We start from the raw sequence: 115,343 nt of genomic DNA, 5'->3' as shown, positions 1-115,343 counted from the left end.
CGGCCGAGAAAAGCAGGATGGTTTCGGGCCACATTGTGCCTCCCTTGCGATATGTCCTGTATGCAGGGAAGCCGGGGGTGGCGGTGTCCCGCAATGATCCTGGTCAATGCAGGAAGAGTCTGGACGACCCGGTACATCTCCTTGGTGGAACGCTCCGATAAAGCGGATAATCCTGAATGACTTCGTACAGAATCCGACAGGGGGGACGATGCCCGAAGAATCCCTCCAGGCTTTCATCGCCGCCCTCAGCGAACTACGCGGGCGCGCCGGCGGCCCGTCCTACCGCGAACTGCGGCGGCTGAATCCCGAGCGGCTGGCGCCCAGCACGGTGCAGAGCCTGCTGGAGGGCGACCGCAAGCGACCGCCCTCGTGGCCGCTCGTCGACGCGTTCGTCCGCGCCTGCCTGGCCTTCGGGCGGGAGAACGGGCTGCGCCTGGAGGACGATGAGGAGGCCTACGTCCGCGGGTGGCTGGACCGGCACCGGAGCGTCGCCGCGAGCATGAGTCAGGCGGCCGAGCCGGCACCGGACGATCGCGACGATTCCCTGCCGCGGATCCTGGGCGGCGGCACGCCACCGGTCAGGGGCCACTTCTCCGGCCGCCGGAAACTGCTCGCCGAACTCGACACCGCGATGCTCGCGCAGACGGACTGGCCGGTGTGCCTGGTCGGGCCCGGCGGGCACGGCAAGACCCAGCTCGCCTCCGAGTACATCAGCCAGCATGCGTCCAGGTACGTGACCGTCTGGTGGATCAGGGCCGAGCAGCCGAGCCTGATCCGGACCGATCTGGCCTCGCTCGGCAGGCGGCTGGACGGGGACATCGACGAGGCCGAGATCGTCTCGGAGACGCTGAAGCTGCTGCGGGAGGACTCCCGCTGGGCGCCGTGGATGATGGTGTTCGACAACGCGGGGCATCCGGAGACCGTGGGGGCGTTCCTGCCGCGCGGCGGGACGGGGCATGTGCTCATCACCTCCCGCGAACCCGCATGGGACGAGGTCGCGGTCCCCATCGAGGTCGGCGCGTTCGAGCGCGGGGACAGTGTCGAGCTGCTCACCCGGCGGGTGCCCGGGATGTCCGTCGACGAGGCCGGGCAGGTGGCCGAGGAGCTGGAGGACATGCCGCTCGGCGTCGTGCAGGCGGTCACCTACATCAAGGGCTCCGGCCTGGCCCCCGGGGCCTACGTCGCGCGGCTGCGCGAGCAGCCCGGCCGGATGCTGGACAAGCATCCGCCGGTCGACTACGGGCGCGGCCTGGCATCGGCGTGGGACCTGGGCTTCGAGACGCTCAGGCAGACCTGTCCGGAGGCCTTGTACCTGCTGCAACGCTGCGCGTTCCTGCGGCCGGAGTCGATCTCGCGCGGCCTGCTGCGCCAGGGCCGCCTGCCGCTGTCGGGCGAGTCGCTCGCCGTGTTCCAGGATCCCGTGCTGGCCGACAACGCAATCCGGGCGCTGACCCGCTACGGGTTCGTCCGCCTGGCCGGCCAGGGCACGGTCCAGGTGCACCGCCTGCTCCAGTCGACGGTCAAGGAACGCATGACCGGTGAGGAACGGGAGCGGGCCCGGCACGACGTCCACCGGCTGCTGGCCGGATCCGACTGCGGCGATCCGGAGGACCGGGCGAACTTCCCCCGCTACGCCGAGCTGGCCGGCCACGCCGAGGCGTCGTCCCTGGCCGACTCCACGGACGAGGACGTGCGGGGCTTCGTCGCCCGGCTGGTCACGTACTTCCGGGCGATCAACGACGGGGAGGGCGCCGAGCGCTACAGCGGCGTCGCGCCCGAAGCCGGGGCCCGCTCGGCCGTTTACGACAGTGCGGTCCCCCGGCCTTCGCCCGCGTCGGCCGTGCCGCGCAGGGCGCTCATGGCGCGGGAGATGGAAGGCGACGACTGGGCGCGGCTGATCTACCAGGTGACCACGGGTGACTGCACCCCGATCGTCGGCAGCGACATCTCCAGGGAGAAGGCCGCCAGGGTACGGGCGATGAGCTGGGAGTGGGCCGGCCGGCTCGGCTACCCGTTCGCGGACCCGTGGAACTTCGAGTCCGTCCTCGACTACGCGGTGACGCTGCCCGACCAGTCGGCCATGGCCGAGGAGATCCTTGAGGGACTGCGGCGGGAATGGGAGCAGCAGGACGAGGAGGACCCGCACGCCTTCCTCGCGAACGTGCCCGCCACCTCCTACCTGACCACCAGCTACCACGGCCAGCTCACGCAGTCGCTGCAGCGCGCGGGCAGAGAACCTGTCATGAAGGTGCTGCCGTGGCGGCCGGAGTTCGGGGCGGCGGAGCCGGTGGTCGCGCCCACTCCCGAACGGCCCCTGGTGTGCCATCTGGCCGGATCGTACGACCTGCCGGGCTCGCTGGTGCTGTCGGAGAGCGACCGCCTGAGGTGCCTGCGGGTCGAGCACGGCAAATGGTCGCCGGACATCGTCGGGGCGCTGGTGACGTACCCATTCCTGATGATCGGCTACAACCCGCGGTCCTCGTCGTTCGACCTGCTGATGTCCCTCCTGTCGGGTGTCTCCACCCCCAGGAGGAACATCATGGCGCTGTACGATCCGGGCCCCGGCGGGATGGAGGAGGCCGCCAGGAAATATCACCTGGCCCGGATCGCCCGGCTGAACATGCGCGCGGCCGTCTTCTGGGGAGACGCCCGCGACTTCATCCAGGAATTGTCACGCCGCCTGGAGACGACGGCGTGATCCCGTTGCGCTCCTCCCACATCGCGCGGTGGGCCGCGGCGTCCCGGTGCGCCTTCTCGATGGCCTCGCCGGAGACCTCCTCGTCCCGCCAGGCCCGCAGGGTCGCGGCCATCCGGGCGACGAAGCGCTCGCCGGGCGGGGTGAGGAACCCGCTGTCGGCGATCACCTGGGTCGCCCCCACCGCGGCCTCCCACCACCGGTGGAACTCGGCGCTCGCGGCGAGCGCGGCCTCGCCCTGCTCGTGCCGCCGCTGCCTGCGCCAGAACCCGCTGACCCCGACATAGGCGTACGCGCCCTGGAACAGGCCGCCCAGCGGGCGGGGGTCGTTGCGCCACGGCGCGTAGTAGCGCCTGTCGCCGGAGGGCCGCAGCAAGGGGATTACGTCGAGCAGCGCCGACAGCTTCCCGTGCTGGACCTCGTGCGCGAACGTCAGCGCCAGCGTCGTCGCGTCGGGCGGCGTGGACAGCGCGACGCAGCCGAACGCCTCGCGGGAGCTGCCGCTGATCTGGTCGCCGGGGACGTCGGTCAGCGGCGTCAGCACGCTCGTGGCCACGGACACCTCTTCGGCGACGGTCCCGTGGTGGGCGAGCAGCAGCTCCCACGCCCTCCGCAGCGCCTGCCGCCAGACGGCCAGCTCGTCCTCGGACAGCCGGTCCGCGGCCAGCCGGGCGCCGGGCATCCGGTACGGGTCGAGGTCGTCGACGCAGAGCGTGAGGGTCCTGCCCTGGGCCGTTACCTCCAGGCGGCGCAGCGCCTGCCAGCCGGGGGCGTCCTGGTGGAGGTCGTCGGGAAGGCGTACCGTCTCCTCGCCGATCACCTCCACCGGGCCGCCCGCGCGCCGGACCCTCGCCGACGGGCCGGCGAGCACGGCACGGCCGAGCGACGGCAGCGTGATGCCGCCTTCGTCGGCGGGCACCTCGATCTCGAAGTCCATGCCCGAACGGACGGCCGCCGCGGCGGCGACGGCGGCGAGCCGGGCGGGCGAGTGTCCGCCGGCCCCTGTCGCCAGTGCGTGGTAGGTACGCCAGGCCCAGGCGCCGACGGCGGGATGGCGGAGCACCGCGTCCACCGCCCGCGGCCGGTGCCCCTGGGCCGCGCTCAGCAACCGGTACGCCTCCGGGGCCGCGCGGCCCACCCCGTGCAGGAGCAGGACGTGCTTGCTGTGCTGGGCGCCGAGCAGGAGGCGGGCCGCCTCCGCGCCCCCGCCGCCCGAGCCCAGCGCCTGGAAGTGCTCGTCCGGAATGATGTGGTGCTTGAGGCTCATCGGCGCCCTTCCAGCAGGGTGGCGACGTCGCGTCGGACTTCGCCGCGGATGTGATCGATCAGGCGGAACAGGTCGTCGCAGTAGACCGAGCGATTGCCGAAACCGTTGTCCGGGTCGTAGCGGTGCGCGTAGAGGCCGCCGCCACAGACGGACAGGACTGGACAGTCCCGGCATTCCTTCGCGAGGGCCTCGGCGCCGAGCTGGCGGGTCATGACGGCCGGATGCCGCAGCACCGCGTCGAAGGTGTCGCGGGCGACGTGGAACCCGGTGACCGGAGCGCCGGGATAGGCGGATTTCAAGGTGTCGGACTGCTGGATGCCGCCGTCGGCCTCGATCACCACCATCCGGGCCGGCCCCAGCCCCAGGGTCTCGCTCGACGACGTGCCGCCCATGAGGAGGTGCAGGATATCGGCGAACAGCCGCACCTCGGTCTCCCTGCGCGCCGCGCCGTACCACCGGTCGAAGATCGGGATCAGCCAGTCGGCGTACGGCGTCGCGCCGTCCTCGGCGGGCAGGCCGGGCGGCGGCTCGGCCCAGTTGCCGTGCGGCAGCAGGAAGTCGATCCGGGGCGGCCCGGATCGGAGCAGCGCCTCGTAGGTGGTGAGGGGATCGTTGTCGAGGTCGACGGTGCAGAGCAGCCCGCCGTACAGGTGGAGGTAGCGCTCGGTGAGCAGGTCGAGCGCGGCGGAGACGGTGGCGTGGCTACCGCTCCCATCGGGCCGCCGCCGATGCCGGTCGTGATCGTCGGCGCTGCCGTCCATGCTGACGCCGACGCGGATTCCGAGATCATCGAACAGCTTCAGGTACGTCTCGTCGAGGCGCATCCCGTTGGTCTGCAGGCTGACGTCGAGACGGACGCTCGGCCCCAGGGCCTGCCGGACGGCGCGGACGGTATGGGCGATGTGGTCGGCACCGGCGAGGAGCGGCTCCCCGCCATGCAGGATCAGGTGGACGGAAGGCATCCGGTGCGCGTGAGCATGCTCAGCGATCCGGAAGGCGGTGTGTGCGATGACGTCTTTTGAAACCCGACGCGGCTGCTCTTTCCAGCTTTGATCGGCCATTTCATAGACATAACAATAATCGCACCTCAGGTCGCATCTACTGTGTATTTTTAGGATGAACTGGCACAAAGGCCACGGCTGCCATCCTTCGTTCGAGCGTGACACGTGGCGGAACCTTACGCTTATTCATTCGGCAGTGGCCACTTGACGCACACGGAAGCCCCCGGACCTGAAAGTTTCACTCTTGGCAAGGGGCTTTGTCATGCCCTGGCCAGCCACGACACCTTCCGACCGAAAGCCGGCTCCAAGGTCCACCTTGACGACCGGAAAGCGCTTTCCTAGATTGACGGTCATTCACTCACATGTCTTTCGTCCATATATGTGGACGATCATCCGCAGGGAGGCAATCGTGAGAAGCATGATCCTGGCCATGGCAGCAGCCGCACTGGCCCTGGCCTGCACCGTCGGAAGCGGGCCGGTGGCATCCGCCGCGACCTGGCCGACGCCGAGCGGCCAGCAGCCCGTCAGCGCGACGATCAGCGTGTCGGGCACGCGCGACGGCCAGATGGTCCGCTACTACGGCACCGGGCCCCTGGGCAGCGGCGGGCAGGAAGAGGGCCAGAGCCCGATCTTCAAGCTCGCCAACGGCGCGGTGCTGAAGAACGTCATCATCGGGGCACCGGCGGCCGACGGCATCCACTGCACGGGCACCTGCACCCTCCAGAACGTCTGGTGGGAGGACGTCGGCGAGGACGCCGCCACCTTCAAGGGGACCTCGTCGTCCCAGTCGATGACGATCGACGGCGGCGGAGCCAGGGCGGCCAGCGACAAGGTCTTCCAGCACAACGGCCCCGGCACCATGTACATCAGGAACTTCCAGGTGGAGAACTTCGGCAAGCTCTACCGTTCCTGCGGAAACTGCTCCACCCAGTACGCGCGGCACGTCGTGATCTCCAACGTCACCGCCACGTACCCGGGCAAGACGCTCGCCGGCATCAACACCAACTACGGCGACACCGCCAGGTACTCCGGCATCACGATCGTCGGCGACTCCGGCAAGAAGATCGTGATCTGCGAGAAGTACAAGGGCGTGACCAGCGGCGAACCCACCAAGATCGGCAGCGGCGCCGACGGCGTCAACTGCTTCTACGCCGGCTCGGACATCACCTACCGGTAACCCAGCAGAGGAGCACAAGATGCGCACACCGCAACGTACCCTCACACTGATCACCGGCCTGGCCACCGCGATCGGCGGGTTGGCCGTGATCACGCCGCCGGCTTCGGCCGACACCGCCCTGGTGGGCTGGGCCACCCAGGGCGGCGGCACCACGGGCGGCGGCAGCGCGACGGCGACGACGGTGAACACGTCCGCCGCGCTCACCAGCGCCCTGTCGTCCGGCTCGGCCGCGGTGATCAGGGTGTCCGGGACGATCTCCTGCTCCGGCATGCTCAAGGTGGCCTCGAACAAGACCGTCATCGGCAACTCCGGCGCGACGATCGCCGGCTGCGGGTTCAACGTCTCCCAGGCGTCGAACGTGATCATCCGCAACCTCACGTTCCGCGACTGGAACGACGACGGGATCAACGTCCAGTACTCGACCCGGGTGTGGATCGACCACAACTCCTTCAGCAACGGCTACGACGGCGCCGTGGACATCAAGCGGGCCAGTGACTACGTCACCGTCTCCTGGAACAGGTTCGCCAACCACGACAAGACCATGCTCCTGGGCCACAGCGACAGCAACGGGGCCGAGGACCGCGGCCACCTGAGGGTGAGTTACCACCACAACTGGTTCGACGGCACCAACCAGCGCCATCCGCGCGTGCGCTTCGGCAACCCGGTGCACGTGTTCAGCAACTTCTACGGCAACGTCGGCAGCTACGGCGTGGCCTCCACCCAGGAGGCCGGCGTGCTCGTCGAGGGCAACTTCTTCGAGAACACCGACGACCCGTACCACCGCGGTGAGGGCAGTTCCCCGGCCGGGAACCTGGTGGCCCGCAACAACTACTTCGTCAACTCGGGCAGCGGCGACGCCGGAGGAAGCGTCGGATCGATCCCCTACTCCTACACGCTCGACACTCCGTCCAACGTCAAGTCGATCGTGATCGGCGGCGCCGGCGCCGGTCGGATCTCCATCTGACGGCGGGACCCATGAGCGCGGTCCCCGCCGAGGCGGGAGACCGCGCTCAGCACCGGGAGGCGGCCCGGGGCGCGGTCAACGGTTGGCCGCGGCGTCGAGAATCAGCTTCGTGATCTCTGTGGGGTGCGACACGATCGACAGGTGGCTGGAGTCGAGTTCTATGGTCTTCGCTCTCATACGAGCAGCGAGGAACCGCTCCAGCTCAGGTGACGTGGTCCTGTCGTTCTTCGACACCGCGTACCAGGTGCGCTTGTGCCGCCATGCCGCGACAGTCGTCTTCGCGGCGAACAGCGAATCGGAGATGCGGCCCTGCACCGCGTAGAGAGCGAGCGCGCGTCTCGTCGGAACGCCGCCGGCGAAGTCCCGCAGGAATGCTTCCTTGCTCAATTGCTTGAAGCCATCCGCTTCGACGAGCCCGGCGTTCGCCGGCGGTGTGGGGTACTTCGCGGCGAGAACCGCGTAGTCCTCGCCGGCGTCGGGAGCGCGAGCGGCGACATAGACCAGGCCGGCGACATTGGGGGAAAGCCCCGCCTGGGAGATGACCGTGCCTCCCCAGGAGTGAGCGGCCAGGATGGCCGGTCCGTCCTGCAGGGCGAGGGCACGCTGAGTTGCCGCGACGTCGTCGGCGAGTGAGGTGAGAGGATTCTGCACCGACGTCACGTTCAGGCCGGCCCCCTGCAGACGCTCGATCACCTCCATCCACGATGAGCCGTCCGCGTACGCGCCGTGCACGAGTACGACGTTGCGCACGGGGCGGGTACGCGCCGCTGCCGGCGCCGACGGAAGATCGGCCAGCGAAGCCGCGGCCGCTCCCAGAGTGAGCGCAGAGAATGTTCGCCGGCTGATGCTCGGCACGTCTTCACTGGCCAGGCGGTCTATCCGCAGCCGTGTGCCCGCGTTGCTCTCCAGGTCATTGATCTTGTCCATACTCGACCTCCCCCTCTGGCCACCTCTCCCCGGTAGCGGGCGGGAATCACATTCCTCCGGCCGGCTCCTGCCTGGTGTTCGCGGGCGCGGCTTCCCGAAGCCGCGCCCGTCACCGCGTCAGGTGGCCATGGCATCACCGGGCCGCCCGGACGGGACGGTCGGAGCGGACGGCTTGCCGCTGCGGCCGCTCAGCGTGATCATGATCGAGCCGAAGACCGCGGTGATGGCGAACACGGTGAAGCCCCAGCTCTGAGCGTGGTTGGCCAGCAGGACACCGCCCAGCCAGGGCCCGAAGACCGCGCCGAAGCGGCCCATGCCGGCGGTCCAGCCCAGCGCGGTGGCCCGGCTCTCGGTGGGGAACCGTCCGGCGACCGCCGCGTACACCATCGTCTGGGCGCTGAACAGCCACACACCGGTGAGGAAGACGACGATGTAGGTGATCGGCAGAGGCATGCGGATGCCCAGCAGGAAGGTGCCGACGGCGGTGAGCGCGAACCACAGCGCGGAGACGCGGGTGGCACCGAAGCGGTCGGCGATCCGCCCCGCGACGAGCATGCCCACGATGCCGCCGAGGTTGATGACGAGCAGGAAGCCGAGCGCGGAGCCGAGTTCGTAGCCGTTGGCGCGCATCATGGTCGGCAGCCAGGTGTTCACGCCGTAGACCAGCAGCAGGCCGCCGAAGGAGGCGAGCCAGAACAGCACGGTAGGCAGCCACAGGGAGTTCTGGAACAGGCCGCGCAGGCCGGCCCAGCGGTCGGGGCGGGTGGCCGAGGTGTCCTGACTGGCGGGGAACTCCGCCAGATCGACGCCGTGCCGGCGGGCGAGCGCCTCGGCTTCGTCGCGGCGGCCACGGGCCACCAGGAAGCCCAGCGACTCGGGGAGGAAGCGGGCGACGAGCGGCACCGCGATGATCAGCGGCACGACCCCCACCCAGTACAGCGAGCGCCAGCCGAAGGGCGCCACCAGCCACAGGCTCAGCGCGGAGGCGAGGATGCCGCCCGCGTGGTGGGCGGTCATGAGCACGCCGATCATGAGGTTGCCGCGGCCGCGCGGGGCGTACTCGACGACCATGGCGATCGCGATCGGCAGCAGGCCGCCGAGACCGAGACCGGCCAGGAGACGGCCGAAGCCGAACACGCCGAGCGACGGCGCGGCGGCGCAGACGGCCGAGGCGATCGAGAACAGCGCGCAGCATCCGGCGATGACCTTCTTGCGGCCCGCCCAGTCGGTGACGGTGCCCGCGGCGAGCGCGCCGACGAGCATGCCGAAGGTGGCGTAGCTGCCGATCTCGCCGCCCTTCGCGGCGGTCAGGCCCAGGGTGGGGTCGTCGAGCATCTTGGGCAGTACGGCCCCGTACATGAACATGTCGAGCCCGTCGAAGAGCACGACCATCCAGCACAAGGCGATCACCAGGACGACGAGCCTGGTGGGCCGTCCCGAGGCGACGGCGGGTGGGGTGGAGGACATCCTGATTCCTCTCGGAAGGTTTCCTGGGGGGCTGGAATCGCGATCAGGTGTGGCGGCGGTGGAGGTGCAGGCCAGCCCGGTGCCGCCGACCGTAACTTGCCAGAATCCTGTTGGCAATATAGCGAACAAGATTGTTGACATTTTTGTTGCCCTAGATTTAGCCTCGACACGCACGTACAGAGGAAGGGCGGCCGATGCCGTACGTAGACGGCCCGATCAGCGGTGAACAGGCGAAACAGCACGCGCTCACGGGCCTGCGCGAGGCCATCGCGCGCGGCGAGATGGCTCCCGCCCAGCGCCTGGTCGAGGGCGAGCTCGCGGAGCGGTTCGGGGTGACCCGAGGCAGCATCCGGGCGGCGCTGATCGACCTGACCGCCGAGGGGCTGGTGGAGCGCATTCACAACCGAGGCGCCCGGGTACGGGTCGTCTCCGTCGAGGAGGCGGTCGCCATCACCGAGTGCCGGATGGTCCTCGAGGGGCTGTGCGCGGCCAAGGCGGCGGCGCAGGCCACCGACGAGCAGCTGTCCGAGCTCGCGGCCCTGGGCCAGGCGATGGTCAAGGCGGTCGCCGACGGCGAGCCGCTGACGTACTCGGCGCTCAACCACGAGCTGCACGCCTACATCCGCGACATCTCCGGGCAGCAGGTCGCGGTCGAGTTATTGCAACGGCTCAACGCCCAGCTCGTCCGGCACCGCTTCCAGCTCGCCCTGCGCCCCGGGCGTCCGCAGAAGTCCCTCAACGAGCACCTGGCGCTGATCGAGGCGATCCGCGCCCACGACCCGGAGGCGGCCCAGGTGGCCGTGCACGCCCACCTGGCCAGCGTCATCGACGCCCTGCGCGAATGACGCCGTCCGCCGGACCGACCCCCATACACCGAGGAGAACGACAATGACCGACGACGGGAAGCCGGCAGCTCCCGCGCAGTCCACCCTGGTCATCAGCGCGCACGCCGGCGACTTCGTCTGGCGCGCGGGCGGGGCGATCGCCCTGGCCGCCGCGCGGGGCGAGAAGGTGACCATCGTGTGCCTGTCCTTCGGCGAACGCGGCGAGTCCGCGAAGGCCTGGCGCGAAGGCAGATCCCTCGACGAGATCAAACAACTGCGGCGGGCCGAGGCCGAGCAGGCCGCCGCGACCCTGGGGGCCGGCATCCGCTTCCTGGACGCCGGTGACTACCCGCTGCGGGAGACGCCGGAGCTCACGGACGAGCTCGTACGCGTCTACCGCGAGGTCGTGCCGACCGTGGTGCTCACGCATCCGCTGGAGGATCCCTACAACGGCGACCACCCCGCGGCCGCCCGGATGGCGCTGCAGGCCCGCGTTCTGGCCCAGGCGATCGGCTACCCGGCGTCGGGTGAGCCGCTCGGCGCGCCGCCGGTGTTCTTCTTCGAGCCCCACCAGCCGGAGATGTGCGGCTTCACCCCGCAGGTGCTGCTCGACATCACCGAGGTCTTCGACACCAAGCGCAAGGCGATGGAGTGCCTGCCCGCGCAGCGGCACATGTGGGACTACTACACCGACCTGGCCACCCGCCGCGGTGTGCAGCTCAAGCGCAATGCCGGCCCGAATCTGGGGCTGCCCCACACGACGTACGGCGAGGCGTACATGCGGCCTTACCCCCAGGTGACGGCGGTGCTGGCATGACCGGGGTGATCGTCACCGGTCCGCCCAGGGCCGACGCCGCCGAGGTGGCCGCGCTGGCCGGGTTCGGAGTGGCCACCGTGCACGAGGCCCTGGGCCGCGCGGGAAGTCTCGGCCCCGGGCTGCGGCCCATCCAGCAGGGCGTGCGCGTCAGCGGCACCGCGGTCACCGTCCTGTGCTGGCCCGGCGACAACCTCATGATCCACGCGGCGGTCGAGCAGTGTCGCGAGGGGGACGTGCTGGTCGTCACCACCACCTCGCCGTCCACCGACGGCATGTTCGGGGAGCTGTTCGCCACGGCGCTGCAGCGGCGCGGCGTGCGCGGGCTGGTGATCGACGCCGGCGTACGTGACACCGCGGAGCTGCGGGCGATGGGATTCCCCGTCTGGTCGGCGGCCGTCTGCGCGCAGGGCACGGTCAAGGCGACCGCGGGCTCGGTCAACGTGCCCGTGGTGGTCGGCGGCCAGGTGATCAGGCCCGGCGACGCGGTGCTCGCCGACGACGACGGGGTGATGTGCGTCCCCCGCGACCTCGTCGGCACGGCCGTGAAGGCGGCCGAGGCCAGGACGGCCAAGGAGGAGGCCGCCCGAGCGGCGTTCGCCGCCGGCGAGCTCGGCCTCGACCGCTACGGCCTGCGCGAGACGCTGGCGCGACTGGGCGTGCGCTACGTGACGGCGGAGGAGTACGACCGCGAGGGGACGGCGACGTGACGCCCGAGAAGTGCGACCGCGAGGGGATGGCCCAGGAGCGCTACCGCGGGAGGACCGCGACGTGAGCGCCGGCGAGCGCGGTCTGCGCTGCATGCTGATGCGCGGAGGCACCTCCAAGGGAGCCTATTTCCTGGCCGAGGACCTGCCGGCCGACCGGGCGGCACGCGACGACCTGCTGCTGCGCGTCATGGGCAGCCCCGACCCGCGCCAGATCGACGGCCTGGGCGGCGCGCACCCCCTGACCAGCAAGGTGGCCGTCGTCTCCCGCTCCGGCGACGACGCCGCGGACGTCGACTACCTGTTCCTGCAGACGGGCGTCGAGACCGCCGAGGTCTCCGACCGCCAGAACTGCGGCAACCTCCTCGCCGGAGTCGGCCCGTTCGCCGTCGAACGCGGACTGGTCCTGGCCGCCGACGGCGAGACCACCGTGCGGATCCGGATGCTCAACACCGGCGAACTGGCCGCGGCGACCTTCCCGACCCCCGGCCGGGTGGTGAGCTACGACGGTTCGACGGAGATCTCCGGCGTGCCGGGAACCGCCGCCGCCATCGTGATCGAGTTCCCCGGCGGCGCGGACCGGCAGCCGCTGCTGCCGACCGGAAACGCCCGCGACGACGTGGCCGGCGTCAAGGTGACGTGCGTGGACAACGGCATGCCGGTGGTCCTCCTCCGGGCGGCCGACCTCGGCGTCACGGGCTACGAGAGCCCGGCCGAGCTGGAGGGCGACGCCGCGCTCGCCGCCCGGCTGGGCGAGATACGCCTCGCGGCGGGGAAGCTGATGGGTCTCGGCGACGTCCGCGACACGACCGTGCCCAAACTGACCCTGCTCGCGCCGGCCCGTGACGGCGGCGCCGTCTGCACCCGTACGTTCATCCCGGTCCGCTGCCACACCTCCATCGGCGTGCTGGGCGCGGCGAGCGTCGCCGCCGGCCTGCTCGTCCCCGGCAGCACCGGCCACGACCTCGCCGTGCTCCCCGGCGCCGGGAACCGGCTGCGCGTCGAGCATCCGACGGGGTTCCTCGACGTCGAGACCGCCGTCGCGGAGGGGCCGTCCGGCTCCTTTCACGCGGCCCATACGGCCGTCGTCCGCACCGCCCGCAAGATCTTCGACGGCACGGTCCACCCGCGCCCGTCCGACACCTAGGAAGGCTCCTCATGGCCCCGCCGCTGGGGGACATCGCCCATCTCGGGCATGTCCAACTCCTCACCCCCGACCCCGACCGCAGCCTGTGGTTCTTCACCCAGATGCTCGGCATGACCGAGAGCGGGCGCTCGGGCGACTCGGTCTATCTCCGTACCTGGGACGACTACGAGCACCACAGCCTCACGCTCATCGCGCACGACACCTCCGGCATCCGCCGTACGGCGCTGCGGACGTCGAGCGAGGAGGCGCTGAACGCGCGGGTCAAGGCTCTGGAGAACGCCGGCCTGACCGGTGCGTGGGTGGAGGACGAGCCCGGGATCGGGCCCCTGTACGTCACCCGCGACCCCGACGGGCACGAGATCGCCCTCTACTGGGAGAGCGAGTGGTACCAGGCGCCGCCCGACCTGCGCCCCGGGCTGAAGAACCAGCCGCAGGCCAAGCCCGGCCAGGGTGTCGGCGTACGGCGGCTCGACCACGTCAACTACCTCGCCGCCGACGTCGCCCCCAACGCCGACTTCACGCACCGGCTGCTCGGGGCCAGGCCCACCGAGCAGATCGTGCTCAACTCCGGCAGGGTCAGCGCGCAGTGGCTGACCTTCACCAACAAGTCGTACGACGTGGTCTACACCGAGGACCGGTCGGGCACGCGGGGGCGCCTGCACCACATCGCGTTCGCCACCGACAGCCGCGAGGACATCCTCCGCGCCGCCGACCTGTGCCTCGACAACGGCGTCCACATCGAGACCGGACCGCACAAGCACGCGATCCAGCAGACGTTCTTCCTGTACGTCTACGAGCCCGGCGGCAACCGCATCGAGCTGTGCAACCCGCTCACCCGCCTGGTGCTCGCCCCCGACTGGCCGCTGATCACCTGGACGGAGGCGGAACGCGCCAAGGGGCAAGCCTGGGGCCTGAAGACCATCGAGTCCTTCCACACGCACGGCACCCCTCCGCTCGGCTGAGGCGCCGCGGGATCAAGTCAACCCGTGAATCGGGCATTAACCGGCCCCGGTGATGCGCTGCGTATCGTGAGACGCGCGAGTAGACAGGTGGTGAGGTGTGATGTCCGAGATGACGATCGATGTCGCGGCGCTGAAGCGGCGCATGGGCCGAGTAGGGGTCTGGAACAGCACGCTGGGCGGCGAGCCGGCGTCGTTCGAGCGGGAAGCAGCCGCCGAAGTGGAGAGCCTGGGCTTCGGGACGCTGTGGATAGGGGAGAGCCCGAAGGGCAAGGAGGCGCTGTCTCATTCGGCGATCCTGCTCGGCGCGACGCGGCGGATGCTGATCGCCACCGGGATCGCCAACATCTGGGTCCGCGACGCCACCGCCGCATCGAACGGGGCCAACGCCCTCGGGGAGGCGTTCGACGGCCGCTTCGTGCTCGGCCTGGGCGTGAGCCACGCGCCCTTGGTGTCGTCGAGAGGCCACGATTACCGCAAACCCGTGTCAGCGATGCGCACCTACCTCGACGCCATGGACGCGACGGAGTACGACGGCCCGCGGCCGAACCCGGTCCCGCGGCTGCTGGCCGCCCTTCGCGGCAAGATGCTGGACCTGGCCGCGACGCGTACCCAGGGCGCCCACCCCTATTTCGTCACCCCCGAGCACACCGCCCGTGCCCGCGCGATCCTCGGCCCGGACCCTGTGCTGGCCCCGGAACAGACGGTCGTGCTCGACACCGACCCGGACCGGGCGCGGCGGACCGCCCGTCGTTTCATGTCCCTCTATCTCGCCCTGCCGAACTATGTGAACAACCTGCGCGACCTGGGCTGGGATGACAAGGACCTCGCCAACGGCGGCAGCGATGCGCTGGTCGACGCCATCGTGGCGTGGGGCGACCCGGAGACGATCATCGAGCGGGTACGGGCTCACCTCGACGCGGGCGCGGACCACGTCTGCGTCCAGCCGCTCGCCGAGACCGCCGGCGACCTGCTGGAACACCTGCGCGTCCTGGCCCGGAGCGATCTGACCTCGACCTGATGCGGCTAGTCGCCTGCATAGGTGAACGGGATGAAGCTGAGGGAGTCAAGCCGCCCCTTGTACTCGGTGGAGAGCCCAGCCAGGATCATGGTCGCGCCCGGGGTCGCGGCGACGTTCGCCTGTGAGGTGACGAGCGCGGTGATGCCGGTGGAGTCCCAGAACGTCATGCCGCTCAGGTCCAGGACGAGCCGGAGGGACGTCGTAGTCGAGATCAGGGCCTGGACGGCGGCGATGACGTCGGAAGCGGTCCGCTGGTCGAGGTTCCCCGCCAGAGTCAGTGTGGTGCGGTCGTCGTGGTCGTGGCGGGTCAGCTGGAAGGCCGTGGGGACGGAGCGGGGAAGGCTGAATCCGGCGGTGACGACGGTGCCGCCGGGGCCACGGCTCACGGCGTGGAGGTCGCTGAGGCAGCGGGCCATCCACAGCCCATGCCCGAACTCGTACGGCCATCCGGGAGTCTCCTGCTCCGGGGAGGTGGCGTCGCCGTCGACGACCTCGCAGCGCAGCATGTCGTCCACGACACGCAGGCGCACCCATCCTCTCCCGGAGCCGTGCAGGATGACGTTGCTGGCCAGCTCGTGGCCGATGAGCACCAGGTCCGCGCTGCGGCCCTCGGGCAGGCCGGCCCGGATCGCGTGCGCCTCCAGCGTCACCCGCAGCGCGTACATCGAGTCGCGGTCGAAGGGCTGCTCCAAGAGGGTGGCCGGCTCAGCGGGCCGCTTCATGTCTGGCTGACCGTTCAGCTCGCCGGAGGACGACGGCGGACGGCGGGGCGGCCGGCTACCCGTCATGAGCGGTCACCAAGCTGATCCCGGGCATCGCGGACGCACCGAGCAGAAGGAATCGCGTGTGGGTCGCAGGGCTGCAGTGCAGTACGGCTCTGCGAGGCGTGGGCAGGCTACGGGCGGCATCTATGATCATACGAGCGCAATACAGGTCGATGAACGACAATTCCGCCATGTTAACGGTGATGTCGCCGTCAACCCGGATGGTTTCGCTCAAGGCCAGCCTGAGCGCGCCTTCGGCCGACCGATCGATCTGCCCGGCCAGCCGGATTCCCGGCGGCGCGTACTGGCGGCAGATGCGCAGCAGCGCGTCGTGATGATAGGTGGCCGCGGCGACCGTGCGGGTGTGATATCCGGACACCGAGGCGAGCGTGACCGGGTCGAAGCGTTCGCGGTCGTACTGGCACAGGACCGCCGCGCTGCCACCCGACAGCGTGGCCGCGATCTCCTCCTCGAAGGCCGGCAACTGCTCGATGCCGCTCACGGGCTGTAAGGCCCAGCTCATGTCGAGCGCCACGCGTAGTCCCGGATAGCCTTCGCGCGCCGTGCGTGCTATCTGACCGTGCAGCCACCGCGTGGCGTGCTCCACCGTGAACGCCTGCCCGTCCAGCAGCCCGTCCTGGCAGGCCATGACCTTCATGCGCCCGGCCGCCGTGGCCTCCTGCGCGACCACGCCCCGCCGTCCCAGCTCCGCCAGGCCGCGCGTCGGCTCCTCCGCCAGCCAGACGACGCGCTGACCCTCGGCCAGCCCATCCCGTACGAAGGCCGTGGTGAGATCGAGCAGCTCCTCGTGCTCGCCGAACGTCAGGCAGGCGTGATCGTTGATCGTCAGATCCGTGATCTGCGTTTCAGCACCGACCGTCACCCATGCCACCTTCCCGATCGCGGCCACCTCCTGGAGCCCGCATCGCTGCGGAACTTAGAGTAGTGATCAACAGGCTGCCGAGCATCTCGGACCCCGTGACCCGCCCTACCGGTGTGCCATCTGCCCAAGGCGCACCGAGCCACACGCGATACAACCACGCACCCTGCGTGACGATCAACGACTCAGGGTAAGGGGCGGATCGACATTCCCCCCTGCCATGGAGTTCGCATGGAACGAACGGTCCTCGCCGCAGTCGCGGAACGCCCCGACGCCGACACGGCACTCGCCGAGCAGATCCGCCGCGTCAGCGCGGCAATGGACGACCTCGGCGTCCAGTTGCGCTGGACACACCGCACGCAGGACGCGCTGGCGGTGATCGGCTCGGACGCCTCGCTGGCCGGGATGCTGGCCGACTGGGACGCGCCGGGCGCCGATCAGGTGCTGGGCGCGGTCACCCAGCGCTTCCGCGGCCTGCCGGTCTTCCTCATGACCGCCGAGCAGGAGCTCCCCCTGTGGGTGTACGAGGTCATCCAGGGCTACGTGTTCCCCCTTGAGGACACCCCTGACTTCATCGCCGGCCGCATCGCGCACGCGACCGAGGCCTACACCGAGCGGATCCTCCCGCCGTTCTTCCGCGCGCTGCGCAAGCTGCAGGACCACCACCAGTATTCCTGGCACACCCCGGCGCACGCCGGCGGCGTCGCGTTCCTGAAGTCACCGGTGGGGCGGGCGTTCTTCGACTTCTACGGCGAGCGCCTGCTGCGCACCGACCTATCCATCTCGGTGCCCGAGCTGGGCTCGCCGCTGGACCACACCGGTCCGATCGGCGAGGCCGAACGCAACGCCGCCCGCGTCTTCGGCGCCGACCGCACCTTCTTCGTGATGAACGGCAACGCCACCGCCAACCGCATCGTCGGCCACCACGCCATCGCCCGCGACGAGACCGCCCTGGTGGATCGCAACTGCCACAAGTCACTGCAGCACGCGCTGACCATCAGCGGCGCGCGCCCCGTCTACCTGGTGCCCGAACGCAACGGCCTCGGCCTGGCCGGCCCCATCCCGCCCGCCGAGCTGCGGGCCGACACCCTGCGCGCCCGCCTGGCCGGCCATCCGCTCGCGGAGACCGACCCGGCCTACGCCGTGATCACCAACTCCACCTACGACGGGCTCTGCTACGACGCCGTACGGGTCGCCGAGCTGCTGAGCGAGAGCGTTCCCCGCGTGCACTTCGACGAGGCGTGGTTCGCCTACGCCCGCTTCAACCCGCTGTACGCCCGCCGCTACGGCATGGCCGTGGACGAGCGGACGCTGCCGGGGCCGGACCGTCCCACCGTGTTCGCCACCCAGTCGACGCACAAGCTCCTGGCGGCCCTGTCGCAGTCGGCGATGCTGCACGTCCGGTCGGCCGGACGCGCTCCGGTGGACTACGAGCGGCTCAATGAGACGTACCTGATGCACTGCTCCACCTCGCCGCTCTACCCGATGATCGCCTCGCTGGACGTGGCGGCGGGGATGATGGACGGCGCGTCCGGACCGTTCCTGACGGGCGAGGCCATCATCGAGGCGGTCCGGTTCCGCCAGGCCATGGTCCGGCTGGCCGCCCGCATCCGGGAGGACGGCCGGCGGCCGGACTGGTACTTCGGCGTCTGGCAGCCCGCTCAGGTCACGGACCCCGGCACCGGCCTGCCCGTCTCCTTCGCCGACGCCGACCCCGTGCTGCTGAGCACCCATCCGGAGTGCTGGACGCTGGAGCCCGGCGCCGCCTGGCACGGCTTCCAGGGCCTGACCGACGGCTACTGCCTGCTCGACCCCATCAAGGTGACGATCACCTGCCCGGGCGCCGACGCCGCCGAAGGCACGCTCGACTGGGGCATTCCCGCCCGGATCGTCGCCACCTACCTGCGGCAGCGCGGCATCGTCGTGGAGAAGACCGGGGACCACACGCTGCTGGTGCTGTTCTCCATGGGGATCACCAAGGGCAAGTGGGGCACGCTGATCGACGCGCTCACCGACTTCAAGCGTGCCTACGACGACGACCTGTCCCTGGCCGAGGTGCTGCCGGGCTTCGGGCCGCCGGCCACCACGCTGCGCCGCTTCTGCACCGACGTACACGACAAGCTCCGCACCCTCGGGCTCGGCGAGCTCCTCGACCAGATCTTCACCACCCTCCCCGAACCCGTCCGCACCCCGGCCGACAGCTACCAGGCCCTGATCCGCTCGCGCACGGAACGCGTCTCGCTCGCCGACCTGCCCGGCCGCGTCTCCGCCGCCACCGTCGTCGTCACCCCGCCGGGGATCCCCATGCTGATGCCCGGAGAGGCGACCGGGCCCGCCGACGGCCCGCTTATGGCGTACCTGCACGCTTTGGAGGACTTCGACCGCTCTTATCCAGACCTGGCCACCGACATCCACGGCGCGCACCGCGACGACGGCGGCCACTACCACGTCGAGGTCGAGGTCTGACCCGCTCCCCCAGGATCAAGCGACGAGCTGCTTGTCGGCCTCCTGCTGGATCAGGTCCTTGTCGGTGATGACCACCGCGTCGGGGATCGCGTCGGGCAGCTCGTCCTCCAGGTAGCGGACCGGCCGGTAGCGGAAGGCCGCCAGGCCTATCAGCACGGTCACCGCGCCCGCGACGAGCGTGAGCAGGGCGATCCCCCGGCCCTGCGCGGAGCCGGCGATGGGGTTGAAGACCTGTTCGACCAGCGGTCCGGCCAGCAGGAAGCCCACCGGGACCAGGGCCCAGCTCAGCATCAGGTTGGTGGCGATGACCCGGCCCTGCAGGTCGAGCCCGACCTTCTGCTGCACGATGGCGAACCAGTGCGCGTTCAGCAGCGCGGTGAGCAGCCCGATGCAGAACAGCCCGATGGCGGGCAGCGCCGGGTGGGGGGCGATCCCGATGACGGCGAAGGCGACGCCCAGTGCCATGAAGCAGCCGAGGATGCCGTTGGTGCGGCGCTCCAGGCCACCGGTCACCGTCATGATCACGCTGCCGGCCAGCAGTCCGATGCCGGTCATCGAGAGCGCTATGCCCAGGCCCCGGGTGTCGGTGAGGCTGAGCAGCAGCGGCGTGGCCAGGACCTCGACCATGGCGAAGGGGAGGTTCAGGAACGAGGTGAACAGGATGATCGCCAGCAGCCCGTGCCTGCGGGTGATGTAGCGCCAGCCGCCGGTCACCTCCTGCCAGAACGGCTCCTCCCGCTTCTTGAAGAGCGTGTCCGGGAAGCGGACCGCCAAGGTCACGGTGACCGCGAAGGCGAAGGTGGTCAGGTCGATCACGATGATGCCGGGCAATCCGATGGCGGCCACGAGCGCGCCGCCCAGCAACGGCGCCAGTACGGTCCCCGCCGCCGGCCCCAGCTGGGCCAGGCCGCCGGCTCTGCCGTAGTAGCGTTTGGGCACCAACTGGGCCATGGCCGCCATGTAGGCGGGCTGGTGGAAGGCCGTCGACACCGCGCCGATGGCGACGATGACATAGACGTGCCAGAGCTGGAGCCCGCCCGTCCAGAGCAGGGTGGCCAACGAGGCGGAGGCGCAGCCCGCCGCCGAGTCGGCGGTGATCATGACCAGCCGGCGGTTCCAGCGATCCGCCACCGCTCCGGCGATCGGCGCCAGGACGACGGCGGGCAGCAGCGCCATGACCGAGACGATGGCGAACATCGAGATCGAACGCGTCTGCTGGTAGACCCACAGCCCCAGGCCGAACGCGGTCAGCCCGGTGCCGATCAGCGACACGAGCTGGCCGAAGGCCACCAGGAGGAACGTCTTCAGGCTGGCCTGCTGGTAACGGGGCGGCAGCGGCGCCGCCGGCCGATCGCCACCACCGAGGATCTCGGCCAGCTCGGGCGCCTGGTGCTTCTGGAAGTAGTGCCCGGCCTTGGGGATGACCTCCAGCGACACCGCGTCGGAGAAGGCCTCCCACTCGCGGAAGCGCTCCTCGTGCAGCTCGGTGGCACGGTCGTTCTCGCCGACCACGCACACCAGCGGCGCCGACAGCTTCTTGATGGGCGCCTGGTAGAGGTCGGTGTAGTAGTCCTCGCCCTCCTGGGTGTCGTGGAGGAAGACGCCCATGAGGAAGTCGCGCTCGTGACGGTCCAGCGCTTCGGTGAAGAAGCCCATGGCCCGCAGGAACTCCAGCGCTTGCCGCTTTGAGGTCCACCGCTCCATCGGGAAGATCTCGCGGAGCCAGGCGAAGGCCTTGCCCGGCAGGCGGGGCGCCGGAAAGTGCCCGCCGATGACCACCTTCACCAGGTCGACGCCTTCCTCCTCCAGCCTGCGCGCCAGTTGGACGGTGAGCGCGCCGCCCATGCAGTGCCCGTAGAGCGCGAGGGGCCCGTCGACCTGCTCCTTGATCTCCTTGACGCAGCCCTCGACGAGCTCGTGGAAGGGCAGCACGGGCTCGCCGGGGTTGCCGGTCTCGTGGCCCGGCGGCTCCAGCGCGAGCATGGTGAGATGCTCGGGCAGGGCCGCGGCCAGCGGCTGGTACGTGATCGCGCCGCCGCCCGCGAACGGCACGCAGACCAGGGTCAGCGAGGCCGCGGAGCGTGGCGGCGTCAGTTCATGCAAGAGGCCGAAATTTCGGGACGAACCGTCGAGTGCGGCGAATGCTCGGATCGTGGGGTTCTTGAAGAGGTCCAGCACGGTCGCCTGGATCCCCGAGTCCCGTACGGCACGCACGGCCTTGAAGGAGTCGCCGCCCAGCGCGAAGAAGTCGTCGTCGATCCCGATCCCCCGCACGCCCAGGATCGCCGACCAGAGCTCGGCCAGCTTGACCTCGGCCGGCGTCCGCGGCGCCGTGCCCTCGGCGCGCACCTGGCCGACCGGCTCGGGCAGCGCCTTGCGGTCCACCTTGCCGTTGGGGGTGAGCGGCAGCGCGTCCAGCGGTACGAACGACGAGGGGATCATGTAGTCGGGCAGCTTGCGGCGTAGGTATTCGCGCCAGTCCGGTCCGGAGTCGGCGACCAGGTAGGCGGCGATGCTTTTGGCCTCGTCCGCGCCGCGCACCACCACGGCCGCTTCGCGGACCGCTGGGTGTGCCAGCAGGAGCGACTCGATCTCGCCCAGCTCGATCCGGTAGCCGCGGACCTTCACCTGCTTGTCGGCCCGGCCGAGGAACTCGATCGAGCCGTCGGCCCGGCGGCGGGCCAGGTCACCGGTCCGGTACAGCCTGCGCCCGTCCCGCCAGGTGATGAAGCGCTCCGCCGTCAGCTCGGGCCGGCCGAGGTAGTCGCGGGCCAGGCCCGCCCCGCCGATGTGGAGCTCGCCGACCACGCCGGTGGGAACCAGCCGCATCGTGGCATCGAGCAGGAGGATCCGGGTGTTGGCGATCGGGTGGCCGATCGTGATCGGCCCGTCGGTGACCCGGGTGAGGGTGGACCAGATCGTGGTCTCGGTCGGCCCGTACAGGTTCCACAGTTCGGCCACCCGGCCGCGCAGGTCGGTGGCCAGGTCGGCGGGGAGCGCCTCGCCGCCGCAGAGCGCCTTCAGCCCCGGCTTGCCCGGCCATCCCGACGACAGCAGCAGCCGCCAGGTCGCCGGAGTGGCCTGCATGACCGTCGCGTCGTCGAGCAGGGCGGCCAGCCGTACCGGATCGTAGGCCGCCTCGCGGCTCGCGATCAGCACGCGGCCGCCGACCGTGAGCGGCAGGAACAGCTCCAGCACCGAGATGTCGAAGGCGGACGTGGTGACGGCCAGGAGCGTGTCCTGGCCGGTCAGGCCGGGCTCGCGGCTCATCGAGGTGAGGAAGTTGACCACCGAGGAGTGCTGGACGCGCACGCCTTTGGGCCGCCCGGTGGAGCCGGAGGTGTACAGGACGTAGCAGGGGTTCTCCGGCGCGGGCGGCCGCTCGGGGCTGTGCCCGTCGCGCGTTTGTCGCATGACCTCGTCGTCGGCGAGGATGAGCTCCCCGTGGTAGCCGGTGTAGCGCCCGGCCAGCTCGCGCTCGGTGATCAGGACGCCGATGCCGGAGTCGTCCAGGATGTGGGCTTGGCGCTCCTGCGGGTACATCGGGTCGAGCGGCACGTACGCGCCGCCCGCCTTCAGCACGCCGAGCAGGGCGACCAGCATCGTGGCCGACCGCTCCATCGCGACGCCCACCAGCGTCTCGGGCCCCACTCCCGCCGCCCGCAGGCGCCTGGCGATCCGGCCGGCCCGCTCGTCCAGCTCCCGGTACGTCAGTGAGGCGCCGTCGAAGGTGACGGCCACGGCGTCGGGCGTCCGGTCGACCTGGGCTTCCACCAGCTCGTGGACACACAGGTCGGGCACCTCGACGTCCTGGCCGTCCAACTGCTCGGCCAGCTCTTCCCCGGTGAGGAAGACCAGGTCGGACAGTGCGGTCTCGGGCGCCGCGACGATGGCGGAGAGCAGGCTCTCGTAGTGCCGGAGGAGCCGCCGGGCGGTGCCGGCATCGTAGAGCGCGGTGTTGTACTCCAGTCTGCACAGCAGCTCATCGCCCTGCTCCTCGATGTAGAGCACCAGGTCCACCTGGGCGGTGCCGGTCTCCACGGCCAGTTCCGACACGGCCAGGCCGGCCAGGTTCAGGTCGCTCTTGGGCAGGTTGAGCAGGTTGAACAGCACCTGGAAGAGTGGGTTGCGCGACAGGTCCCTGGGCGGGTTGAGCTCCTCCACCAGGCGTTCGAAGGGCACGTCCTGATGGGCGTACGCGCCCAGCGCGTACGCGCGTACCTGCGCCAGGAGCTCCGTGTACGGCAGGCCGCCGTCCATCGTGGCCCGCATGACCAGGGTGTTGATGAAGCAGCCCGCGATGCCTTCGAGCTCGGGGCGGGTGCGCCCGGCCACCGGCGAGCCGACGCAGATGTCCTCCTGGCCGCTGTAGCGGTACAGCAGCGTGTGGAGCGCGGTCAGCAGGGTCATGTAGAGCGTGGCGCCGCGCTCCTGGCTCAGCTTCCGCACCCCGGCGGCCAGCTCCGCGGGGAGCAGGTGGGTGGCGACCGCGCCCTCGAAGGTCTGCGTCGGCGGGCGTGGCCGGTCCGTGGGCAGGTCCAGGCTGTGCGGGATGCCGCGCAGCCGTTCCTTCCAGAAACCGAGATCGGCGGCCTGCTGCCGCTGCCAGCGCGCGTAGTCGCGGTACCTGATCCGCGGCTCGGGGAGTGTCTCGCCGTTGTACAGCGCGGCCAGCTCGGTCCGCAGCAAGGTGATCGACCAGCCGTCCACGACGATGTGGTGGAAGCCGAGGGACAGGACGTGGTGGTCGGGGGCGAGCCGTAACAGCCGGGCTCGGAACAGCGGGCCGTGCGCCAGGTCGAAGGGCTGGGCCGCGGCCTCGCTCAGCGCCCGGTCGGCGTCGTCGCAGTCCTCGACCGGCAGCGGCGTCTCCCCTGCGGGCAGCACCACCTGCACCGGCTCGCCGTCCGGGGCGTGGAAGACGGTCCGCAGCGACTCGTGCCGCCGCACCAGCTCGCGCAGGGCGCCGTGCAGCCGCGCCACGTCCAGCTCGCCCCGCAGGTCCAGCGCCGTGGCCACGGCGTAGGCGGCCGAGCCGTGCACCTGGTCGATGAACCACATGCGCCGCTGGATGAACGAGACGGGAGCCGGACCGGGCTCCTCGACTGCCGGGATCACCTCACGGGCAACCGCCGACGCGCCGACCGGGGAACCTGCCGAGGCGACGGCCGGGGAACCTGCCGAGGCAATGGCCGGGAGACCCGCCGAAGCAACGGCCGGGAGACCCACCGAGGCGACGGCCGGGATCACCGCGCGAGGGCCTGCCGGGGCGAGGAGCGCCCGTTGACCGCCCAGCGTGGGGTGGTCGAAGACCGCCTCGATCGGCAGGCCCAGGCGGGAGGCGAGCTGGGTGGCCACGAGGGAGTCGCCGCCCAGGTCAAAGAAGTCGTCCCGGGGGCCGGTGGGCGTGATGCCGAGCACATCCCGCCAGGCGGCGGCGACCACGTCGAGCTCCTGAACCGCGTCGGTCGTGTGGGCCCCTTGAACCGCCTGAACCGTGCCGACCGTGTGGACCGTCTGAATCGCCCCCGGCACCGGCGCGATCTCGAAGCGGCGGGCGCGCGGCTCGATCCAGTAGCGGTGCCGCTCGAACGGATACGTGGGCAGGGGCACCCGCCTGCCCGGTGGGCCGAACGCCGCCCAGTCGACGTCGGCACCGCTCGCCCACAGCCGCCCGACGCCCTCCAGCAGGGCGGCCTGTCCGCTCTCCGGATCAGCGAGGGGCGCGACCGTGGCCTGGCCACCCTGACGGCGCACCAGCGTGCTCAGCGTCCGGCCCGGCCCCGCCTCCACCACCGCGGCGTCGGCCGTCACCAGGGCGCGGGCGCAGTCGGCGAACCGCACGGTTTCCCGCAGATGGCGTACCCAGTAGGCGGGGTCCTTGGTCTCGGCGCCGGACACCCAGCCGCCCGTGACGTTGGAGAGGTACGGCAGGTCGGGAGTGCCCAACCGCACGGAGGCGACCTCGGCGGCGAAGGCGTCGAGTACCGGATCCAGCATGGCGGAGTGGAAGGCGTGGGAGGTGCGCAGCGTGCGGCAGGAGACGCCCTGGCGTACCAGCCGCTGCTCCAGCTCGGCGATGGCCTGCTCCGGGCCGGCCAGGACGCACAGCTCGGGGGCGTTGACCGCGGCCAGGGAGACGTCCTCGCCGAGCAGCTCGCCCACCTCGGACTCGGGCAGCGGCACGGCCAGCATCGAACCGGGGGGCAGGCTCTGCACCAGGCGGCCGCGCGCGGCGACCAGGCGCAGGGCGTCCTCCAGGGTGAGGACTCCGGCCAGGCAGGCGGCGACGTACTCGCCGATGCTGTGCCCGGCCATCATCGCCGGGCGGACCCCGCGCTCGATCAGCGTGCGGGCGAGCGCGTACTCCGTGACGAAGAGCGCGGGCTGGGTGAGCCAGGTCTGATCGAGATCGCCGGCCTCGCCGTACAGGGCCTGGCGCAGGTCGAGGTCGAGGTACGGCTTGAGGAGGGTGGAGCAATCGTCGACGGCGGCGCGGAAGACGCTGTCCGACCGGTACAGCCCCGCGCCCATCCCACACCGTTGCGCGCCCTGGCCGGGGAAGACGAAGGCGACCTCGCGGGGGTGCGACTCGCTTGTGATGAGCTCGGCGTCCAGTGCCGACCGGCCATCCTCGGCGACCATGATGCCGCGGTGCCGTAGCTGGCGGCGGCCGAGCCGGAGGGTGGCGGCGACATCGCCCAGGTCCGTACCCGGACGCGCGCGCAGGTGGGCACGGAGCCGGGTGGCCATGTCCGCCAGCGCCGTGTCACTGGCGGCCGACAGGATGAGCAGGTGCGGGCCGGCCGCCGGTGGGACGGAGAGCTGTCCGGTCCCCACTGGGACGGCGGACTGGCCGGTCGCCCGTGGGGCGAGGGGCTGGCCGGGCGTCAGTGGGGTGGCGGGTGGTTCGGGTGCTTCCTCCAGGACGACGTGGGCGTTGGTGCCGCCCATTCCGAAGGCGCTGACGCCCGCTCTTCGCGGTGCCGGGCCCGGCGGCCAGGCCGCGACGGCGGTGGGCACGTAGAACGGGCTGAAGTCGATGCGCGGGTTGGGTATCGTGAAGTTGACCGTGGGCGGCAGGGTGCGGTGCTTGAGCGCCAGCACGGTCTTGATCAGCCCGGACATCCCGGCGGCGGCGTCGGCGTGGCCGATGTTGGACTTGACCGAGCCCAGTGCGATCCGCTGGTTCCCGGTGAAGACCTGGGAGAGCGCCGCGACCTCGATGGGGTCGCCGAGCGCGGTGCCCGTGCCGTGCGCCTCGATGTAGCCGATCGTGCCGGGGTCGACGCCGGCCGCGGCCAGGGCCGCGGTGATGACCTCGGCCTGGCCGTCCACGGCGGGCGCGGTGTAGCCGACCTTCCTGGTGCCGTCGTTGTTGACCGCGGAGCCGCGTACGACGGCGTGGATGGTGTCGCCCGCGGCGATGGCGTCCGTTAGTCGCTTGAGCACGACGACGCCGACGCCGCTGGCGCCGATCGTGCCGCGGGCCTCGGCGTCGAAAGGGCGGCAGTGGCCGTCCGGCGAGCCGATGCCGCCGCTCTGGTAGAGGTAGCCGCGGCGGGTCCAGGCGTTGACCCGCACCGCCCCGGCCAGCGCGAGGTCGCAGTCGCCGGCGATCAGGCTCTGCCTGGCCAGGTGGAGCGCGACCAGCGAGGTGGAGCAGGCGGTGTTGACGCTGACGCTCGGCCCGCGCAGGTCGAGCTTGTAGGAGGTCCGGGTGGGCAGGGAGTCCTTGTCGTTGCCGAGCATGACCTGGTACTCGCCCACCGCCTTGAGCACGTCGGGCGCGGCCAGCAGGTTCTCGATGAGGTAGCTGCTCATCGCCGAGCCGGCGAAGACGCCGATCTGCCCCGGATGGCGCGCGGGGTCGCAGCCCGCGTCCTCCAGCGCCTCCCAGGCGGTCTCCAGGAACAGGCGCTGCTGCGGGTCGAGGATCTCGGCCTCGCGCGGGGTGAACTCGAACAGTGTGGCGTCGAACAGGTCGATGCCGTCCAGCACGGTCCCCGACCTGACGTAGGCGGGGTCCGCCAGCCGGTCGGGGTCCTCGCCGTCGGCGAGCAGTTCCTCGTCGGTGAAGTCCTGGACGGCTTCCACGCCGTCGCGGATCGCCGCCCAGAACTCCTCGGGCCCCGTGGCGCCGGGGAAGCGGCAGGCCATGCCGACGATGGCGAGCGCGCCGTCGGCGGGCGCGGGGGCCGAGACCGGCTTCGGCGCCGGGCCGTCGGAGCTGAGGTAGGCCGTCAGCGAGGCGATCGTCGGGTACCTGAACAGGTCGGTGACCGTCAGGCTGAACCGCTTGCGCAGTCGCTCGTGCACCTGCAGGACCAGCAGCGAGTGGCCGCCCACCTCGAAGAAGTTGTCGCCGGGACCGAAGGCGCCGGTGCCCAGTGCCTCGCGCCAGGCCCGGGTGACGATCTGGGAGATCTCGTGGCGCGGCAGCTCCCCGGACGCCTCGTTCCCGCCGAGCGCCGCAACCAGCACCTGCTGGAGGTCGGCCACCAGGCCGCGGATCGTCCCCGCGTGGAACAGGTCCGTGTTGTACTCCACGAGCCCGTCCAGGCTCTCGCGGACGCCCACCGTCAGGTCGAACTTGGCCGTGCGCTCGGGGATCTCCACGGGGGTGACCGTCAGGCCGGCCAGCTCCAACGTCGCCGTGGCCGCGGGCAGCATGGCGAACATCGTCTGGAACACCGGGCCGCGGTCCAGGTGGCGCTCCGGGTTGAGCTCCTCCACCAGCCGCTCGAAGGGCATCCCCTGATGGTCGTGGGCGTCGAGCATCGCCTCCTTGACCCGCTCGACCACCTCGGACAACGACGGCTCGCCCGACAGGTCGGCGCGGATGGCCAGGGTGTTGGTGAAGAACCCGATCAGGCCCTCGAACTCGATCCGGTCCCGGTTGGCGATGGGCGTGCCCACCACCAGGTCCGACCGGCCGGAACGCCGGGAGAGCACCACCAGATAGGCCGCGAACAGCACCATGTACGGCGTGGCGCCCAGGCTCCGGCAGTACGCCTGGAACTCCGCGCGCGGAAGGCCCAGGGAGAAGGGCAGCTCGGCGCCCGCGTACGTCTGGACGGCCGGCCGGGGCAGGTCCGTCGGCAGCTCGGAGAGCGGCGGCGCGCCCGCCAGCTTCTCGCGCCAGTAGTCCAGATCCCGGCTGTAGTCGTTTTCCCGCTGCCAGATCGCGTAGTCGGGGTACTGCTGGGACAGCGCCGGCAGCTCCTGGCCGTTGTAGAGCGCGCTCAGCTCCCGGCGCAGCACCTCCAGCGACCAGGCGTCGGCGACGATGTGGTGGAGCGTGAGGTGCAGGACGTGCCGCTCCGCGCCTTCGCGCAGCAGGTGGGCGCGGATGAGCGGGCCGGTGGTCAGGTCCATCGGCGTGCCGTCCTCGGCGTCCGCCAGGTCGAGCGCCAGTGAGTCGGCCACGATCTGGTACGGGCCGTCCTCGTCCATGGCGAACGTGGTGCGCAGGCTCTCATGCCTGGCCACCAGGGCGTTCAGCGCGCGGTGCAGCGCTTCGCGGTCGAGCGGGCCCTCGATGCGGAAGGCGAGCGGTATCAGGTAGTGCGCGGCGCCTGGTGCGATCTTGTCCAGATACCAGGAGCGAAGCTGGGCGAAGGACATCGGCAGCCGGTCGGGCCTGGACCGCCCGGCCCGCTGTTTCTTCTTACGTAACGCGTCCAGGAGTTGGCGCTGCTGGGCTGACAGGCTCATTGGCCGCCTTCCATCGACCGCAGCAGGGCCTCGGCCTCTTCGTCGGAGTACGCGGCGACCATGAGATACAGCTCGGCGGCCGCCTCCACGTCCGGCGAGGTGAGTTTCGCGCCGAGCTCGGCGACGGTCGGGTGGGCGAAGAGCGTCCGCAGCGGCACCGGCACCTCCAGCGCCTCATGTAATCGGGAGGCGATCTGGGTCGCGTTGAGCGAGTTGCCACCCAGCTCGAAGAGGTTGTCGTGCCGCCCGACCGGCCCGCCCAGCACCTCCTGCCAGACGGCGGCGATGGCCTGTTCCACCGAGGTGGCCGGGGCCGTGACGGTCCGCGCGCTCTGGCCGGGGGCCGGCAGGGCGTGCCGGTCCACCTTGCCCGAAGGGTTCACCGGCAGGGACTCCAGCGCGACGAACGTGCTCGGCACCATGTATTCGGGCAGCCGCTCGGCCAAGTAGGCGCGCAGCTCCGGGGTACTGTCGGCGGCCACGTAGGCCACCAGCCCGCCTTCCCGGGCCATGACGAACGCCTCACGCACGGCAGGATGCCCGGACAGCACCGCGGCGATCTCGCCGGGCTCGACCCGGTATCCGCGGATCTTGACCTGGTCGTCCACGCGGCCCAGGAACTCGATCTCCCCAGCCTCGTCGCGGCGGACCAGATCCCCCGTCCGGTAGAGCCTGCGCCCGTCCCGCCAGATGATGAACCGCTCCCCCGTCAGCTCCGGCTGGCCAAGGTAGCCCCTGGCCAGGCAGGCGCCGCCGAGGTGCAGCTCGCCGGGGACGCCGTCGGGCACCTCGTGGCCCAGGCGGTTGAGGATCGGCGCCTGGATGCCGGTGACCGGCCTGCCGATGGGTGGCAGCCGCGGCCAGTCCGCCGGCCGGCCGGTGAGGGTATGGGCGATGTCGATGATCGCGCCCTCGGTCGGCCCGTACTGGTTGTGGAGCGTCATCCACGGTTTGATGAACCGCTCGAGCTGCGGGGTGACCTGGAGCTGCTCGCCCGCGGTGATCACCTCGCGCAGCGTGGCAGGCGGTTCGAGCCCGGCGCCGGCCAGCGACTGCAGCGCCACGAAGGGCAGGAAGATCCGCTCGACCCGGGTCCTGGCGATGTGGTCGAGCAGGGCGGCCGGGTCGCGCCGTACCTCGTCGCCGACCATGACCAGCGTCCCGCCGTACGCCCAGGTGCTGAAGATCTCCTGCACGGAGACGTCGAAGCCGAGCGCGGTGAACTGCAGGCTCCGGTAGGCGCCGCTGTGCCAGGCCATGAGGTTGGCGACCGGGCGGTGCGGCATCGCCACACCCTTGGGCAGGCCGGTCGAGCCCGAGGTGAACAGGATGTAGGCCAGGTTGTCGGCCGTGACGCCGCTGTCCGGCCGGTGTTCCGGCCGGCCGTCGAGGTCGGTGTCGACGTGGACGGGCCGCTCGTGCGGCAGGCTGCCGGCCAGCGCCCGGTGCGTCACCAGGACCGGGGTGGCGACCCGGCCGAGCACCTGGGTGAGGCGTCCTTGGGGGTAGGAGGGGTCGAGCGGCACGTAGGCGCCGCCCGACTTCAGGATCCCCAGCAGCGCCACGGGCAGGTCGAGCGAGCGCCGTACGTGCAGGGCGACCGGCACCTCCGGGCCCACCCCCAGCTCGCGCAGCAGGTGAGCCAGCCTGTTGGCCCGCCGGTCGAGCTCGGCGTAGGTGAGGGCGGCGCCGTCGAACTCGACGGCGACCGCGTCGGGGGTTCTGTCCGCCTGCTGTTCGAAGAGCCGGTGAAGGCACTGGTCGGGGCCGTGACCGGCGGGCTCGTGCCGCCGGGCGAGCAGCGTGGAGATCGGCGCGGCCGGGTCGGCCGCCACCTGCTCCAGGACGCGTACGTAGTGTCTCAACAGGCGCTCCGCGCTGGCGCGCTCGAACAGGTCGGTGGCGAACTCCAGGCTCATCTCCTGCCCTTCGGCGTAGAGCACCAGGTCGGCCTTGGCGCCGCCGTTCTCCACCTCCTCGAGCATCCGGAAGGTCAGCCCATCGGCTCGCTTGGCGTCCGGCGGCTCCTGCATCGCGAACATCACGTCGAAGGGCGGCCGGCCGTCGGGACAGAGCTCCCGCACGATCGCCTCGAGCGGCACGTCCGTAGGCGTGGCCAGGACTGTCGCCCGCACCTGTGACAGCAGGCGCTCGAAGGAGGGGTCGCCCGCCAGGCCGGTCCTGATCGGCAGCGTCTCCACGAAAAAGCCGATCATGGAGTCCGCGCCCGGCGCCTCCCTGCCGGAGAACGGCACGCCCGTCACGATGTCGTCCTGGCCGCTGTAGCGGTGCAGCAGTGCCTGGAAGGCGGCGAACAGCACCATGAACGGGCTCGCCTGAGCGCGCCTGCCCAGTGTCTCCACCTCGGCGAGCAGCCCGTCCGGCAGCGTGGCCCGGACCCGGGCGCCGCGCCGGAGCGGCCCCGTCGATCCGGGGCGGTCGGCGGGCAGCCCCAGCCGTTCGGGCGGCGACTCCAGGGCCTTCTTCCAGTACGGCAGGCGGCCGAGATCCGGCGTGCGCCGGTACGCCCCGGTCGGCGCGGGCAGGCTCTCCCCCGCGTAGAGCCGCGCCAGCTCGTCCAGGAAGACCCCGGCCGACCAGCCGTCGAAGGCGATGTGATGGACGGTCACCAGCAGCCGGTGCCGGTCGTCGGCGAGCCGGAGCAGCAGCGCCCGCAGCACGGGACCGTTCCGCAGGTCGAAGGGGTCGCGGGCGGCGTGCTTGGCCAGCGCGTCCGCGCCACGCAGGGTGGCGTCCACGACCTTCATCGGTACGGGCCGCGTCTGCTCGACCACGGGCACCGGCTCGCCGTCGTGCTCTTCGTAGCGGGTACGCAGGGGCGGATGCCTGCGGACGATCTCGTTGATCGCGTTCTCCAGGCGCCCGGTGTCGAGGGGGCCGTCCAGGGCGTACAGGATGGGCACGTTGTACTGCGCGCCGGGCGCCACCTGGTCGATGAACCAGAGCCGACGCTGCGCCGGCGTGAGGCCGCCCTCGGCCGGGGTCGCCGCTGCCACCTCCGGCAGGCCGTCGATCGCCCGGGCGAGCGCGGCGAGCGTGGGGTGTTCGAAGAGCATCCGGGGCTCGACCGGCTTGCCCAGCCCTTCGCAGGCGCGGGCGGCGATGCGCATCGCCAGCAGCGACTGGCCGCCCAGTGCCAGGAAGTCGTCGTCGGCGCCGATCAGCCCGGCGTCGAGGACGTCCTGCCAGATCTCGGCGAGCAGTATCTCGGTGGCGGTGCCGGGCGGCGTGATCGAGCGGGACTCGCGGACCGGGCCGGGCAGCGCGGCACGATCCACCTTGCCGTTGCCGGTCAGCGGGAGCTCGTCCAGGAAGACCCAGGCGGTGGGGATCATGTAGTCGGGCAGGAACCTGCGCAGGTGGGCGCGCGCCTCCTGCTCGGTCGCCGTGCCCACGATGTAGGCGACCAGTTCGTGGCCGCGGAGGGCGGTGGTGGCGGCCCGGACCCGCGGGTGACGGCCGAGCACGGTCTCGATCTCGCCGAGCTCTACCCGGTTGCCGCGGATCTTGACCTGGTCGTCGAGCCGCCCCAGGAACTCGATGAGCCCGTCGGGCCGCCGCCTGGCCAGGTCGCCTGTGCGGTAGAGGGGGCGCCCGTCCCGGTCGCGGACGAAACGCTCAGCCGTCAGGTCGGGCCGGTCGAGGTAGCCCAGGCCGACGCACACGCCGCCGAGGTACATCTCGCCCTCCTCGACCGGCCGCATCGCCTCGTCCAGGAGGTGGACGGTGACGCCGGGCAGCGGCGTGCCGAGCGCGGGCGGGCGGCTCTGGCCGTCGTAGACCGGCACCTGGCCGGCGATCGCGTTGACGGCGCATTCCGCCGGGCCGTAGAGGTTGATCAGCCGGAAGGGCAGCTCGGGTCTCGGGTAGGTGGTGAGCCGGTCGCCGCCGGTGCTCAGCGTCGCCAGCTTGGTCTCCGCCGGCCAGGACAGGCCGAGCAGGCCCTCGGCGATGGGAGTGGGCGCATAACAGGTGGTCAGCTCCCGCTCCACGATCCAGTCGCGCAAGGCGGGCAGGGAGAGCCTGGTCCGCTCGCTGGGGATGACCATCGTGGTGCCCGCGGTCAGATACGTCCAGATCTCCCACACCGATGGGTCGAAGTTGGGGCTGGTGAGCAGCGGGGCACGGCCGCCCAGCCCGAAGGTCTCGTGCGACCAGCCGATCAGGTTGGTCAGCGCGCGGTGCGGGACGAGGACGCCCTTGGGCGTCCCCGTCGAGCCGGAGGTGTGGATGACGTAGGCGGGCTCGCCGGGCTCGACGTGCGGCAGGGGTGACGCGTCCGCCTCGGCGGGCGTGTCGATCACCGGGATGCCGTCGGGGACCAGAGCTCTCCACTCGGGCGCCGTGACGACGGCCGCGGCTCCCGCCAGCATGGCGTGGATCCGCTCCGCGGGCGTGGCCGGGTCGATCGGGGCGAAGGCGACGCCCGCCTTCATGGCACCGAGCTGACCCGCGACCAGCCGGATCGAGCGGTCCGCGAGCACGGCCACCCAGCGCTGCTCATTCATCGGGAGATGACGCAGCTCAGCGGCGATGCCGTTCGCGAGGCGATCCAGCTCCCGGTAGGTGAGTTGATCTTGACCGGCCGCGACGGCGACCCTTTCCGGGGCCGCGCTCAGCTGATCTTGATAAAGGTGCAGAACAGATTCCAGGGGTGATCCACCCGACGCCATTGCCGCCCCTGCCGATTGAGTTTTTTCCCACTTTTTGCGCACGCCGCGGATCAGAATGACCTGGTCTCCAGATGTGTGTCAAATCTCGGCCAGCGTGGCGTTCGCGACCTTGTTGATCTATCCTTCAGACAGGTCCGGGTGGTGTCAGGCGGGCAGGCCCCAGCGGGGCTGACTCGGCGCCGTCACCGGCCGGATCATCGCGTCGCCCCGGGCCTGGATCAGCACCTCCTCCCCGCGGCGCAGATCGAGCTCGAGATCGCCGCCGGGCAGCGTCCGCCAGGGCACCTTTCTGCCGTGGGAACGTACGGTGAACGGGCCGTCGATGCCGGTGCGGACGCGGCAGGGCGCCCCCGCCAGCGAGACCAGCCGCACGAAATCGGTGCGACCGCCGCGACGGGCGGCCGAGAGCAGGAACGCGCCCTGCGTCAGGAAGTCGTGCACGGTCACGTCGGGCCACGCGGCCGGTACGGCGGGCAGGACCCTGATGACGCCGTCCCAGCTCTGGCAGATCATGTCGTGCATGGACTGGGCGGCCGACAGCGGCGTCTCGATGACCGGGCCGCTCTCCTTGTACATCGTGTTGGGCTGGACGAAGCGGCGCAGCAGCTCGTCGAGGTAGAAGCGGGCGTCGTCGCCGCGCGACATCTGCGCGGAGATCGAGGCCGCGCCGGTGAAGCTGTAGCCCTGCAGGGCGCCCTCGAAGCTGATCCAGTGCTTGAGCGACTTCTCGATCAGCTCGCGCTGGTTCTGCTGCTCCCAGGTGAGCAGATACAGGGGATAGATCATCAGGAGGTGGGAGTAGTGCCGGTGTGACTTGGCGAACGGCGCGCCCGCTCCGATCATGAAACCGTTCTCGTCCACCGGGTAGCCGGCCAGGTTCGCCAGCACGTCCTGCCACTTCGGCAGCAGCGGGTCCCGCACGCCCAGCAGGCGCGCGGACTCGACCAGCGTCCGGCAGCCCCAGCGGATCAGCGCCAGGTCGTAGTTCGTGTCCAGCGCGTTGACCCCGTACTCGGGCGAGAACGTGGCGGGCAGGTGCAGTTTGCCGTCGGCGCCCGGCGCCAGGAAGTGCAGGTAGTAGGTGATCGCCCGGCGCAGCAGCGGGAACAGCACGTCCCGTACGATTCGGGCGTCCATCGTGTGCCGGTAGGACAGCCAGACGTTGTGCAGCGCCCAGGTCAGGTTGCCGACCTCGGGGACGGGTGTGTCCTGGCCGGGGACGCCCACCGGGTAACCGCTGTTGCCGATTCCGGCACCGTTGTCGAGCGTCATGTCCGTGGTGCGCGGGATGCCCGCCGAGTCCTCGGGGAACGTCACCTGGTCGATGAGGCGCTGCCGGTACTGCGACAGGCTCCTGGTGACCGCGTCCAGCTCCAGGTGGTTCGACCCGTGGATCAGCCAGTATTCGAGCTGCACATTGAGGTTCCACCAGGTCGCCGGCCACGGCGTCGGCTCCAGCCACGGCCCGGAGGTCGCCATGGGCGGCGCGTCCCGGCGCGCGGCGGCGGCCACCTTGTAGAGCTGGATCCAGTAGAAGCTCTGCATCCGCTGGTCCGGCACCGACAGGAAGCTCTTGCGGTAGTAGCGGTGCCACCAGTGCCGGTGGTCGGCGGCCAGCGCCTCGATGGGCAGCCGCGCGGCCGAGCGCACCGATCCGACCGCCTTGTCGGCGGCCGTGTCGCCCGGGAACGACCAGGCGACGGCGGCGTAGAGGGTACGGTGCCGGCCGCGCCGTACCTCCTGCCAGGCCGTCGCGTGCCCACCGCCGGCCACCAGCGGCTGGGTGATCAGCTCCAGGTCGGCGTGTCGGGTCACGGCCGGCGCGGGGTTGGTGGTGTAGCCGGGCGGGGGCGGCTTGTTGAAGATCGGGTTGGCGCGGGGGCTGATGGCCTCCTCGGGGTGGAAGGTCCAGCGGAAGTCCCGCTCGCCGTCGCTGGGGACGACGTCGACGGCCAGCACGGAGCGGTCGTTGTGGATCAACGCGCTGATCTTCAGGCTGCCGGCGGCGGTGGTGATGGTGCCGGTCAGCTCGGCGTTCCACAGGTCGAGCCGCCAGTCGACGCCGGTGATCGCGCCGGCGGGCTCCAGCGTGAGGTGGCCGATGGGCAGGCGGGCCAGGCCGAACAGCGCGCCGTACTCGGGACGGTGGTCCTGAACCTCGCTGTGCTGCACGTTGAAGCGCACGGCATTGGCGTCCTGCTGGGCGTAGATGCCGGAGCCGAGGAAACCGTTGCCCAGGAACGGCCCTTCGTACCAGGTCTGCGGCATCCGCTGCCACACCAGGTCGGCATCGGCCAGGAAGCTCTGCCAGTCGATCTCGTCACGGAGCAGAGGGGGACCACCCAGGGCGCCGAGCGCGGGGGCGGCCAGCGCGGAGCCGAGCAGTGCGCGCCTGGACAGTTCGCTCATGCCACGGTGCCCCTCATCGTAGATAGATCGGATGTGTTAGGCACCCATGACGGTATTTGCGCCCTAGATCGCGGTCAAGGCCCTGTAAAGATCCGAGGGTCTCAAACCTGCAACCGTTTGCCGCTCGGCGTTGACGCCATGTTACGGCCCAATTAACGTCCTGAGTTAAGTATTTTGCCCGGTTCATGGACGGACACCCCCGCATGAGTACTCTCAGCAGACGAGGATTCCTCCAAGTCGGCGCGGCCGCCGCGACTCTCGCGCTGACCGGCTGCGCCGGAGGCGGAAGCTCGGGTGCCAGCCTCCAGTTCGCCTGGTGGGGCAGCACGGCACGCCATACCGCGACGCAGAAGGCCATCGACGCCTTCAAGAAGAAGAAACCCGGTGTCCAGATCAAGACCCAGTTCTCCGGCTGGGACGGGTACTGGGAGAAGCTGGCCACGCAGACCGCGGGCGGCAACGCCCCCGACGTGATCCAGATGGACTACTCCTACCTCGGCGAATACGCCAGGCGCGGCAGCCTGCTGGACCTGGGCCCGTACGTCGGCAAGGGCCTGGACCTGTCCGGCTTCGAGCCCGACGTGGTGAACGCGGGAAAGATCAACGGCAGGCAGTACGCCGTGAACTTCGGCATCAACTCCATGGCCCTCATCGTCAACAAGAGCCTGGCGGCCGAACGCGGAGTGGAGATCCCCGGCACCTTCACCTGGCCCGAGTACGGCGAGCTGGCCAAGAAGCTGGCGGGCAAGGGCGTCTTCGGCACCGAGGACGGCGCCCAGGACGGCGGCGCGCTGGAGAACTGGCTGCTGGAGCGGGGCAAGATGTTCTTCACCCCCGACGGCAAGCTGGCCTACGACGAGAACGATCTCAAGGAGTGGTTCACCTTCTGGGACGGTCTGCGCAAGGCCGGCGCGGCCACGCCGCCGGAGGTCCAGGCCACCGCGCTGGGCGACGTGCAGAACAGCCTGGTCGCCACCCGCAAGGCGGTCATGGACTTCGCCTGGTCGAACCAGCTCACCGCCTACATGTCGCTCACCAAGGACGAGATCGGCATCCACACCTTCCCGACGGGCGACAAGCCGGGCCAGTACTACAAGCCCTCCATGCTCTTGACCGTAAGCGCCGGGAGCAAGGCCAAGGACGACGCGGTGGCGCTGGTCAACGCGCTCGTCTCGGACGTGGACGTGGCCGCCCAGCTCGGCTCCGAGCGCGGCATCCCGCCCGCGGCCGCGATCCGCACCGCGCTGCGGCCCAAGGCGTCGCCGTCCGAGCAACTGGTCTACGGCTACATCGACTCGATCAAGGACAAGATCGGCCCGCTCCCTCCACCGCAGCCGCTCGGCGCCGGTGAGCTGCACAACAAGGTGCTCATGAACATCAACCAGCAGATCGGCTTCGGCAAGCTGACGATCGATCAGGGGGTGTCCCGATTCTTCGAAGAAGCCGGACGAGTGCTCAAGTAGAGGGACGTTCGGCCTACCTGTTTCTGCTGCCGTGGTTCGCCGGCCTGCTGCTGCTGACCGGCGGGCCGATCCTGGCCTCGCTGGCGCTGTCGTTCACCGACTTCGACCTGCTCACCCCTCCGTCCTTCGTGGGGCTGGACAACTACGCCAGGATGCTCACCGACGATCCGCACTTCGTCAACGCCGTGCGGGTCACGCTGATCTACGTCGTCTTCTCCGTGCCGCTGTCCGGCGCGTTCGCGCTCCTGGTCGCGGTGCTGCTGAACCGGCCCATGCGGGGCACCGGGGTGTACCGCGCCGCCTACTACCTGCCGTCGCTGCTGGGCGGCAGCGTCGCGGTCGCGATCCTCTGGCGGCAGATCTTCGGGGCGGACGGCCTGATCAACGATGGCCTGCGACATTTCGGGATCGTGGGGCCGAGCTGGATCTCCACTCCCCAGTACGCGATCTACACGCTGATCGTGCTGCACGTCTGGCAGTTCGGCTCGCCCATGCTGATCTTCCTGGCCGGGCTGAAGCAGATCCCCGCCGAGCTGTACGACGCCGCGGCGGTGGACGGCGCCGGACGGGTGCGCGCGTTCTTCCGCGTCACGCTGCCCATGCTCAGCCCGATCATCTTCTTCAACCTGGTCCTGCAGACGGTGAACGCCTTCAAGGCGTTCACCCCCGCCTTCATCATCAGCGGCGGCACCGGCGGACCGGCCGACTCCACGCTGTTCTACACCCTGTTCATCTACCAGGAGGGCTTCGGGAACTTCCGGATGGGCTACGCCTCCGCGCTGGCCTGGGTGCTCCTCCTGGTGACCGCGGCCTTCACCGGACTGGCCTTCCGTTCCGCGAGGTACTGGGTTCACTATGCCGACTAGCCGTCGCTGGGCCGTCCACCTGCTGGTCGTGGTGGGCGCGCTCGTCATGCTCTATCCGCTGTTCTGGCTGATCAGCGCCTCGTTCAAGCCCAACGACGAGATCTTCGCCGATCCCGGGCTGGTGCCGGAGACCGTGGTCGCGGACAACTACGCCACCGGGTGGACCGCGCTGGGCGTGCCTTTCAGCGGGTTCTTCGCGAACTCGTTCCTCATCGCCGGGGCGGCCGTGATCGGGAACGTGATGTCGTGCTCGATGGCGGCCTATGCCTTCGCCCGGCTGAGCTTCCGGTTCAGGAAGCTCTGGTTCGCGATCATGATGATGTCGATCATGCTGCCGATCCACGTGCTGATCGTGCCGCAGTACACGCTGTTCAAGTACCTCGGGTGGATTGACACGTTCCTGCCGCTGATCGTGCCGAAGTTCCTGGCCGTGGACGGGTTCTTCATCTTCCTGATGGTGCAGTTCATCCGATCGCTGCCGCGCGAGCTGGACGACGCGGCCCGCATCGACGGGTGCGGGCCCATCCTGGTGTACTGGCAGATCATCCTGCCGCTATCGCGGCCCGCACTGATCACGACCGCCATCTTCACCTTTATCTGGACGTGGGACGACTTCTTCAGCCAGCTCGTCTATCTGAGCGATGTGTCCACCTATACGGTGCCGCTCGCGCTCCGGGCGTTCCTCGATTCCAGCGGCGGCTCCTCCTGGGGCCCGATGCTCGCGATGGCGGTGCTGTCGCTGGTCCCGATCCTGGGCTTCTTCCTGATCTTCCAGCGTCGCATCACCGAGGGCATCTCGACCACGGGCCTCAAGGGCTGAGGTGGGGCGGACCGCGTCCAGCGGTCCGCCACACCGGCGTTCTCAGCGGGCGCAGGTCGTCAGGCCGGGCCGCCAGCGGCAGGCGATGGCGGCGAAACCGCCCTCGGCCGGGACCTCGACGGCCAGCGTGCCGCCGTGTACCACGTGCGCCTCGCGAACGAGACCGTCGGCGCCGTCCCTGGTCACCTCCACGAGCCAGCGCCCCCGCAGGAAGCCCGTCGGCACCTGGAGCGTGCGGGCCGCCCCGGAGACGCCGGCGCCGATGAACCAGCGGTCACCGCTGCGCCTGGCCATCACCGTGTGGTCGGCGGGCCTTCCGGACAGCAGCCGCGTCTCGTCCCACACGGTGGGCACCTGGTCGAGGAAGCGCTCGGCCTCGGGCCGCGCCCGGTAGGCCTCCAGTGACCCGGCCAGGTTCGTAAGCCCCGACTCGAACACCACTGACAAGGCCAGCTCGTGAGCGTCGGAGGTGGGCCGGCTCGGCCGCTGGAAGGCCATCGGCGTGTAGTCCATCGAGCCGATCTCGTTCCTGGTGTACGGCAAGGCCGCCAGGTGGCTGGTGGTCAGGTTCGAGGACTTCTCCGCACCGTGCACCCCTTCCATGCTCATCACGTGGGGCCAGGTCCGGTTGATCCCCTTGGGCACGGTGGAGCCGTGGAAGTTGACCATGAGCTGGTTGTCGGCCAGGTCGCGCAGCGTCCCGTCGTACCACTGCAGCCGCTCCTGCGCCTCGGAGTCGATGAAGTCCAGCTTGACGCCCTTGACACCCCATTGGCGCAGCAGTCCGAAGCGCTGGACGCGCTTGTCGTGGGTGTCGAAGTCGGAGAATCGCAGCCACACCATGATGCCGACTCCGTGGGTCCTGCCGTACTCGACGAGCTGGGGAATCCAGGTGAAGTCGGCTGTCCGATCCGTCCAGGCCCGCTCGCCGGTGACCGGATCGTCGTACCAGCCGGCGTCGACCAGCACGTACGGCCAGCGGTGCTGCGCGGCGTAGTCGACGAACTCCTTCTGACGCTCCAGGCTCTGCTGCACGCTCCGGCCACCGGCCAGCCAGCTCCAAAGCACCTTGCCCGGCTTGATCCACGAGGTGTCGGCGAGCCGGGAGCCGGGCGCGAGGTCGTCGACGAGGGTGGATTCGGTGACGGTCGTGAGGTCGCCCGTGACCATGACCCGCCAGGGCGTGGTCAGGCCGTGGTCGTAGGGCACCCGCGCGTCCCAGAGGGCGATCTTGTAGGTGCCCTGGTCGCTTACCAGGTGGGGGCCGGTGTAGGAGCCGTTCAGCGCCGATTCGGCCAGCAGGAGGTAGTTCTGGCCGACCCCGAACAGGGCGGGCAGCTGATATTCCGCCGGAGGGACGTCGGCGTACTGGATGAACGGGTTCTCGTAGTCGCGGCGATGCCCGGCCAGCCAGGCGGTGGACCCGGCCGGAACCGCGAACGCCGAGGCCTCGCCGAGGACGGCGCCCGCGCCGGGGAGCTCGTAGCGGTAGGCGACGCCGTCGCGGGCGGCTCGGACGACCAGGTCGAGCTTGACGTCGCCGCGGGTGAAACGGAAGCGGGTCTCGTTCATCACGGACAGGCGATCGAGGCGCTTGCCCGCCGTGGTGGAGTACTTCTCGACGGCCAGGCGGCTGGAGCGGCCGGTCAGGCTCAGGCCGGTGGTGAGGTCGGCCTGTTCCGTGGTGACGCCGAGCGGGCTGGGAGCCAGCACGGCCGCTCCGCCCCGCGACACGGCCACGGAGGGGCTGCCCTGCGGGTCGAGGTGGACGGTGGCGACGGGGCCGCCCGCGGGGGCCTTGACGGTCCAGGTGTCGGTGGGGGTGGCGGGAGCTGTCAGCAGTCCGGCCAGCAACGCGCCGGTGAGTATCACGTTCAACAGGTGCCTCCCGGGGGGCTGGGGTTGCAACCGATTGTAGCCGTAATTAACTTCTTCAAGAATTGAATTCGCCACGGTTCTTGACAGGGGCGGTCATGGGATTAGATCTTCTATCCTCGCGCGGCTGCTGCCGTACCACCGCAACGAGCAAGGGGTGATGATCGGCAACCCGGAGGAGGCGCTGTCCTACCTGCGTTTCTTCACCGACGGCAACATCGTGGACAACTGCGCCATCACCCCCAACACCATGTACCGGGAGGGGAGCAACCTGGCCATAGAGAGCCCGCTGGCCGCCGCCCAGTCGGTGCTCGACATGCTGGTCCTCGCGTAGTGAGGGGCGTACCGACTGGATCAGGATCCGCAGTGAGGCGGGCGAGCCACTGCGGCTCCAGGACGGCATCACGGGCCCGTTCGAGGTACGCGACGAGCGCGGCAACCGCCTCCCCTACCGGGGGGACGGACACGATCGAGCTCCGGCTGCGCAGAGGTGCGACGGCGCTCATCACCAGGCAAGGCCGAAGCCCCTCAAGGCCACGAGACGTCCCGGCCAACGGCAGCGCGCCCGCCTGGGGACTCCCCTAACCGGACGGGGACCGCCGCCCGCGAGATCAGCGCAGGAAGGGGAGGAGGTGATCGAGGAGGGCGTCGGGGCACTCCTCGGGAACGTAGTGCCCGCAGTCGGGGAGCACGACGCTGTCGAGCCGCTCGGTCACGGGGCCGAGGAGGGCGGCGAGGCGTTCGCCCTGGCCGCGGGCTCCGGCGACGCCGAGGACCGGCGTGGTGAGTGGATGCCGCTTGCGCCGGTTGTTCTGGGCGATGTTGTCGTCCGTGGCCCGGTAGTAGTCGAAGCTGGCGCGCAGCGCTTCGGGGTCGCGGGCGAGGGTCTCCACGTAGAAGCCGACCGCGGACTCCGCGAGCGGCCGAGCGGCCTTGTTGCGGAACTGGTCGCCGTAGTAGATGTGCTCGCGGCCACGGACGAGCAGTTCGTTGACGGACCGCTTGCGGTTGAAGGCGATGCGCGGTCCTGAGGGGTTCCGGCTCGGCAACGAGATCCTCGCGTTCCGTTTCGTCGCCACGCTCTCGGAGCGGCGCGGCGCGCCAGTGGAACGGCTCGCCACCCCGGCACACCTGCGAGCCTGGCTCACCGCCAACGGAATCGGCGACGGCACGGACCCGCCGGTCTCCGACGCCCTCCTGCGGGACGCCCGCGACCTGCGCGAGGCCATCCACCGGGCCGGCACCTCCATCGCCGCGGGCGGCGTACCGGATCCGGCGGACGAGGAGCTGCTCAACCGCTGGGCCGCGCGTCACCGGGCCCGTCTCATCCTCACCGGCGGGCAGGCGCGATGGCAGCTCCCCGGCACCGACCGCGTGCGCGCCGCGCTCGCCATCGTCGCGCTGGACGCCGTCGCGACCCTCGGCGGCCAGGGCGACGGTGTGGTCAAGCGCTGCGAGCAGCGCACCTGCGGAGGGCTCTTCGTGGACGCCAGCCGCGGCCGGCGGCGGCGGTGGTGCTCCATGGCGACCTGCGGAAACAAGGTGAAGAAGGCCAACCTCAAGGCGGCACGAGATGGCGCCGAGGAGGGACACCCCGGCGGAGCCGAGCTATAGTCAGGGCACTTGCCGGCGGCCGGGCAGAGGTGATGGGCATGTCCCTGGGCGATCTCTACGACCCGCTCCGTGCGCACCACTTCGATCCCTATCCCTTCTACGCGAGGGCACGGCGGGAAGAGCCGCTGTTCTTCTCTCCGGTGATCGGCGCCTGGGTCGTGACGAAGATGGCCGACGTACGCACGGTCCTGCGCGATGGGCGGACCTTCTCCTCGGCCAACACCCTGCGGCCGTACACGCCGTTCCCCCCGGCGGTCCTCGAGGAACTGGCCAAGGGCTTCCCGCAGCGGGAGGCTTTCATCACGATGGACGGCGAGGCGCACCGGCGATTACGCGCACCCGCGGCGGCGGCCCTCTCCCCCGAGCGCGTCACCGCGATCGAGCCGTACATCACCGAACGGGCCTCGCGCCTCATCGATGGTTTCGCCAAGGACGGCCACGTCGACTTCATGGCGGAGTACGCCAACCGACTCCCCGTCGACGTGACCGCCCGGCTGGTCGGCTTCGCGGAGGAGGACAGCGAGGCGTTCGGGGACGACAGCCGTGCCGCGGCGGCCATGGGGATGGGGCATCAGTTCAGGTCGGACGAGGAGCGGATCGAGTGCGCCCGGGCCTGGGTCCGGTTCCAGCGGCTCATCATGCGGTACGTGACCGATCGCCGGGCCGCGCCCCGGGACGACCTGATCAGCGACTACATCGCCGCGTACGCCCCGGGTGACGCCTCCCTCACCGCCGAGCAGGAGGCGGGACTCGTCGGCCTGATCCTGGGGGTCGCCCTGCCGGGCCACATCACCACCTCGGCGCTGCTCGGCAACGGCCTGCTCCGGCTGCTCTCCCAGCCCGACCAGTGGCGGCTGCTCCGCGAACGGCCCGACCTCGCGCCGAACGCGGCCGAAGAGATCGCCCGCTACGACACCCCGACGCACATCTTCCTGCGGGTGACGACCACCGACACCAGCCTCGGCGGACGGGACTTCCCCGCCGGCACCGAGATCGCCCTCTGCCTGGCCTCCGCAAACCGTGACGAGCAGGCCTTCGAACGGGCCGAGGAGTTCGACATCACCCGGCCTCCGCAGGCCAACGTGGTCTTCGGCCAGGGCGCCCACTACTGTCCCGGGGCCGGCCTGGCCCGCCGCCAGATCGAGATCTCCCTGCGCCTGCTCGCCGAACGCCTGCCCGATCTCCGTCTCGTACCGGACCAGCGGATCGACTACCGCGGCACGCTGGACCACCGAGGCCCGCTCGCGCTCCAGCTCCAGTGGTGAGCACCCGCCGCCCGGCCATCCGTCCGAGCGCGGGTATCGCCTGTTACGCCTGTGCCATGCGGCTCGGCCTCATCGTCGTGTCGGCCTGCTGCGCGTTTCACGCTCGCGGCGGACGGTCGGTCTCCTTCCCTTGATCGTGGCCTGCCGGAGGGCCGCGATCACCTCGTTGGCCGCGGCCTGCGGCACCTCCACCAGCGAGAACCGGTCGGCGATCTCGATCGCGCCGATGTCGCGTCCGCTCAGGCTCGACTCGCCGGCTATCGCGCCGACCAGGTCCTGTGGCCGGATGCCCGCGCTGCGCCCCACGCTGAAGAACAGCCGCACCATTCCACCCGCCGGGGCGCGACCGTACCGCGCGCCGTCCGGGCCGGCGTCCCGGGGCTCACGCCGCTTCTCCACGCTCCGCGGGGCCACCTCGGGAATCTCCTGCTCGTCCAGCGCGGCCCCACTGGCCTGGTGCGCCAGCTTGACGGCGGCGAGCGCCACTTCCATGAGGTCGAACTCATCGGTGAGCGACTCGACCACGACGTGGAAGGACTCCAGGTCGTCCTGCAGGAGGCATTCCTCCAGCGCGGACCGGGTCAGTTCCATCCGGCGCGCCTGCAGGTCGGCGACGGTCGGCAGCCGCTCCACCGAAATCCGCTGCTTGGTCACCCGCTCGATCGCCTTGAGCATGCGGTGCTCGCGTGGCTCCACCAGGGTCAGAGCCACCCCCTCGCGGCCGGCGCGGCCCACCCTGCCGATGCGGTGGACGTACGCCTCGGGCGCGGACGGGACGTTGTAGTTGACGACGTGCGTGAGCTGTTCGATGTCGAGGCCTCGCGCGGCCACGTCGGTCGCGATGAGCAGGTCGGCGGTCCCGGCCCGCAGCCGTGACATCACGCGGTCGCGTTGCTCCTGCTCCATCCCACCGTGCAGCGCCTCGGCACGGTGTCCACGCCCGTTCATGGTCTCCGTGAGCTGGTCGACCTCGTCACGGGTGCGGCAGAAAATGATCGCGGCCGCCGGTGCCTCGATGTCGAGCAGCCGGCCGAGCGCCGCGGGCTTGTGCGCCCTGGCGACCAGGTACGCGCTCTGCTCCACCAACGGCGTGGCCTCGCGCCCCTCCGCCGTCGCATGCCCCATTTCCAGCCGGACCGGGTCGTGCAGGTGGCGGCGGGCGATCCCATCGATGCGCGGCGGAAGCGTCGCCGAGAACAGCACGGTCTGGCGGTCCTCCGGAGTCTCGGCGAGAATCGCCTCGATGTCGTCGGCGAACCCCATGTCGAGCATCTCGTCCGCCTCGTCCAGCACGACCGTGCGCAGACCCCGCAGGTCGAGCGATCCCCGGCCGATGAGGTCGAGGGCCCGTCCCGGTGTCGCGACCACGACGTCCACGCCGCGCTTTAGCGCCTGCAACTGCCGGACGATGGGCGCTCCGCCGTAGACCGGCAAGACCCGGGTCCCGAGCGTGCGGCCATACCGATGGAACGCCTCCGAGACCTGAATGGCCAGCTCACGTGTGGGCACAAGCACCAGCGTCACCGGCCCGGCATTGTCACCGGGGTGGGACATGCGCTGAAGCACGGGCAACGCGAACGCCGCGGTCTTCCCCGTGCCCGTCGCCGCCTGCCCGAGCAGATCACGCCCCGCCACCAACGGGGGAATCGCCTCTCCTTGGATCGGAGTGGGCTCCTCGTAACCCAGAGCGGACAGCACATCCAGGAGCTCAGATCGGAGCCCCAGATCGGCGAAGGTTGCCTCGCCGCCGGTTGCGTTCATGGTCATCGCCGACTCCTCACGAACTTCCACATTTACTTTGATATCCCCGCCGCCGGTCCTCTCCTGGGAAGGGCCTCGATGCACCCAAACCCCTCCCCCGCCGACGACAGGCCAGAACGGGAGCATAAGGGGTGCGGACTCATCCCCGCCCAGCACGGCAGTCGTCGCCGTCCCACCGAGGGCGATATCGCAGCTCTATCCTTGCAAAGGGCCGGGAAACATCTTGAGGCGGCCTTCGAAAACGTGTCCGCGATGAGTACAAGGCTTAATCGCCTCAAGACTCACCACACGTCGACGTCCACGCCGATCGCGACGGTCCGCAGGGCGCTGAGCGCGACCCAGGTGCGGGCGTTGCCGTCCAGGCCGAATTTGCCGGGCTCGCCCGTCCACGGCAGCAGGTCGAGCACGGCGCTGATGTGGCCGCACTCCGCCGCGTTCCGGGCCACCTGGGCTGATTCGCGGCGCTTCGCCGCCTTGGAGAGTTTGACGAGCCTGGCGTGCTGGGCGGCGAGATCGGTCAACTGGCCGTAGGTCGGGCCGGTGGGCCTGCCCTCGGCCGCGATCCGTTCGGCCACGGGCAGGTCGTCCCGCACCGAGGCCCAGTTGATCTCGCCCCAGAGCCGGAGCAGATCCGGCTGCCCGTAGACGGTGAGCGCGCGGGCTGCCGTCCAGGCGTCGAACCAGCGCACCCCATTGGCGTGCGGCTTCTCGGGGTCCTTCGGCTCGCTGCGCTCCCCGATCAACTCGCGCACCAGCTCGGTCTCGCCCCGCCTGAGCAGGCAGACCAGCCAGGGCACGCCCTGGTTCCAGCCCCTCGGAGTGCCCACGCCCTCGTCCAGCACGACGCGGGCCTCCTGCTCCCGGCCGCACTCGGTGAGCGCCCAGACCAGCGGCAGGCGGACGTCCCAGTTCGAACGGTGGGCGTCGGCGGCCTCGCGCGCAGAGGCGAACCACTGCTCGGAGCGTTCATGCCGCCCCAGGACCGCGCAGGCCCCGGCGACCGCCGCCATGTCCGCCGCGTCGCACCCGTCCGCGAGATCGTTGTCGGCGTAGGGGAAGACCGCGGCGGCCTCGGCGCCGAAACCGGCCGCGCCGAGCGCGAGCGCGATCCGCGCGAGGTGTCCGAGACGTCGCGGGTGTTCTGGCATCGCGAGGGCCAGTTCGCGGGCTTCGGCGGCCTCGCCCCGCCGGGCGCAGATCATCGCGAGTTGCTGGAGTGTGTTGACGATCCACTCCCCGTGGACGACCGAGTCATGAACGGTCAGGTCGACGAGAGTCCCCCGGACCACGGTGATCAGATCGGTGACGGTGGCGGTGTCGGGTGGCGGCCACGTCCCCGTCGCCTCTGCCGTACTGCCACGTCCCCGGAACGGCGCCAGCAGCCGCTCGGTCTCCGGCGAGGCCGCCCCCACTCCCGCGTGGGCGGGGTCGGGGAAGATTCTCCGCTCACCCCAGCGGAACGGCCAGGCGAAGCGGCGGGCGATGGACCAGCAGAGCCGACCGTCGAGATCGCCGTCCCGGCCCGGCCGCGCGATGACCGTGCCGTCCTCGAACGCCACCGCCCAGGTGTCCTCGTCCAGCGCGAACGTCGGGTTGAGCCGGAGCTGGTCGCCGAGGTCACGGCCGGTGAGGAAGAGCGGGCGACGGGCGGCCGGGGCGTGGTGGAAGGGATGGTCGGCCACGATCTCGCCGGTCTCGGGGCTCAGGAAGCGCACCGCGTGCGGGCCGATCGCGATCAGCACGTCGTCGGCGGGCCATTCCAGGCCGAAGCCGTGATCCCCGCTGATGCCGTCCAGGACGCGCGGCCGTTCGGGGCGTTCACCGAGCGACCAGATCTCGATCCGCCCGTCGGCGGTGACACAGGCGGCCCGCTCACCGTCCGGCGACCAGGCCCACGACCGGGCGTCCCAGCCGCGCGGGTTGGAGGTGGCCGCCGATACGTTCAGGTCGTGCCGGTGCTCGCCGGCCGTCGCGTCGATGATCCCGACGATCCCGGCCGCCGGGTCCACCACCGCCAGCCGGCCGCCCGGCCCCCAGCACAGGACGTCGGCGCCCGGGTAGCCCGGAAGCTCCGCCGTCGTCTCACCTGTCAGCGCGTCGGCGATGATGAGCTTTCCGTCGCGCTGGCGGGCCAGGAGTCGTTCGTCCAGGCTCCACTCGGGCGGCGCCGAGTCCTGCTCCTCTTCCAGGCCCAGAATCCAGGTGATCTGCCGTTTCTCCACATCGAGCGAGATCGCCGCGTACTCGTCCGTCGCCTCTCCGTAGACACGGGAGCCGTCGCGCGACCAGAACGCCCGGCTGAGGATGAGCTCGGGCTCGTCGCTCCGGGTCTGGGCCGACGGTCCGCTGAACTCGATCGGCTCCGTCCCCTCCTGGTTAGCGTCCGGTGGCCCGGTGACCGAGCCCTGGTGCATCGCCACGATGACATTGCGCAGGAAGTCCGACTCGCCTCCGTAGACGAACGCGCGCCTGCCCTCGGGGGCGAAGGCCATGCCCAACGGTCTGCCGGAGGCGAGGAAGAACGCGCCCGCGATCGGCTCGTGGGCGGTGCCGAACGGGTCCCACACGCCGGTCGCGTTGGTGTTGTACTCCAGCGCGATGCGCCTGCCATCCGCCGACCATTGAAGGCTGCGTGTGTAGTCCGGGAAGCCGATGCCGCCCATGATGCCGTCGATCGCGTGGACGCAGCGGCCGGTGGCGACCTCGAAGAGCTGCAGGACACCGCCGCGGTCGTAGTCGTCGCCGGGCCGGCTGCCGACCGCGAGGTGGCGGCCGTCCGGGCTGAGCGCGTGGCCGTTCAACCGGCCGTGGTGCACGTCGGAGTGGCGCAGCAGCGCGCCCGCGTCGCGGAGCCGGGCGGTCGCGAGGCGATGCGCGCCGGTGACGCCGTGGACCTGCTCCAGAGCCTGGAGGGCGTCCCGCAGCGGCACGGCGTCGCGCTCCGGGGTGAACGCGGACCAGTCGGCGTTCTTGAGGGTGTCGAGGGCCTCGTCGGGGCCTATCCGCTCGTCCGGGATGCCGGTGAACGGCGGGGACGGCGGCGGAGTGCCGGGCTCCCGGCCTTCGAGCACGGCCGCCAGCGCGTCCTCGTCGTAGATCGGAACGCCGCGTACCGCCGCCGGACCCGCCTTGGCCCCCGAGTGCGTCCCGGCGAAGACCAGGTCGGTCTTCGCCGAGACCGAAGCGGTCACCTTCGCGCCCAACGCCTCCAGGCCGCGCTTGGCCTCATCCTTCGAGAGCCGGCCGAACCGCCCGGCCAGCACGATCTGGCTGCCACTGATGATCATGCCAAGCGACCGTAGTGGAGATGACCGACATTTCGCCTCTTGTTCGGCGGTTATGCCGCCCGCACGGCGGTTCTTGCCGCGGAGCTCGCCTTCTACCGGCCGATATTCTGCCCGCCATGATCGTGCATCCCGAGCGCCTGGAGCGCGGGCATCCGTTCCGGCAGTGGAAGACGTGGAAGCTGCCCGGGACCCAGCTGACCCTTACCGGCTATTCGCGCGCCAACGACAAGACGTTCTTCCACGTCCCCGAGCTGAAGCTCGCCCTCGACGCGGGGCTGGCCGAGGGCCGTCAGGTCGACACGGTGCTGCTGACGCATACGCATCTGGACCACTCCAAGGATCTCGACTTCCTGGCGACGCGATCGACCGGAGTCGACATCTACGTGCCCGATGAGGCGTTACCGTACGTGCGCGACTACCTGCGCGCCACGACCGAGCTGAACCAGGTGGCCGCCTTCGACCCGGCTCTCGCGGCGGGGGCCCGGGTGCACGGCGTACGGCCGGGTGCGGAGTTCCGCTTCGGCAAGCACGGCTCCCACACGGTCCGGGTCCTGGAGTCCGAGCACAAGGTGCCCAGCGTCGGTTACTGCGTCGCGGAGAACCGGCGAGCCCTCATGCCCGAGATCGAGGAGCTCAAGGCGACGCTCGGCGCCGCCGAGTTCGGCCGGCTGATCGCGGACAGGCGCAAGCGGGGCATCGCGGTGGACCGGCAGGTCCAGCGGCCGTTGTTCGCCTACCTCGGCGACACGCACGCGAGCGCGCTCGGGCGCAGCCCCGGGCTCTTCGACCATCCGGTGATCATCACCGAGTGCACGTATCTGGACGACGCCGAGCTCGATCGAGCGCGGCGCGTCGGCCACACGGTGTGGAGCGAGCTCAGGCCGTTCGTCGTGGCGCACCCGGACAACCTCTTCGTCCTCACCCATTTCAGCCTGCGCTACTCGGATCAGGAGGTTCTCGCCTTCTTCGAGCGGGAAGGCGTGACCAATGTGCTGGTGTGGGCCCATTCTGAGAGCTACCTGCCGGAGCAGCATCAGCACGGATGCGCCGCCGCATGCTGGTAGTCGTACCAGTCGAAGCTCGCGGTGCCGTCCGTGACGTACAGCGCCGTCCATCACGCTCCGGTGCCGATCACCGACGCGGCGCCGTCCGCCCTCACGTCGCTGGCTGCGGCCAGTCCCCCGCGACCGAGCCGGGCCACCTGGACGTGGCCCGCGTCGTCATGGAGCGCGGGCAGTTCGGCGAGCGCGAGGCCGAGGTCGCGGGCCGTGGTCGCCAGGGCGTCCGCATCGGGTACGCCGGGTTCGAGCACCAGGGTCGGGTCGTCAAGGCCGAGGTCGCGTGAGCCGATCACCCACCGGGGACGGGCGAGGAGGGCGGACAGGTTACGCGCGGCCGCCACGTCGCCGGCCACCTGGGCCAGGATCCAGGGCTGTGCCCTGCCGCCCTGGCAGCCGAGCGCCACGACGTTGTCGGCGCTGGTGCCGAGAACGGGGCAGAGCGTGTGCGGCGGCCTCGCTCCCGGGCGCGCGACGCCGGGGTGGCCCGGCACCAGGCTGAAGGCAGAGCCGCGGTTGTGCAGCACCACCCCGGTGGACGGCTCCAGCAGGCCCGAGCCGAAACTCTGGAACACGCTCTGGATCAACGTGACCGCGCTGCCGTCCGCGGCCACGGCAGTGATCGCCACCGTGTCCCCGGCAGGTTTCGGTCCTGAGGGTAGGCGGTCGACGGTGCGTTCCGTGTCGAGGAGCAGCAGCCCGTCCAGGTCCACCGGGCCCATCCTCGGGTCGCCGAGCAGCGCGTCCCTGCGCGATTCGGCAGTGCGAGCCGCCGCGAGCAGCCTCTGCCCACGCCACCGGGTCGCGTCCGGGTGCGCGGTCGTCGCAGTGACATCCGGACGTGCACCCATCGCGGTCGTCGCGGTGAGATCCGGGTGCGCGTCCATTGCGGTGAGGACGGCGAGCAGTGAGGCGCCTTGGCTCGGCGGCGGGGCCGCCCACCACGTCATGCCGCCGGCTTCGCGCCGCAGCGGCTCGCACTCCTCGGCCCGGTGGGCGGCGAAGTCGCTCGCCCGCAGCGGGGAGCCCAGCTTGCGCAAGCCGCTGACCAGGCGATTCGCGATCTCGCCGGTGTAGAAGGAGCGCCAGTCCGCGGCTACCGCCTCCAGGGTCGCGGCCAGGGCGGGTTGCCGGAGGGCGGCACCGGACGGCAGCGGGGCGCCGTCCGCGCCGAGCAGGAGTGCGGACAGGCCCGGGTCGGCCCTGACGACGTCGAGCCTGGCTCGTATGGCTCTGGCCAGGCCGTCGCTCACCGCCACGCCGTCGCGGGCGAGCGCGACCGCCGGTGCCAGTACCCGGTCGAGCGGCAGGTGTCCGCCCAGGTCCGCCAGCGCCGCCCAGCCGGCGACAACCCCGGGAACGGTCACGGTCAGCGGGCCGCCCGGCGGCATGCGCGGCGAGGTGGCGCGCAGCGCCGCCACGTCGATCGACTGGGCGGCGGCGCCCATCGACAGCACGGCCCGCACCGTGCCGTCCGGGGTCCGTATCAGCGCCACCAGGTCGCCGCCTATCGAGCATTGGTGGGGGTAGGCGACGGTCAGTGCCACCGCCGCGGCCAGCGCCGCGTCCACCACCCCGCCCCCGGCCGCGACAATCTCCCGCGCCGCCGCCACGCCCGCCCGGTGCGGCGCCGCGATGGCGATCCCCCCACCCGCCTGATGCGGCATGGTGACCGGCCTCTCCTGGCTAGCCCGCGTCGCCGTCGACTCCGGTCGATCCGGCCTCTCCATACGTGCCTGCGTCTCCGCCAGCCCCGGTCGATCCCGGCTTGCCCGCATTCCCGTCAGCTCCGGTCGATGAGGATCGCGCGGGCGAACGACCCGTCCGCGCCGACCAGCTTGGCCGGCAGGCACACCAGCTCGTACGCCCCCGCCCCCACCTGGTCGAGGTCCGCGTTCTCCAGGATCAGCACGCCGGCGCCGAGCAGGGCGTGGTGGGCGTCCCAGGTGTCGGTTCGGTGGTGGCTCTCGATCGTCAGGTAGTCGATGCCGACCAGCTCCACGCCTTGGTCGATCAGCCAACCGGCCGCCTCGGGAGACAGGCCCACCCAGTGCGGCGCCCGCTCGGTCTCCTTCAGGGGGCCCGCCGAGTTGGACGTCTTCAGCAGCACCCGCCGCTGCCCGGCCACGCCCGCCGCCTCCAGATGAGCGACCTCGACGTCGCCTGCCACGTGGGTCAGGTCCACCACCACGGCCGGGCCGACGAGCGTCTGCAGCGAGACCTCGTCGATGGGCGTGGCGCCGTCGATGAAATGTGCGGGCGCGTCCACATGCGTGCCGGTGTGGGCGCCGAGCCGCCACCGGGTGACGTTCGAGGCGTCGCCGTTGGCCACCGACTCCACCACCTCGACCTCGGGCTTGCGGCCCCAATGCAGCATCCGGGGGTGGATGGGCAGCGTGATGTCGTAGATCTTCATTTCGTTGATCGTCATTTCGTTGATCGTCACTTCGTGTCTCCCGGTCGGTGAGCGGGGTCGGGCCAGGGCTCGCGTACGGCGGCGGCGACGGCTCGCGCGGTCGTGAGCACGCACCGGTCGAACTCGGCGGCTCCGTGCAGCGCGTTCGCCTCGGCCACGTCGCGGCCCCACACTCCGGTCTCGCTGACCTGGTCCATCCGGTAGTCCCAGAAGGAGTCCACGTCGACGTGGGAGGTCACCCGGTCCATCCGGACCAGTTCCGGATGCAGGTGCAGCATGACGGAGGTCTCGAAGTAGTTGGCGTGCATCAGGCCCCGGCCGTACTGAACGTGACCGTCCACCTCGGGACCGGGATACATGGTGACGTACCCGAGCGCTCTGACCCGAGCGTCGCGGTGCCGTACGCGTAGCTTCTCCGCGGACACGTCGAGCGAGCCGTTGTTCCAAATATGGCCGTTGAGCAGCACGAACTGGCGGATGCCCGAGGCGTGCAGCGAGTCGATGACGTCCTCGACGACGGCGATCAGCGTCTCGGGCCGCAGCGCCACCGTGCCGGCGAAGTCGCCGTGCGAGGCCGAGACGCCGAAGGCCAGCGGCGGGACGACGGGCACGCCTGTCAGGGCGGAGACGCCGAGCGCGACCGACTGGCAGATCAGCGTGTCGACGGCGAGCGGCAGGTGCGGGCCGTGCTGCTCGGTCGCGCCGACCGGGATGATCACGGCGTCCAGTCCGGCCGCGGTGGACCCCGCCTCCGGCCAGGTCAGCTCCTCCCAGAGCACCGGGTCGCCGGTGCCGCCGAGCTCGGCGGTGAGTGCGGGTACGTCCAGGCCGATGGGCGGTGCGGTCACGTGTTTCCTCTCCTCTGCGGCGACTCTGGGGTCACCCTTGGGGTCGCCATCTGCGGTGACTCCGGGGTCACCATGCGCGGCGGCTCTTCTCCGGTAGCAGGTCCAGCGCGCCCATCGCGGTCACGGTCTCCCCCGCCGTGATCCAGACGGTGGCGTCGGGGCTGTAGTCGCTGATCAGCTCCCTGCACACGCCGCATGGGGCGATGATCCTGAACTGTCCCGCGGGCTTGATCTGCACGGACACGACGCTCTCCACCCGCAGCGGCGTGTCCGGGTCGAGCCCGGCGCGGGCCGTGCCCAGGGCCACGCCCTCCGCGCAGATCGAGCTGCGCCGGCAGGAGCCCTCGACGTGCACGCCGCTGTAGACGGCGCCGTCCACGGTACGCAGCGCCGTGGCCACCTCGTGCCTGCCGTGCTGCCACACCCGGCCGAGCAGCCGCTGCGCCAGTTCGAGCAGTTCCACGTCCGGCGGGGCCATGGTGGCGGGCGGGGTCACGGGCCGCACCGAGCCGGCGCTCACGTGCCGGCCCCGGGAGTCATGCGCCGCGTCCGGTCCGCGCTCACGTGCCCAGCCCCAGCAGCCTGGCCATGTTGCCGCCTTCCACCAGCGCCCGGTCCTTCTCGTCCGGGATAGCCTTGGCGATCTTCATGCGTTCAAGGTCGAAGTCGGAGCCCGGCCACTCGCTGCCCATCAGGATCTTCTCCGGGCCCAGCCGGGCGTAGGCCCGCTTCACGTCGCTCATCAGCGTGGCCGAGGTCTCCAGGTAGACGTGCGGCCGGCGCTCCGCGACGATGATCGCCTCCGGTACGTTCCACACCGCGCCCATGTGGGCGATGATCGTCGGTACGCCGGGATGCTCGCGGGCGATCTCCTCGATGGCCAGCGGCGCGCAGAAGGCGTCGTCCAGGGCGTTGATCAGCACGATCAGGCCGCGCCGCGCGCACGCCTCGAACACCGGGTCGAGCAGGCCATGGTCGGCGACGTGGTAGCCGTGCAGGCTCGGGTGCAGCTTGAGACCGGGCAGCCCGGCGTCGGCGATCCGGTCGATCTCGTCGAGTACGTCGTCGGCCTGGGGCAGCACCTGGCCGAAGCCGAACAGGCGGTCCGGGTGCGCCTTGGTCAGGCCGATGATGAAGTCGTTCTCGATGCGCTGGGCGAGCGAGCAGACCATCGCCATGTCGACGCCGGCCGCGTCCATCCGGTCGAGGATCCGCCGCGGGTCGAAGGGCACGTGCGGCGGCGGGGCCTGGCCGGGGCGGGCGCCGGTCAGGTAGTCGGACCTGCCGCGCACGTCCTGCGTGGTGTTGTACGCGTCAATGATCAACTGTCGGCCTCTTTCACTAGGTGGCAGCGGACGCTGCGTCCCGGTCCGATCTCGCGTAGCTCCGGCCGGCTGGTCCGGCATCGCTCCACGACGTCGCGGCAGCGGGTGCTGAACAGACATCCGCCAGGCGGGTTCGCCGGGTCCGGCAGGTCCCCCTCCAGCACGATCCGCTCCCGCCGGCCGCCGGCGCGCAGAGCCGGCACGGACGACAACAGGGCCTGGCTGTAGGGATGCAGGGGGGCGGCGAAGAAGTCGTCTCTGGCGGCGATCTCGATGATCTCCCCCAGGTACATGACCGCGACCCGGTCGGCGATGTGCCGTACCACGCCCAGGTCGTGGGAGATGAACAGCATCGTCAGCCCGCGGTCGCGTACGAGGTCCGACAGCAGGTTGACGACCTGCGCCTGGATGGACACGTCCAGCGCCGAGACCGGCTCGTCGGCCACCACGAACTGCGGGGAGGAGGCCAGGGCGCGGGCGATGCCGATCCGCTGCCGCTGGCCGCCGGAGAACTCACCGGGGCGGCGCAGCCCCGCCTCCCCGCCCAGGCCGACCAGGTCGAGCAGGTCACCGGCCACGGCGGCCGCCTCGGCGCGGGTCGCGCCGCGGGCCCGCAGCAGCGGCTCGGCGACGATGTCGGCGACCCGCCGGCGCGGGTTCAGCGAGCCGAAGGGGTCCTGGAACACCATCTGCAGGTCGGCTCTGATCCGCCGGAAGGCCCGGCCGCGCAGCCGGGTGATGTCCAGCCCGAGGAACTCGATGCGTCCCGCGGCCGGTTCGAGCACCCGCAGCAGCGCCCGCCCGAGCGTGGACTTGCCGCAGCCGGACTCGCCGACCAGTCCCAGCGTCTCCCCCTCGAAGATGTCCAGATCGACGTCCCTGAGCGCCCGGACCTTCCCACCGGACCGCCCCGGATACTCCACCCGCAGGCCCTCGGCCCTGATCAGCGGCACTGTCACGATCGGCTCCCCTCAGGGCGCGCAGCCGCCCGCGCGGGCTCGTCCAGCACGCAGGCGTCCAGGTGGCCGGGCCCGCCGAACCGCCGCGTCAGGGCAGGCCGCTCGGCGCACGCGTCGTGCGCGAACGCGCACCTCGGCGCGAAGGCGCAGCCGGCCGGCCGGTCGATCCCGGTCAGCGGGCTGCCGGGGATGGCGGGCAGCCGCGCGGCGATCGGCCCGTCGACGGGCGGCACCGAGGCCAGCAGACCCATCGTGTACGGGTGCTGCGGCGCGAACAGCACCTCCTCGCGGGTGCCCTGTTCGACGATCGCGCCCGCGTACATCACCGCGACCCGGTCGGCGACCTCGGCGACCACGCCCAGGTCGTGCGTGATGAGGATGATCGACGTCCCGTGGTCGGCGCGCAGCCGCTCGAGCACCCCCAGGACCTGCGCCTGGATCGTGACGTCCAGCGCGGTCGTGGGCTCGTCGGCAATGAGCACGGCCGGGTCGTTGGCCAGGCCCATCGCGATCATCACCCGTTGCCGCATGCCGCCGGAGAGCTGGTGCGGGTAGGCCTTGGCGTTCTCGCGCGGGCTCGCGATGCCGACCTCGCCGAGCAGTGCGACCGAGCGGTCCCAGGCCGCCGCGCGTGAGACGTCGCGGTGCGTCCGGATCATCTCGGCGACCTGCGCGCCTGCCCGGTGCAGCGGGTTCAGGGCGGCGAGCGCGTCCTGGAAGACCACCGTGATGTCCTTGCCGCGTACCAGGCGCAGCTCGGATTCCGGCGCCTCGACGAGGTTGCGGCCGCCGAAGGACACCTCGCCGCTGATGTGCGTGCGCGGGCCCCGGTTGAGGCCCACCAGGCTCATCGACAGCGCCGACTTGCCCGAGCCCGACTCGCCCACCAGCGCGAGGATCTCCCCCCGGCGCAGTGTCAGGTCCACCCCGGCGACGGCCGGCAGCCTGCCGCCCGGCAGGTCGAACTCGACCCGCAGACCGCGTACCTCCAGAACGGGGTCGGTCACGGCGACACTGCGGCGACCGCCGCCACGATCATGGTAGCCACGCGCTCCGCGTGGACGAGCGTCGTGTAGTGGCTGCCCGGCACCCGTTCCAGGGTCGCGCCCATCCGCTCGGCCATGTCGGCCTGGATCTCCGGGCGTAGCGTACGGTCCTGCTCGGCGAGCAGGTACCAGCTCGGCAGCGTCCGCCAGGCGGGTACGCCGGTCGCCTGTTTGAAGATCAGGTCCTCGGCGGCGCGGCCCTCCGCCTTGACGATCACGCGCTGCTCCGGTGACAGGTCCGGGCCGATCTCCGCCCAGAACTCCTCGCTCGGCTCGGACTTCCAGTCGCCGTTCGCGCCGCGCCGCATGTACTTGGAGATCTCCGCGGGTTCGTAGCGCTCCACGATCCCGGTCACCGACTCACCCTCGTCGGGGGCGAAGGCCGCGATGTAGACCAGGCCGCGTACTCTCGGGTGCCGTCCGACGTTGGTGATGACCGCGCCGCCGTAGGAGTGGCCGGCCAGCAGTACCGGCCCTGATGTGGCCTCGACCGCCGCGAGGGTGTTGGCGACGTCGTCCTCCAGTGACGTCATGGGATTGGTCACTGTGACCACGTGGTGGCCCAGTGCGGCCAGCAGCGGCGCCACCGCGGACCACGTGGTCGGGCGACCTCCCGCGCCGTGCACCAAAACGATCTCCAAGGGTCATCCTTTCCTCAGACGCGGGTCCAGGACCAGGTAGAACAGGTCCACCGCGACGTTGACCAGAGTGAAGAGCAGGGCGATGGCCAGTGCGGCGCCCTGCACGACGGGGTAGTCGCGCTGCAGCACGCCCTTCACGAGCAGGCTCCCGACCCCGGGATAGGAGAAGACCGTCTCGGTGATGACCGAGCCGCCGAGCAGCGAGCCGAACTGCAGGCCCAGCACGGTCACGATGGGCAGCCAGGAGTTACGCAGCACGTGCCGCCGCACCACCGCGCCCTCGGCCAGGCCCTTCATCCGCGCGGTCCTGACGAAGTCGTCACCGAGCACCTCCAGCACCGAGGCGCGCACGATGCGGGTGATGAACCCGGCCATCGAGAGGGCCAGCGTGGTGGCCGGCAGGATCAGGTACCGCAGCCACGGCAGCACCAACTCGGGACGGTCCTGCAGGATCGCGTCGAGCAGCACGAAGTTCGTGGTCGGGTGGTAGTCGAGCGCGTTCGGCAGCCGGCCGATGACCGGTAGCCAGCGCAGCCACACCCCGAACACCACGACACCGAGCACGCCCAGCGCGAACCAGGGCAGTGAGAAGCTCACCGTCGCCACCGTCCTGGCCGAGGCGTCGATCCAGGTGCCCTTGCGCAGCGCGGCGACCACGCCGCTGACCACGCCCAGCAGCACCGCGATGGCCATCGCCAGCAGGGTCAGCTCGATGGTGGCCGGCAGCGCCCCGGCCAGCAGGCCGAGCACGCTGTTCGAGCCGTAGAAGGACGAGCCGAGGTCGAGCCTTACCAGATCGCCGAGAAAGCGCAGGTACTGCGTGAGGATCGGCTGGTCGAGCCCGAGCGCCTGGCTGACGCGGGCCTGGTTCGCCGACAGCTCCGCGGCCGTCAGCGTCTGCCCGCCGCCCGCGGACAGCGCGGTCGCGGGAGAGCCAGGCAGCAGCCGCATCGCCAGGAACACCGCCGTGCTCAGCGCGAGCAGGACCACCGGCACGGCCAGGAGCCTGCGCGCCACCAGGACGGCCGGCCTCGACCGCCGCATCACACGAGCCCGTCGCGCAGGTCGTCGCCGGCGAAGTTGCAGGCGACGACGAGCACCAGGGTGAGCGCGGCGGGCAGCACGACCAGCCGCGGCGCGCTGAACAGGAACTCCTGCCCGGCCTGCACCATGTAGCCCCAGTCCGGGGTGGGCGGCTGGATGCCCAGGCCGAGGTAGGACAGGCCGGCGGCGTACCCGGCGGCGACCGACAGGGTCATGACGACCTGCGCGAGCATGGGCCCGGCGATGTTCGGCAGGATCTCCCGCACCATGACGCGGGGCGCGCGGGTGCCGCCGAGCCTGGCGGCGACCACGTAGTCGCGGGCCGCCTCGCGCGCGCTGAGCGCCCTGGCGAGCCGGGCCAGGCCCGGCGCGAGCGAGACGCCGATCGCGCTCACCAGGCTCACGGTGCCCGGCCCGGCCGCGGCGACCACCAGGATGACCAGCAGGATCGACGGGAAGGCCAGCGCGAAGTCGACGAACCGCATGACCGCGCCCTCGGTCCGGCCGCCCGCGAACCCGGCGACCAGCCCGATCCCGGTGCCGAACACGGCGGCCACCGCGGTGGCGAGGAAGGCCACCGACAGCAGCGGGCGCGCCCCGTACACCAGCCTGGCCAGCTCGTCGCGGCCCAGGTCGTCGGTGCCGAGCAGGTGGCCCGGCGTGCCGATCGGCAGCAGCGTCTGGTTCGTCTGGCGTACCGGATCCGCGCTGACCAGCAGCGGCCCGGCCAGGGCGACCAGCACCAGCGCGGCCAGCACCAGCCAGGGGATCGCGGCCGGCCAGGACCGGGCGAAGGCGCGCGCCCGCCACCGCCGGCCCAGGACGGCGGGCTCAGACACCCGCCCGCTCCATGAAGCAGCGGTGGTTGGACAGCGCCTTGACGTTCATGCCCTTGACCTTCGCGTTGCTGACCACGAGGTTCGTGGAGTAGGCGAGCATGGACAGCACCATGTAGTCCTCGGCCCAGCGGCGCTGGATCTTGGAGTAGGCGCCGGTCCGCTCGGGGCCGTCCGGCAGGTTCTTCGCCTCGAACAGCTCCTTGGCGAGCGTGTCCGCGCCGTCCAGGGTGTCCATCCCCGACAGGACGCTGCCGTACAGGCCGGCCGGGTTGGCCATCGAGCCGACCATGTTGTCCGGGTCGGGGATGTAGGAGTTGCGCTCCCAGATCATCAGCTCGTGGAACTCGTCGCTCTTGTCCACCAGACGGCTGAAGTACGTCGACGGGTCCACCGAGTCGGTCTTCACCTTCAGGCCGATGTCGGTGAGGTTCTGGGCGATGATCTGCGCGGCCTTGGGGTGCCAGGTGTCACTGGCGGCCATCAGCCGCACTTCGCGTCCCACCGCGCCCGCCTCCTGGAGAAGCCGCTTGGCCGTCGCCACGTCGTGCGTGCTGAGGTCGGCCAGGGCGGTGTCGTGGCCGTTCTGGGAGGGCGGGATGGCGTAGCCCACAGGTTCGGCGGCGACGCCGAAGAACGCCTGCGCCACGATCGCCGCCCGGTCGATGGCCAGGTTGATGGCCTTGCGTACCTTCACCTCGGGGATGCGCCGCGCGTCGATCATCATGATCGCGTCGAAGCCGAGCGGGGTGTTCTGGACGGTGACGGAGTCGTCCTGCTTCATCTGGCCGACCGCCGAGTACGGCGTGAACTGGGTCGCCGACAGGTCGCCGCTGAGCAGCGAGCTGACGATGGTCGAGGGATCCTGGACCTGGCGCAGCACCAGCCGGTCGATGGGCGGCTTGCCCAGCCGGAAGCCGGCGAAGGACTCCAGCGTGATGGACTGCCCGGCGGTCGCCGCCGAGTACTTGAAGGGGCCGGTGCCCACGAGGTTCTTGCCGATGTCGGCGCCGTACTTGGTGAGTGCGGCCTTGGAGATGATCCGCCCGCCGATGTCGGACAGGCGGGCGAGCACGGTGCGGTCCGGCTTCTTCAGCACCAGCTTGACCGTGCCCTCGTCCACGGCGGTCAGGGCCGCCACGTTCGCGCCGAGGCTGGCCAGCGGGCGGGTGGCGCCCTTGGGCAGCGTCTTGTCCTTCGGATCGAACTGGCGGCCGAGGCTGGCCAGCACGTCGGCGGAGGTGAGGGTGGTGCCGTCGTGGAAGGTCACGCCCTTGCGCAGCGCGAAGGTGTAGGTGAGCCCATCCTCGGAGACCTTCCAGCTCTCGGCCAGGTCGGGGGTGGGCTCGTTGGTTTCGAAGGAGATGAAGGTGAGGCCGCGGCAGATGCAGTCCACGGCCATCCAGTCGCCGAGCGAGGTGTAGAAGGCGGGGTCGATGACCGCGCTGGTGGCGTCGATGCCCAGCGTGAGCGTGCCGCCTGCGGCGCCGGTCGGCTGCCCCGCCGCGTCCTTGTTCTCGGCGGCGACGCCGCAGGCGCTGAGGAGTCCGGTCAGACCGAAACCGACGCCCACGCCGAGCAGGCCGGCGCCGCGCAGCAGCGTGCGGCGCGACACCTGCCGCTCGGCGAGGTCTGACCGGGACATGGTGTTCTGCGACTGATCCGACATGGGGAGGTCTCCTCGATTCCGCCGCTGTGCAGATGGATCTAATGTAGGGGAAATTGGATCCAAATACATCGTTTCGGGCTTCCGAATCAGCCACGTATCCGGAATGTTAAGGTCCGATGTCCTAAATCCCAGTCGAGCAGCAATCGTCGCTGGTCGCCGACGGATCGGGGATGTCCATTGCCGGGTTTCGGTCGAAGAAGCCATCCGGCTCGAATACCAGTTTGATCCGGTCCACCGGCATCACCGGCCACTGTTCGGGGCGCGGGAAGTGATGCGTGCCCACGATCGGCCACAGCACCAGTTCCACGCCGTCGAGCGAGCGGTCCTGCCGCTGCCAGACGTGCACGCCGTCCTCCCCCGGCTCGGCGTGGTTGGGGTACTGCCCGCCGACGAAGCGCTCGGCCGGGTCTGCGGGGGTGGCCCACAGGTGCTGGTGGATGAACGGCGCCCGGCTGGCCATCACCGAGCCGGGGCGGCCGTAGGAACGCGTCGTGTTGGGCAGCAGCAGCCGGTAGGCGGTCGGCTCGCCGTAGCGGTTCGTCCGCGTCGCGCTCTCCACCCGCCAGCGCCGCGCGGCGGCCGGGTCGGTGCGGCGCGCCGCCTGCGACTCGGTCAGCAGCGGGGTGCGGACATTGCGCACCGCGTTGCCGTACGGGTCCAGTTCGGGGTCGGGCTCGCCCTCGGCGTGCTCCTCGACCAGCCGGTTCAGCGGGCCGTCCACGGCCGTGTCCAGCCGGATGCCGAAGTAGTGCTGGTGCGCCGGGGTCTGCACGTTCTTGGCGACCACCCGGCCGTAGCGCGCCTCCTCGCCCTCCTCGATGCCCGAGGCCGACAGGATGCCGGTGAGCTTGATCTCCAGCTCCACTCGGCCGTCCTGGTAGAGCGACCAGTAGAAGCCGTAGTCGTAGTTGGCCACGGTCTGGAAGCTGGAGATGATCAGGCGGCGCGAGCGGCGTACCTGGCTGACCCCGCGCCGCAGGTCGTTGTGCTTCCAGAGGATGCCGTCGTCCTCCTCGTGCATGCAGACGGCCTGCGGGATGGTCCTGGCGGTGCCGTCGCCGCCGAGGTAGGCGGCGTCGAAGTAGGAGATGACGCCCAGGCAGTCGCAGCCCAGGGCCAGGGAGTTGGTCAGCGGGCCGGCGCCGTACTCGCCCCAGTCGAAGAAGTTCTTGCGGTATTGGGTGGGGTTGGAGTCGAGGTAAGGAACGTACATCTCGTTGCAGGCGGCCCGCTTGAGCACCGGCCGGTCCTTGAACTCCAGGTCGTACAGGACGAGCCCCTCCCGGTGCGTGAACCCGACCCGGAACCGCCAGCCCTGCCAGCTGACCTGCCAGCCGTCCACGTCGAAGCTCGGCCCCTCGGACTGCGCGACCTCCAGCGGCTTGAGCCCTTCGCGGTCCGGGCCGAACCCGCCGGCCTCCAGCGGGCCCGCCTCGTCGGATACCGGCACGACGCCGTGGTCCTCGACCTCCAGGACCTCCATCGTGTGCATGTCGATGATCGGGATGACGCCCTGCACGGGGCGGGCGTAGCCGTTGTCGCCCTCGTGCGTACGGTGCCAGACGGTGCCCCAGGTCAGCCTGCGGTCCTTGTACTTGTCCGGCTCGAAGCCGCCCATCGACTCCGGGTCGATCATGACCAGGGACACGTCGTGAATGCCGCGCCTGGCCATCACCTCCCTGAACAGCGGGCTCTGCCGGCACGCCTGGGCCGCGGCCCTGGCCTCCTCAGAGGTGATGCCCGGGCGCCGCGGGTCGATCGGGCGCCACTCCAGACAGCGCGGCTGCTCCCCCAGCAGGACGTCGATCTCCCAGGCGGCCCGCCCGCCGTGGTCCATCGCGACCAGGCCCACCTTGACCTGCCCCGCGGGCGCCCGGCCCGCGGCCACCTCCCGGGCGAAGCCTTCGTCGAGAGTCGCGCCCCAGAAGCGGACGCGCTCGCCGAGGCGGCCGTCGGCGCGCGCGGCGGCGACGGCGGCGTCGATCTCCGCCGGGCTCAGCGGGTCGAGCGGATGGCCGCGCCGGGACCGCCCGCCGTCACTCGTGTCGTCGCTCGCGTGGCAGCTCATCTATCCGTCACTCCTCATCATCGATGCAAAGGATCCTATATCAGGTAGAATGGATCCACATTATGCCGGTTAGCGTCCGAACCCGGCCGTCGATCTTGCTATCGTGGGATCGCCTTCCAGGCCGGGGCACGCACGCTTCCGCCACCTTCTCCACCAGACGGAGGCAGCATGGACACCTCTTCGGGCAGCGCCCTCGTCGACGAGACGGCAGCGGCCATCAGAGCCCGGATCATGTCCGGTGACATTCCGATCGGCGCCCAGCTCCGCCAGGCCGATCTGGCCAAGCTGCTCGGCGTCAGCCGCACCCCCGTCAGGGAGGCGCTGCGCCAGTTGCAGACGGGCGGGCTGATCGAGGTGGTGCCCAACCGCGGTGCCGTCGTCCGGGTGCCCTCGCCGTGGGAGGTGCGCGAGGCGTACGAGGTGCGCGCCGAGCTGGAGGGGCTGGCCTGCGCGCGGGCGGTACGCAGGATCAGCGCCGAGGTGCTGGCCGAGCTGCGCGAGACCAACGAGACCATTCGCCGGCTGGGCGCCGCCCCGCACACCGGCCCCGGTCCGTCGCCGACCACCGTCTCGAACGACCGTTTCCACACCCTGATCCACGAGGTCGCCGAGAACGACCGCCTGGCCAAGGTGATCAAGGAGATCAACGAGGCGTTCCCGCGCAACGTCTCGGCCCTGGTGCTGCGTGACGACCCGCGCCACCGCGAGGACAACCTGCGAGAGCATGAGCGCATCGTCAACGCCATCGCCGCGGAGGACGCCGAGCTGGCCAGGCGCGAGATGCAGGCGCACGTGATCAGCGCGGGCGAGCAGCTCGCCCGCTGGTACGAGCGCCGCTCGGCCACCGTCTTCCGCGGCTAGCCCACCCCCATGGCCGCGGGAGCGAGGAACGCGAGGTCCGGACGTTCGGTGCCCATGGCCAGGTCCGCCAGGGCCGCGCCGATCGCCGGCCCGAACTTGAAGCCGTGCCCGGAGCAGGCGGCCGCCACCAGCACCTGGGGCCGCCCCGGCAGGGCCCCGACCGCGAACCTGTTGCCCGGCGCCATCGTGTAGCGGCATGAGATCTCCTCCTCGACCTGCCCGTCCGCGGCGGGCAGGAACCGGCGGGCGAGCGCGAGCAGGGTCTCCCGCTCGTCGCTGGTGACCGCGCGCCGAGGGGCGCCGAGGTCGTCGGCGGGGCCGTGATCGAGGCCGATCTTGACGCCGCTGCCGCCGAACGCGGGGATGCCGTACATCAGGCCCACGTCCGGCACGTCCACCGCGAACGGGCCGAGCCGCGGCGGGGACAGCAGCTCCGGCCGGGACGCGCCGATGTGCACGTTGACGATCCTGACCACCCGTAGAAGTCCGGCGAACTCGGGCAGGAGCTCGGCGGTCCACGGCCCGGCGCACACCACCAGCCGGTCCGCGCGTACCGTGCCGCCGTCCGTCTCGACCGTGACGCCGTCTCCGTCCGCCTGCCAGCCCTGGGCGGAGCAGCCGAACCGCTGGTCCACGCCATACGCCCGGCCCAGCTCGGCCAGGCAGCGCAGCGCGCCGGCCGCATCGATGACTCCGGCGGCGGGGTCGTGGACCGCGGTGAACTCGGGGCCGAGCGCGAGGCCGGGGAACAGCCCGGCCGCCCGGTCGGGGTCCACCGCCTGGCAGCCTGGCCCGCGCAACCCGCCCGGAGCCGTCGCCGGGCGGGCGAACAGGCCGCCCACTGTGGTGACGAGGGTCCGGCCGGCGTCCCGTTCCAGGTCCGCCCACGCGTCGTACGCGCGGTCCACGAACTCGTCCCAGACCGGGGAGGGATAGGCGCGCCGGATCATGCGGGTACGGCCGTGCGAGGACCCCTCCACGTGCCCGGCCGGGAAACGGTCCAGATGGATGACGTGGGCGCCGCGGCGGGCGAGCTGCCAGGCCGCCGAGCTGCCGTGCACGCCGGCCCCCACCACGATCACGTCGGCCCGCGCACCACCCGTCCCGGCGAAACCGCCCGCCCGCGCCGTCCGCCGCCTCGGGTGCGCGGGGGCGAGGTGCGTGAGCAGGGCGTCCACGTCGTCCTCGTTGTTGTACACGTGTGCCGAGGCGCGCACCACGGCGGGCAGCCCGCGCCGCCCCAGGTCCCACTGCCCGTGCGCGGCGGGCACGCTCACCAGGTGAAACCGAGCGGCCCGCAGCTCCCGCGCGGTCTGCGCGGGCTCCTGCCCCTCACGGACGAAGGTGACGATGCCGCAGCCCGCTCCCGGCGGGTCGGCGAGCCGGACACCGGGCAGGCTCTCAAGCCCGCGGCGCAGCCGGTCGGCCAGCCGCCCGATGCGCTCCTGGATCCGGTCGACGCCCAGCTCCAGGGCCTCCGCCAGCGCCACCCCCAGCCCCAGGCGGAGCGCGTGCGCGGCCTCCCAGGTCTCGTAGCGCCGGGCATCGTGGGCGAGGTCGAAGCTCTGGTCGGCCACCCAGCGCGCCCCCCGTACGTCGGGAGCGGACGGCCGCATGACCTCACGCATGCGCGGGCTGACGTACAGGAGCCCCGTGCCGCGCGGCCCGCGCAGGAACTTGCGTCCGGTCGCCACCACGATGTCGCAACCCGGCGGCCCGACGGCGACGGGGAGCTGACCGGCCGATTGGGTGGCGTCGAGCAGGACGGGCACACCGGCCGCCGCCGCCAGCGCGCCGACCTCCGCCACCGGCTCGACCAGCCCCGACGAGGTGGGGACATGCGCCACCGTGACCAGCGCCGCGGGCGTGCGCAGGGCCCGTTCGAGCGCGTCGAGGTCCACCCGGCCCGAACCGTCCGCGGGCAGCACCTCGACGCGCACGCCGCGCGAGCCGCGTAGTTCGAGCAGGTGGAGGGCCGAGCTGACGTAGCTGGAGGCCGAGGCGAGTATCCGGTCGCCGGGGCCGAGCCGCAGCGCGGAGACCGCCCGCTGCCAGGCGACGGTGGCGCTCTCGACCAGGGCGATGTCGCCGGGTTCCGCGCCGAGCAGGGCGGCGGCCAGGTCGTACACGCGCTCGGTGCGTTCCCGGGCGGCCTCGGCGGCCTCGTACCCGCCGACGCGGGCCTCCAGGTTCAGGTGGTCGATCACCGCGGCCAGCGTGGCGGCGCTGGGCAGCGCGGCGCCGGCGGCGTTGAAATGATGGGCGTGGAGCGTGCCGGGCGTGTTGGCCCGCAGCGCCGCGAGGTCGATTGAGCTCATAGGGCGACGACGACCGCCTTGCGCTCGCAGTAGGAGTACAAGGCGTCATCGCCCAGATCCCGGCCCAGCCCCGAGTCACCGACGCCGCCGAAGGACAGCGCCGGGTCGAAGACGTTGTAGGTGTTGACCCAGACCGTCCCGGCCCGCAGCCGGGCGGCCATCCGGTGCGCGCGTGACAGGTCACGCGTCCAGACCCCCGCCGCCAGGCCGTAGGAGGTGTCGTTGGCGATCGACACCGCCTCGTCCTCGTCCTCGAACGCGATCACGCCCGCCACGGGCCCGAAGATCTCCTCGCGGGCGATGCGCATGTCGTTGGTGACGTCCGTGAACAGCGTCGGCTCGACGAAGTATCCGGGCCGGTCCGGCACGCCGCCACCGGCCGCGAGCGTGGCGCCCTCGGCGATCCCGCTCTCGATGTAGGACAGCACCTGGGCCCGCTGCTCCTCCGACACCAGCGGGCCGACGCTGACACCGCCGTCGAGCCCGTTGCCGAGCGGGACCTTCCGCGTCGCCTCGACCAGCCGCTCGCGCATCTCCGGCAGGATCGACCGCTGCACGAGCAGGCGGCTGCCCGCCGTGCACATCTGGCCGGAGTGGCCGAAGCAGGCGCGCATCGCGGTGAGCACCGCCGCCTCCAGATCGGCGTCCGCGAACACGATGTTGGGGCTCTTGCCGCCCAGCTCCAGCGTGAGGCGCTTGGTCGTGGGCGCGGCGGCGGCCATCACCAGGCGGCCCACCGCCGTCGAGCCGGTGAAGGACACCTTCGCCACGCCAGGGTGCCGCGACAGCGCAGCGCCCACCTCGCCGTCGCCGGTCAGCACGTTCAGCACGCCCGGCGGCAGGCCCGCCTCGGCGCAGAGCGCGGCCAGGCGCAGCAGGGTCAGCGGCGTCTGCTCGGCCGGCTTGACGACCACGGCGCAGCCGGCCGCCAGCGCGGGCGCCAGCTTGAAGCAGGCCGTCATGATCGGGAAATTCCACGGCAGGATGAGCGCGGCCACCCCCACGGGCTCCAGCACCGTGTAGACGTGGTGCCCGCCGCCGTCGATCGGCACCGTGGTGCCGGTCAGCCTGGTCGCGGCACCCGCGAAGTGGCGGAACGTCCTGGCTCCCAGCGCCGTGTCCGCGCGGGAGCGCTCGATCGGCTTGCCGTTGTCGCGGGTCTCCAGCACCGCCAGTTCCTCGGCGTGCTCCTCGATCAGGTCGGCGATCCGCTGCAGGACGCGGGTGCGGTCGAGCGGCGGCAGGCCGCTCCACCGGCGCTCGGCGTGCGCCCGCGCCGCCGCCGCCACCGCGGCGTCCACGTCCTCCTGCGTGGCCTGCGCGACGTGGGTGAGCACCTCGCCGGACGCCGGGTCGAGCACGGGGAACGTGCCGCGCCGCCCGGGGGCGATCCACTCACCGTCGATGAGGAACGGTTCCTCGGTGTTCATCGGGCCCCTTCTAGATCAGGTCGAAGTATTCGCGCTGCTCCCAGTCGGAGACGTGCGCGAGATAGCGGGCGAACTCGGCGCGTTTCAGCGCCGCGTACCAGGACACGACCTCCTCCCCCAGCGATCGGGCGAAGACGGGGTCGGCGTCGAGGGCGTCGAGCGCCTCGGCCAGCGACCGCGGCAGGCCGCTCGCCCGCACGTCGTACGGGTCCTCCACGGGCGGCCCCGGGTCCAGGCCCCGGGCCAGGCCGTCCATACCGCTGACGATCTGGGAGGCGATGTAGAGGTAGGGGTTGGCGGCGGGCTCGCCGGATCTGTTCTCCAGCCGGGTGCCGGTGGGGCCGCCCACCGCGCGTACCATCGCCCCCTTGTTGTCGGCGCCCCACACGACCCGGTCGGGGGCCAGCGAGAACGGGAGGTAGCGCTTGTAGCCGTTCACCGTGGGAGTGGTGAAGACGGTGGCCGCGCGGGCGTGCTCCAGCAGGCCGCCGAGATAATGCCGCCCGAGCGGAGACAGCGGACCCGCGCCGTTCTGGGCGAGCTCGGGATCGAACGCCGGGGTCCCGGTCGCGCGGTCGCGCAGGGACTGGTGCAGGTGCCAGCCGGTCGACGCCGTCTCCGCGCCCGCGGGCCGGGACATGAACGTCGCGTGGTATCCGTGCCGCCGGGAGATCTGCCGTACCGCCGCGCGGGCCAGCATCACGTCGTCGGCGGACCGCGCGGCGTCGCGGGCGTGCAGGGTCAGCTCGAGCTGGTTGGGGCCGAACTCCAGCTCCAGCGAGCGCAGCGGCAGGTCGAGCCCGGTGAGTCCGCGGTGCAGGAGCTGTACCAGGTCGTCGAGCCGGTCCAGGCCCTCCTCGTGCAGGAGCTGCGAACCGCTGCTCACCGGCGACACCTCGCGCGGCAGGCCCGGCGCGCCCGGCCGGCCCACGTGCCGCGCGCTCATCCCCTCCGCCGCGCGGTACACGTGGAACTCCAGCTCGACGCCGACCGTGAGGTCGTATCCGGCCGCCGCCAGCGCGTCCAGCTGGGTACGGAGCACACCGCGGGTGCAGAACGGCACCGCCGCCCCGCTGGGGAAGCGCACGTCGCACAGGATCCAGCCGGTCCGCTCCGCCCACGGCAGCACCCGGAACGTGGTCGGGTCGGGCACGAGCACCACGTCCCCAGCGCCCGCGAAGCCCCTCACCCCCACGCCGGTGTCGGCGGCGAAGACGGGGAAGACCGTCTTGCCCGAGGTGTCCTTGAGCAGCAGCGATGAGGGCGCGGTCACGCCTGAGCGGAGCGCGGCGGGCACGGCGTCCCTGGTGAGGGTCTTGCCGCGGAGTACCCCGTGCTGGTCGGCGAAGGAGAAGCGGATCAGCTCAAGGCCCAGCTCGTCGATGACCCTGCGCATCTGGCCGGCGGCGGCGTACTGGCGTTCGCTCCACAGCTCGTGTCTGGCGATGTAGCCGTCGCGGTCGGCGGCGAGCATCGGGCGGGCGCTCGGCCCGTCGCCTCCTTCGGCGACCGGTCGCGCGTCGGCGCTACGCACGCGCCGCCCCCTGCGCCTCCGCTGCCGCGTCCGCGTCCGCCGGGCCCGCGTCCCTCGGGGCCGCGTCCGTCAGGATCGCGTCCGTCAGGGTCGCATCGGTTGCCCATGGAGAGCGGGAGCGGCGCTCGGCCTCGCGTGCTCGCCAGGCGGGTTCCCAGCCCTCGGCGGGGGCGATGGTGTCGATGGCCAGAGGACCGGTGAGCCGGCGCGCCGCGGTCTCATCCAGCGGCAGTCCCGGCAGGGGTTTCCCGGTCATGGCGTCGTCGATGGCCCTGAGCAGCAGCCGCCGGTTCGCGGTGACGGCGCGGTCGGAGACGCCCAGCCGTTCCACGGTCCTGTCCTGGATCGGGCCCATGCTCTCCACCGCCCACTGGTCGTGGACGTTGATGTCCAGGCCCATGCCGGTATAGGTCAGGTCGCGCTGCTCGCGGGGGTCGAACCCCCAGTTGTTCGACCTGTTGCGCAGGGGCCGGTAATCGGGCAGCGACACCTCACCCAGGCGCTGCCGGAGCAGCGTCTCCTTGTCGGCCGGCTCGTCGAAGTCGTAAAGGATCATGTACCAGTAGTGGTTCTCGTCATCGATCGGCACGTGCCATTGGCAGAACGCCTTGCTGTTGCCGAACGGCACGACGAACGCGTTGGGAAAGACCAGGTTGGTGATCCGTACGTGCTTGATCGATTCGGTCAGCCCGCGCAGCGCGAACACCCGCAGTCCATGCGCGTCGGCCTCGACCTCGATGTCGGGGCGGTGGCTGTCGCCGACGAGCTTGGACAGCTTCTGCCCGGTGCCCTCGACCTCCTCACTGAACTGCTGCCCGTACGCCTCGCGCGGATCCTCACCGACGAACCGGTGCAGGAAGGACACGTGGCTCGGGTCGATGCCGCCCTCCACCCCCTGCAGCCAGTTGCACTCCCACCAGCCCTTGAAGGCGAACGTGTACTCCTCCGGCGCGCTGAAGCAGTCGTAGGCGGGAAACGGCGGCGGGTCACCGGCGCCGAGATAGGCGAAGACGATGCCGTTGCGCTCCTGGCACGGGTAGCTCGGAATGCGCACCTTCGCGGCGAAGTTGCTGTGCGGCGGCTCGGCGGGCTGCTCCAGGCAGCGGCCGTCGGGCCCGTACAGCCACCCGTGGTAGAGACAGCGCAGGCCGCCGTCTTCGTGCCGGGCGAAGGCGAGGTCCACTCCGCGGTGCGCGCAGTAGCGGCCGACCAGGCCCCAGCCGCGGTCGTCCCGCCTGAACAGGACGAGATCCTCGCCCATGATCCGGACCGGCTTGACCGGGCGGTCGGCGGGCATCTCCGAAACCAGGGCGACCGGCTGCCAGTAGGACCGCAGCAGCCCGCCGAGGGGCGTGCCCGGGCCTGACCGCGTGACGCGCTCGTTGTCCTCGCGCTTCAGCATGGCATCTCCTCATAGGCGCATCCGATCGGCTCTACTTTGGATACAATCGTGCCATAACTTAACCCCAAAGGACAGTTTTCGGACAACAGATAAGTCCGCAAGGAGTTCGTACCGCGCCGCGAAGACCCCGGTCTCCTGCGATCTCGTCGCCCCGGACGGAACCCGCCGGCCTTTCGGCGAGCGCGCATGGACCGCCGGTCCAACCGCGGCTACCCGCCAGAAATGCGGGCCGATCGCAGCGTGCGGCACAAGGAGCGCCATCTTCCAGCGGGAGCGGGCATGAACACCGCCCCCGCTTCTCTCGACGCCGCCAAGCTCGCCGAAGGCGGGCCGGTCGGCTTCATCCCCACGTCGGTGATCGGCGCTTTCGCCGAGAGCAACGTGCGCAGCTGACAGGTGCTGCTGTTCAGGTGCGGGCTGCTAATGGTCGGTGGCGGTCACCGCGGGCCATCGGGGACCTGCTGATCGTGTGCGGGTGATCACGAAAGGCCGTGCTCGCCGCCCTGGTAGTCGTACCAGTCGAAGCTCGCGCTGCCGTCCGTGACGTACATGCCGATGACCCGCCCCGTGAAGCCGGTCGCCACCTCGGTGGACAGATAGCGGCCGTCGAGCTCGGCCAGCAGAACCCCGTCGGCGAAGAAGGCGATGGCGTCCGGGCCGCGGGCCCCGACCCCGACCGGCTCGTCGATGGGCGCGGTCACCGACGGCGGCAGGAGGTCGCGCGTACGGACGTCGATGGCGAGGGTGAGCGGGCCCGAGGGGACCGGATGGTCGGCCACGCACTGGCGCAGCGGGCCGATCCGCGCGAACAGGCGGGCCCGCCCTTCGTGTACCTCCAGGTCATAGTGGTGCGCCTCGTCCATGCGCACGGACAGTCCGGCTCTGGCCGATCCCGGGTCCAGGCGAGCGGTGACGCGGCAGTCGTGGTGCTGCTGGCGGCGCCCGATGAACGTGCATCCCGGGCGGTCCAGCGTGGGGCCGGTGGCGTGCAGGGTGAGCCGGCCGGGGCGCTCGGCCAGCGACCAGGAGCCGTCCGGGCGGCTGCGCGGCGAGACCCAGTACGGCGCCAGAGTGTCGGCGTCGAAATCATCCCGTGTCGGGAGCTCGGGGAGGGGGTGCCAGGCAGCGGGTGCCGGATGGCGTTCGAGGACCGGGCCCACGACGGGCCAGCCGTCCACCCATTCCACCGGGGTGAGGAACGTCTCGCGCCCGAGGACCTGGAACTCCGGCGTGTAACCGCGCGGGCGGGTGCCGAGCAGGATCATCCACCAGGTGCCGTCGGCCGCCTCCACCATGTCGGCGTGACCGGTGCTCTGGATCGGCCGGTCGGTGCCGCTGTGCGACAGGATCGGGTTGGCCGGGCCCGCCTCGTACGGGCCGCGCGGCGAGCGGGCGCGGGCGATCGAGACGCTGTGGCCGCGCTCGGTGCCGCCCTCGGACATCAGCAGGTACCACCAGTCGCCCACGTGGAAGAGATGCGGCCCTTCCGGATATTTCATGCCCACACCGGACCAGGCGTGATACGGCCCCTCCAGCACCCGGCCGGCCACGGGGTCGATCCGCGCCACCTGCGTACCGGAGAAAGCGCACCAGCAGGAGCCGTCCTCGTCCCAGGACAGATGGGGGTCGATGCCCGGCAGGTCGATCCAGACGGGGTCCGACCACGGTCCTTCGGGACGGTCGGCGGTGACGATGAAGTTGCCCCGGCCGCCCACGTTCGTCGTGATCAGGTAGAACCGGCCGTCGTGGTGCCGGATCGTCGGCGCGTAGATCCCACCGGAGGCGGGCGTCTCAGGGGGCAGTTCCAGCTGCGACGGCCGGTCGAGGACGTTGCCCACCTGCCGCCAGTGCACCAGGTCCCGGCTGTGGAAGATCGGGACGCCGGGGAAGTACTCGAAGCTGGAGCAGACGAGATAGTAGTCCTCGCCGACCCGGCACACGCTCGGATCCGGGTGGAATCCGCTGATCACCGGATTGTCGTACATCGGCACGTTGAGCGGTTCCTTTCTGCGAGAGGCTCAGCCCTTGAAGGCGCCGTCCATGATCCCGGCCACCATGCGCCGGCCCACGAAGACGAACAGCACCAGCAGCGGGATGGTGGCCAGGAACGAGCCCGACATGGCGAGCCCGAGGTCGATGTTGTAGTTGTTCTGCAGCGCCTTGATGGCGATCTGCGCGGTGTACATCTCCGGCGACTTCAGCACGATGAACGGCCACAGGAAGTCGTTCCAGGCGGTGACGAAGCCGAGCAGGCCGAGCACGAACGCGGCCGGCCGCACCAGCGGGAACGCGATGCGCCAGAAGATCTGCCAGGTGGTGGCGCCGTCGATGCGCGCGGCCTGGAGGATCTCGTCGCTGATCGTGGTGGACAGGTGCTGGCGCATCCAGAAGATCCCGAACGCGCTGGCCAGGCCGGGCACGATGAGCGCCTGGAGCGTGTCCACCCAGCCCAGCGAGGAGATGATCATGTACTGCGGGATGACGGCGAGCTGCGTCGGCACCGTCATGGTGAGCACGACGATCAGGAACAGCACGTTGCGGCCGGGAAAGCGGAGCTTGGCGAAGGCGAACCCGGCCAGCGAGCACAGCAGGGCGTGCCCGACAGCGATCGTGCCGGCCACGATGAGGCTGTTGACGATCGAGCGGACGAACGGCACCGTCGTGAACACCAGGCCGGCCAGATGGAAGAAGTTGCCGCCGGGCGCGATCTCGGGCGGCAGCCGCGTGGCGGTCGCCGTGTCGGTCGTGGCCACCACGAACATCCAGTACAGCGGGAACAGGCAGGCGAACACGGCCAGCCCCAGCAGGACATAGGTCCACCAGCGGACGCGCTCACCCGAGCGCCGGATCGTCTTGGTCATCATCGCTCCGGACGGATGCGGGTGGACAGGACGTAGTTGACCGTCGCCAGCGCGACCACCAGCACGAACAGCGCCACGCCGATGGCCGCGCCGTAGCCGAACTGGAACTGGCCGAAGCCCTGCTCGTACAGGAACAGCGTCAGCGTCTGGCACTGCCGGACCGGTCCGCAGGTGAGCGGCGCGCTGCGGGAGACCAGCAGCGGCTCGGTGAAGATCTGCAGGCCGCCGATCGTCGAGGTCACGATCGTGAACACGATGACCGGCCGCAGCGACGGGATCGAGATGTGGCGGAACTGCTTCCACCCGCCCGCGCCGTCCACGGCCGCCGCCTCGTAGATCGCGCGCGGGATCGCCTGCAGGGCAGCCAGGTAGAGCAGCGTGGTGTAGCCGAACCAGCGCCAGGTCACCATGACGGCGATCAGCACATGGCTGCCCAGCACCGACTGCTTGAAGTCGATCGGCTCCACGCCGGCGAACCCGAGCAGCCAGTTGAGCACACCGTAGTCACGGTCGAACATCTGGGCGAAGACGATCGTGGTGGCCGCCACCGAGGTGATGTACGGCACCAGCATCGACATCCGGAAGAACACCGCCAGCCGGAGCCGGGCGTGGTTGAGCAGGTGCGCCAGGCCCAGCGCCAGCACCAGTTGCGGCACGGTGGACAGCAGCCAGATGCTGATCGTGTTCCAGGCCGCGTTCCAGAACCGCGCGTCGGCGAACAGGCGGGTGAAGTTGTCCACGCCGATGAAGACGTGCTCGCCGATGGGGTTCCAGTCGAACAGCGCCACGTAGAACGTGAAGAGCAGCGGAACCAGCCCGAACACCCCGAAGATCAGGAAGAACGGCGCGATGTAGGCGTACGGCGCGACGCGCTCGGTGATGCGCTGCCGCACCGAGGTCGTCCCGGCGGGCGCCGCTTGCGCCCGCCGGGTGCTGAGGGTCGTCGTCACGCTCGTCCTACTTGCCGATGGCGGTCTTGATGTTGGCCAGCGCCGCGTCCCACGCCTTGGCCGCATCGCCCTTGCCCTGCTCGACGTTGGTGATCGCGTTCAGGAACTCCTGGCCGATGGCGGAGCTGTCCGGCCCGATGTAGAACGGCTTGAGCCCGAGCAGCGAGTTGGTATAGATCGTCCCGGTCGGCGCGTCGGAGAAGAACGGGTCCTTCAGGGCGGTGAGCTTGGCGTCCTTGTAGACCGACGGGGTGGTGGGCAGCGAGCCGGAGTCGACGAAGTGCGCCAACTGACCCTGCGGGTTCAGGGTCTTGGTGATGTAGTCCCAGGCGGCCTTGGGGTTCTTGGCGCCCTTGGGGATGGCCAGATAGCTGCCACCCCAGTTGCCCGCGCCGCCGGGGATGGTGGCGATGTCCCACTTGCCCTTCGTGGCGGGGGCGTTGCTCCGGATGGCGTTCAGCATCCAGGACGGCGCGGAGATCACCGCGAACTGGTCCTTGCCCATGCCGGCGCTCCATCCCTCGGAGAAGGAGCTCTGCTTGGCGGTGATGCCGGCCTGCACGGCCTTGATGCCGTACTCGAACGCCGTCTTGACCTGTGGGCTGGTGCTGTAGACGACGTTGCCCGACGGGTCGTAGTACTTCTGCGGCCCCTGGTTGACCGCCTGGTAGAACACGCTGGTGCCGGCGTTGTCGACGAACGCCTTCTTGGTCGCCGCGGTGTACTTCTTGCCGGTCTCGATGAAGGCGTCCCAGGTGGGCCAGAGCTTGCCCACCTCCTCGCGGTCGGTCGGCAGCCCGGCGGCCTTGAACAGGTCCGTCCGATAGGCGACGGCCATGCCGCCCACGTCCGTCGGGATGCCGATGATCGAGCCGTCCTTCGCCACGCTCTGGCTGATCACCCAGTCCAGATAGTCGCCCTTGATCTTGTCGGCGCCGAGCTGCCGCAGGTCGTAGAAGTTCTGCGGCTGCTGGACGAATTTGGGCAGGTCGTCGCCCTGGATCAGCACCAGGTCGGGCACCTTGCCGCCGGCCAGCGCCGTCGTCAGCGCCTGCGCCGTCTCCACGGAGCTGCCGACTTCGGTCAGCTTCACCTGGATGCCGGGGTTCTTCTTCTGGTAGTCCTCGACCGAGGCTTTCTGGTTGATCCCGCTGAACGACCAGAAGTCGAACGACTTGCCGCCCTCGGGCGGCGCCGCGGCGGTGGTACCGCCGCCACCGCCGCAGGCGGCTGTGGTCAGGGCGAGGGCCGCGGCGAGGGCGACCGGAGTTACGATGCGGAGCTTCACGGCGATCTCTTCTACTGGGGGTCGGTGCTGAAGAGCTGGTACGGAACTAGTTGCCGAAAACTTTCGGATATTTGGCCGATCGTTAACCGGGGACTCTAGGCACCTACCTGGAAACTCGTCAACAACCTCCCGGTAAGACGCACGAAACACTCGCCCTTGTTTCCGAAAAATCTGCGTCTAGACTGCGCCCATGACCGCGACTCAGGAGCCGCCCGCACCCGGCACCACGCCCAAGCAGTCGCTGACCATCGCCCAGCTCGCCGAGCTGGCCGGGGTGTCCACGGCGACGGTCTCCAAAGTGGTGAACGGCCGTTCCGAAGTCGCGCCGGAGACCCGGGCCCTGGTCGAGCGGCTCATCCGCGAGCACGGCTACCGGCGGCAGAGGCGGCGCGAGAGCCCCGCCGCCCTGGTGGAGCTGGTCTTCCACGCGCTGGAGGGCGACTACCCGATAGAGATCATCAAGGGCGTCGAGCAGGTGGCGCGGGAGCACGGCCTGGCCGTGGTGCTGTCGGAGCTGCAGCACCGCCACGTTCCGGGCCGGAGCTGGATCGAGGGCGTGCTGAGCCGCCGTCCCACCGGGGTCATCGCGGTGTTCAGCGGCCTGACCGACGCCCAGCACGACCAGCTCGCCACCCGTGGCATCCCCCTCGTGCTGCTGGACCCGAGCGGCGAACCCGGCCACCAGGTGCCCTCGGTGGGCGCCGGCAACTGGAACGGCGGGCTCTCGGCCACCCGTTACCTGGTGCAGCTCGGGCACCGGCGGATCGCCATCATCGCCGGCCCCGAATACGCGCTGTCCAGCCGGGCCCGCCTCGACGGCTACCGCGCCGCGCTGGACATGGCCGGCGTGCCCGTCGACCCGGACCTGATCTGCCGGGGCGACTTCCTGGTCGAAGGCGGCCTGGCCCAGGCCCATCGGCTGCTGCGGCTGCCCGATCCGCCCACCGCGATCTTCGCCTGCAACGACGGGCAGGCCATGGGCGTCTACCTGGCGGCGTACGAGCTGGGACTGCGCATCCCGGACGACCTGAGCGTGATCGGCTTCGACGACCTCCCTCCGATGCGGTGGGCCGTCCCGCCCCTGACCACCATCCGGCAGCCGCTCACCGAGATGGCGGCCACCGCCACCACCATGCTGGTGAAGCTCGCGCAGGGCGAGCCGCTGCCGCAGAGCCGGATCGAGCTGGGCACCGAGCTCGTCGTACGCAGCAGTACCGCCGCTCTCGCGCGCTAGCCGAAACTTTCAGCTTCCACCCCGTACGTATCGCTACGGTCCGTCCGGCTGCCGGAGGAGCTGCCGGCTGATGCCGCGCGGCGGCGTTCACCGCCGCTGGGCAGACCCTCGTTCGTGCCATCGTCCCGAACGGCACGGCGGGCAAGATCTGGGCTGAAGAGCCGCACGAGGGCAAAACGGCCCTGCTTACTTGATCGCGCCCGCGCCGATGCCCTTCACGATGTGACGCTGCGCCAGCAGATAGAAGATCACAACCGGCACGATCGAGATGGTTGTGGCGGCCAGGAGGATCTGCTGCTGTGGCGTCTCGGCGGATGTGAAGGCGGTCAGACCGCGCTGGACGGGCATGAGGGAGTTGTCGTCGAACAGGACGAGCGCCATGAGGTACTCGTTCCACGCCCCCAGCCCCTGGATGACCGCCACGGCAGCGAGGCCGGGCCTTGCCAGCGGGAGGATCACGTTCCAGAAGATGCGCAGCGGACCGGCGCCGTCCAGCGCGGCCGCCTCTTCCAGAGCGCGGGGCTGGCTGGCGAAAAAGCTGCGCATGATGAGCGTCGACATCGGGATGCCCGAGGTGATCAGGATCAGCACGTAGCCCACGGGATTGTTCGTCAGGCTGAGTGAGATGAGCAGCTTGTACTGCGCGAGGAACATGGCGGGCGCCGGGATGATCATCACGGCGAGGATGACGAACGTGAACACGCCCTTGCCCGCGAAGTCGAGCCGCGCGAGCGCGTACCCGGCGAGGCTGGACACCAGCAGGATGCCGATGACGGCGGATCCCGTGTAGAGCACGCTGTTGCGCAGGTAGATGCCGAGTTCCCCCTGGACCCATGCGGTCACGTAGTTGTGCCACTGCGGGTCGGCGGGCAGGAAGCTCTCGTTCGAGAGCAGCTCCGTGAGGCTCTGCAGGGATCCGGACAGCATCCACAGCAGGGGGAACAGCGCGATCAGCGCAGCCACGCTCAGCAATCCGTACAGGCCGACCTTGTCGCGGCGTACCTTCCGTCGAGGTGGGCGAGTCCCGCCTTCGGCCGTGCCGGCCGGTACTGAAGCAATGGACATCTCGTCGGCCCTTCCTGTCATCCGGCCGCTCATACGCGGGACCTCCGCCTGGTGATCGCGAGCTGGAGCACGGACAGCAGCACAAGGGCGCCGCCGAAGATGACCGACATGGCCGCGGCACTGCCGTAACGCCAGTTGACGAACGCCTCGTTATAGATTGCGAGGGTCGGCACCATCGTGTGCTGGCCCGGTCCGCCGTTGGTCAGCACCTGCACGGTCCCGAAGATCTGGAGCGCGGCGAGCAGGGTGAGCAGACTCACGATCGAGGTGACCGGAGCCAGCTGCGGCCAGGTGACGTACCGGAACTTCGACCAGCGGTTCGCGCCGTCGAGTTCGGCGGCCTCGTACAGCTCTTTCGGCACGTCTTGCAGCCCCGCGAGGAAGAGCAGGAAGCCGAACCCCCAGTGAAACCAGACGAACACCGCCGCCACGACGGGCAACGCGACGGTCGGCTCGCCAAGCCAGTTCTGCTGCAGCGCGCTCAGCCCCACCAGGCCGAGCAGCCGATTGAGGATGCCGGAGCCAGGGGCCAGGATGAACGAGAACAGCAGACCGACGACGACCACCGACAACACGCCCGGCAAGTAGAAGACGGTGCGGAAGAACGTCTTGCCGCGAGCGATGCTGTTGACGGCCAACGCCATGACCAAGGCGATTCCGTTGCCGAAGACGAACCCGACGACACCGAAGAACAGGACGTTGCGCATGGACGCCCAGAAGATCGGGTCGGACGCGACGAAGTCGTAGTTGGCCAGCCCCACCCATGGGGTGTCGGAGCTGACGCCGTCCCAGGACTGGAAGCTCAACAGGATCGCCTGCGCGAACGGCGTGATCGTGAAGATCCCGATGAGCGCGATGGCCGGAACCAGGAACAACCAGCCGATCAGGTTGCGCCGGAGAACGCGCCTCCCGCGCGGCGCCCGAGATGGACGCCGCACGGGAACCGCGAGTTGCTGCGTCGTCATGACGTGCGATCCTGCGCCGCCTGGATGTTGGTGAGCACCTCGTCCACCGTCGCCTCGCCCAGCACCAGGCGCTGGGACTCCGCTCTGATCGCGGTGATCACGTCGGGCGTGAAGGTCGTCGACATGACTTGCATGCTCTTCACGCCGGCGGCGAAGCCCGCGAGCTGGTCGGGGATGTCCGCGCCGGCGAGGAGTTCCGGGTTGGTGGGGAGGATGCGAGCGGTCTTGGCGAACACCGCCTGCTGCTCGGGCTCCGTCAGCCACTTCACGAACGCGAGCGCCTTATCGGACTGCTTGCCCCTCGGGTTGATCACCGCACCCTTCCCGGGGATACCCGGCGAGCGCGGTTCGTGGACGCTTCCCGGAGCCTTGGGGACCCCGCTGGAGAAGTATTCCTCGAATTCCGGGTTCGTCCTGAGGCCGACCGCGATGCCGGGGGCGGCGTCGAAGATGGCACCCATCTTCTTGGTGAAGAAGGACGACTCCACGTTCGGGTGGTCGTCCTGGCCACCGGGGATGGAGTTGTCAGCGAGGACACCGGCCTTCTTCACATCGGCCAGGAACTGGAAGGCGTTGCGCCAGCCGTCCTGTTTCCAGCTCGCTTTCCCGTTGAGGGTCGCTTCGATCTCGGCGTCCGTCAGCCAGTTCGAGGCGAGGGCCTGGATGATGTTCGGCGTCTGCGAGGCCGCGATGGAGAATTTCGCCTTCTTCGCGGTGAGCGCGTCGATGAACTCGGCCGTCGTCGCGGGCGGCTTTTCCGCCGATATTCCGGTCAGCGCCGGGTTGATAAGGAAGCCGTACGTCTGCGTCTCCCAGTGCACCGAGTAGACGCCGGGCTTTACCCCGAGGTTATTACCTTGCTGGAACGTCGACATCTTGAGCACGGCGGGGCTGAAGTTCTTACTCCAACCGGCGTTCAACTGGGAGGAAAGATCCATCGCCCAGCCGGCCTTGTAGAACGGCGCCATCTGAGACGCGTCGAATGACGAATAGATGTCGGGCATGGATCTGGACTGCGCCTTCGCCTGAAGCTTGGGCAGATAGTCGACCGGCCCGGGCGTGTCAATGGTAATCTTGACGCCAGTCTTCTTGGTGTACTGCTGCGCGAGTTGGGTGAGCGCGGCCTCTTGCCCGCGCGACTGGTTCATAAAAGTCAGTCCGGCGTCCCCGGTGTTGGTGGATTCGCCGGATGACGAACAGCCTGCCAGAGCAAGCGTCCCGACGATCGCCAATGATCCTGCCGCGATGATGGTTCGGCGACGAGCGCCGCGTGCTGAGGGGTTTTTACCCACGGTCCTCACCTTTGGAAGCCTTGGATGGGAAGCGGCCACTCTTCTATGCCCCCGGCATTTTCAGGTGGACGCGGTACGATGCCATTGATGTGGTTCTTGATACTTGTCGCCGACCAGGTCGGTGTTGTCAGCCGGCCGACCATTCTCCTTTCGTGTCCATGAAAGGTGCTCAGGTGTGGACAGGACGTGGGGGGCGGGGATGCGCGCGCAGCCCTTCTGACGTGATCACCCAACCGTCGGGAAGCTCCGCCCCCTGGTTTACCGCTGTGACGATGTGCGCCATGGCGGCCAGCAGCCCTCCGTTCGTCGGCAGATAAATCGTGAGGAATCCCGGCATTTGCGGATTGTGTCCGTTGGGGAGGAACACGTTCTTGGGCGACGGGAGCAGGAGGGCGTCGATCGCCCGGCCGACGTCGCCGAGGCGGGCCGCGGTCATCGCCATGACGGGGTAGTCCCAGCCCCAGCTGGACTGCAGGTCCCAGTGCTCCCACACGGAATCGAGCGTTGCGGACATGGTGGCCGGGTCCACGAGGTGCGTGTCCGGCAGCCACCCCAACGCCATGAGCATGGACGGGTGGTCCTTGCGGATGAGCAGCGGGGGCGTCGCGATCGCGGCGTAGGTGCCGTCGGGCAGTACTGCGGGCCAGCTCATGTTCCGCGCCACCCGATCCCACTCCTCGCTCGGTTCGAGACCGAGGTGGGTTCTCCACTCGTTCGCCACGCTGAGCGCCCATGACCAGTACGCCAGCTCGAAGGTCGGATTGGCGTTCGTCGCCCGGTCGACGAGGTAGCTCTCCTGCGCGGGGATGAGCGGAGGCGGCAGCCAGAAAGATCCGTCGCGTTCCTCGGCGAAGTCGGCCATGAAGTCGGCGGTCGCCTCGACGAGCGGGTAGTGCTCACGCAGGAACGACTCCTCGCGTCCCTCGCCGCGCAGCGACTCCAGCAGGTGGATCACGTGCGGCTGCTGCCACAGGAGGAAGACGCCGATGTTGCTCGGCGACTCGCGCGCGGACGGATCGGTCTGCTTCGGCCAGCGGGCTCCGCGATACCCCTGCCGGCGGGCGGTCGCCTTCGCCGCCTCCAGGGCGCCGTGATACCAACGCATGCTGCGCTCGAGCAGCTGCCCTCGCCCCCACATCGGGAAATGCGCCGCGTGCCACCAGTGCATCTCGAGGTGGAACTTGCCCGACCAGGTGTTGTACGTCAGACCGGACTCCGCGGCGGGCGTGACGCCGGCGCTGTTGACGGCCATGAGGTACTGCGAGAGAACGACGCGGCGTTCGAGTTCCGGAGCGCGCGCGTCCGTGCTGCCGGCCAGGCTGACCGCGGCACCGGTGCTCCAGTGCTCCGCCCACCAGGTCTTCGCCGAGGCGCTGACGGCGGAGAAGTCGTCCTTGTCCGGCTGCCGGCCCTGATCCGGCGTCAGCGTCACCACGACCTCGAGAACGGTGGCGTCTGTGCGCGCGGTGACGGAGTCGGCTCCCTCACGCAGGCTGCCGGTGGTGCGGACGCCTACGCCGTAGGTCAGCGCCTGCACTGCGCGCCGTGCGTTCCAGTGGCGCTCGGTCCGCTGGTCCCAGGCCGTCTCGTGCGCGAGCGGGAGTTCGAAGGCGGCCAGCTCGTCCGGCTGTTCGTCGAACACCCAGGCGACGCCCCACCCTCGGAGCAGAAGGTCGGACTCGACCCGCACGGCGAAGCAGTGATCCCGTGGATCGGCGACGGTGGTGACGCGAACGCGCTCACCGTCGAGGACGTACGCGGCCTGGATCGTTCCCGTCCACAGGTCGAGCTCGGTGCGGACGTCGGTCAGCGCGGCCGGGTCGTCGAGCCCCGTCCCGTCGGGGCGGACCAGAGCGAGGCGGCCGAGGTGAGCGCGGCGGGGGTTGAAGTGGTACCACGCGCCCGTGACGAACTCCTCGGCGATGGGGTCGCCGGCCCGTCGCAGACCCATGCGGTCGAAGTAGGGCACCGGGCCGCGGGACGTCTCGTACAGGGTGGTCGCGTCCTCGAGCCGGAGCTCCCGGTCGGTGCGTGTCTCGTACCAGCCCCAGGTCGACTGGGTGCGCAGAGGGATCTGGAAGTCGTCGGCGTCGAATGCGCGCGGGCGCTGCTCAGGCAGACCGGACAGTCCGTCGCTGGCGACGCGGTGCGGGTCGGGCACCAGCTCGTGGAAGGACGGGAACGTCTGCAGTCCGGAGATGTCGACCGTGAGCGCGATATCACCGTTGCCGACCGTGAGGACGTCAGCCGGGTGCGCGGACGTCAGCACGGGGTTGTGCCGTCGCACGAGTTGGCGCCGGTCGATTGCTTCGGGCATCCTCGCCTCTCCTCTGAATTTTTCGTCTCGGCTGCAGTGGACACAGGGGTCGTCGTTCGACATGCGCGCGTGGGTCGAGTGGCATGTCCGGGCGCTGTCAGGCGCTGCGGCGCTCGGCTGAGGCCTGTCGGAGCGCGTTCGCCTTGGCGACACCGCCCAGCCACGCCAGGCTCGGCTTGGGCCGGCGCTCGAACGTCTCCCGGTCAACGGCGACGAGGCCGAACGTCGGGTCCCAGTGCCCCCACTCGTAGTTGTCGAGCAAGCTCCAGTGGATGTAGCCCCGCACATCCACGCCGTCGTCCATCGCCTCGGACAGCGCGGACAGCGCGCCGGTGGTGTAGGCGATGCGCCGGGAGTCGTCGTCTGTCGCGATGCCGTTCTCGGTGACGAGGATCGGGACGTCGGGCAGCACGTCGGCGGTGTGCCGGACGGCGATGCCGAGGGCGTCGGGGCGGTAGGCCGTCCGCACGAGGGTGTTGTCCGGATGCACGGGGTGGGGTTCGATACCGTCGAGCCCCACCCACTGCGCCGAGTAGGCCTGCACCCCGATGAAGTCGTCGCCGCGCGCCGCCTCGAGGTAGAGGTCCTCCCAGACGTATTCCAGCTGCTGGCGCACCTTCTCCGCACCGGGGCGGGTTTCGAACGCGCGGCTCGCGACCGACCATCCCACCCGGGGCGTCCGCGCGCTCGCGCAGCACGTCCCGAGCCGTGTGGTGCGCCTCGATGAGACGGCGCCCGATCTCCACCGGCGGAGCCGGCTTCACCGGCCGGGGCGTGTCCGCCTCCAGCGTGGGGCTCAGCCACTCCAGACCCGAATCGGGGTCGAGCGTCGCCTCCGCCTCGCACACCATGATCGCGAGCATGTTGGGCTCATTGATGGTGCAGACCCACTCGACGCCGTCGAGGATCGAGGTGGCCGTCTCGACGTAGGCGCGGAAGCGGTCCACGGCCCGTTCTCCGCGCCAGCCGCCCTCCTCGGCGAACCACCTCGGCGAGGTGAAGTGGTGGATCGTCACGAACGGAGTGACCCCCGCGGCGAAACATTCGTCGATCATGCGCCGGTAGTGCGCGAGCGCCGCGCGGGACACCCTCCCGGGGGACGGCTCGATGCGCGCCCACTCGATGCCGAAGCGGTAGGTGCTCAAGCCCGAATCCGCGACGAGCCGGATGTCCTCGGTGTATCGGTGGTAGCTGTCGAGGGCATCGCCGCTGCGATCCGCTCCTGGCATGCGCTCCTCCTGCGCCCAGAAGTCGCTGTTGACGTTGTTGCCCTCGACCTGGTGCGGTGCGCTCGCCGCGCCCCAGAGGAAGCCGTTGGGGAAGGTGTGCATGCGTCTCTCGATCACGTGTCGGTGCGGACGGGGGTCGTCGGCAGGGGCCGGGGCGGGCCCCGAGTGCGAGTTAACGTAGCCGTTACGCCGCGCGAAGGTCAAGGAAAAATGTGGACCGGTCTACAACGTCACTACTAGCCAAACGGGCTCACTTTCGATCTTCCGCTATCTTGCATAGACCGGTCTACGTACGCGACGATCTCGGCACCGTAGAATCGGCAAGGCTCGTTCGAGAAGGGATGCCCATGGTCGCGCCTGAGCGACGACGAAGATTGACCATTTCTGACGTGGCGAAACACGCCGGAGTCTCCAAGGCGGCCGTCTCCAAGGTGATCCGCAACGACTACGGCGTCAGCGAGGCCATGCGCGACCGCGTCCAGCGGGCCATCGACGAGCTCGGCTATCGCCCTCAGGCGGCCGCGCGAGCGCTGCGCGGACGGTCGTTCACCATCGGCGTGCTCATGCGGCACATCGGGATCCCGTTTTATGCCGAGATCATGACCGGCCTGGTGGATCAGCTCGCCGAGTCCGACTATCAGGCGATCATGATCCAGGGAGGTACTCGCGACAAGACCGAGAAACGTGCCCTGGACGCTCTGATAGACCGGCAGGTGGACGGCATCCTCACGATCGCTCCCATGGTCGGCCGCACCCAGCTTGAGCAGGTGGCCCGCGAGATTCCTACCGTGGTGCTGGGCCGGCACAACAGGTCGCCGGCGTACGACTCGATCGTCGACGACGACCGGATCGGCTCCGAGCTCGTCATGGACCACCTGATCGCGCTCGGCCACCGTCGCATCGGGCACATCACCTTCCACCAGGAGCACGGACGGACGGCCGACCAGATGCCACGCATCAGAGCCGAGACCTACGAGCGGGTGATGCGTGACCACGGGTTCGCCGACGAGATCGCCGTCGCCGCGACTTCGTACTCGGAGGAAGGCGGTTACGACGGTGCCCGTGAGTTGCTGAGCCGCGCTCCGCGCCCCACCGCGATCTTCGCCGGTTCCGACGAGGCGGCTCTCGGCGTGCTGGCCGCGCTGCACGAGGCCGGGCTGTCCGTCCCGGGTGACATCTCCGTGGCCGGCTACGACAACACCCGGCTGGCCGCCCATCCCAACATCGCGTTGACCACCGTCAACCAGGACGGAGACGTCATGGGCCGGATGGCCGGGCGGCTGCTGCTCGAGCGCATCGAAGGCCGCACGTCGGCGGTGCACTTCTCGGTCATTCCGAGCCTGGTCGTCCGGCGCTCCACCGCGGCTCCCCGCCCATGTCCTGCCGATACCGGGACACAAATGCCGTCGGAGTGAGGGCACGCCAGGGCGCCGTACGAGGTTATTGACGCTGCCCGCGGAATCAACCAACCTTCGGCCGCGAGCACGCCCAGTCCACGTGATCTGATCTTCCGGATATTCTCACCTTGAGCAGTTACGTGATCCGCGCATCGTTCAACGACGATTGGCAGTTCCGTCCGAAGGTCAATCCTTTTGCCGAACTGGCCGGCACCGCGGTCCCGTTCGAGCCGGTGACGGTGCCACACGACGCGATGATCACCCGCGACCGCGAGGCCACCATGGACGGCGCCGGGAGCGCTTATTTTCCCGGTGGGGCGTACGAGTACCGCAAGACGTTCTTCGCACCCGAGGAGCATCGGGGTAAGCGGATCGTGCTGGAGTTCGAGGGCGTCTACCGGGACGCGACCGTGTTCGTCAATGGAAACTACGCCGGGCAGCGTCCGTACGGGTATTCGCAGTTCTTCATCGACGTTGACCGGTTCCTACGGTTCGGCGCGAACAACGAGGTCCGGGTGGAGTGCCGCACCCATCAGGACTCGCGCTGGTACTCCGGCGCGGGTATCTACCGCGACACCTGGCTGCTCGTCGGCGAGGTGGTCCGCATCAGCCCGGACGGCGTCCACCGCCCCAGACTGCGACCCGGTCGAAGTGCTGGTCACGGTCGAAAAGCCGGACCGGTGACCACGAGATCGACGCCGCCACGACCTCAAGGACGATCGCGGCGTGCTGTCTCTGGACAAGGCGAGGGCTACGGCTCGTCATACTCATTCGTCCGCCTCCACCGTTGCGGAGGCGGACGAAAAGTTCCTATGACGTCTTTCGGGCTTCACCGAGGACGAGCCGGCCGATCAGGGTCAGAGCGCGTTCCACAGGTCGCAGTTGTGCTCGGTGGCCATCTCGGTGACCGGGATGGTCCCCGGCATGACTCACTGCGCGGGCGGCCCGGGCCCGAACGTCTTCGACACGCTGACCCCGATCGTGCGCTTGGTCGAGCGGGGGGGCGGCACCGGCTGAGATCGTCGCGACGAAGTACGTGCACGACAACCCGGCTGACGGCGTCGCCCTGACCCGCCTTCTCCAACCCTTCACGTGTCAGCGAGGTCACACCGCTCAGGCGTTGGGATCGAACGGGATGCCGGCCGGCTTGGCCTTCGTCAGCTCCCCGTTGAACGAGGCGTCCTTGAGCCCGAAGCTGGCCGAGCCGAAATCGTGCGCCACCAGGAGGTCGCGGAAGCCGGGCGGGTAGTTGTCCCAGCCGACCAGCGGCGGGAACTGCCACGTGCCCTTGTGGTTCTCCGGCTGCTCGGTGGAGCTCGCGAAGCGGAACGCGTGGGTGGAAAGCCCGTCCTTGTGGTAAATGATCTTCGGGTGCGTCCCGGTGTCATCCCAGGGGAGCTGCGCGCGCGGGCGGATATCGTAGCTGCCGTGCGCGGACGCCGCCACGTACTGCGCTGTGTCGCCCTGGACCCAGACCACGACGTGCTCCCAGTCGTGCCGGTGCCCGCAGCATCCGGGCAGCGCCTGGTCCTTTTCGAAGTAGAGCCCGTACATGTACGCGCACCAGCCGTTATTGCACTTGGCGCGCGAATAGGAGTTGGTGTTGTCGAGGTCGGACAGGTCATGGCATTGCCCGTTGACCGCGCCGCCCAGTGCCAGGCCCGGAGCGATGGTGCCGTCGCGTCCGATGGCGGGTGTGGGATAGCAGCCGTCTCCGTCATAGTCGAACGCCGGCTGGTAGGTGCGGTCGCTCGACGGCGCGGCCCCATCGAGGGCGGTCGGCGGGGCGGCGTAGGCGATGCCCGGGATGGCTAAGACGATCGCGGCGGCGCCCACCAGCACGCGCATGGCGAACGATAATCGCCTTGACCGCCCGATCGCCGCGTGCCGAGCACTCTGGAGATCTTTCGCATCGATCATGCCTCTATCAGACGACGGCGGACCCGTGACGTCCATGCCTGCCGGGAGAAATCAGGGACTTGAGCCAGTATTCGCCCCTCGTCGCCGGTTCACCGGCGAGCATTACCGACCACACCATAACCCGGCAAAGCAATCATCTCCCGAAAAGCTTTCACGGCTTATGTTCGTCAATTCCATCCGTATGGGCAACGGTTTTCCGGGCACAATGGAGAAGTGTTCGGACGCATTCGCAGCAGGGCAAGACTCCAGCGATCTTCGCGGAGCGCGCAGGCCCCCGAGAAAGGCGAAGAGAAAACCGTCGCTCAGGTCATGGCCATCCTGACGGATCTGCGCGCGGAGATAGGGCGGGCCGATCAGAAGGCAGCCGTCATGCTCGCCACGGCCGGAGTGGGCGTGGGGGCGTTAGGAGGCGCCTTGCTGGCCGGCAGTTGGAGTCCCGGAAAACTGCCCGCCGCCGTGGCGTGGTTGTGGTGGCTCGGCATCGTGCTGTGCTCGATGGGGATCATCGGACTGGCCGCCGCGATCTATCCGCGCTCCGTCCATGCCGCGGACCGGCTGCGGCGGCGCCGATCGCAGTTCGTCGGCCAGTTCAGCGAGACGCTGATCACCAACCTGCACGAGCCCGATGCCACGGGAGCGCCGCGCGCCCAGAAGGCTTTCCTGCTCGAGGAGATTCGCCGGCTCAGCGCGATCGCCGATGCGAAGTATCGCGGCATCCGGCGCAGCATGCTGCTCCTTCTGGGAGCGATCGTGTGCTGCCTGGTGGTCCCCGTCCTGGCCCAGCTCATCCCGTAGCCGGCTGGACCAGGAGGCGCCGATCGCCGGTCAGGGCTCTACGATTCGATCCACCGCACCGTCGTCGGGCGCGTGGCTGTGCTTCCAGATGTATTCGCGGAGCTGCCTGATCGTCGCGTCCGGGTCGGCGTACGAGATGGTCGCCTGCTGCCCGCCCGCCGACAGCGACGTGATGGTCCCGACTCCGCCGCCGGAGGACAGCGTCACGCTGAAGCCCTTGACGGTGATCATCTCGCCCTTGGTGGTGACCAGCCCGATCTTGGTGTGCTTGTCCTTGCGACTTGCGCTCTGAATGCGGTCGGTGAACGTGTCCAAGCTGTTGATCTTGCTCATGCTGAGGTCTTTCGCGGCATCCTGCACGATCTCGCCGGTGAACATGTCGAGCACGCAGGAATAGGAGACTATTTTCCAGTCGGTCAGGAAGAAGAGGTGAATCTGGTAGAAGGAATACCGATACCTTCGATCCCGGCCCTCACGCATGAGAATGAGATAGTTCCGGGGATCGGGAAGCCCGATGATGGGTGCGAGGGACTGCGCGGTGACCGCGTCCCGGTCCAGATGCACCTTCGAGTGCGCGTCCCGCATGATGGCGCTCGTCCGCTCCCGCAGCCAGCCGTCCACCTGCTGATCGGTGGCGCGGGGCAGCGTCGTGAAGTGCCGCCGGACCAGGGGGATCACACCCCAGATGAGGCCCGCGACGGTGCCCACGAAGCCGAGGAACGAGGTGAAACCGCTGCCGCCGATCATGAGGATGAGCGACAGCGCCGCCGCCGCGCTGATGACGGTCCAGCGCGTGTACTCGGCGCGGGTCGGCGCGAGGAAGTAGTTGCGGATGAGCTGGTGGTTCTGGAACGTGATGGTCATGAGGGTTCCTCTCGGTTGGCCTACTGCTTTATGAAGCGAGAAGTGTCCATGTCGGGCACTCCGGGGCGGGCACGTGATACCGGATCTCCGCCGCCGCCTGCGGTGAGATGTCAGCGACCCGGCTGTGAAGCTGCATGACGGCGGGGTGGGCTGGATTGGATCGGTCCAAATAACGCCGATCCTCTTTGATCAGCGCCCACAACGCGGCCACCCGAGGGTCCTGGTCATGCCGCCAGGCGCCATTGAGCAGCTCTTCCATCTGGGCCACTGTCTGCTTGCCGTGCTTCTTGGGGCGTATTCGCTGCAGGGCGGCGAGGACTCGGTAATAGGCGAGCTCGGATGAGTACGGGTCCTTGCGGGCGGCGGCTTTGAAACACCGCAGCGCCTGGCCGTACTGCATGGCGTCGAGCGCTTCCCTGCCGCAGCGGCCCTCGCCGTCGCACGCATGGGCTCCGGGGCCGTAATGGACATCGGTCGTGACCGTGTTATTGCTCGAGTTCGTGAAGACGAAGTTCTTGTCGCCCTGAATCGAGGGAGGCACGGTCGGGTCTGGAGTTGTGGAATCCGTCATCGCACGGCCTTCCGCGGTGGGTGACAAATAGAGCCAGGCTTCGGAGGTGAAACCCTTGTCGGGCAGGTCGACCGTGATCCGGCGGAAGTCGTTCGCCCGCAGTTCGTAGAGGTCTCGCCGCAGAACGACGTCCTCGTAAATGCCGGGTGACATGACGACGGCCAGGAACGCCTCAGGCGCGGCCCGCAGGGCGGCCTTCACGGCAGGCGCGTCGCAGAGGCGGCAGACGGCCACGACCGCGTCTCCCGCGTAACCGCAGCCCGCGTCCTCGGTGAGTCCTTGGTGGAAGGCGACGCGAACCCGCAGCCGGGCATCCTCGGACAGCCGCCGATTACGCGCGTGCAGCCCGGAGCCCAACTCGCGGATCAAGGTCGGAATCACCCGCGACTCGTCGACTCCCGGCGGCAGGAGGGCCAGCTCGCCATCACCTTGATGTTGAATGGTCCATTCTTTCCGGCCGAGGCCCCCACGGGCGTCCGCCTCCTCCAGAATCGCCCTGAGCTCGTCCTGCACCCACTTCTGATCGATTGCGTTGCGGGCGCTGTATCCGGCGAGGTCGACGGCCATGCACAACCTCCGGACGCCGCCGCTTTTCTCCTGCATTTCCCTCCTCTCCATGAGTGAGGCACACGGTAGTGAGCAGAGGCCGGCAGAACCTCGTCAAAAGATGAGATCCGGGCCGCGCCGCGATATGCGTTTCAGTCGAATCCGGCGAGGGCGGTCAGCCGCTCACGATCTATGACCAGCACCTTGCGATATCGGGTCGCGATCGATCCGGATCGCCGCAAGGCGGCCAGCGCTCGATGGGTCGCCGGTTCGGAGGCGCCGATGATGCCGGCGAGTTCGCGCTGGGTCAGCGCGACGGTGATCTCGTGCCCGTCAGCCGTCGCGCGGCCGTACGAGGTGAGCAGTTCGAGCAGGATGCGGGCGAGGCGGCCCTGCACATGGTGGCCGCCGAAGTCGACCCGCCTGCGCGTGGCCCAGCGAAGCTTCGTCGCCACCACGCTCCCGAAAGTGAGCGCGGTCATCGGATGGCCCATCAGGAAGTGCCGGAACTCCGGCGCCCCGATGCGATTGGCGGAGATGACGCCTGCCGCGGTCGCGGTCGCGATGCGTGGCGTCGAGTCGATGGCCGCGAGTTCGCCGACGAGATCTCCTCCGGCGCGGATCGCCAGCAACGCGGGACGGCCGCTTTCGGCGGTGGCCGTTATCTTCGCCAGCCCCCGCAGGAGGAGGAGCACATCAGTGGTGCGGTCGCCTTCGACGACCAATGCCGCCCCCGGACGGTAATGGCAGAGCGTCCCGAGACTTAAGAGCGCCTGACGATCGCTTGGCGCCAGTCCAGCTAGAAAACTTCCATTTGGCCACTCTTTGCGCTGATAGCGAGCCATGGAGGCATTCGTCCGATTTCTCCCCGAACCAGGCTAAGTCATCGCGCTTGGACTGGGTGGCCGCGCAATTTCTTAGAGGATAGACGGACAGACTAATCACATATAAATGATCCCTTCCAGGCTGACAAGTGTGGCACCCAAAGCCGTCTTGCGCGAATGCCCGCGAAGGTGTATATGCTTTGTCATCTGCAAAACACGAAAACGTGATTTAGTACGATATATCATGCCCTCGCGCTGCATTTCCGCGTTCAGGGGTGACGATTCCCGTCAGAGGCGGTAGACCCGGGTGGCCGTCGCGGCGAACACGTCCCGGATCTCCTCGGCGGATCTGCCGGAGAACACATCCTGCCAGGTGGAGAGCAGGGTGGGCAGGTCGGTCCAAAGCTTCTCGATCGGGAAGTTGCTCCCCCACATACAGCGGCGGGAGCCGAACAGCTCCAGGCAGGTGGCCGCCACCCTCTCGATCAGCGGCCGGTCCACACGGTGCACGAAGGTGCCCTGGCCGGTGAGCTTCACCACGACGTTGGGCCGCCCGGCCAGAAGCCTCATGCCGCGGGTCCACTCCGCGACGGCCGGCGGCTCCGCGCCCACCGGCATCCCGGCGTGCACCAGCACGAACGTCACACCGGGGAAGTCGTCCACGAGGGCCGCGGCGTCGGCCATCTGGGCGGGGAACACCTGGAGCTCGAACAACCAGCCCAGGTCGGCGAGCGCGGCGATGTTACGCCGGAAGACGGGGTCCTTCATGCGGTCGGGAGCGGAGGCGAAGCGGAACTCCGGCCGTTCGTGCCAGTGCAGTTGCAGCCGGGTGCCGCGGACGAGCGGCGTGGTGGCGGCCTGCCAGCGCATGACGTCGGCCGCGCCCTCGTCGAACAGGTCGGCGGAGCCCACCACAGCGGTGGGCCAGCCGGTCTCGGCGTGTACGTCGCGCAGCCACCGCACCTCGTCCACGGACCGGTCGAGCGGCCAGTTGGCCTGGACGTAGACCGCCGAGGTGATACCGCAGGCGGTGGCCTCCCCGGCGTATTCGGCCGCGGGGTAGTCGCGGCGGATCGGCTCGTACGGGCCGAAGATGCGCGGGACCATCTCCCCTTGGAGCCAGGGCAGGTCGGCGGCGCGCCAGATGTGGTGGTGCGCGTCGACGATTCCAGCAGGGATTTCGGCTGGGTCGGGGGCGAAAGAGGAGGTCATCGGGTCGATCCCATGGGTCGCGGGGTGGACCAGCGCCTCGCCGCGGTGTGGCGGGGGCCGGACAGGACGGCGGGCAGGCGGCGTACCTCCGCCAGCGCGGTGGGCAGGTCGCGTACGCCCCCGAGGTGATCCAGGCTCGGAAGTTGCGCGGCCATGGCGCGCGTGACCGGGCGGTAGGTGGGCGAGCAGGCCAGCGGAGACCACCAGACGAGCCGGTGGCCGAGCCGCGACAGGCGGGCCGTGGCGCGCACCATGGGGGCGCAGTCACCGCGTTCGAGCCCGTCGGACAGCACGATCACGAGCGCGCCGCGGGCGAGCGCCGCGAACCGCGGGTTGCCCAGGAAGCGCTCCAGCACGGCGCCGATCGCCGTGCCACCGTCGGCGTCCGTGACCAGCCCCGACACGGCTCGCAGCGCCCGGTCGGCGTGCGGGCGCGACAGCGCGGCGGTGATCCGGGTGAGCCGGGTGCCGAAGCAGAACACCTCGGTACGGGCCGGCGCCGCGCGCAGCGCGGTGTGCGCCACGCGGAGCAGGTCCGGGGTGTGCTGCCGCAGCGAGCCGGAGACGTCGACCAGGATCAGCAGGCGGCGCGGGCGCGGTGGGCGGGCGAGGCGGCGCAGCTCGATGATCTCTCCGTCATGGCGGTGGGCGCACCGCAACGCGTGCCGTACGTCCAGCCGGTCCCCCGACCGGGCCGGGCGACGTCGCCGTGACGGCGTGGCGGGCAGGACGGCGGGCCAGGCGGCTTCGAGCGTGCGCATGAGCGCGCGCCGCCGTTCGCCGGTCCGGCCGAACTCGCGCGTGCCGTACGTGCTCAGGGTGCTGGCCTCGATACCGTCGCCCGGCCGCGCCTCATGGGGCGGCGGGTCGTCCTCGCCGGGTCCGCCGGGGGACGGCGCACCACCGTCGTCGCCTTCGGGCGGCGGGTCGGCGGGCCCGGGGCCGCCCTGCCGGAACCAACCATCGAAGACCCGGTCGAAGGCGGGCAGGTCGCCGACGTCCTGGAGCAAGGTGATCCGGGCGTACCAGTAGAGCGTGGTCAGGTCGGGCGGCGGCGACTCGGCGATCACCCGCAGCAGGTCCGCCCGCTTGGCCGGCGCGGCGGGCAGGCCCGCACCGCGCAGCGCGGTCAGGAACCCCCACAGGTGGTCCGCGGCGAGCACGACCGGGTCACGCACCACCGAACGGCTCCACCGAACAGCTCCACCGCGCTACAGGATCACGCATCGTCGAACAGCTCCCCCGCGTGCGCGAGGAGCAGCCGGGTGTCCTCCTCGTCCTTGATCAGCAGGCCGAGTGCCCGCCGCAGCGCCACCGGCCACGGGCTGCCGCCCTCGGCGAGCGCCATCGCACCGCGGGCCCACTCCACCGACTCGGCGATGCCGGGCCGCTTGAGCAGCGGCAACCGGCGTACGCGCTGCACCGCCCGGACGAGACCATCCGCCGCCCGTTCCTCCAGCCCGGGGATCGCCGCGCGCAGGATCGCCCGCTCCCGGTCCGGCTCGGGGAAGGCGATCCAGTGGTAGAGGCAGCGCCGCTTGAGCGCGTCGTGCAGCTCGCGCGTGCGGTTGGAGGTCAGCACCACGATCGGCGGCGTGCCCGCCCGCACCGTGCCCAGCTCCGGGATCGTGATCTGGAAGTCGCCCAGGAACTCCAGCAGGAACGCCTCGAACTCACTGTCGGCCCGGTCGATCTCGTCGATCAGCAGCACCGAGCCCCGCTCGGCCCGCACGGCACGCAGCAGCGGCCGGCGCAGCAGGAACTCCTCGCGGTACAGGTCGCCCACGTCCTCGCCACGGCTCTCGGCCACCCGGACCTGGAGGAGTTGCTTGGGGTAGTCCCACTCGTACAGCGCCTGGCCCGAGTCCAGCCCCTCGAAGCACTGCAGGCGGATCAGGTCCAGGCCGGTGACGCGCGAGAGCACCGCGGCCACCTCGGTCTTGCCGACGCCCGGCTCGCCCTCCAGCAGGAGCGGCCGGCCCAGCCGCAGCGCCAGGTGGACGGCCGTGCACAGCCCCTCGTCGGCGAAGTACCCCTCCCCCGCCAGCGCGGCGGCCAGCTCGCGCTCGTGCGAGAGCCAGGGGGCGGCGGGGGTCACAACTGCGCGTGCTCGGTGGTCAGCAGGTGGACGCGCTGGGAGGTGTGCGCGGCGGCGTCGGCCGCCGCAGCCTTGCCGTGCTCGGAGCCGAACGCGGCGGCGCGGGCGTCCTCGTCGTCGAAGTACAGCTCGTTCACCGAGTCGTAGGCTCCGCCGTCGCCGGTGGCGAGGCTGACGGTGTACTTGCGCAGGCCGGGCAGCCGCCTGGCGAACTCGGCATGGTCCTCCAGCACCCACTTCGCGAACTCCTCGTGCGACAGGCCCTCGGCGCGCTTGAGCAGTGAGACGACTTTCAGCATGGTTCCTCCGGTTTCAGGTGTCACGCAGGGCGTCCAGCCCGCGCAGGACGCGTTCGGGGGTGAACGGCATCGACTCCAGGCGCACGCCGCAGGCGTCGAAGATCGCGTTGGCGATGGCCGGGATCGGGGCGTTCGCCGTCATCTCCCCGATCCCCTTCGCGCCGTACGGCCCGTTTCCGGCCGGGCGCTCCAGGAACAGGCTGTGCTGGACGGGGATGTCGGCGGGGCCGGGCATCAGGTACCCGGCGAAGTCGTGCGGCCCGTGGTCGCGAGAGGGGTAGTACGGCTCGGTGGTCTCGAACAGCGCGTGCGACACGCCCATCCAGGCACCGCCCTCCACCTGCTGCGTCGCCATGGCCGGGTTGAGCGCCCGGCCGATCTCGTAGGCGTTGTACAGCTCCAGCACCTCGACCACCCCGGTCTCGTCGTCGACCTCGACGACGGCGGCGGTGCACGCGTGCGCCTGGCAGGAGTCGGGGTCCATCTCCCCCGTCTCGGGCACCGGTGCGCTCGGCTCCTTGAGGTAGATGCCGCGGCCGGAGATCGTCCGCCCGTGCTTGAAGTGCGCGGCCAGCGCCAGGTCGGTGATGTGGATGGCCTTCTCCTGCGCGCCCTTGAGCCTGATGAAGCCGGTCCCGTCGGTCTCCAGGTCGGCGGCGTCGACCTCCAGTTCCTCGGCGGCTACCTCCAGCATCACACCGCGCGCCTCGGCCGCGGCCATGATGACGGCGTTGCCGACGCGGTGGGTGCCGCGGCTGGCGAAGGTGCCCATGCAGTGCGGGCCGGTGTCGGTGTCGGCGGTGTCGACCAGCACGTTCTCGATCGGCAGGCCGAGCGTCTCCGCGGCGCACTGGGCGGCGATCGTCTTGATGCCCTGGCCGAGATCCACCGAGGACAGCGAGATCACGAACGTGCCCGTGGTCGTGGCGTGGATCAGCGCCTGCGAGGGGTCGCCGCCCAGGTTCATGCCGGTCGGGTAGTTCACCGACGCGTAGCCGCGCCCGCGCAGCTTCGCCATGGCTACAGCCCTTCCCGGGTCGTGGAGGACATGCGGCGGTACGCCTCGGGCAGCTCGTGCCCGGCCAGCTCCGCCGCCTTCTGGATCACTTCGACCAGGGCCGTGCCCTCGGCGACCTTACGGTGGGCCTTGAGGTCCCCGTCGCGGTAGGCGTTGAGCAGGCGCAGCCGCAGCGGGTCCAGGTCCAGCGCGCGGGCGATCCGGTCCATCTGCGACTCCAGCGCGAAGTCGGCGATGGTCACGCCGAACCCGCGCATGGCGCTGGACGGCGTGCGGTTGGTGAACACGCAGTGGCAGTCGGCCCACACGTTCGGGATCGCGTACGGGCCGGGCAGGTGCGCGGCGGCCTTGGTGGTGCCGTACGGGCTGTGGCGGGCGTAGGCGCCGGCGTCGACGTACAGCGTGGCCTTGCGGCCGATGATCCGGCCGTCGTCCATCACGGCGTCCTTGATGTAGATGCGCTCGGCCGCGCGCGGCGAGGAGACCTGCATCTCCTCGGCCCGGTCGTAGACGAACCTGACCGGGCGGTCGGCCGCCATCGCGGCCACGCAGGCGACCGGCTCGACCACCACGTCCACCTTGCCGCCGAAGCCGCCGCCGACCGTCCCGCCGACGATGCGCAGTTTGTTGAACGGCGTGTTCAGGATCAGCGCGGTGTTGTCCAGGGTGAAGAAGCACGCCTGGGTGTCGGAGTGGATGCGCAGCCGCCCGTCGGCCTGCGGAACGACGACGCAGCCGGTGGTCTCTGCGGGGGCCTGCTCGATGGGCGCGGACTGGTAACGCCACTCGAAGACATGGTCGGCCCGCGCGAACGCCTCCGCCACGTCGCCGAAGCGGATCCGCCGGCAGTGGTGACCCTCGTAGATGAAGTGGTTCTGCCCGTGGTACTCGTTGACCAGCGGCGCGCCCTCCTTCAGCGCCTCCTCGACGTCGAAGACCGGCGGCAGGTCCTCGTACGCGACCCTGATCCTGGCCGCGCCCTCCAGCGCGGCGGCCTCGGTCTCCGCGACCACGGCGCAGATGGGCTCGCCGAGGTAGCGCACCTTGTCCACGGCCAGGATGGGTTCGTCGTCCGGCCCGACGCCGATGAGCTTGAGCGGGGTGTAGAGGTTGTTCGGGATGTCGGCGTGGGTGAGGATCCGCAGGACGCCCGGCACGGCCAGGGCCTCGGTCAGGTCCACGTCCAGGATCCTGGCGTGGTGCCGGGCCGAGCGGTGCATCTTCAGGTGAGCGAGCCGCGGCGGGAGCACGTCCTCGAAGAACTCGGTACGCCCGGTGACGTGCCCGCGCGCGTCCGAGCGCTGCACGACCGAGCCGATGACGGTGAAGTCGCCGCCGTCCACGCCCCTGCCCGCTGCCGCGGCGGCCCGTTCGGCGGCGAAGGTGCTCGTGTCGATGGGGGCGAGCCGGTAGGTCATCGCGACACCGCCCCGCGGCGACGTCTGGCCGCCTCCAAGATGGCGATCACGATGGGCCGGTAACCGGTGCACCGGCAGACGTTGCCCGAGATCGCCTCGACGACGTCCGCCTCGCTCGGATCAGGGTCCCGGTCCAGCAGCGCCTCGGCGACCATGATCATGCCGGCCGTGCAGAAGCCGCACTGAGTGGCGAAGCAGTCGACGAAGGCGTTCTGCACCTCGTCCAGCTCACCGCCGGCGGCGACCCCCTCCAGAGTACGGACCGAGCGGCCCGCGACGGTCTCCACCGCGACCAGGCAGGCGACCTCGGGCCGGCCGTCGACCAGGACGGTGCAGGTGCCGCAGGCGCCCTGCGCGCAGCCGCGCTTGGCCGCGGTGAGCCCCAGCGACTCGCGCAGGCTGGCGAGCAGCGTGACCCCCGGCGCGGCGATGAACTCCCGGCGCTCGCCATTGACGACGAGCGAGACGATCTGTGACGGCACGGTCCACCTCTCAGCTGATGCGGCGCGGGCTGGCTGGCTCGTTCAGGGAAGACTCGTTCAGGGAAGAAGGGCGCGGCGCAGATGCACGGGCAGGACCCGGGCCCGGTACCACGCGCTGGCGTAGGCGTCGTCGAAGGGGTCGATGTCGCCGTGGGCCGCCTCGCCGGCCTCGGTGAGAACGTCGTGGGTCAGCGGACGGCCTCGCAGCAGGCGCTCGGCCGACACCGCGCGCACCGGACGCGGGGCGACTCCGCCGAGCGCGATCCTGGAGAAGGTGACCACGCCGTCGGCGGTGCGGGTGACGGCGGCGACGGTCACGATCGCCGCCGAGTTCAGGCGGCGGCGCATGGCCTTGTGGTAGTGCCAGACGCCCGGCCCGGGCAGCGCGGCCCGTACCGCCACGACGACCTCGCCCGAGCCGACCCCGGAGGCCAGCACATCGGCCACCGGCGCGTCACGCCGGCCGTCCGGCCCGGCGATCTCGCAGGTCGCGTCGAGGGCGAGCAGGCAGACGGCCAGGTCACCATACGGCTGGGCGACGAACAGGTTGCCGCCCACGGTGGCCTGGTTGCGGAGGGTCGGGGAGGCGATCGTCCGCAGGGCCGGGCGCAAGAAGGAGAGCCCGGGATGCTCACCGACGGCGGCGAGGGTGGCCGCCGCCCCGATCCTGGCCACCCCGTCGCGGACCTCGACGCCGCCCAGCCCGGCCCGGCGCAGGCTGACCAGCTCGGTCGCGGGCGCGGCCCCGCTGTTCACCAGCGGCATCACCACGGTGCCGCCGCCCATGATCCAGGCTCCCCGTGCCGAGTAGGTGACCGCGGCCTCGGCGGATTCCGGCACGTGTACGGCCTGGATCACCATGTGCGGCCCCTCTCATTAATTATCGATAATTGATTATCGTGTGATCATCGTCAAGAGAGAATCGATAATCGGTAGGATCGGCCTCATGACCGAAGAGCCCTCCAAGCTGCCGCGGCTCACGCTGGCGCGGCAGATCCGCGACTCGCTGGTCAGCAGGATCGTGTCCGGCCAGTTCCGGCCCGGCGAGCGGCTGGTGGAGACGCGGCTCGCGGCGACCTACGGCACCAGCCAGGCGCCCGTGCGCGAGGCGCTGCGCGAGCTGGAGGTCATGCGGCTGGTGGAGACCCAGCCGCGCCGCGGCACCTTCGTCCGGCCCTTCGTCCAGGAGACGCTGCGCGAGAGCTACGTCGTGCGGGCGGCGCTGGAGGAGACGGCGACCCGGCTCGCCCTGCTGGCCGGGACCGTGCCGGTGGAGGCGCTGCGGGCGGATGTGGCGGCGATGCGGGCCGCCGCCGAGAGCGGCGACGGCGAGGCGTCGGCGCGCGCCAGCGTGTCCTTCCACCGGCGCATCGTCGAGGCCGCGCACAACGAGCTGCTCAAGCTCTCCTGGGAGGGCCTGCAGATCGAGGCGCGCACGTCGGTCACGATGGTCGCCACCGAGGTCGACCTGCACGACATCGTGCGCGACCACGCCGAGTTGCTGGCCGCGATGGAGGACGGCGACCTGGAGACCGCGTGCCGGCAGGCCCGCGACCACCAGTGGCACTACGCCGACCTCCCGCACGACGCCCACGGCCGCACGCGCGACTCCGCCGCGGGCTGACCGGAGACGCCAAACGCCCAATGTGGGTGGGTTTCGGTATCTTGCGTACTTCAAGACCGACCGAAACCTGCGACAGAAGGGATGGCACGTGCTCGACGATGCCGGTCTCCAGGCGCTCCGCGATGCGGCGCGTCTATCTCCGGACAACCTTCCCCTCCGGCAGCATCTCGCCGGGCAACTCCTGGCCAAGGGGTACCTCGGCGAGGCAGAGGCCGAATACCGCGCCGCGCTCGTGCTCGCGCCCAAGGACGCGGACATCACGGCCGGGCTGGCGGAGGCATTCGTCCGGCAGAGCGCCCATGGCGCCGCGCTGGCCGCGCTCGAGCCGCTGCTGGCCTCGCCCGGCTACCCGCCCAAGCTGGGCGTGCTGGCGGCTCGGGCGCTGCTCGGGGAGGGGGACACGGCCGGGGCGGCCTACCGCTATCACGAGGCGGTCTCCCGTGATCCGTCCGTGGGCGACGCCGACCTCGCCGCCCGGCTGTCGGCCCCACCCGTGTCGCCGTACGGGGCACCGCCGGCGCCCTACCCCACACCGGCGCCCGCGTCGGCGGATCAGGCCAGTGCGGAGGTCGAGCGTTCCAAGCTCACCTTCGCGGAGGTGGCGGGCATGGAGGCGGTCAAGGAGTCGCTGCGGGTCAAGCTCCTGCTGCCGCTCCAGCAGCCGGAGCTGTTCGCCGCGTACGGCAAGCGCGCCGGTGGCGGGGTGCTGCTGTACGGCCCACCGGGTGCGGGCAAGACGCACCTGGCCAGGGCCGCCGCCGGAGAGCTCGGCGCGTCGTTCGTCAACGTCGGGCTGGCCGACATCCTGGACATGTACATCGGCTCCAGCGAGCGCAACCTGCGGGCCACGTTCGATCTGGCTCGCCGCAACCGGCCGTGCGTGCTGTTCTTCGACGAGGTCGACGCGCTGGCCGGCCGCCGCTCGGACATGCGCCAGGCGCACACGCGGCAGTTGGTCAACCAGTTCCTGGCCGAGCTCGACGGCGTGGACCAGAACGCCAACGAGGGCGTCCTGGTGCTGGCGGCCACGAACGCCCCCTGGTACGTGGACGTGGCCTTCCGTCGTCCCGGCCGGTTCGACCAGCCGGTGTTCGTACCGCCGCCCGACCCCGCGGCCCGCGCGGCCATCCTGCGCATCCTGTGCCGTGACAAACCCCTGGCCGAGATGGACTTCGACGCGGTCGCGCGGGTCACCGACCACTTCGTCGGAGCGGACCTGAAGGGTGTGGTGGACCGGGCGGTGGAGGTCAAGCTCCACCAGTCGATCAGCGCGGGCCGGCCCATCCCGCTGTCGACGCCGGACCTGCTGGCCGCGGCGCAGAGCGTACGGCCGACCGCGGTCCGCGAGTGGATGGCCACCGCGCGCAACTATGTGATGCACGCCAACGACTCCGGCGCCTGGGACGAGCTGATGCCCTGGGTCAAGGGCAAGTGGTGACCGTCGCCGACCCAGTGCAGCGGGCGCGGACGCTGCTGCAGCTACGCCGCCCGGCCGAGGCCGAACGGGAGCTGCGCGGCGCCCTCGCCCAGGAACCGCAGCACACCACCGCGCACTCCTTCCTGGCCCTCGCCCTGGTCCAGCAGGGCAACGTGGCCGAGGCGATCGCGGAGGCGCATGAGGCGGTACGGCTGGCGCCCGACCAGTGGTTCACGCACTACGTGGCCGGCCAGGTGCACCTGCGCGCCGGCCGGCCCGATGAGGCGCTGACCGCCGTCCACGCCTCCCTGGACCTGCAGCCCGAGTACGCGCCGACCTGGGAGCTGCTGGCCCGCGTCCACGTGTTCAAGGGCCAGTGGCCACAGGCGGCCGAGGCGGCCCGCCGCGGGCTGGCCGTCGATCCGCAGGAGTCCGACCTGGCCAGCCTGCTGGCGGTGGCCCTCACCGGGCTCGAGGAGGCGGAGCAGGCCACGGCCGCCGCCGCGCACGCCGTACAACTGGACCCGGAGAGCGCCACCGCGCACCTGGCGTACGGCCGTGCGGCGCTGGCCTTCGGCGATCCCCGGCGGGCGGCGGACGCCTTCCGCGAGGTGCTCCGTCTCGACCCCGGCTTCGACCAGGCCCGAGACCTCCTCGTCCTCGCGCTGAAGCAGCGCAATCCCCTCTACCGGCGACTCGCGCGGTTGCGGGGCAGGTTCCGCGGTGGGTGGCGGCTGGTGTTCCTGCTGCCCGCGGTCCCGCCCATCATCGTGGTCTTCATCCTCATCGCGGTACTGCACTGGGCGGCGTGGGTCGCCGAGGCCTGGACCACGCTGCGGCTGGCCCGCGCCAAGGCCACCCGGCTGCTCTTCGAGGGCGCCGAGTCCCGCGTGGCCGTCCTGTGCTGCGGCCTGGTGCCCGCGGGCGCGGCGCTGCTCGTCCTGGGCGTGGCGCTCGGCCAGGACGCGCTCGGCACCGCGGGCGTGGCCGTCATGGCCCTGGTCACCGCGCTCCAGGAAGCCGCGCACACGGGCTCGGCTCGCGGGCGCGCGCTCCTGTACGGCTGGACGGCCCTGCTCGTCCTGGCCATCGCCACATCGGTGATTCTCGGCTCGGCGGGCATGGCGCTGCTGGGCGTGTACGCCGGGCTGGCCACGATCTGGGTGGCGGCAGGCGTACGGCGGGCCCTCGGCCACGATGGCTAGTTCGCCGATATCACCACCGACGAAGCGCGGTAACCGAACGTTATGCAGTCCGGGTTCGGCACGGGCATGGAGGTCCCGGTGTCTGTCAGTTTCCCGGAGCGCGGATCGATGCTGAACAGGGTGACGGTGCTGCTCACTTGATTCGCCACGAGCATCCACCTGCCGCCGCGGTGGATCGTGAAGCTCCACGGCGACAGGCCGCCGCAGGGAATGCGCTGGACGAGCGTGAGCCGGCCGGTTCTCCGGTCGGCCGCGAACACGACGATGGTGTTCTCGCCGCGATTCGAGGTGTAGACGAAGCGGCCGTCGCGGCTCATCCCCAGCTCGGCCGCGCTCTTGGGGCCGGCGTACTCGGGTGAGTCGGTCGACAGGCTCTGGCCGGACGTGAGCTCTCCCTTCCTCGAGCTCCAGTCGAGAACCTGGAGGTCCGCTGTCAGCTCGTTCAGCAGGTAGAGGGTGCGGCCGTTGGGGTGGAACAGCAGGCGCCGCGGACCCGAGCCCGGGTTCGCCGCGTAGAAGCGCGGGCCGGTCGTCTCGTCGGCGGACAGAACGCGCGTCTCGCGGTTGAAGCGGTAGATGAACACGCGGTCCGCGCCGAAATCCGCGACCAGCGCGAACGTGCCGCTCGGATCCACGGCCACGTGATGCGGATGCGGGCCCGTTTGACGGGGGTGCGGGCCGGAGCCGGTGTCCACCACGGTGGACACCGGGGAGTCGAGCCCGCCGTCCTGCCGGATCGGCAGAGCCGCGACCAGGCCCGCCGCGAAGTTCGCCGCCAGAACAGTGCCCGAGGGCCGGTCCACTCCGATGTACGACAGGCCACCGGGCGTGCCCGCGCTGTCCGTCGTCACCCGGCCGATCAGATCGAGGGCGCCGCTCGCCCGGTCGATCCGGAACGCGGACACGGTGCCGCCGGGGTCGCCGCTGCCTACGTAGAGAACCGGCTTTGACGGGTGTTTCGCCTGCCAGCTCGCATTCACCTGCGCCACGACTCCGAACGGGGTCATGGTCGCGCCGTCGGGATCGAACCGGGCGCCGTTCACCTGGGTGCCCCGCCAGGTGCCGATGTAGAGGAGTGCCGGCGTCGTGCCGGCCGACGCGTCGGCGCGGTGCGCGCCGGTGAGCATCGGCACGGCCACGGACGCCGCCAGCGCGCCCAGCGCCGTTCTCCGGGATGGGCGCCAGGCGGATGCGACCGGCGAAGCCTCGGTTTCGGGGTGTTCTGAGTCCCACATTGTCGCGCTGACCTCTCTGCTCGCGAAGTACACCCGTCGAGGACCAGCCATGAGAACGCCGAACACCAACCACGTAATGCCACAGTCTGCGCCAGCCGCGGCAGATCGTCCAGAGCCAACGACATCGGAGCAGGTCAAGCGCCGATTGTTGGACAATCGGCCAAGACCATTGTGCTCGTGAGTCGACGCTGTTACGTTTCGTTCATCGCTTGTCGGACAATCTCTCAGCTCAGTGACAGGCGAGCGGATCGGCGTGCGAACGCCGGACACACCACCCACGCACGGCAACTTCCCTACCCGCCACTTTCGGCGGTCAAGGAGGCACGCGTTGTCGAACGACCCCCATCCGGACGCACTCCGCTTCGCGCACGTCACCCTGGAGTTCCCCGGTACCCACCGGCCGGCCATCGAGGACATATCTTTCCAGGTCGGGCGCGGCTCGTTCATCGCCGTGATCGGGCCCAGCGGGTGCGGCAAGAGCACCATCCTCAACCTGGCCGCGGGGCTGCTCTTCCCGACGCAGGGGGAGGTGCGTTTCAACGGCGAGCCGGTCACGGGGGTCAACTCCGAGGCCGCGTACGTCACCCAGCAGGCCAACCTGCTCCCCTGGCTGAGCGTGAAGGCCAACATCGGCCTGGCGCTGAAGTTCCGCAAGGTTGCGAAGGAGGAGCGGAACGCGAGGATCGACCACTGGATCAAGATGGTCGGCCTCACCGGGTTCGAGAACCACTTCCCCCGGGAGCTCTCCGGCGGCATGCAGAAACGCGTCGCCATCGCGCGAGCGCTGATCTACGAGCCGTCGATCGTGCTGATGGACGAGCCCTTCGGCCCGCTGGACGCCATCACCCGGCTCAGGCTCCAGCAGGAGCTGCTCAACCTCTGGCAAGAGCAGCACGGCACGCTCGTCTTCGTCACCCACGACCTCAACGAGGCGATCTACCTCGCCGACGAGGTCATCGTGATGTCCGACGGGCCGGGCACGATCCGCCGCGTCCTGCCCGTCCCGTTCGAGCGCCCTCGCCAGATCAGCTCGCTCGTCGAGTCACCGGAGTTCGCCGAGCTCTACAACGACCTCTGGAGCCTGTTCAGCTCCGAGACGCAGACCGCGGACGCCACAGCGTGAGGACCGGCCGAGCCGCCGAGTGAGGGCGACAGCATTGATATCGATCAAGGAAGAGATCGCCGTTCCGAGTCCCCCGGCCCACGTCTGGGAGGTCATCTCGAACCCCGCCGACGTCGTGTCCTGCATCAGCGGCGCCGAACTCGGGGCGGCCCACGACGACGGCTCGTTCGACGGGACGCTGGTCGTCAGGTTCGGCGCGGTACGCGTCAGATTCGCCGCCCGGGTCATCCTCGAACTGGCCGCGGACGAACGGGAGGGCCGCCTGTCGGCGCGCGGCCGGGACGGCCGGCGGGCCACCCGATTCGCCGCGGACGCCACGTTCCGGGTGGTGCCGGGCGACGGACCGGGCCGGGCGCGGGTGATCGTGAGCGGCGAGATCACCATCACCGGCAAGCTCGCCGCGCTGGTCGAGTCGGGCGCCGGAACCGTCATCACGCGGATGACGACGGAGTTCTCCGACCAACTGGTCCAGCGCTGCGCCGGCGTTGATCTCCACCCAGCAAGAGCAGTCGGAGGAGGCGGGCAGTGGCAATGCCCAGGCTGAACAGGGTGATCAGCGGCTTGGCGGCCGGAGGGCACGTCTTCGCGTCCTTCTCCGCGCCGGATCCGGCGGCCGCCGTCGAATTCAGCACCACCGGCTACGACGGCCTGGTCCTGGAGACCGAGCACAAGCCGTGGGACGTCATCGCCCTCCGGGACAGCCTGCAGTACCTGCTGAACCGGCGCCAGATCTTCGCCGCCGACAGCCTCGCGGCCCCGGTCACCCCCCTCGTACGGATCCCCGCCAACGGCGTGGAGAAATCTCAGTGGCACGCCAAACAGGCCCTCGACCTGGGCGCGTACGGCATCGTGTGGCCGCACGTCACCTCGGTGGAGGAGGCGTACAACGCGGTCGCGGCCTGCCGCTACCCGCGACTGCCCGGCGCCCCCCGATATGAACCCGCCGGGCTGCGCGGCGACAGCCCGGCCGCGGCGGCGCGCTACTGGGGCGTCTCCCCTCAGGAGTACTACGCCAGGAGCGACGTCTGGCCGCTCGACCCGGACGGCGAGATCCTCGTGGCCATCATGATCGAGGACCAGCGCGGCATCGAGAACCTGCCGGACATCCTCGACCAGGTCCCGGGCATCGGCCTGGTCCTGCCCGGCGAGGGCGACCTCAGCCAGGAGCTGGGGGTGCCCCGCCAGTACGACCACCCGCGCGTCATGGAGTCCAAGCGCCGCATCCTCGAGGTCTGCGCCGAACGCGGGGTCGCCGTCGGCCATCCCCACGTCACGGCCGACAACGTCAAGCAGGTGATCGAAGACGGCTACCGGTTCCTGATGACGGCCCCGGTGCGCTCGTACCCGGGCCTCGACCTGGGCCGCGCCCTGACCGGTCGAGTCTGACGAGGAGTTCTTTCATGATCATCGACTGTCACGGCCACTTCACCACCGCTCCGCCAGCGCTCGGCGAGTGGCGGGAACGGCAGATCCGGGCGTATGAGGATTCGGGCGAGCGCGTGTCGCCCGAGGAGCTGCGCATCTCCGACGACGAGATCAGGACCGCCATCGAGCAGGGCCAGCTCAAGCTGCAGCGAGAGCGCGGCACGGACCTCACGCTCTTCTCTCCCGGAGCCGGGAAGATGGCCCACCACTACGGCGACGATCGGACCAGCCTGGACTGGTCCCGGGTCAGCAACGACCTGGTCGCCCGCGTGTGCGCGCTGTTCCCCGGCAGGTTCGCCGGGGTGTGCCAACTCCCCCAGTCGCCGGGCGACGCCCTCGCCGCCTCGATCCGCAACAGCGTCGCCGAGCTGGAACGCTGCGTCGAAGAGCGGGGATTCGTCGGCTGCCTGCTCAACCCGGACCCCTCCGACGGCTTCTGGCAGGCGCCCCCGCTGACCGACCGGGTGTACTACCCGCTGTACGAGAAGCTGACCGAACTCGACGTGCCGGCGATGATCCACGTCGCGATGTCGCGGAACCCCGCCCTGCAGGGCACCTGCGCCCACTACCTCAACGGCGACACCGCGGCGTTCATGCAGCTGTGCCAGTCGGAGCTGTTCACGGACTTCCCCACGTTGAAGCTCATCCTGCCGCACGGCGGCGGCGCGGTCCCCTACCACTGGGGCCGGTACCGGGGCTTCATGCTGGACCAGGGCCGGCCGCCTCTGGAGGAGGCGGTGCTGCGCAACGTCTTCTTCGACACCTGCGTCTACCACCGGCGGGGGCTGGAACTGCTGGTGGACGTCATCCCTACGGCCAACGTGCTGTTCGCCTCGGAGATGATCGGCGCCGTCCGCGCCGTGGACCCCGAGACCGGACGGCGGTTCGACGACACCAAATACCTTCTCGACTCCATCGCGACCCTGGACGACACCGACCGTCAGGCGGTGTACGGCGGCAACGCGCTGCGCGTGTTCGGCCGGCTGGAGGGCGTGCTGAAAGGGGCCATGAAGTGAAGGTTTACGAGCTACTCGCCCAGGCGTTCGTCGCGGAGGGCACGAGCGACGTCTTCGGCATGATGGGCGACGCCAACATGCACTGGATGAACGCCCTCGCCCGGCGCGGCGTGCGGCTGTACGAGGTGCGGCACGAGGGCTCCGGCCTGGGCATGGCCGACGGGTGGGCGCGGACGGCCGGGCGGCCGGGCGTCGTGACCACGACCAGCGGGCCGGGCGTCGCCCAGCTCGCCACCTCGATGATCGTGGCCAGCCGGGCGCGCACCCCGCTGGTCGCCTTCTGCGGCGAGACGGCCTGGGGCGACCAGGGCGCCGTGCAGTACCTGGACCAGCGGCGGTTCGCCGCCGCGATCGAGTGCGGCTTCGTCCACGTGTCCCGGGCCGACCTGGCGGAGGAGGCCGTACAACGGGCCTTCTACCTCTCGCGCACCGAGTCCCGGCCGATCATGCTCAGCGCGCCGATCGACGTCCAGAAGCAGGAGTGCGAGGACGGCGACCAGTACGTTCCCTCCACCGACCTCATCCCGCGCGGGCGCTCGCTGCCCGACCCGGCGGCGATCGAGGCGGCCTGCGACATCATCCGCGCGAGCAAGCGCGTGGTCATCATCGCCGGCCGAGGGGCGCGGCGCGCGGAAGCCGGGGAGCAGATCCTGCGCCTGCAGGGGCGGACCGGCGCCCTGCTGGCCACCACCTTGCAGGCCAAGAACTGGCTGTGCGGCAGCACGGACTACCACGTGGGCATCGCCGGCCTGTACGGCGACAAGACGGCGATGGAGCTGCTGCAGGAGGCCGACTGCGTGATCGCGGTGGGCGCCAGCCTGAACCACTACACGATCGAGCACGGCTACCTGTTCCCGGACGCCCGCTACATCCAGATCGACACGGCTCCGCACATCGTCATGGGGAACGGCGCGGTGGCCGACTCCTACATCAGGGCCGACGCGGTCACCGCCCTCACCGAGCTGACCCGGGCGCTGGAGAGCCGGTCGGTCGCTCTGGAGGGCTTCCACACCACCGAGGTGCTGCACCGGCTGACCGCCCCACTGGCGACCCCCGCGGAGTTCCACGGCGAGCCGGGCCTCCTCGACCCGCGCGAGGTGATCCACGTCCTGGACGAGGAGATCCCCGGCGAGATCGGCCTGGTCCTGGGCAGCGGCCACCAGACCGACTTCGGCACCATGCTCTTCCAGCGCTCCCGCGAGGTCCTGTCGAACTACGGCATGTTCGGTGCCATCGGCCAGGCCCCGCTGCTGACCATCGGGTCGATCGTGGCCAACGGCAACAGGCCCGCCTTCGTGGTCGAGGGCGACGCCAGCTTCCTGATGCACCTGCCGGAATTCGAGACGGCCTGCCGGTACGACATCCCGATCCTGATCGTCGTGATGAACGACGAAGGTCTGGGAGCCGAGTACCACAAGGCCGGGGCCGCCGGTCTGGACCCGGAGCTCGCGGTGATCCCCACGCCGGAGCTGGGCCCGGTCGCGGTGGCGCTCGGCGGCGGCGGGGCAACGGTCCGGACCGCGGACCAGTTGCGCGCCGCCCTCGCGGAGTACGTGCGCGCCCCCCGCCCCACCGTGATCGACGTCCGGATCACCCGGAACATCGTCAGCATCCCCTACCGCCGGCTCCTGCACGGTGAGGACGTATGAGATGGCCACGCTGACGGTCCTGCTGGGCGACTACCCGCACACGCGTCCGCTCAAGGACGGGACGCTCACCGTTCCGGGGGTGGACTGCCGTTTCGCGAGTTCCGCTCCGCTGTACCCCGCCTTCGCCCGCATGGTGCGGGACCGGGAGTTCGACGTATGCGAACTGGCATTGGCGACATACCGCGCCGGCCTCAGCGCGTACGGATACACGCAGGTCATCGACCTGATGCACCTCAACCTGACCATCGGCGAGCTGCGCGGCGAACAGAACCTGCTCAACGAGTGGCTCTACTGGCTCAGCGTCTACGGATCGCCCGAGCAGGGCGCGTGGGGCTGGCAGCTCGACGGCCACCACGTCAACGTCAGCTACGTCTTCGTCGGCGACCAGATGACGCTCACGCCGACCTTCCTCGGCGCCGAGCCGGTGATCGCCGAGTCCGGCAAGTACGCCGGAACCAGCGCCTTCCGCCGCGAGGAGGCCGTCGGCCACCGACTGTTCACCAGCCTGACCGACGAGCAGCGGAAGCTCGCGGTGATCGCGGAGGAGCTGCCGCCCGACCTGTTCACCGGCGCCTTCCGCGACAACGTCGAGCTGAACTACGCGGGCCTGCCGCTGGGCGAGCTCACCGAGCCGCAGCGCGAGACCGCCGCCGACCTGATCGGCCTGTACGTGAACCGGGCCCGGGAGGATCACGCCCGGGTCCGGATGGACGAGGTCCGCGCCCACGAGGCGGAGACCTACTTCGCCTGGATCGGCGACCCGGGCCCCGAAGGGGTCTTCTACTACCGCGTCCACAGCCCGGTGATCCTCATCGAGTTCGAGCACCAGGCCGGTGTGATGTTCGACAACGACACGCCGTCGCGCCGGCACATCCACACCGTGATCCGTACGCCCAACGGCAATGACTACGGCATCGACCTGCTGCGCCGGCACCACGAGCGGTCCCACCGGTGACCGGCGGACCCGGGTGCGGTGCGGCGGCCCACGCCCATCAAGGAGGAGCGCGAGTGAAGGTGGTTCTGGGCCGCGACGATCTCGCGGCCGCCGCGGAGTCGGCCGTCCGCGAGACCGGCACGGAGGTGGAGCGGCTCGACGTGCGCCCGGTGAACAGGGCCGCGCGCGGCATGATCGCCGAGTCGTCGGCGGACCTCTGCGAGCTGCCGATCGTGACGCTGCTGCAGGCCGTGGCCCACGACAGGCCGCTGGTCCTGCTCCCGGTCACCACGCTCGGCCGCTTCCAGCACCAGACCCTGGTGACCTGCGGCGACCTGACCGTCGCGGAAATCGAAGGCCGCAGCGTGGGCATCCGCTCGTGGAGCCAGACCACCGGCGTCTGGGTGCGCGGCTTCCTCGCCGAGCAGTACGGGGTCGACCTGCGCGAGGTCGACTGGGTGGTGTACGAGGGCGGACACGTGGACGGGCAGCACGACCCGGCGTGGGTGCGCCGCGCGCCGGAGGGGGCCCGCCTGCAGGCGGACTTCCTCGAAGGCCGCCTCGACTTCGGGATCATGGGCAACGAACTGCCGTCGGACGACCGCGTCCGCACCGCCATCGCCGACCCCGCGCGGGTGGCCGCCGCCTGGTCCGAGGACAAGGGATTCGTCCCGGTCAACCATGTCGTGGGCGTCGGCGAGCAGGCCGCGCGCGAGCACTCGGCCGCCGTCTGCGCGGCGTACGACGCGATGCGGGACCTGCTCGCCGCCTCCCCCTCGGGCGGCCCGGTGGACCTGAACCCGGTGGGTTTCGAGGCGCTGCGCGGCCCGGTGACGCAGGTGGCGGCGTACGCGCTGGAGCAGGACGCGCTGCCGCGGCCGGTGGACTTCGACGAACTGGTCGCGCGCTCCTGCGCGGCCCTCGGGGTCCCGCCGTCACGCCTGGGGGGCTGACCCATGACATACACAACGCTCGGATCGGGAAGGCAGGGAATGGAGAAGCTCTCGGTGGCCCTCGGGGACTACCCGCAAGGGCAGGCGCTGCTGGACGGCGACGTCGAGGTGGACGGCTACCGGGTCGAGCCGGTGGCGGTCAGGCCGATCATCGCCGCCTACCGGCGGATGATCCGCGACCTCGAGTTCGACGTGTGCGAGCTGGCGCCGGTGTCCTACCTGATGGCGCTCCAGGAGGGAGTGCCGATCACCGGGATCCCGGTGTTCCTCAACCGGCGCTTCCACCACGAGGACATCCAGTGCGCCGCGCGCTCGGGCATCCGGGTGCCGCAGGACCTGGAGGGACGGCGGGTCGGGGTGCGCGCGTACTCGGTGAGCACCGGCGTGTGGGTGCGCGGCATGCTGGCCGAGGAGTACGGCGTCGCCCACGAGAAGATCACATGGGTGGTGGACGACGACGACCACATCGAGGGCCGCGCCCCCGCGAACGTCGAGCGGATCACCGACGGCCGCTCCCTGGGCGAACTCCTGCGCACCGGGGAGCTGGACGCCGCGCTCACCGGCAACGCCGGCACCGGGCGGGCGGGCCCGCCCCGGGCGAACTGGACCGCGGCCGGCACTCCGGCCCTCGACGAGGACAGCGGCGCCGAAGGCCCCTATCCGCTCTTCGCCGACACCGAGGTGCTCAGCGCCGACTGGTATCTGCGTACCGGGATCTATCCCCTCCACTCGGTGATCTCGATCCGCTCCGAGCTGGTCGAACGCGACCCCGACCTGCCGACGGCTCTGTACGCGGCGCTGGTCGACAGCAAGCGCCGGTACCTCGCCACCGACCCCGGCTGGTCCGGGCTCGCGCGGTTCGCCCGCCAGGCGCGGCAGATCGGCGGCGACCCCGTCCCCTACGGCATCGCGGCTAACGAGCCGAGCCTGCGCGCGCTCGTGCGGTACTCCCGGGACCAGGGCCTGCTCGGCCCGGACTTCCCCGAGCTGTTCGCGGCGGGCCGCTACCCGGACGCCTGAGCGTCCCCATGGAACAACGCAAAGGAGCTGGAACGTGGACGCGGTCGACACGCACTGCCACATCATCTCGGACGACCTGACCAGCTACCCGCGCTCGCCGATCGGCGGCAAACAGTCGGAATGGGCCGAATCCCGGCCGGTCACCGCCCACGGAATGGCGGACCGGATGGACGAGACGGGCATCCGGCAGGCCGTGCTGGTGCAGGCCACCACGGCGTACGGTTACGACAACTCCTACGTCCTGGACAGCGCCCGGCAGCGGCCCGATCGCTTCGTGGCGGTGGGCACCTTCGACCCCCTGCGACCGGACGCCGCCACCCGCCTGGCGGAGGCGATCGACGGCGGCCTGGCCGGGGTGCGGCTGTTCACCCACGGGAGCACCGTGCCCGTCCAGGGCGAATGGTTCGCCGCGCCCGAGACGTTCGCGTTCTGGGAGAAGGCCGGGGAACTGGACGTTCCCGTCTGCCTGCAGATGCGTCTCGGGCCGGCCACCAAGCAGTTACGGGAGGTGCTGGAGAGGTTCCCCGGCGTGCGGGTGCTCCTCGACCACATCGGCTACCCCGGCATCGCCGCCTCACCCGCCGACGCCAGCGGCGAGGTGGCCGAGCTCGCCCGGCACCCGGGCCTGTACCTCAAGCTCACCCACCGCAACCTGGAGCGGCTGCGGGAGGCCGGCAAGGAGGCCGCGGGCTTCCTGGAGCCGGTGATCGAGGCGTTCGGCGCCGGCCGGATCGCCTGGGGGTCGAACTGCCCGGCCGCGGAGCAGTCGCTGCCGGAGCTGCTGCTGCTCGCCGAGGAGGTCCTCGCGCACCTGCCCGATGGGGACCGGGAGGAGATCTTCGCAGGTACGGCGCGGCGACTGTATCCGGCCCTGGCGCAGGTCGAAGTCAGCGGGACGGGTTGAGCTCGGACATACTCCCGGATCAGTCGTCATCTCTCTTCTGGGACACAGGTGATCATGATGGATGTCAGCGACCACGTCGTGGAACCCGACAAGACCTCGCAGACCCGGCACAACCAGGCGTACGAAGGGCTCCGCTCGCTGCTGCTGTCGGGCAGCCTCGCGCCGGGCACCCGGCTCACCGAGGCGGAGCTGACCACGATGTTCAACGTCTCGCGCAGCACCATGCGGTCGGTGCTGGTCCGGCTGACCCAGGAGGGTTACGTCACCAGCGAGGTCAACCGCGGGGTGCGTACGCGCAGCTTCTCGGCCGAGGAAGCGCTGGACATCCTGGAGGCCCGCGAGGTGCTGGAGTCGGCTCTGGCGGGCAAGGCCGCGGAGCGGGCCACCGAGGAGGAGATCCACGAGCTGCGCGGCACGCTGGAGGCGATGGAGGACTGCAAGCGGCGCGGGGACCAGGCCGGGTACTCGCGGGGCAACCGCGAATTCCATCAGCAGGTGAAGGCGGCCGCCCACCAGCACACCCTGGCCCGGGCCTACGAAACCCTGCTCTACCCGCTGGTCATGCGCCAGTACCGCAACCTGTCCGCGCAGCACCCGAGGAGCGGGTCGCTGGAGGAGCACCAGGCGATCCTGCTGGCCATCGTCACCCGCAACCCGGACGCGGCGGTGGCCGCGATGCGCCACCACGTCGCCTCCGCCCGGCGGGCGCTGCTGCTGCGGACGGCCGATTGACAGGTCGCGTCGCACGACCAGGAAGGACAAACCCCCATGCGCCACCCAGTGCACACCGAGTCGGGGCTGGTGGAGGGTGTACCGGGGCGGGACCCCTCGGTCACCGTCTTCCTGGGCGTGCCCTACGCCGCTCCCCCGGTCGGGCAGTCGCGGTGGAGATCGCCGTGGCCGGCGCCGCCCTGGCCCGGGGTACGCCGGGCCGAGACCTTCGGCCCGATGTGCCCGCAGGCACCGAACGGCGAGGCGACCGGCGTCGGCCTGGCGATGAGCGAGGACTGCTGGTCGTGATCACCTTCAACTACCGGCTGGGCGCCCTCGGATTCCTGGCCACACCCGAGCTGAGCGCGGAGTCCGAGCACCGCGCCTCGGGCAACTACGGACTGCTCGACTGCGTCGCGGTCCTGGGGTGGGTACGGCGCAACATCTCCGGCTTCGGCGGCGATCCCGGCCGGGTGACGATCGCCGGGCAGTCCGCCGGAGCCCGACGCCGAACTCGCGGGCGCCCGATACGCCCGGGAACGCGGCGCGCCGTCGCCGGCCCTGCTGCGGTCGCTGCCCTGGCAGCGGCTGGTGGACGGGGACGACGCCGTGGACGCCGCGGTCGAGACCGGCGGCCCGGCCAAGCCTCCGCTGTTCCGCCCGGTCGTGGACGGCCGGGTGATCCCCGCAGGCTACGAGGAAACGTACGCCAAGGGGCTGCAGAACGCCGTCCGCTACATCGCGGGCAGCAACCTCGACGAGAGTGGCGCGGTCCCCGAGAGCATGTTCACCGCCTACCGCGCGGCTCGGACGAAGACCTGGCGGCCGGGCATGCCCCCGGTCCACGTGACCCTGGACGACTACGTCGCCGCGGCGCGGCGCAGGTTCGGCGCGCTGGCCGGGGAGTTCCTGCGGCTGTATCCGGCGGGCACGGACGACGAGGCGGCCCGGGCGCACTGCGCGTCGGTGCGCGACAACGCCCGCGTCTCCACCTTCCTCTGGGCGGCGGACTGGACCAGGCAGGTCCGCCGCCCTGTCTACACCTACTTCTGGACTCACGCCTCGCCGGCGCGGGGCCAGAATCCCCGGCGGGCCTCACACGGCTCGGAGATCGAGTTCGTGTTCGGCAACCTCGACGGCGATCCGGACGGCGGCGGTGCCGAGTGGACCGGCGACGACCGCCGCGGATCCCGCCCGGCTCAAGTTCTGGAAGCGCTTCTTCGGTACGGAGGAAGCATGGTGACAGGAGATGACATGGGACACCACGTCACGGACGGCGGCGTCGTCGGCAGCCGCACATCGGTGACCCGCGGGCGCTTACGGGCCGTCGCGCTCGCGACCGTCCTGGCCCTCGGCGCCGCGCTGACGGCCGCGTGCGGCGACTCCGGGTCCGCCCAGGGCGGCGGCCTGACCGCGGTCATGGTCGGCAGCGGCGAGAGCATCTTCGACCTGCCGCTGAGGGTGGCGCAGGCCAAGGGCTACTTCCAGAAGCAGGGGCTCAAGGTCACGTTCGTCTCGACGAACGCCTCGACCGGCCCGGCCGCCCTCGAGTCCGGCTCCGTGCAGTTCCTCAACTCCAGCCCGACCGGCTTCCTGTCCGCCCTGGCCAAGGGCCTCCCGCAGGTCGCCATCGCCGCGGACGGCCTCGGCAACCCGCTCGGCATCGTCGTCAGCAAGAAGTTCGCCGATGCCAATAAGCTGTCCGGCTCCACCCCGGTGGAGCAGGTGGCCAAGGCGCTGGGCACCTCCATCGGCGGCGCCAGCTCGGCCAACACCAAGGCCCAGGCAAGCACGTTCCTCAAGACCCGCGGCGTCGATCCCGCCAAGGTGAAGTGGGTGTCGCTGCCCAGCCCGGCCGCGAACAAGGCCGCGCTCAACAGCGGCCAGATCGACTGGTTCATCACCTCCGAACCGACGCCGCTGTCCATCGAGCACGCCGGGGAGGGCGTCGTTGTCGCCGACCCGCTGCGGGCCCCCGAGTGGTCGCCCGAGCAGTCTGGATACGGCGAGCTCGTGGTGGTGCGCAAGGACTACCTCGAGAAGAACCCCGAGATCGCCAAGAAGTTCGTCGGCGCGGTCCAGGAGGCCACCGCGTACATGAACACCCACCTCCACGACGCCGACCTGCTGAACCTCACGTCGAAGGAGATGTCAGGCATCCCGGTCCCGGTGATCGAGGCCAGCCTCCAGCACGCCGGCTGGCCGGCGAGCGCCGCGATGGACGACGCGATCTGGGCGAAGACCCTGGGCTTCGTCAACGGGCTCGGCGTGCTCTCCAAGGTGATGACCGTCACCGCGAACGACTGGACCAACACGTACGTGCCGACCAGCGGCGGAGCATGAGCCGGCCGCCGCGGACGGAAAGGAGCGCGACATGGTGGCTGCCGGTGACAGACCGGTGCGGAAAAAGACCGAGGTCGCCGTCGCGACCAGGCGAAAGAGCGACCGATGGCAGAGCCAGGCCACCCTGGTGGGGCTGCGCATCGCCGTGATCGCGATCGCCCTGGCCCTCTGGCAGGCCCTCAGCGGCCCGGTCCTGCCCGAGTACGCCGTCAGCAAGCCCACCGAGGTGGCGGGGGCCCTGGTGAAGATGCTCGGTTCGGCGTCCGGGTGGGCCGACATCAGGGCGACGGTGATCGAGGTGGTGGCCGGGTTCTCCATGGGCGTCGTGCTCGGCGCTCTGATGGGCCTGCTGCTGGGCTCCTTCTCGCTGGCGGGACGGGTGCTGGAGCCCCTCGTCGCGGCCTTCAACGGCATCCCCAAGATCGCGCTCGCGCCGCTGTTCCTGCTGTTCTTCGGCATCGGCGCCTGGTCGAAGATCACGATCGCGATGATCGGGCCGGCCTTCGTGATGTTCTACAACATCTACCTCGGCCTGCGCCTGCGGGAGCGTGAACTGGTCGAGGTCGTCCAGGTGATGGGCGGCCGCCGGCACCACCTGCTCGCGTACGTGACGATCCCCACGCTGGCGGCGCCGTTCTTCGCCGCGCTCAAGACCGGCGGGCCGCTGGCCATCCTCGGCGTCATCGGCGCCGAGTTCATCGCCTCCACCGAAGGGCTCGGCCATGGGCTGTTCACCTCCGCGATGAACCTGGACGCGGCCACCGAATTCGCCGGCCTGATCGTCCTGGTCACGATGACGCTCATCCTGAACGGCGTGCTGACCTGGCTCGACA

At 70.4% G+C, this 115,343-nt stretch carries 89 protein-coding genes and 2 pseudogenes (1 of these 91 cut by a window edge); 39 read left to right on the top strand and 52 right to left on the bottom strand.

Going from position 1 to position 115,343, the window contains the following annotated elements; genetic code table 11:
• The first annotated feature begins 208 nt into the window (after positions 1 to 208).
• Positions 209 to 2,698 (top strand): FxSxx-COOH system tetratricopeptide repeat protein, encoded by a 2,490-nt coding sequence (gene fxsT, locus KLK06_RS18825; protein ID WP_214636765.1) that lies wholly within the window; start codon positions 209 to 211, stop codon positions 2,696 to 2,698.
• Here the strand turns inward: fxsT and KLK06_RS18820 are convergent.
• Both KLK06_RS18820 and KLK06_RS18815 read right to left on the bottom strand, forming a co-directional pair.
• Positions 2,658 to 3,962, bottom strand: a complete 1,305-nt coding sequence (locus tag KLK06_RS18820) for an HEXXH motif domain-containing protein (RefSeq protein WP_214636764.1) — start codon at positions 3,960 to 3,962, stop codon at positions 2,658 to 2,660. The genes fxsT and KLK06_RS18820 overlap by 41 nt on opposite strands.
• Positions 3,959 to 5,128: an FxsB family cyclophane-forming radical SAM/SPASM peptide maturase gene (locus KLK06_RS18815; RefSeq protein ID WP_214636763.1), complete on the bottom strand. Its 1,170-nt coding sequence runs from the start codon at positions 5,126 to 5,128 to the stop codon at positions 3,959 to 3,961. Before KLK06_RS18815 ends, KLK06_RS18820 begins: the two co-directional genes overlap by 4 nt.
• Positions 5,129 to 5,381: 253 nt before the next feature.
• Between KLK06_RS18815 and KLK06_RS18810 the strand changes: the two genes are divergently transcribed.
• Both KLK06_RS18810 and KLK06_RS18805 read left to right on the top strand, forming a co-directional pair.
• The gene (locus tag KLK06_RS18810) at positions 5,382 to 6,140 is read left to right on the top strand and encodes a pectate lyase (RefSeq protein ID WP_250905706.1); all 759 of its coding nucleotides are present in this window, start codon (positions 5,382 to 5,384) and stop codon (positions 6,138 to 6,140) included.
• A 19-nt stretch (positions 6,141 to 6,159) separates the two neighbouring features.
• Complete coding sequence (locus tag KLK06_RS18805; RefSeq protein WP_250905568.1) at positions 6,160 to 7,104, top strand: polysaccharide lyase family 1 protein; 945 nt, start codon at positions 6,160 to 6,162, stop codon at positions 7,102 to 7,104.
• Between the two features lie 75 nt (positions 7,105 to 7,179).
• Here the strand turns inward: KLK06_RS18805 and KLK06_RS18800 are convergent, their stop codons facing one another.
• Both KLK06_RS18800 and KLK06_RS18795 read right to left on the bottom strand, forming a co-directional pair.
• Complete coding sequence (locus tag KLK06_RS18800; protein ID WP_214636762.1) at positions 7,180 to 8,031, bottom strand: alpha/beta fold hydrolase; 852 nt, start codon at positions 8,029 to 8,031, stop codon at positions 7,180 to 7,182.
• Positions 8,032 to 8,148: 117 nt separating this feature from the next.
• Positions 8,149 to 9,498: an aromatic acid/H+ symport family MFS transporter gene (locus KLK06_RS18795; protein WP_214636761.1), complete on the bottom strand. Its 1,350-nt coding sequence runs from the start codon at positions 9,496 to 9,498 to the stop codon at positions 8,149 to 8,151.
• 194 nt (positions 9,499 to 9,692) lie between these two features.
• On the opposite strand from KLK06_RS18795, the gene KLK06_RS18790 reads away from it, so the two are divergent.
• From KLK06_RS18790 to KLK06_RS18765, 6 genes are all read left to right on the top strand, one after another.
• Positions 9,693 to 10,343, top strand: coding sequence for a GntR family transcriptional regulator (locus tag KLK06_RS18790; RefSeq protein WP_214636760.1), 651 nt, complete (start codon positions 9,693 to 9,695; stop codon positions 10,341 to 10,343).
• Between the two features lie 43 nt (positions 10,344 to 10,386).
• Positions 10,387 to 11,139, top strand: coding sequence for a PIG-L deacetylase family protein (locus KLK06_RS18785; RefSeq protein ID WP_214636759.1), 753 nt, complete (start codon positions 10,387 to 10,389; stop codon positions 11,137 to 11,139).
• On the top strand, positions 11,136 to 11,846 hold the full coding sequence (locus KLK06_RS18780; RefSeq protein WP_214636758.1) for a 4-carboxy-4-hydroxy-2-oxoadipate aldolase/oxaloacetate decarboxylase: 711 nt from the start codon (positions 11,136 to 11,138) through the stop codon (positions 11,844 to 11,846). The genes KLK06_RS18785 and KLK06_RS18780 overlap by 4 nt, the downstream gene beginning before the upstream one ends.
• Positions 11,847 to 11,907: 61 nt before the next feature.
• Positions 11,908 to 12,990 carry a 4-oxalomesaconate tautomerase gene (locus KLK06_RS18775; protein WP_308168323.1) on the top strand — a complete coding sequence of 361 codons (1,083 nt, stop codon included), beginning with the start codon at positions 11,908 to 11,910 and terminating at the stop codon, positions 12,988 to 12,990.
• 11 nt (positions 12,991 to 13,001) lie between these two features.
• Positions 13,002 to 13,952 (top strand): catechol 2,3-dioxygenase, encoded by a 951-nt coding sequence (locus KLK06_RS18770; RefSeq protein ID WP_214636757.1) that lies wholly within the window; start codon positions 13,002 to 13,004, stop codon positions 13,950 to 13,952.
• Between the two features lie 109 nt (positions 13,953 to 14,061).
• Positions 14,062 to 14,970: an LLM class F420-dependent oxidoreductase gene (locus KLK06_RS18765; protein ID WP_250905567.1), complete on the top strand. Its 909-nt coding sequence runs from the start codon at positions 14,062 to 14,064 to the stop codon at positions 14,968 to 14,970.
• A gap of 5 nt (positions 14,971 to 14,975) precedes the next feature.
• On the opposite strand, the gene KLK06_RS18760 is transcribed toward KLK06_RS18765, so the two are convergent.
• On the bottom strand, positions 14,976 to 15,692 hold the full coding sequence (locus tag KLK06_RS18760) for an STAS domain-containing protein (RefSeq protein ID WP_214636756.1): 717 nt from the start codon (positions 15,690 to 15,692) through the stop codon (positions 14,976 to 14,978).
• Between the two features lie 55 nt (positions 15,693 to 15,747).
• A complete protein-coding gene (locus KLK06_RS18755; protein WP_214636755.1) occupies positions 15,748 to 16,617 on the bottom strand; it encodes an MEDS domain-containing protein in 870 nt (289 codons plus the stop codon).
• A 228-nt stretch (positions 16,618 to 16,845) separates the two neighbouring features.
• Here KLK06_RS18755 and KLK06_RS18750 point away from each other — a divergent pair, with 228 nt between their 5' ends.
• Positions 16,846 to 19,080 (top strand): Orn/Lys/Arg decarboxylase N-terminal domain-containing protein, encoded by a 2,235-nt coding sequence (locus KLK06_RS18750; protein ID WP_250905566.1) that lies wholly within the window; start codon positions 16,846 to 16,848, stop codon positions 19,078 to 19,080.
• 15 nt (positions 19,081 to 19,095) lie between these two features.
• Here KLK06_RS18750 and KLK06_RS18745 read toward each other — a convergent pair whose 3' ends face one another.
• The 3 genes from KLK06_RS18745 to KLK06_RS18735 all read right to left on the bottom strand — a co-directional run bounded on the left by KLK06_RS18745 (position 19,096) and on the right by KLK06_RS18735 (position 35,900).
• Entirely contained in the window at positions 19,096 to 28,797 is a 9,702-nt protein-coding gene (locus tag KLK06_RS18745; protein ID WP_214636754.1) for a non-ribosomal peptide synthetase/type I polyketide synthase, read from the bottom strand.
• Positions 28,794 to 33,491 carry a non-ribosomal peptide synthetase gene (locus KLK06_RS18740; protein ID WP_214636753.1) on the bottom strand — a complete coding sequence of 1,566 codons (4,698 nt, stop codon included), beginning with the start codon at positions 33,489 to 33,491 and terminating at the stop codon, positions 28,794 to 28,796. The genes KLK06_RS18745 and KLK06_RS18740 overlap by 4 nt, the downstream gene beginning before the upstream one ends.
• A 144-nt stretch (positions 33,492 to 33,635) precedes the next feature.
• A complete protein-coding gene (locus KLK06_RS18735; protein ID WP_214636752.1) occupies positions 33,636 to 35,900 on the bottom strand; it encodes a glycoside hydrolase family 95-like protein in 2,265 nt (754 codons plus the stop codon).
• 203 nt (positions 35,901 to 36,103) lie between these two features.
• Between KLK06_RS18735 and KLK06_RS18730 the strand changes: the two genes are divergently transcribed.
• From KLK06_RS18730 to KLK06_RS18720, 3 genes are read left to right on the top strand one after another with little or no spacing between them, the layout of a single operon-like run.
• Positions 36,104 to 37,363, top strand: a complete 1,260-nt coding sequence (locus KLK06_RS18730; RefSeq protein WP_214636751.1) for an ABC transporter substrate-binding protein — start codon at positions 36,104 to 36,106, stop codon at positions 37,361 to 37,363.
• Positions 37,330 to 38,229: a carbohydrate ABC transporter permease gene (locus tag KLK06_RS18725; RefSeq protein ID WP_214636868.1), complete on the top strand. Its 900-nt coding sequence runs from the start codon at positions 37,330 to 37,332 to the stop codon at positions 38,227 to 38,229. The genes KLK06_RS18730 and KLK06_RS18725 overlap by 34 nt, the downstream gene beginning before the upstream one ends.
• Positions 38,219 to 39,049 (top strand): carbohydrate ABC transporter permease, encoded by an 831-nt coding sequence (locus tag KLK06_RS18720; protein WP_214636750.1) that lies wholly within the window; start codon positions 38,219 to 38,221, stop codon positions 39,047 to 39,049. Before KLK06_RS18725 ends, KLK06_RS18720 begins: the two co-directional genes overlap by 11 nt.
• A 42-nt stretch (positions 39,050 to 39,091) precedes the next feature.
• On the opposite strand, the gene KLK06_RS18715 is transcribed toward KLK06_RS18720, so the two are convergent.
• Positions 39,092 to 40,921, bottom strand: a complete 1,830-nt coding sequence (locus KLK06_RS18715) for a glycoside hydrolase family 97 catalytic domain-containing protein (RefSeq protein WP_308168330.1) — start codon at positions 40,919 to 40,921, stop codon at positions 39,092 to 39,094.
• Between the two features lie 163 nt (positions 40,922 to 41,084).
• Here KLK06_RS18715 and KLK06_RS18710 point away from each other — a divergent pair, with 163 nt between their 5' ends.
• The gene (locus KLK06_RS18710) at positions 41,085 to 41,258 is read left to right on the top strand and encodes a hypothetical protein (RefSeq protein WP_214636748.1); all 174 of its coding nucleotides are present in this window, start codon (positions 41,085 to 41,087) and stop codon (positions 41,256 to 41,258) included.
• Positions 41,259 to 41,535: 277 nt separating this feature from the next.
• Here KLK06_RS18710 and KLK06_RS18705 read toward each other — a convergent pair whose 3' ends face one another.
• The gene (locus KLK06_RS18705; RefSeq protein WP_214636747.1) at positions 41,536 to 41,973 is read right to left on the bottom strand and encodes an alpha/beta fold hydrolase; all 438 of its coding nucleotides are present in this window, start codon (positions 41,971 to 41,973) and stop codon (positions 41,536 to 41,538) included.
• On the opposite strand from KLK06_RS18705, the gene KLK06_RS18700 reads away from it, so the two are divergent.
• Complete coding sequence (locus KLK06_RS18700) at positions 41,942 to 42,538, top strand: ABATE domain-containing protein (protein ID WP_214636746.1); 597 nt, start codon at positions 41,942 to 41,944, stop codon at positions 42,536 to 42,538. The genes KLK06_RS18705 and KLK06_RS18700 overlap by 32 nt on opposite strands.
• Before the next feature lie 38 nt (positions 42,539 to 42,576).
• Positions 42,577 to 43,803, top strand: a complete 1,227-nt coding sequence (locus KLK06_RS18695; protein ID WP_214636745.1) for a cytochrome P450 — start codon at positions 42,577 to 42,579, stop codon at positions 43,801 to 43,803.
• Between the two features lie 69 nt (positions 43,804 to 43,872).
• Here KLK06_RS18695 and KLK06_RS18690 read toward each other — a convergent pair whose 3' ends face one another.
• Both KLK06_RS18690 and KLK06_RS18685 read right to left on the bottom strand, forming a co-directional pair.
• Complete coding sequence (locus KLK06_RS18690; RefSeq protein ID WP_214636744.1) at positions 43,873 to 45,570, bottom strand: DEAD/DEAH box helicase; 1,698 nt, start codon at positions 45,568 to 45,570, stop codon at positions 43,873 to 43,875.
• 275 nt (positions 45,571 to 45,845) lie between these two features.
• Positions 45,846 to 48,851, bottom strand: coding sequence for a WD40 repeat domain-containing protein (locus KLK06_RS18685; protein WP_214636743.1), 3,006 nt, complete (start codon positions 48,849 to 48,851; stop codon positions 45,846 to 45,848).
• A gap of 116 nt (positions 48,852 to 48,967) precedes the next feature.
• Here KLK06_RS18685 and KLK06_RS18680 point away from each other — a divergent pair, with 116 nt between their 5' ends.
• Positions 48,968 to 49,915 (top strand): MBL fold metallo-hydrolase, encoded by a 948-nt coding sequence (locus tag KLK06_RS18680; RefSeq protein ID WP_214636742.1) that lies wholly within the window; start codon positions 48,968 to 48,970, stop codon positions 49,913 to 49,915.
• 50 nt (positions 49,916 to 49,965) lie between these two features.
• On the opposite strand, the gene KLK06_RS18675 is transcribed toward KLK06_RS18680, so the two are convergent.
• From KLK06_RS18675 to KLK06_RS18620, 12 genes are all read right to left on the bottom strand, one after another.
• A complete protein-coding gene (locus tag KLK06_RS18675; RefSeq protein WP_214636741.1) occupies positions 49,966 to 51,576 on the bottom strand; it encodes a gamma-glutamyltransferase in 1,611 nt (536 codons plus the stop codon).
• Between the two features lie 116 nt (positions 51,577 to 51,692).
• On the bottom strand, positions 51,693 to 52,340 hold the full coding sequence (locus tag KLK06_RS18670) for a cyclase family protein (RefSeq protein WP_214636740.1): 648 nt from the start codon (positions 52,338 to 52,340) through the stop codon (positions 51,693 to 51,695).
• Positions 52,341 to 52,351: 11 nt separating this feature from the next.
• Positions 52,352 to 53,173, bottom strand: a complete 822-nt coding sequence (locus tag KLK06_RS18665; protein WP_214636739.1) for a creatininase family protein — start codon at positions 53,171 to 53,173, stop codon at positions 52,352 to 52,354.
• A gap of 67 nt (positions 53,174 to 53,240) precedes the next feature.
• On the bottom strand, positions 53,241 to 53,669 hold the full coding sequence (locus KLK06_RS18660; RefSeq protein WP_214636738.1) for a hypothetical protein: 429 nt from the start codon (positions 53,667 to 53,669) through the stop codon (positions 53,241 to 53,243).
• 64 nt (positions 53,670 to 53,733) lie between these two features.
• Positions 53,734 to 54,498: an amidohydrolase family protein gene (locus KLK06_RS18655; protein WP_214636737.1), complete on the bottom strand. Its 765-nt coding sequence runs from the start codon at positions 54,496 to 54,498 to the stop codon at positions 53,734 to 53,736.
• On the bottom strand, positions 54,495 to 55,457 hold the full coding sequence (locus KLK06_RS18650; RefSeq protein ID WP_308168321.1) for an oligopeptide/dipeptide ABC transporter ATP-binding protein: 963 nt from the start codon (positions 55,455 to 55,457) through the stop codon (positions 54,495 to 54,497). Before KLK06_RS18650 ends, KLK06_RS18655 begins: the two co-directional genes overlap by 4 nt.
• Positions 55,454 to 56,464 carry an ABC transporter ATP-binding protein gene (locus KLK06_RS18645; protein WP_214636736.1) on the bottom strand — a complete coding sequence of 337 codons (1,011 nt, stop codon included), beginning with the start codon at positions 56,462 to 56,464 and terminating at the stop codon, positions 55,454 to 55,456. The genes KLK06_RS18650 and KLK06_RS18645 overlap by 4 nt, the downstream gene beginning before the upstream one ends.
• On the bottom strand, positions 56,461 to 57,144 hold the full coding sequence (locus tag KLK06_RS18640) for an alpha/beta fold hydrolase (RefSeq protein WP_214636735.1): 684 nt from the start codon (positions 57,142 to 57,144) through the stop codon (positions 56,461 to 56,463). The genes KLK06_RS18645 and KLK06_RS18640 overlap by 4 nt, the downstream gene beginning before the upstream one ends.
• Before the next feature lie 3 nt (positions 57,145 to 57,147).
• Entirely contained in the window at positions 57,148 to 58,188 is a 1,041-nt protein-coding gene (locus KLK06_RS18635) for an ABC transporter permease (protein ID WP_214636734.1), read from the bottom strand.
• The gene (locus KLK06_RS59960) at positions 58,188 to 59,027 is read right to left on the bottom strand and encodes an ABC transporter permease (RefSeq protein WP_214636733.1); all 840 of its coding nucleotides are present in this window, start codon (positions 59,025 to 59,027) and stop codon (positions 58,188 to 58,190) included. The genes KLK06_RS18635 and KLK06_RS59960 overlap by 1 nt, the downstream gene beginning before the upstream one ends.
• A complete protein-coding gene (locus tag KLK06_RS18625) occupies positions 59,020 to 60,693 on the bottom strand; it encodes an ABC transporter substrate-binding protein (protein ID WP_214636732.1) in 1,674 nt (557 codons plus the stop codon). Before KLK06_RS18625 ends, KLK06_RS59960 begins: the two co-directional genes overlap by 8 nt.
• Positions 60,694 to 60,814: 121 nt before the next feature.
• Positions 60,815 to 62,761, bottom strand: coding sequence for a primary-amine oxidase (locus KLK06_RS18620; protein WP_214636731.1), 1,947 nt, complete (start codon positions 62,759 to 62,761; stop codon positions 60,815 to 60,817).
• A gap of 168 nt (positions 62,762 to 62,929) precedes the next feature.
• On the opposite strand from KLK06_RS18620, the gene KLK06_RS18615 reads away from it, so the two are divergent.
• Positions 62,930 to 63,622, top strand: coding sequence for a GntR family transcriptional regulator (locus KLK06_RS18615; RefSeq protein WP_214636730.1), 693 nt, complete (start codon positions 62,930 to 62,932; stop codon positions 63,620 to 63,622).
• Here the strand turns inward: KLK06_RS18615 and KLK06_RS18610 are convergent.
• The 8 genes from KLK06_RS18610 to KLK06_RS18575 form a co-directional block, all read right to left on the bottom strand.
• Positions 63,619 to 65,940: an FAD-dependent oxidoreductase gene (locus KLK06_RS18610; RefSeq protein WP_214636729.1), complete on the bottom strand. Its 2,322-nt coding sequence runs from the start codon at positions 65,938 to 65,940 to the stop codon at positions 63,619 to 63,621. The two genes, KLK06_RS18615 and KLK06_RS18610, sit on opposite strands and share 4 nt — an antisense overlap.
• Complete coding sequence (locus KLK06_RS18605; protein ID WP_214636728.1) at positions 65,937 to 67,370, bottom strand: aldehyde dehydrogenase; 1,434 nt, start codon at positions 67,368 to 67,370, stop codon at positions 65,937 to 65,939. Before KLK06_RS18605 ends, KLK06_RS18610 begins: the two co-directional genes overlap by 4 nt.
• Before the next feature lie 10 nt (positions 67,371 to 67,380).
• Positions 67,381 to 68,904 (bottom strand): glutamine synthetase family protein, encoded by a 1,524-nt coding sequence (locus tag KLK06_RS18600; RefSeq protein WP_214636727.1) that lies wholly within the window; start codon positions 68,902 to 68,904, stop codon positions 67,381 to 67,383.
• Positions 68,897 to 70,306, bottom strand: coding sequence for a Rieske 2Fe-2S domain-containing protein (locus KLK06_RS18595; RefSeq protein WP_214636726.1), 1,410 nt, complete (start codon positions 70,304 to 70,306; stop codon positions 68,897 to 68,899). Before KLK06_RS18595 ends, KLK06_RS18600 begins: the two co-directional genes overlap by 8 nt.
• 479 nt (positions 70,307 to 70,785) lie before the next feature.
• Entirely contained in the window at positions 70,786 to 72,291 is a 1,506-nt protein-coding gene (locus KLK06_RS18590) for a glycoside hydrolase family 43 protein (protein WP_214636866.1), read from the bottom strand.
• Positions 72,292 to 72,324: 33 nt separating this feature from the next.
• Positions 72,325 to 73,170 carry a carbohydrate ABC transporter permease gene (locus KLK06_RS18585; protein WP_250905565.1) on the bottom strand — a complete coding sequence of 282 codons (846 nt, stop codon included), beginning with the start codon at positions 73,168 to 73,170 and terminating at the stop codon, positions 72,325 to 72,327.
• Positions 73,167 to 74,117: a carbohydrate ABC transporter permease gene (locus KLK06_RS18580; protein ID WP_214636725.1), complete on the bottom strand. Its 951-nt coding sequence runs from the start codon at positions 74,115 to 74,117 to the stop codon at positions 73,167 to 73,169. The genes KLK06_RS18585 and KLK06_RS18580 overlap by 4 nt, the downstream gene beginning before the upstream one ends.
• A 7-nt stretch (positions 74,118 to 74,124) precedes the next feature.
• The gene (locus KLK06_RS18575; RefSeq protein ID WP_214636724.1) at positions 74,125 to 75,405 is read right to left on the bottom strand and encodes an ABC transporter substrate-binding protein; all 1,281 of its coding nucleotides are present in this window, start codon (positions 75,403 to 75,405) and stop codon (positions 74,125 to 74,127) included.
• Between the two features lie 190 nt (positions 75,406 to 75,595).
• On the opposite strand from KLK06_RS18575, the gene KLK06_RS18570 reads away from it, so the two are divergent.
• On the top strand, positions 75,596 to 76,639 hold the full coding sequence (locus KLK06_RS18570; protein WP_214636723.1) for a LacI family DNA-binding transcriptional regulator: 1,044 nt from the start codon (positions 75,596 to 75,598) through the stop codon (positions 76,637 to 76,639).
• A 186-nt stretch (positions 76,640 to 76,825) separates the two neighbouring features.
• Here the strand turns inward: KLK06_RS18570 and KLK06_RS18565 are convergent, their stop codons facing one another.
• From KLK06_RS18565 to KLK06_RS18545, 5 genes are all read right to left on the bottom strand, one after another.
• Positions 76,826 to 77,704: a carbohydrate ABC transporter permease gene (locus tag KLK06_RS18565; protein ID WP_214636722.1), complete on the bottom strand. Its 879-nt coding sequence runs from the start codon at positions 77,702 to 77,704 to the stop codon at positions 76,826 to 76,828.
• 29 nt (positions 77,705 to 77,733) lie between these two features.
• Positions 77,734 to 78,669, bottom strand: a complete 936-nt coding sequence (locus KLK06_RS18560) for a carbohydrate ABC transporter permease (RefSeq protein WP_214636721.1) — start codon at positions 78,667 to 78,669, stop codon at positions 77,734 to 77,736.
• Entirely contained in the window at positions 78,666 to 79,961 is a 1,296-nt protein-coding gene (locus KLK06_RS18555; RefSeq protein ID WP_214636720.1) for an ABC transporter substrate-binding protein, read from the bottom strand. Before KLK06_RS18555 ends, KLK06_RS18560 begins: the two co-directional genes overlap by 4 nt.
• 169 nt (positions 79,962 to 80,130) lie before the next feature.
• Entirely contained in the window at positions 80,131 to 82,278 is a 2,148-nt protein-coding gene (locus KLK06_RS18550) for a hypothetical protein (protein ID WP_214636719.1), read from the bottom strand.
• A 97-nt stretch (positions 82,279 to 82,375) separates the two neighbouring features.
• The gene (locus KLK06_RS18545) at positions 82,376 to 82,894 is read right to left on the bottom strand and encodes a family 1 glycosylhydrolase (protein ID WP_308168319.1); all 519 of its coding nucleotides are present in this window, start codon (positions 82,892 to 82,894) and stop codon (positions 82,376 to 82,378) included.
• Positions 82,895 to 83,001: 107 nt separating this feature from the next.
• Between KLK06_RS18545 and KLK06_RS18540 the strand changes: the two genes are divergently transcribed.
• The gene (locus tag KLK06_RS18540) at positions 83,002 to 83,208 is read left to right on the top strand and encodes a hypothetical protein (RefSeq protein WP_214636717.1); all 207 of its coding nucleotides are present in this window, start codon (positions 83,002 to 83,004) and stop codon (positions 83,206 to 83,208) included.
• Here the strand turns inward: KLK06_RS18540 and KLK06_RS18535 are convergent.
• Positions 83,187 to 83,609 (bottom strand): annotated as a pseudogene (locus tag KLK06_RS18535) (family 1 glycosylhydrolase); the annotation flags it as partial. The gene KLK06_RS18540 and the pseudogene KLK06_RS18535 overlap by 22 nt on opposite strands.
• Before the next feature lie 287 nt (positions 83,610 to 83,896).
• On the opposite strand from KLK06_RS18535, the gene KLK06_RS18530 reads away from it, so the two are divergent.
• On the top strand, positions 83,897 to 84,922 hold the full coding sequence (locus KLK06_RS18530; protein ID WP_308168318.1) for a LacI family DNA-binding transcriptional regulator: 1,026 nt from the start codon (positions 83,897 to 83,899) through the stop codon (positions 84,920 to 84,922).
• 110 nt (positions 84,923 to 85,032) lie between these two features.
• Positions 85,033 to 85,974 carry a sugar-binding domain-containing protein gene (locus KLK06_RS18525; protein WP_250905563.1) on the top strand — a complete coding sequence of 314 codons (942 nt, stop codon included), beginning with the start codon at positions 85,033 to 85,035 and terminating at the stop codon, positions 85,972 to 85,974.
• A 43-nt stretch (positions 85,975 to 86,017) separates the two neighbouring features.
• On the opposite strand, the gene KLK06_RS18520 is transcribed toward KLK06_RS18525, so the two are convergent.
• Positions 86,018 to 86,752 (bottom strand): NPP1 family protein, encoded by a 735-nt coding sequence (locus KLK06_RS18520; protein ID WP_214636715.1) that lies wholly within the window; start codon positions 86,750 to 86,752, stop codon positions 86,018 to 86,020.
• 381 nt (positions 86,753 to 87,133) lie between these two features.
• Between KLK06_RS18520 and KLK06_RS18515 the strand changes: the two genes are divergently transcribed.
• Entirely contained in the window at positions 87,134 to 87,619 is a 486-nt protein-coding gene (locus tag KLK06_RS18515) for a Pycsar system effector family protein (protein ID WP_214636714.1), read from the top strand.
• Positions 87,620 to 87,649: 30 nt separating this feature from the next.
• On the opposite strand, the gene KLK06_RS18510 is transcribed toward KLK06_RS18515, so the two are convergent.
• From KLK06_RS18510 to KLK06_RS18460, 11 genes are all read right to left on the bottom strand, one after another.
• Positions 87,650 to 88,483, bottom strand: a complete 834-nt coding sequence (locus KLK06_RS18510) for a hypothetical protein (RefSeq protein WP_214636713.1) — start codon at positions 88,481 to 88,483, stop codon at positions 87,650 to 87,652.
• Positions 88,484 to 88,511: 28 nt separating this feature from the next.
• Positions 88,512 to 89,621 (bottom strand): hypothetical protein, encoded by a 1,110-nt coding sequence (locus tag KLK06_RS18505; RefSeq protein WP_214636712.1) that lies wholly within the window; start codon positions 89,619 to 89,621, stop codon positions 88,512 to 88,514.
• 131 nt (positions 89,622 to 89,752) lie between these two features.
• On the bottom strand, positions 89,753 to 90,445 hold the full coding sequence (locus tag KLK06_RS18500; RefSeq protein ID WP_214636711.1) for a Crp/Fnr family transcriptional regulator: 693 nt from the start codon (positions 90,443 to 90,445) through the stop codon (positions 89,753 to 89,755).
• A 267-nt stretch (positions 90,446 to 90,712) separates the two neighbouring features.
• Complete coding sequence (locus tag KLK06_RS18495; RefSeq protein ID WP_214636710.1) at positions 90,713 to 91,636, bottom strand: amidohydrolase; 924 nt, start codon at positions 91,634 to 91,636, stop codon at positions 90,713 to 90,715.
• Positions 91,633 to 92,817, bottom strand: a complete 1,185-nt coding sequence (locus KLK06_RS62355; RefSeq protein WP_214636709.1) for a VWA domain-containing protein — start codon at positions 92,815 to 92,817, stop codon at positions 91,633 to 91,635. The genes KLK06_RS18495 and KLK06_RS62355 overlap by 4 nt, the downstream gene beginning before the upstream one ends.
• Positions 92,818 to 92,855: 38 nt before the next feature.
• Positions 92,856 to 93,734 (bottom strand): MoxR family ATPase, encoded by an 879-nt coding sequence (locus KLK06_RS18485; RefSeq protein ID WP_214636708.1) that lies wholly within the window; start codon positions 93,732 to 93,734, stop codon positions 92,856 to 92,858.
• Positions 93,731 to 94,033, bottom strand: a complete 303-nt coding sequence (locus KLK06_RS18480; protein WP_214636707.1) for an EthD family reductase — start codon at positions 94,031 to 94,033, stop codon at positions 93,731 to 93,733. Before KLK06_RS18480 ends, KLK06_RS18485 begins: the two co-directional genes overlap by 4 nt.
• A 13-nt stretch (positions 94,034 to 94,046) precedes the next feature.
• Complete coding sequence (locus KLK06_RS18475; RefSeq protein WP_214636706.1) at positions 94,047 to 95,051, bottom strand: xanthine dehydrogenase family protein molybdopterin-binding subunit; 1,005 nt, start codon at positions 95,049 to 95,051, stop codon at positions 94,047 to 94,049.
• Between the two features lie 2 nt (positions 95,052 to 95,053).
• The gene (locus tag KLK06_RS18470; protein WP_214636705.1) at positions 95,054 to 96,469 is read right to left on the bottom strand and encodes a xanthine dehydrogenase family protein molybdopterin-binding subunit; all 1,416 of its coding nucleotides are present in this window, start codon (positions 96,467 to 96,469) and stop codon (positions 95,054 to 95,056) included.
• The gene (locus tag KLK06_RS18465; protein WP_308168317.1) at positions 96,466 to 96,951 is read right to left on the bottom strand and encodes a 2Fe-2S iron-sulfur cluster-binding protein; all 486 of its coding nucleotides are present in this window, start codon (positions 96,949 to 96,951) and stop codon (positions 96,466 to 96,468) included. The genes KLK06_RS18470 and KLK06_RS18465 overlap by 4 nt, the downstream gene beginning before the upstream one ends.
• A 57-nt stretch (positions 96,952 to 97,008) precedes the next feature.
• Complete coding sequence (locus KLK06_RS18460) at positions 97,009 to 97,812, bottom strand: xanthine dehydrogenase family protein subunit M (RefSeq protein ID WP_214636704.1); 804 nt, start codon at positions 97,810 to 97,812, stop codon at positions 97,009 to 97,011.
• An 85-nt stretch (positions 97,813 to 97,897) separates the two neighbouring features.
• On the opposite strand from KLK06_RS18460, the gene KLK06_RS18455 reads away from it, so the two are divergent.
• The 3 genes from KLK06_RS18455 to KLK06_RS18445 all read left to right on the top strand — a co-directional run bounded on the left by KLK06_RS18455 (position 97,898) and on the right by KLK06_RS18445 (position 101,197).
• Positions 97,898 to 98,575, top strand: coding sequence for a GntR family transcriptional regulator (locus KLK06_RS18455; protein ID WP_214636703.1), 678 nt, complete (start codon positions 97,898 to 97,900; stop codon positions 98,573 to 98,575).
• An 88-nt stretch (positions 98,576 to 98,663) separates the two neighbouring features.
• Entirely contained in the window at positions 98,664 to 100,013 is a 1,350-nt protein-coding gene (locus KLK06_RS62350) for an ATP-binding protein (RefSeq protein ID WP_214636702.1), read from the top strand.
• Positions 100,010 to 101,197 carry a tetratricopeptide repeat protein gene (locus tag KLK06_RS18445; RefSeq protein WP_214636701.1) on the top strand — a complete coding sequence of 396 codons (1,188 nt, stop codon included), beginning with the start codon at positions 100,010 to 100,012 and terminating at the stop codon, positions 101,195 to 101,197. Before KLK06_RS62350 ends, KLK06_RS18445 begins: the two co-directional genes overlap by 4 nt.
• On the opposite strand, the gene KLK06_RS18440 is transcribed toward KLK06_RS18445, so the two are convergent.
• Positions 101,194 to 102,432, bottom strand: coding sequence for a lactonase family protein (locus KLK06_RS18440; RefSeq protein ID WP_214636700.1), 1,239 nt, complete (start codon positions 102,430 to 102,432; stop codon positions 101,194 to 101,196). The genes KLK06_RS18445 and KLK06_RS18440 overlap by 4 nt on opposite strands.
• Before the next feature lie 328 nt (positions 102,433 to 102,760).
• Here KLK06_RS18440 and KLK06_RS18435 point away from each other — a divergent pair, with 328 nt between their 5' ends.
• From KLK06_RS18435 to KLK06_RS18375, 13 genes and pseudogenes are all read left to right on the top strand, one after another.
• Complete coding sequence (locus KLK06_RS18435; RefSeq protein ID WP_214636699.1) at positions 102,761 to 103,555, top strand: ABC transporter ATP-binding protein; 795 nt, start codon at positions 102,761 to 102,763, stop codon at positions 103,553 to 103,555.
• A gap of 34 nt (positions 103,556 to 103,589) precedes the next feature.
• Positions 103,590 to 104,099 (top strand): SRPBCC domain-containing protein, encoded by a 510-nt coding sequence (locus KLK06_RS18430; RefSeq protein WP_214636698.1) that lies wholly within the window; start codon positions 103,590 to 103,592, stop codon positions 104,097 to 104,099.
• Positions 104,087 to 104,941: an HpcH/HpaI aldolase/citrate lyase family protein gene (locus tag KLK06_RS18425; RefSeq protein ID WP_250905692.1), complete on the top strand. Its 855-nt coding sequence runs from the start codon at positions 104,087 to 104,089 to the stop codon at positions 104,939 to 104,941. Before KLK06_RS18430 ends, KLK06_RS18425 begins: the two co-directional genes overlap by 13 nt.
• 14 nt (positions 104,942 to 104,955) lie before the next feature.
• A complete protein-coding gene (locus KLK06_RS18420; protein ID WP_214636696.1) occupies positions 104,956 to 105,996 on the top strand; it encodes an amidohydrolase family protein in 1,041 nt (346 codons plus the stop codon).
• Entirely contained in the window at positions 105,993 to 107,645 is a 1,653-nt protein-coding gene (locus KLK06_RS62345; protein ID WP_214636695.1) for a thiamine pyrophosphate-binding protein, read from the top strand. Before KLK06_RS18420 ends, KLK06_RS62345 begins: the two co-directional genes overlap by 4 nt.
• 1 nt (position 107,646) lies before the next feature.
• On the top strand, positions 107,647 to 108,600 hold the full coding sequence (locus tag KLK06_RS18410; RefSeq protein WP_214636694.1) for a DUF3500 domain-containing protein: 954 nt from the start codon (positions 107,647 to 107,649) through the stop codon (positions 108,598 to 108,600).
• A gap of 53 nt (positions 108,601 to 108,653) precedes the next feature.
• Entirely contained in the window at positions 108,654 to 109,532 is an 879-nt protein-coding gene (locus tag KLK06_RS18405) for a hypothetical protein (protein WP_214636693.1), read from the top strand.
• Between the two features lie 39 nt (positions 109,533 to 109,571).
• Positions 109,572 to 110,552: an ABC transporter substrate-binding protein gene (locus KLK06_RS18400; protein ID WP_214636692.1), complete on the top strand. Its 981-nt coding sequence runs from the start codon at positions 109,572 to 109,574 to the stop codon at positions 110,550 to 110,552.
• A 34-nt stretch (positions 110,553 to 110,586) separates the two neighbouring features.
• Positions 110,587 to 111,456, top strand: a complete 870-nt coding sequence (locus KLK06_RS18395) for an amidohydrolase (protein ID WP_214636691.1) — start codon at positions 110,587 to 110,589, stop codon at positions 111,454 to 111,456.
• A 54-nt stretch (positions 111,457 to 111,510) separates the two neighbouring features.
• Positions 111,511 to 112,188, top strand: coding sequence for a GntR family transcriptional regulator (locus KLK06_RS18390; RefSeq protein ID WP_214636690.1), 678 nt, complete (start codon positions 111,511 to 111,513; stop codon positions 112,186 to 112,188).
• 36 nt (positions 112,189 to 112,224) lie between these two features.
• A pseudogene (locus KLK06_RS59945) lies at positions 112,225 to 112,610 on the top strand (carboxylesterase family protein); the annotation flags it as partial.
• A gap of 118 nt (positions 112,611 to 112,728) precedes the next feature.
• Positions 112,729 to 114,510, top strand: a complete 1,782-nt coding sequence (locus tag KLK06_RS18380) for an ABC transporter substrate-binding protein (RefSeq protein ID WP_308168329.1) — start codon at positions 112,729 to 112,731, stop codon at positions 114,508 to 114,510.
• A gap of 31 nt (positions 114,511 to 114,541) precedes the next feature.
• Positions 114,542 to 115,343, top strand: the 5' portion of a protein-coding gene (locus KLK06_RS18375; protein WP_214636688.1) for an ABC transporter permease. Its footprint extends 62 nt past the window's final position; the window shows 802 of its 864 coding nt (coding positions 1-802); it begins with the start codon at positions 114,542 to 114,544; its stop codon lies beyond the right edge, outside the window.

Source organism: Nonomuraea sp. NEAU-A123 (genome assembly GCF_018603905.1).
Classification (GTDB): domain Bacteria; phylum Actinomycetota; class Actinomycetes; order Streptosporangiales; family Streptosporangiaceae; genus Nonomuraea.
The sequence above is the reverse complement of the archived record's forward strand: the minus strand, read 5'-3'. Positions and strand labels throughout refer to the sequence as shown.

Coding starts and splice junctions, on each gene's coding strand:
- KLK06_RS18420 (WP_214636696.1), top strand. CDS start 104,956: ATGATCATCGACTGTCACGGCCACTTCACCACCGCTCCGCCAGCGCTC.
- KLK06_RS18585 (WP_250905565.1), bottom strand. CDS start 73,170: ATGATGACCAAGACGATCCGGCGCTCGGGTGAGCGCGTCCGCTGGTGG.
- KLK06_RS18745 (WP_214636754.1), bottom strand. CDS start 28,797: ATGAGCCTGTCAGCCCAGCAGCGCCAACTCCTGGACGCGTTACGTAAG.
- KLK06_RS18505 (WP_214636712.1), bottom strand. CDS start 89,621: ATGGCCGTCGACCTCGCCGGATACAGCGCCCGCAACGCAATCGATCAG.
- KLK06_RS18500 (WP_214636711.1), bottom strand. CDS start 90,445: ATGGCTCGCTATCAGCGCAAAGAGTGGCCAAATGGAAGTTTTCTAGCT.
- KLK06_RS18520 (WP_214636715.1), bottom strand. CDS start 86,752: ATGCGCGTGCTGGTGGGCGCCGCCGCGATCGTCTTAGCCATCCCGGGC.
- KLK06_RS18510 (WP_214636713.1), bottom strand. CDS start 88,483: ATGACCATCACGTTCCAGAACCACCAGCTCATCCGCAACTACTTCCTC.
- KLK06_RS18625 (WP_214636732.1), bottom strand. CDS start 60,693: ATGTCGGATCAGTCGCAGAACACCATGTCCCGGTCAGACCTCGCCGAG.
- KLK06_RS18670 (WP_214636740.1), bottom strand. CDS start 52,340: ATGACGATCAACGAAATGAAGATCTACGACATCACGCTGCCCATCCAC.
- KLK06_RS18740 (WP_214636753.1), bottom strand. CDS start 33,491: ATGGCGTCGGGTGGATCACCCCTGGAATCTGTTCTGCACCTTTATCAA.
- KLK06_RS18540 (WP_214636717.1), top strand. CDS start 83,002: ATGAGACGGCGCCCGATCTCCACCGGCGGAGCCGGCTTCACCGGCCGG.
- KLK06_RS18765 (WP_250905567.1), top strand. CDS start 14,062: ATGACGATCGATGTCGCGGCGCTGAAGCGGCGCATGGGCCGAGTAGGG.
- KLK06_RS18565 (WP_214636722.1), bottom strand. CDS start 77,704: ATGTCCATTGCTTCAGTACCGGCCGGCACGGCCGAAGGCGGGACTCGC.
- KLK06_RS18515 (WP_214636714.1), top strand. CDS start 87,134: ATGGCCATCCTGACGGATCTGCGCGCGGAGATAGGGCGGGCCGATCAG.
- KLK06_RS18495 (WP_214636710.1), bottom strand. CDS start 91,636: ATGACCTCCTCTTTCGCCCCCGACCCAGCCGAAATCCCTGCTGGAATC.
- KLK06_RS18680 (WP_214636742.1), top strand. CDS start 48,968: ATGATCGTGCATCCCGAGCGCCTGGAGCGCGGGCATCCGTTCCGGCAG.
- KLK06_RS18470 (WP_214636705.1), bottom strand. CDS start 96,469: ATGACCTACCGGCTCGCCCCCATCGACACGAGCACCTTCGCCGCCGAA.
- KLK06_RS18735 (WP_214636752.1), bottom strand. CDS start 35,900: ATGAGCGAACTGTCCAGGCGCGCACTGCTCGGCTCCGCGCTGGCCGCC.
- KLK06_RS18440 (WP_214636700.1), bottom strand. CDS start 102,432: ATGTGGGACTCAGAACACCCCGAAACCGAGGCTTCGCCGGTCGCATCC.
- KLK06_RS18780 (WP_214636758.1), top strand. CDS start 11,136: ATGACCGGGGTGATCGTCACCGGTCCGCCCAGGGCCGACGCCGCCGAG.
- KLK06_RS18700 (WP_214636746.1), top strand. CDS start 41,942: ATGCGCGGTCCTGAGGGGTTCCGGCTCGGCAACGAGATCCTCGCGTTC.
- KLK06_RS18770 (WP_214636757.1), top strand. CDS start 13,002: ATGGCCCCGCCGCTGGGGGACATCGCCCATCTCGGGCATGTCCAACTC.
- KLK06_RS18390 (WP_214636690.1), top strand. CDS start 111,511: ATGATGGATGTCAGCGACCACGTCGTGGAACCCGACAAGACCTCGCAG.
- KLK06_RS18560 (WP_214636721.1), bottom strand. CDS start 78,669: ATGACGACGCAGCAACTCGCGGTTCCCGTGCGGCGTCCATCTCGGGCG.
- KLK06_RS18675 (WP_214636741.1), bottom strand. CDS start 51,576: ATGCCGCATCAGGCGGGTGGGGGGATCGCCATCGCGGCGCCGCACCGG.
- KLK06_RS18810 (WP_250905706.1), top strand. CDS start 5,382: ATGATCCTGGCCATGGCAGCAGCCGCACTGGCCCTGGCCTGCACCGTC.
- KLK06_RS18750 (WP_250905566.1), top strand. CDS start 16,846: ATGGAACGAACGGTCCTCGCCGCAGTCGCGGAACGCCCCGACGCCGAC.
- KLK06_RS18455 (WP_214636703.1), top strand. CDS start 97,898: ATGACCGAAGAGCCCTCCAAGCTGCCGCGGCTCACGCTGGCGCGGCAG.
- KLK06_RS18595 (WP_214636726.1), bottom strand. CDS start 70,306: ATGCTGAAGCGCGAGGACAACGAGCGCGTCACGCGGTCAGGCCCGGGC.
- KLK06_RS18710 (WP_214636748.1), top strand. CDS start 41,085: ATGATCGGCAACCCGGAGGAGGCGCTGTCCTACCTGCGTTTCTTCACC.
- KLK06_RS18690 (WP_214636744.1), bottom strand. CDS start 45,570: ATGACCATGAACGCAACCGGCGGCGAGGCAACCTTCGCCGATCTGGGG.
- KLK06_RS18800 (WP_214636762.1), bottom strand. CDS start 8,031: ATGGACAAGATCAATGACCTGGAGAGCAACGCGGGCACACGGCTGCGG.
- KLK06_RS18400 (WP_214636692.1), top strand. CDS start 109,572: ATGGAGAAGCTCTCGGTGGCCCTCGGGGACTACCCGCAAGGGCAGGCG.
- KLK06_RS18760 (WP_214636756.1), bottom strand. CDS start 15,692: ATGAAGCGGCCCGCTGAGCCGGCCACCCTCTTGGAGCAGCCCTTCGAC.
- KLK06_RS18730 (WP_214636751.1), top strand. CDS start 36,104: ATGAGTACTCTCAGCAGACGAGGATTCCTCCAAGTCGGCGCGGCCGCC.
- KLK06_RS18615 (WP_214636730.1), top strand. CDS start 62,930: ATGGACACCTCTTCGGGCAGCGCCCTCGTCGACGAGACGGCAGCGGCC.
- KLK06_RS18695 (WP_214636745.1), top strand. CDS start 42,577: ATGTCCCTGGGCGATCTCTACGACCCGCTCCGTGCGCACCACTTCGAT.
- KLK06_RS18635 (WP_214636734.1), bottom strand. CDS start 58,188: ATGCGGCGGTCGAGGCCGGCCGTCCTGGTGGCGCGCAGGCTCCTGGCC.
- KLK06_RS18605 (WP_214636728.1), bottom strand. CDS start 67,370: ATGAACACCGAGGAACCGTTCCTCATCGACGGTGAGTGGATCGCCCCC.
- KLK06_RS18720 (WP_214636750.1), top strand. CDS start 38,219: ATGCCGACTAGCCGTCGCTGGGCCGTCCACCTGCTGGTCGTGGTGGGC.
- KLK06_RS18570 (WP_214636723.1), top strand. CDS start 75,596: ATGACCGCGACTCAGGAGCCGCCCGCACCCGGCACCACGCCCAAGCAG.
- KLK06_RS18685 (WP_214636743.1), bottom strand. CDS start 48,851: ATGATCATCAGTGGCAGCCAGATCGTGCTGGCCGGGCGGTTCGGCCGG.
- KLK06_RS18590 (WP_214636866.1), bottom strand. CDS start 72,291: ATGTACGACAATCCGGTGATCAGCGGATTCCACCCGGATCCGAGCGTG.
- KLK06_RS18410 (WP_214636694.1), top strand. CDS start 107,647: ATGGCCACGCTGACGGTCCTGCTGGGCGACTACCCGCACACGCGTCCG.
- KLK06_RS18820 (WP_214636764.1), bottom strand. CDS start 3,962: ATGAGCCTCAAGCACCACATCATTCCGGACGAGCACTTCCAGGCGCTG.
- KLK06_RS18475 (WP_214636706.1), bottom strand. CDS start 95,051: ATGGCGAAGCTGCGCGGGCGCGGCTACGCGTCGGTGAACTACCCGACC.
- KLK06_RS18425 (WP_250905692.1), top strand. CDS start 104,087: ATGCCCAGGCTGAACAGGGTGATCAGCGGCTTGGCGGCCGGAGGGCAC.
- KLK06_RS18620 (WP_214636731.1), bottom strand. CDS start 62,761: ATGAGCTGCCACGCGAGCGACGACACGAGTGACGGCGGGCGGTCCCGG.
- KLK06_RS18550 (WP_214636719.1), bottom strand. CDS start 82,278: ATGCCCGAAGCAATCGACCGGCGCCAACTCGTGCGACGGCACAACCCC.
- KLK06_RS18790 (WP_214636760.1), top strand. CDS start 9,693: ATGCCGTACGTAGACGGCCCGATCAGCGGTGAACAGGCGAAACAGCAC.
- KLK06_RS18460 (WP_214636704.1), bottom strand. CDS start 97,812: ATGGTGATCCAGGCCGTACACGTGCCGGAATCCGCCGAGGCCGCGGTC.
- KLK06_RS18795 (WP_214636761.1), bottom strand. CDS start 9,498: ATGTCCTCCACCCCACCCGCCGTCGCCTCGGGACGGCCCACCAGGCTC.
- KLK06_RS18805 (WP_250905568.1), top strand. CDS start 6,160: ATGCGCACACCGCAACGTACCCTCACACTGATCACCGGCCTGGCCACC.
- fxsT (WP_214636765.1), top strand. CDS start 209: ATGCCCGAAGAATCCCTCCAGGCTTTCATCGCCGCCCTCAGCGAACTA.
- KLK06_RS18785 (WP_214636759.1), top strand. CDS start 10,387: ATGACCGACGACGGGAAGCCGGCAGCTCCCGCGCAGTCCACCCTGGTC.
- KLK06_RS18610 (WP_214636729.1), bottom strand. CDS start 65,940: ATGAGCTCAATCGACCTCGCGGCGCTGCGGGCCAACACGCCCGGCACG.
- KLK06_RS18480 (WP_214636707.1), bottom strand. CDS start 94,033: ATGCTGAAAGTCGTCTCACTGCTCAAGCGCGCCGAGGGCCTGTCGCAC.